Annotated in this window: 114 protein-coding genes and 2 tRNA genes (1 of these 116 only partly in view); 43 read left to right on the top strand and 73 right to left on the bottom strand. The window is 62.9% G+C overall.

The annotated features are described in order from the left end of the window. Positions 1–128: 128 nt before the first annotated feature. From ACFE72_RS03580 to ACFE72_RS03615, 8 genes are all read right to left on the bottom strand, one after another. Positions 129–2,054: a propionyl-CoA synthetase gene (locus tag ACFE72_RS03580; protein WP_375411686.1), complete on the bottom strand. Its 1,926-nt coding sequence runs from the start codon at positions 2,052–2,054 to the stop codon at positions 129–131. 214 nt (positions 2,055–2,268) lie between these two features. Continuing rightward, positions 2,269–3,072: an SDR family NAD(P)-dependent oxidoreductase gene (locus ACFE72_RS03585; RefSeq protein WP_375411687.1), complete on the bottom strand. Its 804-nt coding sequence runs from the start codon at positions 3,070–3,072 to the stop codon at positions 2,269–2,271. 148 nt (positions 3,073–3,220) lie between these two features. Next, positions 3,221–3,631, bottom strand: a complete 411-nt coding sequence (locus tag ACFE72_RS03590; RefSeq protein WP_375411688.1) for a DUF1850 domain-containing protein — start codon at positions 3,629–3,631, stop codon at positions 3,221–3,223. Next, entirely contained in the window at positions 3,592–5,700 is a 2,109-nt protein-coding gene (locus ACFE72_RS03595) for a TRAP transporter permease (protein ID WP_375411689.1), read from the bottom strand. Before ACFE72_RS03595 ends, ACFE72_RS03590 begins: the two co-directional genes overlap by 40 nt. A gap of 335 nt (positions 5,701–6,035) precedes the next feature. After that, complete coding sequence (locus tag ACFE72_RS03600; protein WP_375411690.1) at positions 6,036–6,983, bottom strand: TAXI family TRAP transporter solute-binding subunit; 948 nt, start codon at positions 6,981–6,983, stop codon at positions 6,036–6,038. A gap of 107 nt (positions 6,984–7,090) precedes the next feature. After that, a complete protein-coding gene (locus tag ACFE72_RS03605; protein ID WP_375411691.1) occupies positions 7,091–8,599 on the bottom strand; it encodes a tripartite tricarboxylate transporter permease in 1,509 nt (502 codons plus the stop codon). A gap of 13 nt (positions 8,600–8,612) precedes the next feature. After that, entirely contained in the window at positions 8,613–9,098 is a 486-nt protein-coding gene (locus ACFE72_RS03610) for a tripartite tricarboxylate transporter TctB family protein (protein ID WP_375411692.1), read from the bottom strand. A 177-nt stretch (positions 9,099–9,275) separates the two neighbouring features. Next, a complete protein-coding gene (locus ACFE72_RS03615) occupies positions 9,276–10,229 on the bottom strand; it encodes a tripartite tricarboxylate transporter substrate binding protein (protein WP_375411867.1) in 954 nt (317 codons plus the stop codon). A 416-nt stretch (positions 10,230–10,645) separates the two neighbouring features. Between ACFE72_RS03615 and ACFE72_RS03620 the strand changes: the two genes are divergently transcribed. The 3 genes from ACFE72_RS03620 (at position 10,646) to ACFE72_RS03630 (ending at position 14,739) form a co-directional block, all read left to right on the top strand. Then, on the top strand, positions 10,646–12,685 hold the full coding sequence (locus ACFE72_RS03620; RefSeq protein ID WP_375411693.1) for a TRAP transporter permease: 2,040 nt from the start codon (positions 10,646–10,648) through the stop codon (positions 12,683–12,685). A gap of 15 nt (positions 12,686–12,700) precedes the next feature. Continuing rightward, positions 12,701–13,678 (top strand): TAXI family TRAP transporter solute-binding subunit, encoded by a 978-nt coding sequence (locus ACFE72_RS03625; RefSeq protein ID WP_375411694.1) that lies wholly within the window; start codon positions 12,701–12,703, stop codon positions 13,676–13,678. Positions 13,679–13,740: 62 nt separating this feature from the next. Beyond that, the gene (locus ACFE72_RS03630) at positions 13,741–14,739 is read left to right on the top strand and encodes a Bug family tripartite tricarboxylate transporter substrate binding protein (protein ID WP_375411695.1); all 999 of its coding nucleotides are present in this window, start codon (positions 13,741–13,743) and stop codon (positions 14,737–14,739) included. A gap of 96 nt (positions 14,740–14,835) precedes the next feature. On the opposite strand, the gene ACFE72_RS03635 is transcribed toward ACFE72_RS03630, so the two are convergent. After that, positions 14,836–15,315 (bottom strand): hypothetical protein, encoded by a 480-nt coding sequence (locus ACFE72_RS03635; protein WP_375411696.1) that lies wholly within the window; start codon positions 15,313–15,315, stop codon positions 14,836–14,838. 208 nt (positions 15,316–15,523) lie between these two features. Here ACFE72_RS03635 and ACFE72_RS03640 point away from each other — a divergent pair, with 208 nt between their 5' ends. Further along, complete coding sequence (locus ACFE72_RS03640; RefSeq protein ID WP_375411868.1) at positions 15,524–15,826, top strand: hypothetical protein; 303 nt, start codon at positions 15,524–15,526, stop codon at positions 15,824–15,826. Positions 15,827–15,931: 105 nt separating this feature from the next. On the opposite strand, the gene ACFE72_RS03645 is transcribed toward ACFE72_RS03640, so the two are convergent. The 3 genes from ACFE72_RS03645 to ACFE72_RS03655 all read right to left on the bottom strand — a co-directional run bounded on the left by ACFE72_RS03645 (position 15,932) and on the right by ACFE72_RS03655 (position 18,999). Next, positions 15,932–17,128: a hypothetical protein gene (locus ACFE72_RS03645; RefSeq protein ID WP_375411697.1), complete on the bottom strand. Its 1,197-nt coding sequence runs from the start codon at positions 17,126–17,128 to the stop codon at positions 15,932–15,934. A 185-nt stretch (positions 17,129–17,313) separates the two neighbouring features. Beyond that, positions 17,314–18,291 carry a Bug family tripartite tricarboxylate transporter substrate binding protein gene (locus ACFE72_RS03650; RefSeq protein WP_375411698.1) on the bottom strand — a complete coding sequence of 326 codons (978 nt, stop codon included), beginning with the start codon at positions 18,289–18,291 and terminating at the stop codon, positions 17,314–17,316. 84 nt (positions 18,292–18,375) lie between these two features. Then, positions 18,376–18,999 (bottom strand): NUDIX hydrolase, encoded by a 624-nt coding sequence (locus tag ACFE72_RS03655; RefSeq protein WP_375411699.1) that lies wholly within the window; start codon positions 18,997–18,999, stop codon positions 18,376–18,378. Between the two features lie 83 nt (positions 19,000–19,082). On the opposite strand from ACFE72_RS03655, the gene ACFE72_RS03660 reads away from it, so the two are divergent. From ACFE72_RS03660 to ACFE72_RS03690, 7 genes are all read left to right on the top strand, one after another. Continuing rightward, positions 19,083–19,520, top strand: coding sequence for a PaaI family thioesterase (locus ACFE72_RS03660; RefSeq protein ID WP_375411700.1), 438 nt, complete (start codon positions 19,083–19,085; stop codon positions 19,518–19,520). A 350-nt stretch (positions 19,521–19,870) separates the two neighbouring features. Further along, complete coding sequence (locus ACFE72_RS03665) at positions 19,871–20,884, top strand: aldo/keto reductase (RefSeq protein WP_375411701.1); 1,014 nt, start codon at positions 19,871–19,873, stop codon at positions 20,882–20,884. Positions 20,885–20,964: 80 nt separating this feature from the next. After that, complete coding sequence (locus ACFE72_RS03670) at positions 20,965–21,252, top strand: DUF1488 domain-containing protein (protein ID WP_375411702.1); 288 nt, start codon at positions 20,965–20,967, stop codon at positions 21,250–21,252. 239 nt (positions 21,253–21,491) lie between these two features. Next, positions 21,492–22,631 carry a TRAP transporter substrate-binding protein gene (locus ACFE72_RS03675; protein ID WP_375411703.1) on the top strand — a complete coding sequence of 380 codons (1,140 nt, stop codon included), beginning with the start codon at positions 21,492–21,494 and terminating at the stop codon, positions 22,629–22,631. A gap of 204 nt (positions 22,632–22,835) precedes the next feature. Continuing rightward, positions 22,836–23,504: a TRAP transporter small permease subunit gene (locus ACFE72_RS03680; protein ID WP_375411704.1), complete on the top strand. Its 669-nt coding sequence runs from the start codon at positions 22,836–22,838 to the stop codon at positions 23,502–23,504. After that, a complete protein-coding gene (locus ACFE72_RS03685) occupies positions 23,501–25,249 on the top strand; it encodes a TRAP transporter large permease subunit (protein ID WP_375411705.1) in 1,749 nt (582 codons plus the stop codon). Before ACFE72_RS03680 ends, ACFE72_RS03685 begins: the two co-directional genes overlap by 4 nt. A gap of 246 nt (positions 25,250–25,495) precedes the next feature. Further along, positions 25,496–26,524 (top strand): polysaccharide deacetylase family protein, encoded by a 1,029-nt coding sequence (locus ACFE72_RS03690; RefSeq protein WP_375411706.1) that lies wholly within the window; start codon positions 25,496–25,498, stop codon positions 26,522–26,524. A 60-nt stretch (positions 26,525–26,584) separates the two neighbouring features. On the opposite strand, the gene ACFE72_RS03695 is transcribed toward ACFE72_RS03690, so the two are convergent. From ACFE72_RS03695 to ACFE72_RS03790, 20 genes are all read right to left on the bottom strand, one after another. After that, positions 26,585–27,481, bottom strand: coding sequence for a leucine-rich repeat domain-containing protein (locus tag ACFE72_RS03695; RefSeq protein WP_375411707.1), 897 nt, complete (start codon positions 27,479–27,481; stop codon positions 26,585–26,587). A gap of 32 nt (positions 27,482–27,513) precedes the next feature. Then, complete coding sequence (locus ACFE72_RS03700; protein WP_375411708.1) at positions 27,514–28,395, bottom strand: radical SAM protein; 882 nt, start codon at positions 28,393–28,395, stop codon at positions 27,514–27,516. Positions 28,396–28,406: 11 nt separating this feature from the next. After that, positions 28,407–29,633 (bottom strand): hypothetical protein, encoded by a 1,227-nt coding sequence (locus tag ACFE72_RS03705; RefSeq protein WP_375411709.1) that lies wholly within the window; start codon positions 29,631–29,633, stop codon positions 28,407–28,409. 238 nt (positions 29,634–29,871) lie between these two features. Then, a complete protein-coding gene (locus ACFE72_RS03710; RefSeq protein ID WP_375411710.1) occupies positions 29,872–30,798 on the bottom strand; it encodes an alpha/beta fold hydrolase in 927 nt (308 codons plus the stop codon). Positions 30,799–30,982: 184 nt separating this feature from the next. Further along, positions 30,983–32,521, bottom strand: a complete 1,539-nt coding sequence (locus ACFE72_RS03715; protein ID WP_375411711.1) for an aldehyde dehydrogenase family protein — start codon at positions 32,519–32,521, stop codon at positions 30,983–30,985. 71 nt (positions 32,522–32,592) lie between these two features. Continuing rightward, positions 32,593–33,399 carry a 4'-phosphopantetheinyl transferase family protein gene (locus ACFE72_RS03720; RefSeq protein WP_375411712.1) on the bottom strand — a complete coding sequence of 269 codons (807 nt, stop codon included), beginning with the start codon at positions 33,397–33,399 and terminating at the stop codon, positions 32,593–32,595. A gap of 3 nt (positions 33,400–33,402) precedes the next feature. Beyond that, entirely contained in the window at positions 33,403–34,605 is a 1,203-nt protein-coding gene (locus ACFE72_RS03725) for an acyl-CoA dehydrogenase family protein (RefSeq protein ID WP_375411713.1), read from the bottom strand. Between the two features lie 7 nt (positions 34,606–34,612). After that, positions 34,613–35,662, bottom strand: coding sequence for a C45 family autoproteolytic acyltransferase/hydolase (locus ACFE72_RS03730; protein WP_375411714.1), 1,050 nt, complete (start codon positions 35,660–35,662; stop codon positions 34,613–34,615). Further along, entirely contained in the window at positions 35,659–36,264 is a 606-nt protein-coding gene (locus ACFE72_RS03735; RefSeq protein WP_375411715.1) for a GNAT family N-acetyltransferase, read from the bottom strand. The genes ACFE72_RS03730 and ACFE72_RS03735 overlap by 4 nt, the downstream gene beginning before the upstream one ends. Further along, complete coding sequence (locus tag ACFE72_RS03740) at positions 36,261–36,527, bottom strand: hypothetical protein (RefSeq protein ID WP_375411716.1); 267 nt, start codon at positions 36,525–36,527, stop codon at positions 36,261–36,263. The genes ACFE72_RS03735 and ACFE72_RS03740 overlap by 4 nt, the downstream gene beginning before the upstream one ends. Continuing rightward, positions 36,527–38,095 carry an AMP-binding protein gene (locus ACFE72_RS03745; RefSeq protein WP_375411717.1) on the bottom strand — a complete coding sequence of 523 codons (1,569 nt, stop codon included), beginning with the start codon at positions 38,093–38,095 and terminating at the stop codon, positions 36,527–36,529. The genes ACFE72_RS03740 and ACFE72_RS03745 overlap by 1 nt, the downstream gene beginning before the upstream one ends. Then, positions 38,092–40,122, bottom strand: a complete 2,031-nt coding sequence (locus ACFE72_RS03750; protein WP_375411718.1) for a class I tRNA ligase family protein — start codon at positions 40,120–40,122, stop codon at positions 38,092–38,094. The genes ACFE72_RS03745 and ACFE72_RS03750 overlap by 4 nt, the downstream gene beginning before the upstream one ends. After that, the gene (locus ACFE72_RS03755; protein WP_375411719.1) at positions 40,119–41,189 is read right to left on the bottom strand and encodes an NAD(P)/FAD-dependent oxidoreductase; all 1,071 of its coding nucleotides are present in this window, start codon (positions 41,187–41,189) and stop codon (positions 40,119–40,121) included. The genes ACFE72_RS03750 and ACFE72_RS03755 overlap by 4 nt, the downstream gene beginning before the upstream one ends. Next, positions 41,189–42,490 carry a lysine N(6)-hydroxylase/L-ornithine N(5)-oxygenase family protein gene (locus tag ACFE72_RS03760; RefSeq protein ID WP_375411720.1) on the bottom strand — a complete coding sequence of 434 codons (1,302 nt, stop codon included), beginning with the start codon at positions 42,488–42,490 and terminating at the stop codon, positions 41,189–41,191. Before ACFE72_RS03760 ends, ACFE72_RS03755 begins: the two co-directional genes overlap by 1 nt. 378 nt (positions 42,491–42,868) lie before the next feature. Further along, complete coding sequence (locus ACFE72_RS03765) at positions 42,869–43,300, bottom strand: acyl-CoA thioesterase (RefSeq protein WP_375411721.1); 432 nt, start codon at positions 43,298–43,300, stop codon at positions 42,869–42,871. Beyond that, on the bottom strand, positions 43,297–44,037 hold the full coding sequence (locus ACFE72_RS03770) for an SDR family NAD(P)-dependent oxidoreductase (RefSeq protein ID WP_375411722.1): 741 nt from the start codon (positions 44,035–44,037) through the stop codon (positions 43,297–43,299). Before ACFE72_RS03770 ends, ACFE72_RS03765 begins: the two co-directional genes overlap by 4 nt. Beyond that, a complete protein-coding gene (locus ACFE72_RS03775) occupies positions 44,034–44,735 on the bottom strand; it encodes a hypothetical protein (RefSeq protein WP_375411723.1) in 702 nt (233 codons plus the stop codon). Before ACFE72_RS03775 ends, ACFE72_RS03770 begins: the two co-directional genes overlap by 4 nt. A 38-nt stretch (positions 44,736–44,773) precedes the next feature. Further along, positions 44,774–45,076, bottom strand: coding sequence for an acyl carrier protein (locus tag ACFE72_RS03780; RefSeq protein ID WP_375411724.1), 303 nt, complete (start codon positions 45,074–45,076; stop codon positions 44,774–44,776). Between the two features lie 22 nt (positions 45,077–45,098). Then, positions 45,099–45,587 (bottom strand): 3-hydroxyacyl-ACP dehydratase FabZ family protein, encoded by a 489-nt coding sequence (locus tag ACFE72_RS03785; RefSeq protein WP_375411725.1) that lies wholly within the window; start codon positions 45,585–45,587, stop codon positions 45,099–45,101. A gap of 25 nt (positions 45,588–45,612) precedes the next feature. After that, positions 45,613–46,827, bottom strand: coding sequence for an ABC transporter substrate-binding protein (locus tag ACFE72_RS03790; protein ID WP_375411726.1), 1,215 nt, complete (start codon positions 46,825–46,827; stop codon positions 45,613–45,615). Positions 46,828–47,259: 432 nt separating this feature from the next. On the opposite strand from ACFE72_RS03790, the gene ACFE72_RS03795 reads away from it, so the two are divergent. The 8 genes from ACFE72_RS03795 (at position 47,260) to ACFE72_RS03830 (ending at position 54,329) form a co-directional block, all read left to right on the top strand. Continuing rightward, positions 47,260–48,630, top strand: coding sequence for an MFS transporter (locus tag ACFE72_RS03795; RefSeq protein WP_375411727.1), 1,371 nt, complete (start codon positions 47,260–47,262; stop codon positions 48,628–48,630). Positions 48,631–48,634: 4 nt separating this feature from the next. Then, entirely contained in the window at positions 48,635–48,904 is a 270-nt protein-coding gene (locus ACFE72_RS03800) for an acyl carrier protein (protein WP_375411728.1), read from the top strand. Continuing rightward, complete coding sequence (locus ACFE72_RS03805; protein ID WP_375411729.1) at positions 48,901–50,076, top strand: beta-ketoacyl synthase N-terminal-like domain-containing protein; 1,176 nt, start codon at positions 48,901–48,903, stop codon at positions 50,074–50,076. The genes ACFE72_RS03800 and ACFE72_RS03805 overlap by 4 nt, the downstream gene beginning before the upstream one ends. Then, the gene (locus ACFE72_RS03810; protein ID WP_375411730.1) at positions 50,073–50,975 is read left to right on the top strand and encodes a beta-ketoacyl synthase N-terminal-like domain-containing protein; all 903 of its coding nucleotides are present in this window, start codon (positions 50,073–50,075) and stop codon (positions 50,973–50,975) included. Before ACFE72_RS03805 ends, ACFE72_RS03810 begins: the two co-directional genes overlap by 4 nt. Beyond that, positions 50,975–51,955: an alpha/beta fold hydrolase gene (locus ACFE72_RS03815; RefSeq protein ID WP_375411731.1), complete on the top strand. Its 981-nt coding sequence runs from the start codon at positions 50,975–50,977 to the stop codon at positions 51,953–51,955. The genes ACFE72_RS03810 and ACFE72_RS03815 overlap by 1 nt, the downstream gene beginning before the upstream one ends. Positions 51,956–51,966: 11 nt before the next feature. Next, entirely contained in the window at positions 51,967–52,899 is a 933-nt protein-coding gene (locus ACFE72_RS03820; RefSeq protein ID WP_375411732.1) for a diiron oxygenase, read from the top strand. A gap of 123 nt (positions 52,900–53,022) precedes the next feature. Then, a complete protein-coding gene (locus ACFE72_RS03825) occupies positions 53,023–54,189 on the top strand; it encodes an MFS transporter (RefSeq protein WP_375411733.1) in 1,167 nt (388 codons plus the stop codon). Then, the gene (locus ACFE72_RS03830) at positions 54,186–54,329 is read left to right on the top strand and encodes a hypothetical protein (protein ID WP_375411734.1); all 144 of its coding nucleotides are present in this window, start codon (positions 54,186–54,188) and stop codon (positions 54,327–54,329) included. The genes ACFE72_RS03825 and ACFE72_RS03830 overlap by 4 nt, the downstream gene beginning before the upstream one ends. A gap of 118 nt (positions 54,330–54,447) precedes the next feature. Here the strand turns inward: ACFE72_RS03830 and ACFE72_RS03835 are convergent, their stop codons facing one another. The 3 genes from ACFE72_RS03835 to ACFE72_RS03845 form a co-directional block, all read right to left on the bottom strand. Then, positions 54,448–54,654, bottom strand: a complete 207-nt coding sequence (locus ACFE72_RS03835; protein ID WP_375411735.1) for a helix-turn-helix transcriptional regulator — start codon at positions 54,652–54,654, stop codon at positions 54,448–54,450. Between the two features lie 152 nt (positions 54,655–54,806). Beyond that, on the bottom strand, positions 54,807–55,232 hold the full coding sequence (locus ACFE72_RS03840) for a DUF1330 domain-containing protein (protein WP_375411736.1): 426 nt from the start codon (positions 55,230–55,232) through the stop codon (positions 54,807–54,809). Between the two features lie 105 nt (positions 55,233–55,337). Next, entirely contained in the window at positions 55,338–55,580 is a 243-nt protein-coding gene (locus tag ACFE72_RS03845; RefSeq protein ID WP_375411737.1) for a hypothetical protein, read from the bottom strand. Positions 55,581–56,093: 513 nt separating this feature from the next. Here ACFE72_RS03845 and ACFE72_RS03850 point away from each other — a divergent pair. After that, positions 56,094–56,720: a TetR/AcrR family transcriptional regulator gene (locus ACFE72_RS03850; protein ID WP_375411738.1), complete on the top strand. Its 627-nt coding sequence runs from the start codon at positions 56,094–56,096 to the stop codon at positions 56,718–56,720. 124 nt (positions 56,721–56,844) lie between these two features. Here the strand turns inward: ACFE72_RS03850 and ACFE72_RS03855 are convergent, their stop codons facing one another. Beyond that, positions 56,845–57,219: a hypothetical protein gene (locus tag ACFE72_RS03855; protein ID WP_375411739.1), complete on the bottom strand. Its 375-nt coding sequence runs from the start codon at positions 57,217–57,219 to the stop codon at positions 56,845–56,847. A 158-nt stretch (positions 57,220–57,377) separates the two neighbouring features. Here ACFE72_RS03855 and ACFE72_RS03860 point away from each other — a divergent pair, with 158 nt between their 5' ends. Continuing rightward, positions 57,378–59,057, top strand: coding sequence for a class I SAM-dependent DNA methyltransferase (locus ACFE72_RS03860; RefSeq protein WP_375411740.1), 1,680 nt, complete (start codon positions 57,378–57,380; stop codon positions 59,055–59,057). On the opposite strand, the gene ACFE72_RS03865 is transcribed toward ACFE72_RS03860, so the two are convergent. From ACFE72_RS03865 to murA, 10 genes are all read right to left on the bottom strand, one after another. Continuing rightward, positions 59,054–59,830, bottom strand: a complete 777-nt coding sequence (locus tag ACFE72_RS03865) for a hypothetical protein (RefSeq protein WP_375411741.1) — start codon at positions 59,828–59,830, stop codon at positions 59,054–59,056. The two genes, ACFE72_RS03860 and ACFE72_RS03865, sit on opposite strands and share 4 nt — an antisense overlap. Positions 59,831–60,289: 459 nt before the next feature. Then, positions 60,290–60,365 (bottom strand) — tRNA-Phe (locus ACFE72_RS03870). A gap of 110 nt (positions 60,366–60,475) precedes the next feature. After that, positions 60,476–60,652, bottom strand: coding sequence for a hypothetical protein (locus ACFE72_RS03875; protein ID WP_375411742.1), 177 nt, complete (start codon positions 60,650–60,652; stop codon positions 60,476–60,478). A gap of 56 nt (positions 60,653–60,708) precedes the next feature. Further along, positions 60,709–60,897 carry a DNA gyrase inhibitor YacG gene (gene yacG, locus ACFE72_RS03880; RefSeq protein WP_375411743.1) on the bottom strand — a complete coding sequence of 63 codons (189 nt, stop codon included), beginning with the start codon at positions 60,895–60,897 and terminating at the stop codon, positions 60,709–60,711. Next, entirely contained in the window at positions 60,887–61,510 is a 624-nt protein-coding gene (locus ACFE72_RS03885) for a Maf-like protein (RefSeq protein WP_375411744.1), read from the bottom strand. The genes yacG and ACFE72_RS03885 overlap by 11 nt, the downstream gene beginning before the upstream one ends. Before the next feature lie 502 nt (positions 61,511–62,012). Then, complete coding sequence (locus ACFE72_RS03890) at positions 62,013–62,480, bottom strand: low molecular weight phosphatase family protein (RefSeq protein WP_375411745.1); 468 nt, start codon at positions 62,478–62,480, stop codon at positions 62,013–62,015. Positions 62,481–62,555: 75 nt separating this feature from the next. Next, positions 62,556–63,050, bottom strand: a complete 495-nt coding sequence (locus ACFE72_RS03895) for a UPF0262 family protein (RefSeq protein ID WP_375411746.1) — start codon at positions 63,048–63,050, stop codon at positions 62,556–62,558. Beyond that, positions 63,047–64,342, bottom strand: coding sequence for a histidinol dehydrogenase (hisD, locus tag ACFE72_RS03900; RefSeq protein WP_375411747.1), 1,296 nt, complete (start codon positions 64,340–64,342; stop codon positions 63,047–63,049). Before hisD ends, ACFE72_RS03895 begins: the two co-directional genes overlap by 4 nt. 228 nt (positions 64,343–64,570) lie before the next feature. Then, entirely contained in the window at positions 64,571–65,017 is a 447-nt protein-coding gene (locus ACFE72_RS03905; protein WP_375411748.1) for a DUF2948 family protein, read from the bottom strand. Between the two features lie 17 nt (positions 65,018–65,034). Then, positions 65,035–66,324: a UDP-N-acetylglucosamine 1-carboxyvinyltransferase gene (gene murA / locus ACFE72_RS03910; protein ID WP_375411749.1), complete on the bottom strand. Its 1,290-nt coding sequence runs from the start codon at positions 66,322–66,324 to the stop codon at positions 65,035–65,037. A 324-nt stretch (positions 66,325–66,648) separates the two neighbouring features. Between murA and ACFE72_RS03915 the strand changes: the two genes are divergently transcribed. Next, positions 66,649–68,115: an ankyrin repeat domain-containing protein gene (locus tag ACFE72_RS03915; RefSeq protein ID WP_375411750.1), complete on the top strand. Its 1,467-nt coding sequence runs from the start codon at positions 66,649–66,651 to the stop codon at positions 68,113–68,115. 13 nt (positions 68,116–68,128) lie between these two features. On the opposite strand, the gene ACFE72_RS03920 is transcribed toward ACFE72_RS03915, so the two are convergent. From ACFE72_RS03920 to ACFE72_RS03935, 4 genes are all read right to left on the bottom strand, one after another. Continuing rightward, the gene (locus tag ACFE72_RS03920) at positions 68,129–68,338 is read right to left on the bottom strand and encodes a hypothetical protein (protein WP_375411751.1); all 210 of its coding nucleotides are present in this window, start codon (positions 68,336–68,338) and stop codon (positions 68,129–68,131) included. 2 nt (positions 68,339–68,340) lie between these two features. After that, positions 68,341–68,853, bottom strand: a complete 513-nt coding sequence (locus tag ACFE72_RS03925) for a hypothetical protein (RefSeq protein ID WP_375411752.1) — start codon at positions 68,851–68,853, stop codon at positions 68,341–68,343. A 435-nt stretch (positions 68,854–69,288) separates the two neighbouring features. Continuing rightward, entirely contained in the window at positions 69,289–70,947 is a 1,659-nt protein-coding gene (locus ACFE72_RS03930; protein ID WP_375411869.1) for an FAD-dependent oxidoreductase, read from the bottom strand. Positions 70,948–71,029: 82 nt separating this feature from the next. Then, positions 71,030–71,203 (bottom strand): hypothetical protein, encoded by a 174-nt coding sequence (locus tag ACFE72_RS03935; RefSeq protein WP_375411753.1) that lies wholly within the window; start codon positions 71,201–71,203, stop codon positions 71,030–71,032. Between the two features lie 35 nt (positions 71,204–71,238). Between ACFE72_RS03935 and ACFE72_RS03940 the strand changes: the two genes are divergently transcribed. Both ACFE72_RS03940 and ACFE72_RS03945 read left to right on the top strand, forming a co-directional pair. Then, positions 71,239–71,679 carry a nuclear transport factor 2 family protein gene (locus ACFE72_RS03940; RefSeq protein ID WP_375411754.1) on the top strand — a complete coding sequence of 147 codons (441 nt, stop codon included), beginning with the start codon at positions 71,239–71,241 and terminating at the stop codon, positions 71,677–71,679. Positions 71,680–71,801: 122 nt separating this feature from the next. Beyond that, a tRNA-Thr gene (locus ACFE72_RS03945) sits at positions 71,802–71,876 on the top strand. A gap of 82 nt (positions 71,877–71,958) precedes the next feature. On the opposite strand, the gene ACFE72_RS03950 is transcribed toward ACFE72_RS03945, so the two are convergent. After that, a complete protein-coding gene (locus tag ACFE72_RS03950; RefSeq protein ID WP_375411755.1) occupies positions 71,959–72,537 on the bottom strand; it encodes a hypothetical protein in 579 nt (192 codons plus the stop codon). Positions 72,538–72,910: 373 nt separating this feature from the next. Between ACFE72_RS03950 and ACFE72_RS03955 the strand changes: the two genes are divergently transcribed. Then, positions 72,911–73,651 carry an outer membrane protein gene (locus tag ACFE72_RS03955; RefSeq protein ID WP_375411756.1) on the top strand — a complete coding sequence of 247 codons (741 nt, stop codon included), beginning with the start codon at positions 72,911–72,913 and terminating at the stop codon, positions 73,649–73,651. A 231-nt stretch (positions 73,652–73,882) separates the two neighbouring features. Further along, positions 73,883–74,605, top strand: a complete 723-nt coding sequence (locus ACFE72_RS03960; RefSeq protein ID WP_375411757.1) for an outer membrane protein — start codon at positions 73,883–73,885, stop codon at positions 74,603–74,605. Positions 74,606–74,607: 2 nt separating this feature from the next. Here ACFE72_RS03960 and ACFE72_RS03965 read toward each other — a convergent pair whose 3' ends face one another. Then, positions 74,608–74,874 (bottom strand): hypothetical protein, encoded by a 267-nt coding sequence (locus ACFE72_RS03965; RefSeq protein WP_375411882.1) that lies wholly within the window; start codon positions 74,872–74,874, stop codon positions 74,608–74,610. Here ACFE72_RS03965 and ACFE72_RS03970 point away from each other — a divergent pair. After that, entirely contained in the window at positions 74,768–76,912 is a 2,145-nt protein-coding gene (locus ACFE72_RS03970) for a methyl-accepting chemotaxis protein (RefSeq protein ID WP_375411758.1), read from the top strand. The genes ACFE72_RS03965 and ACFE72_RS03970 overlap by 107 nt on opposite strands. Before the next feature lie 74 nt (positions 76,913–76,986). Continuing rightward, a complete protein-coding gene (locus ACFE72_RS03975) occupies positions 76,987–78,048 on the top strand; it encodes an MBL fold metallo-hydrolase (protein ID WP_375411759.1) in 1,062 nt (353 codons plus the stop codon). Between the two features lie 80 nt (positions 78,049–78,128). On the opposite strand, the gene ACFE72_RS03980 is transcribed toward ACFE72_RS03975, so the two are convergent. Continuing rightward, entirely contained in the window at positions 78,129–78,251 is a 123-nt protein-coding gene (locus ACFE72_RS03980; RefSeq protein ID WP_375411760.1) for a hypothetical protein, read from the bottom strand. Positions 78,252–78,260: 9 nt separating this feature from the next. On the opposite strand from ACFE72_RS03980, the gene ACFE72_RS03985 reads away from it, so the two are divergent. The 3 genes from ACFE72_RS03985 to ACFE72_RS03995 all read left to right on the top strand — a co-directional run bounded on the left by ACFE72_RS03985 (position 78,261) and on the right by ACFE72_RS03995 (position 83,819). Next, positions 78,261–78,632 (top strand): hypothetical protein, encoded by a 372-nt coding sequence (locus ACFE72_RS03985; protein WP_375411761.1) that lies wholly within the window; start codon positions 78,261–78,263, stop codon positions 78,630–78,632. A 198-nt stretch (positions 78,633–78,830) separates the two neighbouring features. Next, positions 78,831–80,060, top strand: a complete 1,230-nt coding sequence (gene hemA / locus ACFE72_RS03990; RefSeq protein ID WP_375411762.1) for a 5-aminolevulinate synthase — start codon at positions 78,831–78,833, stop codon at positions 80,058–80,060. A 246-nt stretch (positions 80,061–80,306) separates the two neighbouring features. After that, complete coding sequence (locus ACFE72_RS03995) at positions 80,307–83,819, top strand: NahK/ErcS family hybrid sensor histidine kinase/response regulator (protein ID WP_375411763.1); 3,513 nt, start codon at positions 80,307–80,309, stop codon at positions 83,817–83,819. Between the two features lie 30 nt (positions 83,820–83,849). Here ACFE72_RS03995 and ACFE72_RS04000 read toward each other — a convergent pair whose 3' ends face one another. Then, positions 83,850–84,515, bottom strand: a complete 666-nt coding sequence (locus ACFE72_RS04000; protein ID WP_375411764.1) for a response regulator — start codon at positions 84,513–84,515, stop codon at positions 83,850–83,852. Positions 84,516–84,890: 375 nt separating this feature from the next. Here ACFE72_RS04000 and ACFE72_RS04005 point away from each other — a divergent pair, with 375 nt between their 5' ends. Beyond that, positions 84,891–86,513, top strand: a complete 1,623-nt coding sequence (locus ACFE72_RS04005) for an MFS transporter (protein ID WP_375411765.1) — start codon at positions 84,891–84,893, stop codon at positions 86,511–86,513. 82 nt (positions 86,514–86,595) lie between these two features. On the opposite strand, the gene ACFE72_RS04010 is transcribed toward ACFE72_RS04005, so the two are convergent. Genes ACFE72_RS04010 through ACFE72_RS04020 form a run of 3 tightly spaced genes read right to left on the bottom strand, consistent with a single transcriptional unit; the run spans position 86,596 to position 88,248 of the window. After that, positions 86,596–87,069, bottom strand: coding sequence for a secondary thiamine-phosphate synthase enzyme YjbQ (locus ACFE72_RS04010; protein ID WP_375411766.1), 474 nt, complete (start codon positions 87,067–87,069; stop codon positions 86,596–86,598). Beyond that, complete coding sequence (locus tag ACFE72_RS04015; protein ID WP_375411767.1) at positions 87,070–87,567, bottom strand: hypothetical protein; 498 nt, start codon at positions 87,565–87,567, stop codon at positions 87,070–87,072. 57 nt (positions 87,568–87,624) lie between these two features. After that, a complete protein-coding gene (locus ACFE72_RS04020) occupies positions 87,625–88,248 on the bottom strand; it encodes a 2-hydroxychromene-2-carboxylate isomerase (protein ID WP_375411768.1) in 624 nt (207 codons plus the stop codon). A gap of 272 nt (positions 88,249–88,520) precedes the next feature. Here ACFE72_RS04020 and ACFE72_RS04025 point away from each other — a divergent pair, with 272 nt between their 5' ends. The 5 genes from ACFE72_RS04025 (at position 88,521) to ACFE72_RS04045 (ending at position 91,088) form a co-directional block, all read left to right on the top strand. Next, positions 88,521–88,898: an AtpZ/AtpI family protein gene (locus tag ACFE72_RS04025; RefSeq protein WP_375411870.1), complete on the top strand. Its 378-nt coding sequence runs from the start codon at positions 88,521–88,523 to the stop codon at positions 88,896–88,898. A 67-nt stretch (positions 88,899–88,965) separates the two neighbouring features. After that, positions 88,966–89,706: a F0F1 ATP synthase subunit A gene (locus ACFE72_RS04030; protein WP_375411769.1), complete on the top strand. Its 741-nt coding sequence runs from the start codon at positions 88,966–88,968 to the stop codon at positions 89,704–89,706. Between the two features lie 39 nt (positions 89,707–89,745). Continuing rightward, the gene (locus ACFE72_RS04035; RefSeq protein WP_009796340.1) at positions 89,746–89,973 is read left to right on the top strand and encodes a F0F1 ATP synthase subunit C; all 228 of its coding nucleotides are present in this window, start codon (positions 89,746–89,748) and stop codon (positions 89,971–89,973) included. Between the two features lie 67 nt (positions 89,974–90,040). Continuing rightward, a complete protein-coding gene (locus ACFE72_RS04040) occupies positions 90,041–90,598 on the top strand; it encodes a F0F1 ATP synthase subunit B' (RefSeq protein ID WP_375411770.1) in 558 nt (185 codons plus the stop codon). Positions 90,599–90,602: 4 nt separating this feature from the next. Beyond that, positions 90,603–91,088: an ATP F0F1 synthase subunit B gene (locus ACFE72_RS04045; protein ID WP_375411771.1), complete on the top strand. Its 486-nt coding sequence runs from the start codon at positions 90,603–90,605 to the stop codon at positions 91,086–91,088. A gap of 444 nt (positions 91,089–91,532) precedes the next feature. Here ACFE72_RS04045 and ACFE72_RS04050 read toward each other — a convergent pair whose 3' ends face one another. From ACFE72_RS04050 to coxB, 12 genes are all read right to left on the bottom strand, one after another. Continuing rightward, positions 91,533–92,192 carry a hypothetical protein gene (locus ACFE72_RS04050; RefSeq protein WP_375411772.1) on the bottom strand — a complete coding sequence of 220 codons (660 nt, stop codon included), beginning with the start codon at positions 92,190–92,192 and terminating at the stop codon, positions 91,533–91,535. A 91-nt stretch (positions 92,193–92,283) separates the two neighbouring features. Then, positions 92,284–92,871 carry a GNAT family N-acetyltransferase gene (locus ACFE72_RS04055; RefSeq protein WP_375411773.1) on the bottom strand — a complete coding sequence of 196 codons (588 nt, stop codon included), beginning with the start codon at positions 92,869–92,871 and terminating at the stop codon, positions 92,284–92,286. A 32-nt stretch (positions 92,872–92,903) separates the two neighbouring features. Next, positions 92,904–94,193 (bottom strand): M16 family metallopeptidase, encoded by a 1,290-nt coding sequence (locus tag ACFE72_RS04060; protein WP_375411774.1) that lies wholly within the window; start codon positions 94,191–94,193, stop codon positions 92,904–92,906. Further along, positions 94,190–95,608 carry a threonine synthase gene (gene thrC / locus ACFE72_RS04065; protein ID WP_375411775.1) on the bottom strand — a complete coding sequence of 473 codons (1,419 nt, stop codon included), beginning with the start codon at positions 95,606–95,608 and terminating at the stop codon, positions 94,190–94,192. The genes ACFE72_RS04060 and thrC overlap by 4 nt, the downstream gene beginning before the upstream one ends. A 133-nt stretch (positions 95,609–95,741) precedes the next feature. Then, positions 95,742–96,506, bottom strand: a complete 765-nt coding sequence (locus ACFE72_RS04070) for an SURF1 family protein (protein WP_375411776.1) — start codon at positions 96,504–96,506, stop codon at positions 95,742–95,744. Continuing rightward, the gene (locus ACFE72_RS04075) at positions 96,503–96,892 is read right to left on the bottom strand and encodes a DUF983 domain-containing protein (RefSeq protein WP_375411777.1); all 390 of its coding nucleotides are present in this window, start codon (positions 96,890–96,892) and stop codon (positions 96,503–96,505) included. The genes ACFE72_RS04070 and ACFE72_RS04075 overlap by 4 nt, the downstream gene beginning before the upstream one ends. A 173-nt stretch (positions 96,893–97,065) precedes the next feature. Then, complete coding sequence (locus ACFE72_RS04080) at positions 97,066–97,923, bottom strand: cytochrome c oxidase subunit 3 (RefSeq protein WP_375411778.1); 858 nt, start codon at positions 97,921–97,923, stop codon at positions 97,066–97,068. Between the two features lie 74 nt (positions 97,924–97,997). Then, positions 97,998–98,645: a cytochrome c oxidase assembly protein gene (locus ACFE72_RS04085; RefSeq protein WP_375411779.1), complete on the bottom strand. Its 648-nt coding sequence runs from the start codon at positions 98,643–98,645 to the stop codon at positions 97,998–98,000. 7 nt (positions 98,646–98,652) lie between these two features. Further along, the gene (locus ACFE72_RS04090; RefSeq protein WP_375411780.1) at positions 98,653–98,817 is read right to left on the bottom strand and encodes a CoxF protein; all 165 of its coding nucleotides are present in this window, start codon (positions 98,815–98,817) and stop codon (positions 98,653–98,655) included. A gap of 17 nt (positions 98,818–98,834) precedes the next feature. Next, on the bottom strand, positions 98,835–99,773 hold the full coding sequence (locus ACFE72_RS04095; RefSeq protein WP_375411781.1) for a heme o synthase: 939 nt from the start codon (positions 99,771–99,773) through the stop codon (positions 98,835–98,837). 124 nt (positions 99,774–99,897) lie between these two features. Continuing rightward, positions 99,898–101,523: a cytochrome c oxidase subunit I gene (gene ctaD, locus ACFE72_RS04100; RefSeq protein WP_375411782.1), complete on the bottom strand. Its 1,626-nt coding sequence runs from the start codon at positions 101,521–101,523 to the stop codon at positions 99,898–99,900. A 73-nt stretch (positions 101,524–101,596) separates the two neighbouring features. Beyond that, entirely contained in the window at positions 101,597–102,448 is an 852-nt protein-coding gene (coxB, locus tag ACFE72_RS04105; protein ID WP_375411783.1) for a cytochrome c oxidase subunit II, read from the bottom strand. Between the two features lie 442 nt (positions 102,449–102,890). Between coxB and ACFE72_RS04110 the strand changes: the two genes are divergently transcribed. The 4 genes from ACFE72_RS04110 to ACFE72_RS04125 all read left to right on the top strand — a co-directional run bounded on the left by ACFE72_RS04110 (position 102,891) and on the right by ACFE72_RS04125 (position 106,246). Next, positions 102,891–103,412 carry an invasion associated locus B family protein gene (locus tag ACFE72_RS04110; protein ID WP_375411784.1) on the top strand — a complete coding sequence of 174 codons (522 nt, stop codon included), beginning with the start codon at positions 102,891–102,893 and terminating at the stop codon, positions 103,410–103,412. Positions 103,413–103,594: 182 nt separating this feature from the next. Next, on the top strand, positions 103,595–105,022 hold the full coding sequence (gene tldD, locus ACFE72_RS04115; protein ID WP_375411785.1) for a metalloprotease TldD: 1,428 nt from the start codon (positions 103,595–103,597) through the stop codon (positions 105,020–105,022). After that, positions 105,019–105,789 carry a signal peptidase I gene (gene lepB / locus ACFE72_RS04120; RefSeq protein WP_375411786.1) on the top strand — a complete coding sequence of 257 codons (771 nt, stop codon included), beginning with the start codon at positions 105,019–105,021 and terminating at the stop codon, positions 105,787–105,789. The genes tldD and lepB overlap by 4 nt, the downstream gene beginning before the upstream one ends. Positions 105,790–105,904: 115 nt before the next feature. After that, on the top strand, positions 105,905–106,246 hold the full coding sequence (locus ACFE72_RS04125; RefSeq protein ID WP_375411787.1) for an MmcQ/YjbR family DNA-binding protein: 342 nt from the start codon (positions 105,905–105,907) through the stop codon (positions 106,244–106,246). A 133-nt stretch (positions 106,247–106,379) separates the two neighbouring features. On the opposite strand, the gene ACFE72_RS04130 is transcribed toward ACFE72_RS04125, so the two are convergent. The 3 genes from ACFE72_RS04130 to ACFE72_RS04140 form a co-directional block, all read right to left on the bottom strand. Continuing rightward, complete coding sequence (locus tag ACFE72_RS04130; protein ID WP_375411788.1) at positions 106,380–106,937, bottom strand: PAN domain-containing protein; 558 nt, start codon at positions 106,935–106,937, stop codon at positions 106,380–106,382. Positions 106,938–107,046: 109 nt separating this feature from the next. Further along, entirely contained in the window at positions 107,047–108,417 is a 1,371-nt protein-coding gene (locus ACFE72_RS04135) for a glutamate--cysteine ligase (RefSeq protein ID WP_375411789.1), read from the bottom strand. A gap of 96 nt (positions 108,418–108,513) precedes the next feature. Then, the gene (locus tag ACFE72_RS04140; protein WP_375411871.1) at positions 108,514–109,002 is read right to left on the bottom strand and encodes a MarR family winged helix-turn-helix transcriptional regulator; all 489 of its coding nucleotides are present in this window, start codon (positions 109,000–109,002) and stop codon (positions 108,514–108,516) included. A 125-nt stretch (positions 109,003–109,127) separates the two neighbouring features. Between ACFE72_RS04140 and gstA the strand changes: the two genes are divergently transcribed. Continuing rightward, entirely contained in the window at positions 109,128–109,742 is a 615-nt protein-coding gene (gstA, locus tag ACFE72_RS04145; RefSeq protein WP_375411790.1) for a glutathione transferase GstA, read from the top strand. Between the two features lie 154 nt (positions 109,743–109,896). Then, on the top strand, positions 109,897–110,535 hold the full coding sequence (locus ACFE72_RS04150) for a glycoside hydrolase domain-containing protein (RefSeq protein ID WP_375411791.1): 639 nt from the start codon (positions 109,897–109,899) through the stop codon (positions 110,533–110,535). Between the two features lie 54 nt (positions 110,536–110,589). Here ACFE72_RS04150 and ACFE72_RS04155 read toward each other — a convergent pair whose 3' ends face one another. Beyond that, positions 110,590–112,440 carry the 3' portion of an FAD-dependent oxidoreductase gene (locus tag ACFE72_RS04155; protein ID WP_375411792.1) on the bottom strand. It continues 363 nt past the right edge of the window, so 1,851 of the gene's 2,214 nt are visible here — the last part of the coding sequence; the start codon falls outside the window, past its right edge; the stop codon is at positions 110,590–110,592.

A 112,440-nucleotide genomic window follows, 5' to 3' on the forward strand; every position in this document is an offset into this window, starting at 1 on the left:
CAAATCAGCTGAAACTTGGACTATACTTTCAATGAACCGGACAGCCGTGGGCTTGACCCGGCAATCCATCCAAATCAAGGCGTGTTGTTTGATGGATGCCCGGGTCAAGCCCGGGCATGGCGATATCGTCACACCCTGCCCTTCAGCGCGCCCTCGATCTCCTCCAGCACCTTGGGGTCCTCGATGGTCGCCGGCATGGTCCATTCATCCCCGTCGGCGATCTTCTTGATGGTGCCGCGCAGGATTTTTCCCGAGCGCGTCTTCGGCAGCCGCGCCACGGTGATCGCGAGCCTGAAGGCCGCCACCGGGCCGAGCTTGTCGCGCACCAGCGCCACGATTTCCTTTTCAATTTCGGCATGCGCGCGGGTCACTCCGGCCTTCAGCACCAGAAAGCCGCACGGCGCCTCGCCCTTGATGGCATCCTTGACGCCGAGCACCGCGCATTCGGCGACGTCGGGGTGCGACGCGAGAATCTCCTCCATGCCGCCGGTGGAGAGCCGGTGGCCGGCGACGTTGATGATGTCGTCGGTGCGGCCCATCACATAGACGTAGCCGTCCCCGTCCTTGTAGCCGGCGTCGGAGGTCTTGTAATAACCGGGAAACTCGTTGAAATAGGCTTCCTTGCAGCGTTCGTCCTGCTCCCACAGCGTCGGCAGGCAAGCCGGCGGCATCGGCAGTTTTATCACGATCGAGCCCATGGTGCCGGCCGGCAGCGGCCTGGCGGCCTCGTCGACGACATCGACCTGATAGCCCGGCATCGGCACCGTCGGCGAGCCGTGCTTGACCGGCAGCATGCCGAGCCCCACCGGATTGCCGGCGATGCACCAGCCGGTTTCGGTCTGCCACCAGTGGTCGATCACCGGAATCTTCAACTGCTTCTCCGCCCATTCCACCGTCGGCGGATCGGCGCGCTCGCCGGCCAGGAACAAGGTGCGGAATTTCGACAGGTCGTAGCGGCGGATGAAGTTTCCTTCCGGGTCTTCCTTGCGGATGGCGCGGAACGCAGTGGGCGCCGTGAAGAAGGCCGCCGCGTGGTGTTGCGAGATCACGCGCCAGAAGCTGCCCGCATCCGGCGTGCCGATCGGCTTGCCTTCGTACATGATCGAGGTCGCGCCATGAAACAGCGGCGCGTAGATGATGTAGCTGTGGCCGACCACCCAGCCGATGTCGCTTCCGCACCAGAATACTTCGCCGGGCTCGACGCCGTAGAGATTGAACATCGACCATTTCAGCGCGACCAGGTGGCCGCCATTGTCGCGCACCACGCCCTTGGGTTTTCCGGTCGTGCCCGAGGTGTAAAGAATGTAGAGCGGGTCGGTTGCCAGCACCGGAATGCAAGGCGCTGATTTTTTCGCGGCGATGGCGTTGCGGCGCAGCTCGGCCCAGTCGTGGTCGCGGCCTGCAACGAGCTCGCATTGCTGCTGCGGCCGCTGCAGGATGATGCAGCCATCCGGCTTGACGCTGGACAATCTTATGGCTTCGTCGAGCAGCGGCTTGTAGTGCACGAAGCGGCCCGGCTCCAGTCCGCAGCTCGCGGAGAACACCAGCTTTGGCCGGGTGGCCTCGATACGGGTCGCCAGTTCTGTCGCCGCGAAGCCGCCGAACACCACCGAATGCACCGCACCGATCCGCGCGCAGGCCAGCATCGCGATCATGGCCTCCGGCACCATCGGCATATAGAGAACGACGCGGTCGCCCTTGGCGACGCCGAAATCCTGCATGACGGCCGCCAGGGCCTGCACCTCGTGCAGCATCTGCGCATAAGTGAGTTTGGTGACCGTGCTTGGTGCGGCGGGATCTGCCAAAGGCGAATCGTGGATCAGCGCCACCTGGTCGGCGCGGCCGCTGGCGACGTGGCGGTCCAGCGCGTTGTAGCAGGTGTTGACCACCGCGCCGGTGAACCAGCGTCCATAGAGGCCCATGGCGGGATCGAAGATCTTTTTAGCAGGCTCGATCCAGTCGATCTCGCGTGCCGCCTCGCCCCAGAAACCCTCGGGATCGCGCATCGAGCGCGCGTGGACGTCGTGATAGCGGCTGGTGTCGTGGATGTTCATGGCGTGTCTCCCGGGCGCCCGATCGGCTTTTCGCGTCGTTGCCGGGCCTGACCCGGCAATCCATCATCTTGTGAAGACGGATGGATGCGCGGGGTCAAGCCCGCGCGTGACGCAACATACGCGCAGGGGTGAGGTGTGTCCCCAGCGCAATGCGGCATTCTTGATGCCGCGGCGCAGACCCAGGACCGTCCTGCGCTACGTCCAAAGCACGGACCTACCCCACCTTGCAGGTGATCCCGCCGTCAACCACCAGCTCGATCCCGGTGACATATTTCGATTCGTCCGACGCCAGGAACAGCGCCGCATTGGCGACGTCCCAAGCCTCGCCCATATGGCCCATCGGCACCTGCGCGTCGCGGGCGCGCCACATCGCTTCGACATCGCCCTTGGCATAGCTCGCGGCCAATCCCGCGGAGTGTTCGACCATCGGCGTTTTCATCAGGCCCGGCAGAATCGCATTCACGCGAATATGTTTCGGCGCGAATTCGACCGCTGTGGTGCGCGTCAGCTGGTTCATCGCGGCCTTGGTGGTGGCATAGGTGACATAGGAAATGCCGAGATGGCGGATCGAGGCGATCGACGAAATGTTGACGATCGAGCCGCCGCCCTGCCGCTCCATCACCGGGATGACGTGCTTCATGGCGAGGAACGCGCTCTTCAGGTTGACCGCGAACACCCGGTCCCAATCGGCTTCCGACACCTCGACCACGCTGCCCATCTCGGCGATGCCGACATTGTTGTCGAGCACGTCGATGCGGCCGTAAGCTTTTACGCAGGCCGCGGCCATCGCCTCGACCTCGCCGGCGCGTGAAACATCGGCGGTGAATGCGCGCGCCGTTCCGCCTTCGGAAGCGATGATGTTCGCGGTCTCTTCCGCCGCCGCCCCGTTACGATCGACGCAGAACACCTGCGCACCCTCGCGCGCGAACGTCACCGCCGTGGCCTTGCCGTTGCCCCAGCCGGGGCCGATCGAGCCGGCACCGACCACAAGCGCGGTTTTTCCCTCGAGGCGATTCATCGGCTCCTCCCTTCCAGAATTCGTTGGTGGCGATTTTGCAAACTGTCGTCATTCCGGGATGCGCCTCCGGGCGCAGGCCCGGAATCCATACTCACGATGGTGGTTATGGATTCCGGGCTCACGCTCCGCGTCCCCCGGAATGACGGCTTCACGGGTCACATGCGCTCATTGTGCTGACATTGGAGCCAATCCGAAACCCGAAAATCTCCGACAGCGTGCGGCACCGGCCGTCCGTGCAGAGCCGCCACTCCCCCGCCGCTCCCGAATTGGCCAGCACCACCTCCGGCATCGCCGCGCGACGCGGCTGCCATTGAAACCAGCCGTCCGCCAGCCGCGCATCCGCCGGCGGCTCCATGCCGGCGCCGGAGCCCTTGACGCGGGCCTGCACCAGTTCGAGCCCCTGGGCGCCGACGCGCCAGTCTTCCTGCCACTCGATCTTCTCGATCGAGTGGGTCCATGCCAGCGTGAACGCCGCGATCGAAAGCGCCTTCACGATGCCGGCCGCGGCGAGGCAGAGGCTCAAGCTGCGGCCGCTCGCGGGCGCGGGCGCTGCCGCCATTGCCAGATCAGGACGGCAACCGCCACTCCGAATCCGGCCGTATCGCTCAGCCGGAAGTCGCCGAGCAGGCACAGCGCCGCGGCAAAGGAAAGCACGCGCTCGGCAAGCGTCATCCGCGTGAACAGGAACCCGATCGCGACCATGCCGAACAGGCCGATCGCGACCAGCGCCTTGAAGGTCGCAAACACCACGGCGCCGTAGAAACCGAGCTGGGCCGCCATCGGGTCGCCGGCCTGCAGCATCAGCGCCGGCGAATAGACGAAGATGAACGGGATCACGTAGCCGGCGAGCGCGATGCGCATCGCCTCCCATCCGATCTTGTCGGGATTTTCCTTGGCGATGGGCGCCGCCGCCAAGGCCGCGAGCGCCACCGGCGGCGAAAGGTCGGCCATGATGCCGTAGTAGAACGCGAACATGTGGCTTTCGATCAGCGGCACGCCGAGCTTGGCCAGCGCGGGCGCCGCCAGCGCCGCGGTGATGATGTAGGTCGGAATCGTCGGGATCCCGGTGCCGAGCAGGATCGACAGGAACATGGTCATGACCAGCGCCAAGAACAGGCTCTTCTCGCCGAGCCCGATCACCCAGCCGCCGAAGATGGTGCCGACCCCGGTCTGGGTCATCATGCCGATGATGGTGCCGACGATGGCGCAGGCCATGCCGACGGTGAGCGCGGACTTGGCGCTGTCGGCCAGCGAATCGCGGCAGGCCGCGAGCGTCGCGCGGCCGCCGCGCGTAACGGCGGCAAACAGCACCAGCACGCCGACGATGCAGGCGACGGATACGATGTCGAGGCCGTTGCGCGATACCGCGGCGGCCACCAGCGCGAGCCCGATCCAGAACATATAGCGCAGCACGTTTGAGGAGAAACCGAGCGTGATGCTGGCGCCGAGGATCAGCGCCACCGTCAGTGACAGCCCCATGGTGCCGGCATAGAGCGGCGTAAACCCTTCAAACAGCATGTAGACCAGCGCCGCCAGCGGCAGCACCAAGTACCAGCGCGCCACCAGCGCCTTCCAGGCGCTGGGAATCTCCGAGCGCTTCATCCCGACCAGGCCGTGCTTGCCGGCTTCCAGATGCACCATCCAGAATGCGGAAGCGAAATACAGCATCGCCGGAATAACCGCAGCCTTGACGATGACCGAATAATCGACGCCCAGGGTCTCCGCCATGATGAAGGCGACGGCGCCCATCACCGGCGGCATGATCTGTCCGCCCATCGATGCGGTGGCTTCGACGCCGGCGGCGAACGCGCGGCGGTAGCCGAACTTGATCATCAGGGGAATCGTGAACTGGCCGACCGTGACGACGTTGGCGACGCCTGACCCGGAAATCGTGCCCATCATGCCGGATGCAAACACCGCGACCTTGGCAGGTCCCCCGCGGGTGCCGCCGAACAGGCCGAGCGACACGTCGGTGAAGAGCTGGATCATGCCGGCGCGTTCCAGGAACGAACCGAACAGGATGAACAGGAAGATGTAGGTCGCCGAGACGTAGATCGGCACGCCGTAAAAACCTTCGGTGCCGTAGGACAAATGCGTGATCACCTGGTCGAAATCGTAGCCGCGGTGATTGAGCGGCGCCGGCAGGTACTGGCCGAAGAACCAGTACAGCAGGCAGGCGCCGCACATCAGCGGCAGCGCCAGGCCCATCAGCCGCCGGGTGCCCTCGAAGATCAGCACCGCCAGCAGCGTCCCGACCACAAGATCCAGCCGGGTCGGATCGCCGTCGCGCGCGATCAAATCGGCGTAGAAAATCCACTGATACAGTCCGCACAGAAATCCGACGCCGCCGATCAGCCAGCCTGCGGCGCGCCCTGCATTGCTCTTGGCGGTGAAATTGCCGATCAGCCCGAACGTCATCAGGATCAGGAAGCCGACATGGACGCCGCGCACCACCTGGCTGGGCAGGATGTTCCATGCCGCGATCACCAGTTGGAACGCCGCAAATGCGATGCCGATGACATAGGCGAGATGGCCCCAGCCGCCGGGGCCGAAACCTTCCGGAAAGCCATGCTCAAAATTGTCGAACTCGACCTTGACCGGCTCGTGTGCGCCCCCAGCCTGCAGCATTCGTTTGTTCCCCATCGCGCGGGCCGATATTAGCACATCCGGAAATATCGCGTTCGTCATGCCCGGTCCTGTGCCGGGCATCCACGTCTTTCTTTGCGGCCAAGACGTGATGGCAGCCAAGACGTGATGGCCGGAACGGGCCTTGCGAGATTCACACATCTCGTCATACGCGGGCTTGACCCGCGTATCCATCCGTCTTTGCAAGAGTCGCTTCGAAGCGGATGGATTGCCGGGTCAAGCCCGGCAACGACGATGAGATGTGTGCATCCAGGAGGGACAAGCCCGGCCACGACGATCATTATAGCCGATATGGACTATCGACGATCGCGGACGGCTTACTTGATCAAACCCTTTTCCTTGTAATACCTGACCGCGCCGGGATGCAGCGGAACCGGGCTGCCCGTCGCCGCGGTTTCCAGCTTGATCTCCTTGCCGGCAACGTGGGAATTGGCCAGTTCCGGCAGCGATTCGAAGATCAGTTTTGTCATTTGATAGGCGAGATCCTCCGAAACCGCGGAACTGGTGACGAGATAGTTCACCACCGCGGCGGTCGGCACGTCCTTGTCCTGGCCGTTATAGGTGTTGGCCGGAATGTTCACCGATACGAAGGGCGGGCCGATCTTGTCGACCACCTCCTTGGGAACCGAGACCACGGTAATCTCGCTCGAGGTCGACAGGTCCTTCAATGACGCGACTCCGAGGCCGGCCGATTGCAGCGTCGCATTCAATTGCCGGTTCTTCATCAGGTCGACGGATTCGGCGAATGGCAGGTATTCCACCTTGCCGAGATCCTTGTAGCTCAACCCGGCCGCGGCCAGGATCGCGCGGGAGTTGAGTTCGGTGCCGGATTTCGGGGCGCCGACGGAAAGGCTCTTGCCCTTGAGATCGGCCAGCGTCTTGATGCCGCTCTCCGAAGTCGCGACGATCTGGATATAGTTCGGATAGATCGCGCCGATGGTGCGCAGCTTGTCCAGCTTGGACTTGAAACCGGCCTCCTCGTCGCCATCCCAGGCGGCTTTCAGCGAATCGCCCAGCGTGAACGCGATCTCGCCGCGGCCCTGCTGCAGCAGCACGAGATTCTCGACCGACGCCTTGGTGGCCTGCACCTGGGTTTTGACGTTCGGAACCTTGTCGCTGAAGATTTTGCCGATGGCAACGCCGAGCGGATAGTACACCCCGGAGGTGCCGCCGGTCAGGACGTTGATGAATGACTGGGCTTGTGCTGCGGGGGCCGATGACACCGCCGCGGCCGCGACGGCGGCAACAATTAGCTTGAAACGCATACGCGAATTCTCCCTGGGATTTGGCCGGAACGTGGACGGGCGGGCGCCCGAGGTCAACCCATCCAAACGGCCAACCACCCTGTTGCAATAGTGGAACCCGGACCGGATTACGCGCCTTCGTCCAGCGCAACGATCGCACGCTTCTTGCGAAGCGAGGGCAGCAGCGGGCCGACCAACAGGACCGCCGCCAGCATGAGGCACGCAGCCGAGATCGGGCGCTGCATGAACGTCAGTAGATCGCCCTGCGACAGGATCAGCGACTTGCGCAAGTTGTTCTCCAGCATCGGCCCCAGCACGAAGGCCAGCACCAGCGGCGCCGGCTCGTAGCCGAGCTTGCGCATGAAATAGCCGATGATGCCGAACGCGACCATCACATAGACGTCGAACACATTGTTGCTTGAGCAATACACCCCGATGATCGTGAACAGGATGATCATCGGGAACAGAATGTTGTACGGCAGCCTCAGAAGCTGCACCCACATCCCGATCAGCGGCAGGTTCAGCACCAGCAGCATCAGATTGCCGATATACATGCTTGCGACGATGCCCCAGAACAGGCCGGGATTTTGCGTGATCAGCAACGGCCCGGGCTGCAGCCCGTGAATCACGAAGGCGCCCAGCAGCAACGCCATCACCACATTGGGCGGAATGCCCAATGTCATCAGCGGAATGAAGGCGCCGCCGGCGGCGGCGTTGTTGGCGGACTCAGGGCCCGCGACGCCCTCGATCGCGCCATGACCGAATCGCTCCGGGGTTTTCGACAGCCGCTTTTCCAGCGCGTAGGACGCAAAGGAGGCGACCACGGCGCCGCCGCCGGGCAGAATCCCGAGGAAGAATCCAAGCAGCGTTCCGCGGGCAACCGGACCGGCGCTGGCTTTCCAGTCGGCGGCGTTCGGCAGCAACCGGGTGATTTTCGCGTCGATGATATCGCGCTTGATGATCTGCTCGGTATTGGTCAGGACTTCGGCAAGGCCGAACAAGCCCATCACGACAGGCACCAGGCCGATGCCGTCGATCAGTTCGAGACGGCCGAAGGTCAACCGCGGTTGCGCAGTGATGGCGTCAAGCCCGATCAGGCCGAGCACGACGCCGATGCAGGCCATCAGCAGCGCCTTGGCCATCGAGCCTTGCGTCAGGAATGTCAGCACCACCAGACCCAGCACCATCAGGCTGAAATACTCTGCCGGGCCGAACGCGACCGCCACGCCCGCCAGCGACGGCGCCACCAGCATCAGCGCGACCAGCGAAAACGTGCCGGCGATGAAGGAGCCCAGCGCGGAGATGCCCAGCGCCGGTCCGGCGCGGCCCTGCCTGGCCATCTGGTGACCGTCGATACACGTCACCACCGAGGCCGCCTCGCCGGGAATATTGACCAGGATCGAGGTGGTGGATCCGCCATACATCGAGCCGTAATAGATGCCGGCCATCATGATGATGCCGGATTCCGGCGTGCCCGACAGCGTCACCGGAAGTAGGAGCGACATCGCCGAAATCGGGCCGATGCCCGGCAGGACTCCGACCAGCGTGCCGATGAACACGCCGATGAAGCAATACAGCAGGTTGATCGGCAGCAGCGCGACCGAAAAGCCGTGCATGACGTTGAGAACTGTGTCCATTGGCTCCGCCCGTTCAGCCGATTTCGAAAATGCCCACCGGCAACTGAATCAGCAGCGCATGCTTGAGCACCCACCACACCCCGAGCGGCGCCAGCACCGCAAGCGGAAGCGCCAGCGGCCAGCGCACCGGGTCGATTCTACGCAGCAACAGCAGCAGCAGCGGAATCGACGCCAGCAGGAATCCGAGCGGCCCGAGCGCGAAGCAGTAGACGACAAGGCAGCCGATCAGGATCGCGGGCCTGGTCCAGCGCGTGCCCTCCCACCGCGAGGCAAAGGTCGGGCCGCCCTCGGTCACCGCGGCGATAATGATCGTCACCGCAAACAGGCACATCAGGATGCCGGTGTAGAACAGCACATAACCCGAGCCCGGATCGTGGATGGACCCGATCTTGAGCCTGAAGCTCGACCAGATCACAAAAATGCCGAGCGCAAGCCCCACGACGCCGCCCCAGAGTTCGGAATTGTTGAGCTTAAATGGGGGGCCGGTTCGGTCAGTCATTCATTGTTCTTTTCATCCACAGCGTTCCCCGGATGCTGCGCAGCGCGCCGCCTCTTCGCGGCGTGGTGCGCAGCTGATCCGGGGCCCCGGTTGCTTGCTACTCGAAGAAACCGGGGTCCCGGTTCTGCGAAGCAGCGCTTCGCAAGGGCTGCGCGCCGCGTCGCGCGCGGGAAACAGCTAATTCGTCTTCTTCGCCAACCCCAGGGTGTCGATCACCTTCTTTTCGGACTCGGTGAGCTCGACGACGAATTTCTTGTAGTCTTCGGTGTTCTTGTAGTTCGGGACCATGTCGTACTTCGCAAGGGTCGCGATCACGGCGGGATCTTCGATCGCCTTCTTGAAGGCATCGTGGAGTTTGGCGACGATCTTCGGATCCATGCCTTTCGGTCCGCCGATACCGAATGGCGAATCGTACACCATGGGATAGCCGAGTTCCTTCAGCGTCGGCACGTCCGGGAAATTCGGCGAGCGAACCGATGTCCACACCATCAGCAGCCGCAGCTTGCCGGCGTCGACCAGCGGCCGCCAGCCGGTCGAATCGGCTTGCAGCATGGTGTGCTGGCCGAGCACCGCGGCGTTGGTTTCCGCGCCACCCTTGAACGGCACCTGGGTCAGCTTGATCCCGGCCATGCCGGCGATCTGCTCCATGCCCACATGCAGCGAAGTCCCGGTGCCCGGGGTGGCGTAAGTCACCTTGCCGGGATTGGCTTTGGCGAAATCGATCACGTCCTTCCAGGTCTTGAATTGCGACTCGGCGCTGGTGGTGACGCCGAAGGTGTAGCCGGTCAGATGAATGATGTAGCTGAAGTCCCTGGCCGGGTCCCACGACACTTCCTGCATCAGCGGCAGGCGGAATACCGTGATCGGGAGTTGCGAGATGGTATAGCCATCGGGCCTGGCCGCAGCCGCCATCGTCGCCGGGCCCACCGTACCGCCGCCGCCGCCCTTGTTGTCGATGGCGATGGGTTGGCCGAGATGTTTCGAAGCACTCTCGGCGATCGCGCGCATCGAGATGTCGGTCGATCCGCCGGCGGGCCACGGCACGATCAGCGTGATCGGTTTTGTCGGATAATCCTGCGCCGGCAGCGTGCCGGTGAGCGCGGCCAACGCAAGGGCGGTCAACAGCATCATCAAGCGCGTGGTGCGAAACATCGGCAAACCTCCCTTGTGCGGCCCCTCGGTTTCCCCGGATGCCGTCGCTTTGAGGCAAGGATAGAGGACCGGCAAATGCGCGTCAAAGAATTGCACATTGCGCGGCGGCGATTGCTGCGGCATTAAGCAGCGCTTGTTCGGCGCCGGGATGAACACGGCTCTTTCCCCGCCGTCACCGGGCTTGACCGGTGATCCATCGTCTTCGAAGAAACTTCACCAAGGTCATGGATACGCGGATCGAGCCCGCGTATGACGATGCTCCTTCACCCTTGGTCGCATTCGCTCTCATTGTGCCCAATAAGCTCTTGCCAGCCTTTCCAAATCCGGCATCAATGCGCCGCCGATAAAAGCGCGGACCGACGACAGAGTCCGCAAAAGGGGATGGCGGGGGACGTATGGCTGCAGACAATTCGCCGCGCGGCGATCCACGCTCCGGCGCGGAGACGGTGGTCGTCTCTGACGAGGCGCTGCTCAAGGCGGAAGCCTTCGTCGAGGCGGAAGAAGGCGCCGCCAACCGGCTGATGGGGTGGGCCGGGAAAATCTCGACCACGATCGCCGTGGTCATGAGTCTGTTTCATCTCTATGCCGCCTATGCGATCGTGCCGACCCAGGAACTGCGCTACACCCATGTGGCGTTCACGCTGGTGCTGAGCTTCCTGCTGTTTCCGGCGGCGATGCGGTTCCGCAATCGCGTGCGCTGGTGGGACATCGTTCCCGGAATCTTCGCGGTTGCGACCATTGTCTATGCGCTGTGGGGCGGCGACGACTTCACCGACCGCGCCACGTCGCCCGAGCGCCTGGATGTCGTCGTCGGCCTGGTGTTCATCGTGCTGCTGCTGGAGGCGACGCGGCGAACCACCGGACCGATCATGCCGGTGGTGTCGCTGCTCTTCATCGCATATGCGATACTGGGGCCGCATCTGCCGGCGCCCTGGACCCATCGCGGCTATGACCTGCCGCGGCTGGTGGGACACCTGTTCATCACCCTGGAAGGCATTTTCGGCGTCGCGGTCGATGTCTCGGCGACGCTGATCATCCTGTTCACGATCTATGGCGCGTTCCTGCAGCAATCCGGCGCCGGCAAATTCTTCATCGACTTCTCGCTGGCGCTGATGGGCGGCAAGCCGAACAGCGCCGGCCGCACGGTCGTGCTGTCGTCATTCCTGCTGGGCGGGCCGTCGGGCTCGGGCGTGGCCACGACCGTGATGATCGGCACCGTGGCCTATCCGATGCTGGCCAAGGCGGGTTTCGAGAAAAACGCCGCCGGCGGACTGCTGGCGGCGGGTGGCCTCGGCGCCATCCTGTCGCCGCCTGTGCTCGGCGCCGCCGCGTTCCTGATCGCGGAATTTCTCAAGATCAGCTATCTCGACGTGATCTGGATGGCGACCATCCCGACCTGCCTTTATTACCTGTCGCTGCTGATCATGGTCGAACTGGACTCCAAGAAATTCGGCGCGAAGGATGTCGATTTCACGCCGGAAATGTCGCTCGGCCAGATGACCCGGCGCTACGGCTTCCATTTCGTTTCGCTGCTCGCCGTCGTGGTGTTCATGGTGGTCGGCTATTCGGCGTCGCTGTCGGTGTTCTACGCCACGGCGGTCACCTTGGCGCTGAGTTTCCTGCGCAAGGATACCGCGCTGGTGCCGAAGAAGCTGGTCAAGGCGCTTGCCGATGGTTCGATCGGCGCGCTCAATGCGGCCACCACCTGCGCCTGCGCCGGCATCGTGGTCGGGGTGGTGACCTTGACCGGACTGGGGCTCAAATTCTCCTCGATCGTTATCAGCTATGCCGGCGGCAGCCTGCTCCTGACCGCGATCTATACCTCGCTGATTGTGTGGATCATCGGCCTCGCGGTGCCGGTGACGGCGTCCTACATCATCTGCGCGGTGATCGCCGCACCGGCGCTGATCAAACTCGGCGTGCCGGACTACGCCGCGCACATGTTCATCTTCTATTATGCCGTGCTGTCGGAGGTGTCGCCGCCGACGGCGCTCTCGCCCTTCGCGGCCGCGGCGATTTGCGGCGGCGATCCCTACAAGACCACGCTGCAGTCGTGGAAATACACGCTGCCGGCGTTCCTGGTCCCGTTCGTCTTCGTACTCGATCCGCAGGGCGTCGGATTGCTGCTGGCGATCCCCAAGGGCGGCTCGTGGGTCGACGTGGCCGAAATCACCATCAAGACCACGCTGGGACTGGTGGCGCTCGCCGCGACCGCGCAGAACTGGGCGCTGCGACAAAATACGCCGGTCGAGCGCGGCCTGCTTCTGCTATCGGGACTGCTGCTGGTATTTCCGAGCCTGATCGAGGCGATCGTCGAATGGATCATTGGACGCGACATCAGCTATACCTATGTGCCCGGCCTGATCATCGGCCTGGGCGTGCTGCTGTGGCAATACAGAACGCCGGCGACGCCAAGACCGGCCCTTACAACATAGTCAGGGAGTGATGTGATGATGACGCAGACGAAAAAGAGCATGACGGTGCTGGCCCTTGCCGTCTCGATGGGGCTGGCGCTGGCGGGAATCGTCCACGCCCAGCAGAAAACCATGTCGATCGGCACCGGCGGAACCGGCGGCGTCTATTATCCGCTCGGCGGCGCCATCGCCAACGTGCTGTCGAAAAATCTTCCCAACGTGCAGGCCACCGCCGAAGTCACCGGCGGTTCCATCGACAATCTCAAGCTGATCGGCACCGGCCAGAGCGAACTCGCCTTCACCATGGCTGACGCCGCGCTCGATGCGATGCAGGGCAACGACAAATTCAAGAGCATGAAGGTGCCGCTGCAGACGCTGCTGGTGGTCTATCCGAACCGCATGCATGTCGTAACCGTCGAGGGCACCGGCATCGAAACCATGGCGGACCTGAAAGGCAAGCGCGTCTCCACCGGGTCGCCCGGCGGCGCCACCGAGGTGATGGCGTTCCGAGTCATCGAGGCGGCGGGTCTCGACAAGGACAAGGACATGAAGCGCGAGCGGCTCGGGGTTGCCGAATCCGTCAACGCCATCAAGGACCGCAAGATCGACGCGTTCTTCTGGGTCGGCGGCATTCCCACCGCCGCGGTGACCGATCTTGCGGCCACGCCGGGCATGAAGATGAAGCTGATCGACCACGGCGACATGGTCGAGAAGATGAACGCGAAATACGGCAGGCTTTACACATCGAGCACGATCAAGGCCGGCGCCTATCCCGGCACCGACAAGGACAATACCATCGCCGAGGTCTGGAACCTGATCGTGACCGGGGACAAGATGAGCAACGACGACGCCTATGCGATCGTCAAGACGCTGGTGGAGAAGAAGGCCGACATCGTCGCCGTGCACAAGGAAGCCGAAAGTTTTTCGCTCGACAACCAGGTGCAGGACCGTTCGCCGGTGCCGTTCCATCCCGGCGCGCTGAAATACTTCAAGGAAAAGGGCGTGGGAGGATAGACTTCGCGGTCGTGCCCGCGGGGACGACACGTAGAGAGGTCAACTTAAAGGACGATACCGACATGCGATCTCTCGATTGTTCCACGCCAACCCGCCGTTCCGTCCTGATCGGCGCCGCATTGGGCGCGCTGCCGCTACTGCCGCGCCGGGCGCGCGCGGCGGAATGGCCGACGCGGCCGGTCAAATTCGTGGTGCCGTTCGCGGCCGGCGGCACCACCGACATCCTGGCGCGGGTCGTCGCGGCAAAAGTGTCGGAAGAATTCGGCCAGCAGTTCATCGTCGAGAACAAGGTCGGCGCCGGCGGCAACATCGCCGCCGATTACGTCGCGAAATCCGAACCCGACGGCTACACCTTCATCGTCGGCACGCCCGGCACGCACGCGATCAACCAGTTTGTGTTCAAAACCATGACCTACGACCAGGTCAGGGACATCGCGCCGGTGATCGTCATTGCGCGGGTGCCGAACCTGTGCTCGGTGAGCAACGCGCTGCCGGTGAAATCGGTCGCCGAGTTGATCGCCTATGCGAAAGCCAAGCCAGGCGAATTGTTCTACGGCACGCCGGGACTCGGGAGCACGGCGCATTTGTCCACCGAACTGTTCAAATCCATGACCGGCGTGGAGATGACCCACGTCCCGTACAAGGGCAGCGCGCCGGCGCTGACCGACCTGATCGCGGGCCGGGTTCACGTGATGATCGACAATCTGCCGGCGGCGCAGCCGTTCGCCGAAGCGGGGCAGATCCGCCCGCTGGCCGTTTCCACCACGATGCGGTGGCCGCTGCTGCCGGAAATTCCGACCATTGCGGAAGCCGGCGTGCCCGGCTACGAGGCGGCCTCGTGGTTCACCGTCGGCGCGCCGGCGAAAGCGCCGAAGGAAATCATCGGCCGGCTCAATGCCAGCGTGGACAGGTTTCTTAAAACCGAAGACGGCATCGCGCGGCTGCGCAAGCTCGGTGCCGAACCTGCCGGCGGAAGCCCTGAGGACATGCAGGCTTACGTGCTGGCCGAAACCGAGAAGTGGGGCAAGGTGGCGAAATTCGCCGGCATCAGGCCGGAGTGAATCGGCGCATGCCCGGGAGAATTCCGTCCTTGCGGGCGAAGCTTCGTCGCTACGCACCTTGCAATGACCACACCGTCTTTTCGCCAGCCCCCCGCTTCACTCGAACTTCATGTCCACGCATTTGGTGACGTCCGATCCGAGGCCGGAACTGATGATGATGCAGCCGCGGACTTTTCGCGCGCTATTGTCGCTGGCCCATACCGCGTAGCCGCCCTGTCCGAAGAACGAGTTGGTATTCGGCGGCTCGGTTTCGGTGGCGTCGAACGAATAGCTGGAGTCGCTGTCGAAGATGCGGGGCTTCTTGACGCAATTGCCCTCGCTCTGGTTGTTGATCACTTCCTTGTTGTCCCGCGTCAGCGACATGCTAACCGAGCAGCGGAAATATTCCGATGTTTTGGTATTGAAAACATAGGCGTAGGACTTGCACGTCGCCGTGCTGAGTTTTCCCGGGCTCAAGCCCCGGCTGCAGGAAATGCGCTGGTTGTTGCCCAGCCGGTATTCATTCGCCGCCGCGGCGGACGCAAGGGCCGAGACGATCAATCCGGCCAGGCAGCAGGCCTTTAACACGTGGTTCATCCGATCATCCCCTTGGCCGCAGTCGCGGCGGCAGCGCATGGCCGGACCGGAAGATAGCCGCGAAGCTTGAATCGTGAAATGACAAAGTCGCGAACGTGCGCAGGGCGTGTCGCGGTATTGACGGAAGAACGGCGTTCGTGGTTTGTCCCGGATGACTGCCGCGATCGGGAGCACAGTATCCGGATCAGTCGCTGGAGAATGCACGATGATGAAATTTTCGGTGAAGACGGTTGTGACGGCGGTCGCACTGATCGCGCCGGCGGCATCGGCAAGCGCCCAGAGCGCGGCGCCGATGCCGTGGGTGCTGGCGCCGGATATGGGCTACGCCTACGACAAGGACGGCAAGACATTTTCCTACAAGATGGGCACCAACAACGCCAAAGAACTGTTGAAGGGCGCCAAGAAGATACCCAGGGGCACGTTGTTCTTCATCGGCGAGAACGGCCAGCTTTACCTCCGCTCCGGGCCATACCTGGAAGGCGACGGCAAGTTCAAGTTCGGGCCGGGATAGTCCTGCCCCGGACACTGCGCAGCGCTTCACCGCGCGATGCGGCGCAGAGCCGGTGCCATACGCCTTGGAATGCCGCACCGCGTCCGGGGCACGAAATCAACCGAGCTAAAACGCCGCGGCCAGATCCCTGGCCCCCGGATTGTTGCTGTTGGAGTCCATCCGCGCATCGGTGACTGCCAGCAGCTTGGCTACCGTGTTGTTGCGGATCGCCACCGGATTGCGTTCGTAGCCTGAGCGCTGAAAGAAATTCGAGGTCGGGATTCGTTCGCGCATCGGCTGCGGCATTGTCACCATGTCGAACCCGGTGCCATCGCCGGTCAGGTTCATCATCTCCAGTTCGGCGGCGGTCAGCGGCCGCGCGTGACCCTTGTTGCGCGCGAAGATGACGGAGGTCAGCAGCTTGTGGGTTTGCAGCAGCGGGCCGACGTCGATGTCCAGCACCATGGCATGAACGGCCCAGCCCTGCGGCGTATCGGCGAGTTTTTCGTGCGCGGCCCATTCGTCCGGCACCGAACGTGCGAACGCCACCATGCGCTTCAGCACCGCGATCTTGTGATCCATCGCCGCGCGCGGCGGGCCGGACAATCGCGCGGCCTTTTCCGCCAGCGCCTTGACCATGTCGTGGCCCTGCTCGGCGACCAGTTCGACGCTGTTGGTGGTGAGCAGCTGATTGTAACCGACGGCGGTCGAAATCGCCCGCGACCCCGGCCGCGACGCGCTCAGGCCGGACTGCATGTCGTGATTGCCGTTGCCGCCGGTTTCGAACGCGTAGACCCGAACGGCCTGTTCCCGCGTCAGTCCTGCGGCGGATGCGGCGCGGGCATAGGCGCGCTTGAACTCGATTTCACTCGCCGGGCGTTGCGGCGCGAACTGGAAATGCTCGGCGGCGGCCTTGAGCAGGTCGGCAACGACGGGAATGGGCTTGCGCTCCCGCGGCGGCCGTTGATCCGGCGTCGGGTCGACCGGCCGGTTCGGCCCGTCATAAACCGGCGGCTGGGTCAGCACATAATCGTCGAGCGTGATCTGCTGACGGTCGCGGCGCTTGGCGTTGCGTCCACGCCGCTTTTCCGAGATCGAACTCCAGTAGGCGCCCGCCTCCGCGTCGAACGCCGCGCGCGCCTCCAGATATTCCTGCAGCTTGCGCCGGTATTCGGCGATCGCCTGCGGCGAGGCCGCCTGCGCCATCGCGTTCGCCGCTGTTGCTGGGACTGTCGCGGCATCCATCGCCAATGCCTGCGGCGCGAACAGCAGCAGCGCGGCGGAAACATAACGATGGCAACGGCGAATCGCGTGGCACGGCATCCGGCCTGTTTAGCAAGCCCGCTGTCAAAGTCAGCCGCGAATTGGAAGCCCGCCGCTCCGGTGCGTCATGCCCGGAGCTGCAGCCCGCCCCTCCAGTGCGTCATGCCCGGGCTTGTCCCGGGCATCCACGCCCTGCAACGCCCCCAAGAAGAATACGCAGGTGGCCGGGATGACCTGTTAAGATCTCACTCCTGCTCGACCCCGCTGGCCTTGACCAGCTGCGACCATTTCTTTTCGTCCTTGTCGATGAAGGCGGCGTAGTCTTCCGGCGAGCCGGGCGTGATTTCGGTGCCGTCCTGGGTCAGCTGCCTCTTTACCTCGTCGGAGGCGAGGGCGTCGCGCAATGCCTTGTTCAGCCTGTCGATGACAGGCCGCGGCGTTCCGGCAGGTGCCGCCAGCCCGTAATAAAGCGAGGCGTCGAAGCCGGGCAGCACCGACTCGGCGATGGTCGGCACGTCCGGCAACAGGCTGGAGCGGGTGGTACTGGTCACCGCCAGCGCCCGCAACTTTCCGGCCGAGACATTGGGGTGCGAGGCCGGGATCGGCGCGAACGCCATCGGGATGTGGCCGCCGAGCAGATCCGTGAGCACCGGCCCGGTTCCCTTGTAGGGAATATGCACGAGCTTGATTCCGGCGGAAGCCGCGAAATATTCGCCGGTGATATGGCTCACGGTGCCCGCGCCGGCGGAGCCGAAATTGACCTTGCCGGGATTGGCCTTGGCGTAGGCGATCAGTTCGGCGATCGTCGCGGCCGGAAACGACGGATGCACCACCAGCGAATTCGGCGCGTTGCCGATCAGGCCGATCGGCGCAAAATCCTTGCGCGGATCGTAGCCCGCGTTCTTGTACAGCGACGGACCGATCGCGAGCGTCCCGGTATAGCCCAGCACAAGGGTGTAGCCGTCGGGCTCGCTTCTCGCCACCGCCCTGGTGCCGACGGTGCCGCCGGCGCCCGGCCGGTTGTCGACGACCATCTTTTCGCCCAGCAACTCGCTCATCCTGTCGGCGATCCCGCGACCGACGATCGAGGTGCTCCCACCCGGCGCGAACGGAATCACCAGCGTGATCGCCCGGTTCGGGTAGCCCTGCGCATGGGAGGACTCCGGCGCGCTCAGGAGGACGAATGCAGCGGCGCCGCCAAGCAAAGTTTTCCAGATACGCATTTTCGGACAAGTCCTCCGCGACTGCTGTTGTTGGTTGGCCGGCATCGTCTTTCAAAGGTCTGCCATCCGCAATCCGCCTAAAGGTTACTTCCAGGCGAACACCGGCTGTTCCAGATCGGCCACGCGCGTGTCGCGTCCGGCCAGCACTTCACGGAACTGGTAGATCAGCGCCGCAGTCGGCGCATGGATGAACTGGCCGGCGTGTCGAAAGCGGATCACGCGGCGGTCGCTTTCCGGAATCGAGATGAAGTCGAAGGCATCGAGTTGCTCGACGTCGCCAAGCGCGATGTGATGCACGGAGCGGACCTCGGCCGGATTCGGCGATAATTTTCCGCTCTCCGCCATCCACGCCACCACCGGCGTAATGAGGTAGCCGGATCGGGTCGGATAATCGTCGAGCATCCCGAGAACGTCGCCCTCGCCCAGTTCAAGACCGAGTTCTTCGTGGAGTTCGCGCAACGCCGCCTTGACCGGCGCCTCGCCTTCGTCGCAGCGTCCGCCCGGCAGCGCCCATTGGTTGCTGTGGGCGCGGAGTCCTCTGGCGCGCAGCGTCAGCAGGAACGCCGTTCCGCCCGCGGCAGCCTCCACCAGCACGAGCGCGACCGCGGCCCGCTTCAGCCCGCTTACATCGCCTGGTTCGAGCCGCGCGAACGCCGCGCAGCGCCCGGCGATAGTGCGCCTTGTGGCTTCGTTGAAGGGCTGGATCATCCCGCTTGACTACAACACCCCGGCGATTGATGAAACGGTTGCGAACACCCGCCCGCTCCTTTCCGGAAACTGAAAGCAATGCCATGACCGACGCCACGGCCGAGAACCTCAAATCCGTCGGATGGAGCGCCGTGGAAGCCACCGGTTTCATCGCGCTGGTCGGGCCGCTCTGGCATCGAACCGTCGGTGACATGCACGAATACGCGCTGGTCGCGGAGGACAAGCACCACAACCGGCGCGGCGTGGTTCAGGGCGGCGTGCTGATGACCTTTGCCGACCGCAGTTGCGGCATGACGGCGCGATTCGTATCCGGTTCGGAGAGCCTCGCCACGGTGCAGTTCGACACCCAGTTCGTCGATGCCGCCAGGATCGGCGAGCTTCTGGTGTCGAGGCCGCGGGTGGTGCGTGCTACACGCAGCCTGATTTTCGTGACCACCGAGGTGAGCGCAGGCGAGCGCTGCGTCGCAATGGCCAGCGGAGTATTCAAGGTGATGAAAGACGGGCGCGAGCGCGCCACGTAGTCGTCATTGCGAGGAGCCTTGCGGCCAAGCAATCCGGCTTTCTTTCGTCCTGGCCGGGCTTGACCCTACTGGATGCACACATCTCGCCGTCATTGCCGGGCTTGACCCGGCAATCCATCCCCTTCGAAACGACTCTTCCGAAGATGGATGGATACGCAGGTCAAGCCCGCGTATGACGGGATGTGTGAATCCAGTAGGGCTCGTCCCGGCAATCCATCCGCTTTGAAAGAGTCGTTTCGAAGGGTAATGGATGCGCGGGGTCAGGCCCGCGTATGAGGCGTTTGTCGCTGGATTGCTTCCTCGGTCCGCTCCCCGCAATGACGATCAAACCAATCATGAGGAATACCCCCATGGATTACCGCCCGCTCGGCCGCAGCGGCCTCAAGATCTCGCCGATTTGTCTGGGCACCATGATGTTCGGCGCGGCCACCGACGAGGCGACGTCGTCACGGATCGTCGCCAAGGCCCGGGAGGCCGGAATCAATTTCATCGATACCGCCGATGCGTATGCGGGCGGCAAGTCGGAACAGGTGGTCGGCCGCGCCATTTCCGGCAGCCGCCGGCACTGGATTGTGGCGACAAAACTCGCCAACCAGATCGACGGCGACCCCAATCGCGGCGGGTTGTCGCGGCGATGGGTCTTGCAGGCCGCCGAGGAAAGCCTGAAGCGGCTCGGCACCGACGCCATCGACATCTACTATCTGCATAAAGAGGATCATTCGACGCCGCTCGACGAAACCGTGCGTGCGATGGGCGATCTCATTCGCCAGGGCAAGGTGCGCTATTTCGGCGTCTCGAACTACCGCGCATGGCGCGTCGCCGAGATTTGCAACATCTGCGACCGCCTCGGCATCGACCGCCCGATTGTCAGCCAGCCCTATTACAACGCGATGAACCGCATGCCGGAAGTGGAGCATTTTCCGGCCTGCGGTTACTACGGGCTCGGCATCGTGCCTTACAGCCCGCTGGCGCGCGGCGTGCTGACAGGAAAATACCGTCCCGACGCGCCGCCCGACAGGGATACCCGTGCCGGGCGCAACGACGCCCGCATGATGCAGACCGAGTGGCGCGCCGAATCGCTCAAGCTGGCGCAGGAGATCCGCGGACATGCCGAAGCCAAGGGGATCACCGCCGGACAATTCGCGGTGTCGTGGGTGCTGAACTCCTCGTCGGTGTCAGGCGTCGTCGCCGGACCGCGCACGGAGGAGCAATGGGACGATTACGTCCGCGCGCTCGACTACCGCTTCACGTCCGAGGACGAAGCCCTGATCGACCGGCTGGTCGCTAGCGGCCATCCATCGACGCCGGGGTTCAACGATCCGGCATATCCGATCGAAGGGCGGCGACCACGAATGACGGGCTGAAGAAAATCATGGCTATTCGCCTGGAAACGGCGCAGCCTCGATGCCTGTTTCACAGGGTATCGGCAGCAAAGGAGCACCGTATGGCGCTCACACCAGGCGGCTTTCAGGCCTACGACTTCAACCGCATGGTCGTGTTGTTCACCATGATGAATGACAACACCGAGATACGCTGCGCCATCAGCACCGACGCCATGGACCGGCTGGAAGGATCGACCCGGATAACGCCCGAGCAGCGCGAGCAGCAGTTTTTGCGGCTGCGCGACCGCATCGAAGAACGCGCCTCACGCAAATTCCTCGATGTCGAACTCGAGGGCAATCCGCCCGGCGTGATCCTGCGTGCCATCGATTTTCGTCCGCCGCGCTCCTGACCTCCCGCCTCAACGCGGCCCGGTCTTCGGTTTCGGCTTTGCTTTAGGCCTCGCCTTCGGCTTCGGCTCTTCCGGCACTTACGGAAACATCACATTGCCCATCGATGTACCGGACCAAGGCCGCGTCGAAGCGTCGCATCGCCGCGTTCATTGTTGCCAAATCCCCGCGCAGGCCTTTGTGTTGCGCCCAATCAATAAAGGCCGGTCTACAAGGACTGGCGCCGAAACGGGGAGAGACCATGACCGCACCGACCAGAGACAAGACCTCGACGCGCCGCCGCTTCTTGAAGGCGGCCGCGGCCGGAGCCGCGGCCGCCGTCGCCGCGCCGGCCATCGCCCAGACGCAGGGCCCGATCAGCATGCGCTGGCAGAGCACCTGGCCGTCAAAGGACATTTTCCACGAATACGCGCTCGATTACGCCAAGAAGGTCAACGACATGACCGGCGGTGACCTCAAGATCGACGTGCTGCCGGCCGGCGCCGTGGTCCCCGCATTCGGCCTGCTCGATGCGGTGTCGAAGGGCGTGCTCGACGGCGGCCACGGCGTGCTGGTCTATCACTACGGCAAGCAGACGGCGCTTGCATTGTGGGGCTCCGGACCGGGGTTCGGAATGGACGCCAATATGCTGCTGTCCTGGCACAAATACGGCGGCGGCAAGGAGCTCCTCGCCAAGCTGTATGCATCGATCGGCGCCAACGTCGTCTCGTTCCCCTACGGACCGATGCCGACGCAGCCGCTGGGCTGGTTCAAGAAGCCGATGGCCAAGGTCGAGGACTTTCAGGGCCTGAAATATCGTACGGTCGGCATTTCGATCGACGTATTCACGGCGATGGGCGCTGCGGTCAACGCGCTGCCGGGCGGCGAGATCGTGTCGGCAATGGATCGCGGCCTGCTCGAGGCGGCCGAATTCAACAACGCCTCGTCGGATCGCGCGCTCGGATTTGCCGATGTCTCCAAGATCTGCATGCTGCAAAGCTATCACCAGAATGCTGAACAGTTCGAGATCACCTTCAACAAGACGAAATTCGACGGCCTGCCCGAAAAAATGCGGGCGATCATCGCCAATGCCGTCGAAGCGGCTTCGGCGGACATGTCGATGAAGGCGATCGACCGGTATTCGCAGGACTACGCCGACCTGCAGACCAAGGACAACGTCAAGTTCTACAAGACCCCCGACGCCATTCTCAAGAAGCAGCTCGAAATCTATGACGAGGTCGTCAGGAAAAAGGCGGCGGAAAATCCGCTGTTCAAGGAAATCCTGCAATCGCAGCTCGCCTTTGCCAAGCGGACCACGCAATGGGAGCAGGACACCGTGGTGAACCGCCGCATGGCCTACGACCACTATTGGGGCGCCAACGGAGCGGCGAAGAAAATCTGACGCTGTGCTGGTGCGCCGTCTCCGCAAACTACAACGTCGTCCCCGCCAAGGCGGGGATCCATATACACCGGCGCCTGTGCTTGCAGATGGTGTTGCGGGGTTTAGTGCTCCAACACACCCGTCGGAGGTTATGGGTCCCCGCCTTCGCGGGGACGACGCGTTGTTGGCAGCAGCGCGTCTACCCAACCTGAACGACCGCATCACATGACCGTCCAGACTTTCCTGCACACCATCGACGAAATCAGCACCTGGGTCGGCAAGGCCGCGGCGTGGCTGATCATTCTGCTGATGGGCGTGGTCTGTATCGAGGTGTTCAAGCGCTACATCATGAACATGCCGACATCATGGATTTTCGATCTGGACAACATGCTGTACGGATCGCTGTTCATGCTGTGCGGCGCCTACACGCTGGCGCAGAACGCCCACGTCCGCGGCGACTTCCTCTATTCCTCGATGCGGCCCCGCACCCAGGCCACGCTCGATCTGGTGCTCTACATCGTGTTCTTCCTGCCCGGCATCGCGGCACTGATCTACGCCGGCTACTTCTATGCCGCCGACTCCTGGCACATCGCCGAGCATTCCAACGTCACCGCGGACGGCCCGCCGGTCTATCATTTCAAGTCGGTGATCCCCGTCGCCGGCGGGCTGATCATGCTGCAGGGCATAGCCGAAATCGTGCGCTGCGTCGTCTGCCTGCAGACCGGGGAATGGCCGAGCCGGCTCAAGGACGTCGCCGAGATCGACGTGATCGAGGAGCAGCTGGCGCACAGCGAATATGTCGACGAAGAGTCGCGCAGGAACGCGATCGAAGGCGCGCAGAGAATCGACGAAATGGCGCGTCAGCGCGGCATGGGCGGGGACGTCAGCACATGAGCGACCCCGCGCTTGGATTGTTGATGCTGGCGCTCATCGTCGTCGTCATCATGATGGGGTTTGCGACGGCCTTCACGCTGATGGGCCTCGGCATGTTCTTCGGCTTCATCGCGTTCTACGACCCGGCGCAGAGCTGGACGCAAAACCGTGTATTCGATCTGATGGTCCAGCGCACCTATGGCGCGATGACCAACGACGTCTTGATCTCGATCCCGTTGTTCGTGCTGATGGGTTACGTGATGGAGCGCGGCGCGCTGGTCGACAAGATGTTCTATTCGATCCAGCTCGCGTTCCGCCGCGTGCCGGCGTCGCTTGCGGTGGCGACGCTGATCGTGTGCACGTTCTGGGGCATCGCTTCCGGCCTGGTCGGCGCCGTCGTGGTGCTGATGGGCGTCATCGCCTTCAACCCGATGCTGCGCGCCGGCTATGACGTAAAACTCGCTGCCGGCGTCATCACGGCCGGCGGCACGCTCGGAATTCTGATCCCGCCGTCGGTGATGATCATCGTCTATGCCGCGGTCGCCGGGCAGTCGGTCGTGAAGCTGTATGCGGCCGCGATGTTCCCCGGATTTTTCCTGTCGCTGCTGTATCTCATCTACGTGATCGGCTGGGCGCTGATCGATCCGAAGATCGCACCGCCGTTGCCGGAGGAACAGACCCGGGTCAAGGTGCCGGCCTGGATCAGGAGCTTCGAACAGCATTATTCGCCGAACATGTTCGTCGCCCTGCTCAAAGCGCTGGTGTCGCCCGCGAAGGCGAGGACGCTGGAGTCCGACGGCAAGCCCATGACCTATTGGGGCGTGGTGCAGAACTTCATCATCGCGCTGGTGCCTTTCCTGCTCACCGCCCTGACCCTGTCGCTGGTGTGGTGGTACGTCGTCATCCATCAGCAGGCGGCGGCCGCGGCGGCTCCCGTCGAAGGATTGCAGCAACTGGGCAGCGCGGTGTCGGCGCCGGCCGAAACCCCGGCCGAAAAGGGACCGGACTTCCAGTTCTATCTCTGGTTCGGGATCAGCGCGGCGGTGCTGGCGCTGTGGACCGCGCGCTCCTATCTGCGCATGAATGGCGAGCGCTTCGAGGTGCTCAAGCTCTTGACCTCGTCGGTGATGCCGCTCGGCATCCTCACGGTGATCGTCCTCGCCGTGATCCTGTTCGGGATCACGACCGCGACGGAATCCGCCGCCGTGGGTGCCGCCGGCGCCTTCATTCTGGCATTCCACGCCCGCACCCTGGACTGGAAGCGCACCAAGGAAGCGGTGTTCCTGACCGCAAAAACCACGGCGATGGTGTGCTGGCTGTTCGTCGGCTCGGCGCTGTTTTCCGCGGTGTTTGCCATCCTCGGCGGCCAGGCCCTGCTCGAGCATTGGGTTCTGTCGCTCAACATGACGCCGGTTCAGTTCATGATCCTGAGCCAGGCCATCATCTTTGTGCTGGGCTGGCCGCTGGAATGGACCGAGATCATCATCATCTTCGTGCCGATCTTCCTGCCGATGCTGAAGCATTTCGGCATCGACCCGATCCTGTGGGGGACGCTGGTGTTCGTGAACCTGCAGGCGGCGTTCCTGTCGCCGCCGGTGGCAATGTCGGCGTTCTACCTCAAAGGGGTCGCGCCGAAGCACGTCACGCTCAACCAGATATTCGCCGGCATGATGCCCTACATGCTGATCGTCATCGTCTGCATGGTCATCATGTATCTATGGCCGGGGATGACGCTGTGGCTGCCGGCATATCTGTACGGCGGCTGAGGCACGGCGCGGCGTCGCCCCGCGTCCCGGCCATGACGTAGAAGCGCTGCCCGGCCTTGTACCGGGCATGTCATGCCCGGCCTTGTGCCGGGCATCCACGTCTTTCTTCTGATGTGGGGCAAAGACGCGCTGCGCGGCGTCCGCGGCGCAAAACGCCCCATCATTAACGGATGCTTTCCGTTATTGCTCTAAAACGTAACCAACGGCCGCGAGACAGCGCGGGGTTCCATTGGTTGCGAGGATGCTATGCGCGTTGTAGTGGCTGGGTTGGTCGTGGCGGGATTGGTTTCGGCCGGCGCCGGCGGCGCCGTCTGGATGAGAAGTTCGGCCGCCGTGCCGGAGAAAATTCAGGCGGCCCAGACAGCGCCGGCTCCCGCTGCGCCGGTTGCTCCGGCAGCGCAGCTTGCCGCGAAGGCCGAACCTCTCGCCGACGTGACCGGCACGGTGCCGGCGTCCGAATCAAAACCCGCGCCGGCCCCGGCCAAACGCGCCTGCGCCAACCCCAACGCGCTCGGCATTGGCCGGGTCGTCGAAATCGACACCGCAGGGGGGCCGGGATTCGGCTTCGAGCATTTCAAGCAGCTCGATTTCCTCGCCGACAAGGAAGTGGTGCTGACGTTCGACGACGGCCCCTGGCCGGTAAATACCCCGGCCGTGCTGAAGGCGCTGGCGGAGGAATGCACCACCGGCATTTTCTTCGCCGTCGGCAAGCATGCCACCTATCACCCCGACATATTGAAGCAGGTGGCCGCCGCCGGACATACCGTCGGCTCCCATACCTGGTCGCACGCCAACCTGAACAAGAAGGGCATGACCGAGCAGCAGGCCAAGGATGAGATCGAGAAAGGCTTCAGCGCCGTGCGCCTCGCGCTGGGTGCCTCGCCGGCCCCGTTCTTCCGGTTCCCGCAACTGCAGCACGCCCCTGCGATGGTGACCTATCTCGGAACCCGCGACATCGCAATGTTCTCTTGCGACCTCGATTCGTTCGACTTCAAGGCGAGCACACCCGACAAGATCGTGGAAACCGTGATGACCAAGGTCAACAAGCTCGGCAAAGGCATCATCCTGATGCATGATTTCCAGAAGCACACCGCCGAAGCCCTGCCGACGCTGCTGAGCCGGTTGAAGGCCGGCGGTTACAAGGTGGTGCAGATGAAGGCGAAAGCGCCGCTACAGACCATCGCCCAGTACGACGCGGAAGTGGTGAAGGACGCAAAACTGCCCACCGTCAGCTCACGTCCGGTTTCCAGTGTCGTGCAGACGGTGGCGAACTGAACGGCCGATGCCGGCCGCCGGGAGGGCGGCCATGGCTCGCCGCCAGGGGCCATCGACCATCTATGTGCCGGCCGGGTTTCCACGAAGATCGAGCCGCGTCTGTCCGGATATGAAGGCCGGAGGCACTGCGATATCGTTGTGACTGACGTCGACGACTTCCAGACGCGTCAGGGAACCCAGGCTGAGCGGCAGCGCCGTCAACTGGTTGTAGCTCGCGTCAAGCAGGCGTAGATTCTTCAGTCTGCCGATGTTTTCGGGGAGCTCGGAAAGCTGGTTGAGAACGATCGAAAGCTCTTCCAGCGACTCAAGCGCCTGCAGGCTTTCCAGCTTCGCAACCCTGTTGAACCTCTGCTCGAAAATCATGGCCTGGAGCTCGAAGGGCGTCCTCGGCTGGCCCGGAAACTGGTACTTCCGCAGCGGCGCCGGAGTATAGACGTCCGGATCGGCCAACGTGGCTATCTTCTTGGAACCCAGATTGAGGATTTTGAGCGCACCGCAATCGGCAAGGCTGTCGCCGATACTGCGGATGCCGTTGTGATCCAGATCCAGTATTTCCAGCTTCGACAGATGCCTGAGATTCTCGACGTCCTCGATATGGTTGTTCGCCAGATAAAGCTCCCGCAACGACGCGGCCGAACCGCGCAGATCGGGGATGCAGGTCAGGCGGTTGCGCTCGGCACTGACAAGCTGCAGCCCGGGCATGTCGCCGAACGCCGCCGGAAACGCGCAAATCCTGTTGCGGCGGACATTCAACCGCCGCAGGCCGTCAAGCCGGGCAATCTCGACCGGCAAGGCTTCAAGGCCGCACCCGAACAGCGACAGTCCAACGACTCTTGATCCCAGCAGTTCGTAACCGACGGCATCCCAGGTCAGCTTCGCAAGAGGGTTGAGCCGTCTTTTCAGCAGCTCTTCGAGGGCTTCCAGGGCGACACTATCGTTTCGCGCGAGATCATCCATCACAGGCTCCCTCCATGTTATCGGCGCATCGTTCAGAGTGACCGCTGCATTTCGGCGCGGGCGTTAAGCAAATCCGGCTGGACCGAAGCAAGCAGCCCGGCGAGGCGAGCCTTGTCATCCGGCAGCGTACCCGCAAGATGCACGATATAATTCGACGGATGGTTGGTACGAAGCACGCATTTCCGATTCGTGATCTGAAGACCGCCGACCATTCGCTTGAGCTCCGCAAGCAGCCCCGCCGTATCCAGCTCGGCAAAGCTTCCGCGCGCCGCCTGCTGTCCGAGCGCGGTATGTGGAAAGGTCATCAGCGTCACGATTCCGAGAAAGTCCGGCTCGATCTGCGAGATGAGCGCCGCGGTCATGTCGGCATGCTCCTCGGTCAGCTCTCTGCCCCCCAGCCCCAAGATCACCGTCGTCGAAAGCTCGAAGCCGCAACCGGCCGCCTTCCGGCACGCATCGACGGTCTGGCGTCCGGTAATCCGCTTGTTGACGCGTCGCAACACCTCTTCGCTGCCGGAATCCACGCCGACGTACAACCGGTTCAATCCCGAGGCCCGGATCGATGTCAGCTCCTGCTCGGTCTTGCGCAAAATATCCTTGGCCGTGGCGTAGGCCGAGATGCGTTTCAGAGCGGGGAAAAGTCGCGACGCCGTCCCGCAAATCTCGATCAGGTCTGCCGCGTCCATGAAAAACGCGTCTGCGGCAAGCAGAAAGATCGTTTTTACCTCGTCGCGCATCATCGATGCGGCCTCTTCCATATCCGCGATGATGTCTCGCTGCGGTCTTACCTGGAAAACCTTCACCGACGAAACTGGACAAAACGTGCAGATCGGCTGGGAACAGCCGACCGTTGCCTGGATCAGCAGGCTTTGCGCTTCTGACAACGGCCTGAACACGGGCTGCGCGTAATACATTTCTTTCTTCCCTATTCCGGACTGACAGCAAGCCCGAACCGCTGCAGGAAGCCCCGCTCGACCTCGCCGTCGCCGTCATTGACGATGAGAAGGACCAGGGCCGAAACCGGACGGTCCGGCGCGGCGCAAAGCACCACGCCCCGGCCGCCCTTTCCGTCGTATGCAAACGGCTCGATGCCGAGGAGCACGGAAACCGCCGTTTCCGGTGATGCAGGCACCCGTAAGTGCTTCATGGTCTTGATGTGCCCGCGGTCTTCTGCGAGCAGGCGCAGCATCGGTACATAGGCGCACCATCGCGGATTGTTGTCGATGACGGCCTGTCGGGGACCGCGGATATCCTGGCCCAACACGAACGGCGCAGCGCCCCATGTTCGCGCCAGTTCGAACACGCGGCCTGCGGCCGCCGTGACGCCGATGCCGTCGCCGGATTTCGACCAGCTATTGGCGCACCGCGGAGGCGCGGCGTTGTCCGACGCGCCCTCCAGCATCACCTTCGGCCCGGCCAGTTCCGGATCAATGAGATAAAAGGCGAAATATTCCTCGCCCTCGACATAGGGTTGGAAAACCGCGTCTCCCCAGGCCGCGGAATCCCGCAGCACGGCATCGATATCGGAGCGGCTGTCGCCAAAAGCGACCATCTGGCCGCCGGCGCCGACAGCTGCCTTTATCACCCAGCGCGCATTCTGGTTCGCTGTCAGCTCGGACAATTTTTCCCGTCCGGGCACCGCCTGCACCGTGCTGTCGCCCAACTGGCGGGCGGCATGATGCTTGTTGAGCAGCATTGCGATGAGCTCGCGCTGCCTGCGGGCCTGTTCGTCGCCGATAATGGCCGCGACCTGCGAGGAGAACACCGGCGGACACAGGAAAAACGCGCGAGAGGCTGCTTTCGCAGCCGCGTGTACGTCGTCGACGAAATCAAGCCGCCCGGCACGAATTCCGCATGTTTCCCAGTGCTGGCGCAACCGATCGATTTTGCGGTCGGCCTCGGCGCGCTCCCCGTTCGGAAACGAGCGGGCCAGAACAATGTCGTCCGCCCGCGACATGAACAGCAGCGAGGCTCCTTCTCCCGGGACGGCGAACGTTTCAGCGGCCGTCTTCTGGGCCGCGCCGGTGGCAGTCACCAGGTCACGATCGTAAAACTGAGCGGCGCGTTCGGCGAAGTAGCAGGTTCCGGCTCCTTCCTGAAGGCCGCCGGCGCTATAGGACGGCAGGCCGGTCGCCTCGATCCTGTGCTTCAAGCTGAAACTCCGATAGGTCCGCGCAACGGCAATTTGCAAACCTAACAGGGACAGGAGGGAACGGGCCAGCGTAGATACCCCCGATTCCAACAGATTTTTTTCGCCTTGCAAACCTCGCCGCGGTTTGCGCGGTGCCGGCGCCCGATCGGCAGCCGGTCCAATATGCGTCCCCGTCCTGCGAAGCGGGAGGTAGGTCGCATCGCGTAGCAAACCCTTGGCAACGAAACGGCAAAACCGCCTAGAAACTCATCTCTTCGCTCACCCGCTTGCGCGGCCAGGGGTTGATCCCGTCACGAAGCCACATCACGGTATCGATCCAGAAGCCGGAAGCATGCCGGCAGTGAAACAGCCCGAAATGACCCGTCGCCTCTTCTCCCAGGTCGGCGGGGTTGAGCAGCACCTGCTCGCTTCTCGATGAACGATAATACGCCAGCGTCCTTCTCACGGCGCATGGCGTTCCCAACTCGTCGTCGGACACCGTGATCGCCAAAATCGGCGCGGTCACGTTCTGAAACCGTCTGAGCACGTCCTCTCTTTCATGTAATGGATAGCTCAACTCGAAGCGGGATCGTTGCGAGCTCCATTCATTGGCAACCCCCGCCGGCAGATCTTCAAGCCATCCAAAGCGCTTGCCCGGAAAATATCCAAAAAGCGCAGTGACGATGGGCATCACCACGTGCCATTTCAGAAACAGGGAAAGACGCCGGCTCCTCTGGTAATCGCGCCAATAGGCGAACTGGGCGCCGACGGTCAGCATGCGATAGACATGGCTGCCGCTTTCCGCCAGCCCCGGTATAACCCCGCCGAAGCTGTGGCCGACCACGAAAATCGGAACGTTGGCGCACCGCGATTCGACGAATTTCAGGGCGCCGTCGAAATCTTTCTCCCCCCAGTCCCGCCAGCGGAACCGGCACCCGCGCATTTGCTTCGGCCGCGACAGACCGATCCCGCGATAGTCGTAAGTCAATACGTCGAACCCCCACTCGGTCAGAAACGCCGCGTAGCGGTGATAGTATCCGGCCACGACGCCGGTGGCCGGATTGACGACAACTACTCCCAGACGGTAGCTCCCCTTGTGCGCCCAGAAATGACCGACAAGAACCACGCCGTCCGAGCACTTCAACTCGACCCGCTCAGGATTTAAGTCGAAGCGTCCCTTCAACATCTGTTTGTCTCCTCGCCGGAAGCAGGAACCCAGATGCTAGTGAAAACGAATCCGGCCGTACACGTACTAGTGGGTATACCTGGCTGAGGCCTTATCCCGGATGCCGCGAGGGCACGTGACGACAATGGCCGGCCTCACCCGAGAGCCGGGAATCAGCCGATAGGTTCGTGCGCACAACCGTCGATCAACGGCCCGGCGCGGCGCCAGCTCTGGCGGCGGGAATATCGAACGTCACGCCCTGGGCAAGGGGCAGTTCGGACCCGTAGTTTACCGCGCTGGTCATGCGCCTCATGTAACCCTTCCACGCATCGGATCCGGATTCGCGGCCACCGCCGGTTTCCTTCTCGCCGCCGAAGGCGCCGCCGATCTCCGCGCCCGATGGTCCCATATTGACGTTGGCGATGCCGCAATCGGCGCCCCGGCCGGACAGAAACAGCTCGACCTCGCGCAGGTCGGTCGAGAAGATGGACGACGACAGTCCCTGCGGAACGCCGTTCTGCAGGGCGAGCGCCTCATCCAACGATTCGTATCGGAGGACGTAGAGGATGGGTGCAAAGGTTTCATGCCGGACAATGTCGGTTTGCGCGGGCATTTCGACCAGCGCAGGCTTTACGTAATATCCGCCGGCACAATCCGGAATATCGGCCCGGCCGCCGCCGTGAACCTGACCGCCGTCCTGCTTTGCCGCGGCAAGCGCCTTTTGCATGGCGTCGAAGGCGCGGCCGTCGATGAGCGGACCGATCAATGTCTTGCCGTCGAGCGGGCTGCCTATCGCGACCGATGAAAAAACGCGTTTGAGATCCGCAATGAGGCGGTCGTACACCGAACTGTGCACAATCAGCCGCCGCAGCGTCGTGCATCGCTGGCCGGCGGTGCCCATTGCCGCGAACGCTATCGCCCGCACGGCGAGATCGAGATCGGCGGACGGGCACACGATGGCTGCGTTGTTTCCCCCCAATTCGAGGATGGTACGCGCGAACCGCCGCGCGGCTCGCGCGGCGACCTTGCGTCCCATCGCCGTCGAGCCCGTCGCCGAGATCACGGAGACGTCGGGATGGTCGACCAGGCTCTCGCCGATGCCGGAGTCGCCGATGATCAGGCTCGACAAGCCTTCCGGCACGCCGCCGAACCTCGTTGCAGCCTGCTGGAAAATCGCCTGCACCGCCAGCGCCGTGAGCGGCGTCTTTTCGGATGGTTTCCAGACCACGGAATCGCCGCATACCAGCGCCAACGCCGCATTCCAGCTCCACACCGCGGTGGGAAAATTGAAGGCCGAAATCACGCCGACGACACCGGCCGGATGCCATTGCTCCATCAGGCGATGATTCGGGCGTTCGCTGGCAATGGTGAGTCCGTAGAGCTGGCGCGACAAGCCGACGGCATAATCGCAGATGTCGATCATCTCCTGGACCTCACCCAGGCCCTCGGACAGGATCTTTCCGACCTCGATCGAGACCAGTCTTCCCAGCATGGGCTTGGCCCGGCGCAATTCTTCGCCGAAAATGCGGACGAGTTCGCCGCGCTTGGGCGCCGCGACGTTTCGCCAGACCAGATACGCCTTGTGCGCGCGTTCAATCATCTCCGCGGTATCGGCCGCGTCGGACTGCACGACTTCCGCAACGACTTCCCCGGTGATCGGGCTTCTTACCCGCAGCGTTCCGGAACGATAGCTTGCCTGCGGAACCGCCAGCCGGCCCAGCAACGCGGCGGTCTCGTCGCGCATGGTCGTGTCGACCGCCCCGTCTTTACGTCCCGGCGATGCTTTCGCAACATCAGAACCCGACTGCGATTTGTTCAAGATTGTTTCCACCACAGCACCTCCACTGGCGCGCGCGGCGCCGCCATATCCTTGGGAGCATAGGCCAGCGCCAAATGAAACCTTCCATACGGTGCGCGCCAGAACCGCCAGACGTCCGGATCGCCCAGCGCAGGGTCGAAGAATGTAATGCTGGGCGGCTCGGACAGCGTAAACGAAAAACTGTGAAACGGTTGCCCAAATCCCTTTCCGATCGCCTTGGCGAAGGCTTCCTTCAAGGTCCAGAGAGCCGTGAACTCGTTCAGTGCGGCGCCGGGATCGAGACCGCGCAAATAGCAAGCCTCGTCCGGGGCAAAGAAGCGGTCGCTGATAGCCAACCTCGTGGCGTCGGTGCTCGTTCTTTCCACATCGACGCCGAGCTCGTAGCCTCGTGCGACGCCGGCGGCTACAAGTCCTCGCGTGTGCGACAGGCTTATCCGGAGCTTGGACATCGCCGCGGGCGAAGCCACAACGGGTTTCCCCATTTCGGTCGCATCGATGGTCCACAGCTTGCGCGGAATGCCGAGGCTGTCTTCCAGGACTCGCCGCAGCAGAAAATGCGCCGCGATAAAGTCGCCGCGGTGCGGTGCCGAACGGATGGATGCCGCAACGGACTTCTTTTGCTCGTCGAGCGACGACGACATGGCGGCGATCGCACCATCCGTCAGACACGACGTGTCGAGGACCGCGACCCGCAAGAACGCCTCGTCGCCGTCAATCCGCTCGAACCGGAGCGGCCGCTCGGCGGCGCGATCCTCCTCGGCGGAGTGCGCCTTCAAAAGCTGCAGGTTGCCGGTGCGCGACATATCCTAGCCCAGGAACCCGTAGGTCACCGCCTCGCCGAGAATGGCTTCCTGTATCTCCGACGTCCCTTCATAGATTCGCAACGACCGGACCTGTCGATACAGGCGTTCGGGAACCGAGTTGCTCACGACGCCGGCGGCGCCGTGGAGCTGCACACAATCGTCCACCACCGACTGCGCGGTTTCCGTCGCGTGCAATTTTGCCAGGGAGGAGGTAAGGCATCGGCTCCCGCCGTCGCGATCCATATCCCATGCCGCTTGCGCTACCGCCAGGCGCGCGGTGTGGAGCGCAACTGCCATGCGCGCCAGTTTTTGCTGTACGACGGGAATGTCGGCAAGGCGCGTGCCGGTTGCCCGAACCCGCGTCACATGCGTGCGGGCTTCGTGCAGGGCGCGGCGCGCGAAGCCATTTGCCGCCGCGCCGACGCTCATGCGGACGCGTTCCAGCGTATCCAGCGCAACCGCGAGGCCGGCGCCGTTTCCGCCGATAATCCGGCCGCCCGGGATCACGCAATCGGCAAAGTGCAAATGCCCGAATGGCCGCGGCGCGATCAGTTCGACCGCCTCGGCCGTAAGCCCGGCCGTCGACGCGTCCGCGAAAAAAAGCGAAAGGCCCATCGGCCCGGTTCCGGCGCCGGTCCGCGCCAGCACCATGATATGGTCGGCAATGTCGGCGTTTGCGATCCAGTTTTTTTCGCCGGCCAGTCGGTAGTCCTGGCCGGCCGGGGTTGCCGCGAGCGCGACCGAGGCGACGTCCGAGCCGCTCTCCCGCTCGGTCAGCGCAAATGCAGCTATACGTCTGCCCGCAAGCAGGCCGGGCAGAAACTGCGAACGCTGGTCTTCCGTACCCCACAGCACCAGAGGCAGTGCGGACAAGACCTGAATGGAAAACGCGAAATCCAGGAGATCGTGACGATAGGCGAGGCCCTCGCGCACGATACAGATGATGCGGTAGTCGATCGATTCACTGACGGCGGCGGAAAACCAGCCGGCTTCGCCGAGCAAGCCGATCGCGCGACGTGTGGCCTCCTTGGGCGACTGCGCAAGCGCTGCTTCGATCGCCGCGTCCTTTTCCCTCAGCCAGCTTTCCAGCCGCGCCGCGACCTCGCGGTGACGATCGTCAAAGAACGGCAGCGCCAGATAGTCTGCATCGAGGCATCTGTGCGGCGTCGATGCTTCATTGGCCAAGCCAGGACCCGTGTAGTTCATTGGAACCTCAAGCGGCCAACATCTCAAAGCGCTGGGTCGTCGCAGCGCGCGGGTCTCCGGCGCGGACGTATAATACCCGCTCGACCGGATCGAGGACGACCGCCGCCACCGTCTTCTCGACGCTTCGGTTGCCGATATCGGGAACCACGACCGGGTCCGATGTGAACAAGTCAAAATACGCCTCGGGATCCAGGCGATCGGCATTTGCCCGCAACCACGCCGAGCAGGTGTCCAGCCTTTTGCCCGACCCGTTTCGCGCAAAGATGTTCATTTCGTCCCTGGCCGAAAAATCCGGATCCAGGAAATGATTGGTGTGCGACAGCAGGTTGCCGCGGCGGACGGATAACCGGCCGTCGAGAACCTCGACAAATGCCGCTGCAGATGCGTCGCACAACATCAGACACCGGGAACTGGCTATGTCGAGCTGCCCGAGGCGCACGAGTGCGTCTTCCACCGACGAGCAGGTATCGAGCAGATGCCGGATAGCCAGATACGGCGGAAGCCCGGGCCGCCAACTGCCCCCCAGCACCAGATTGATCCCGATGGCGAGACCGCGATCGTTGACGCCGAGGTACCCCAGCAACCCGGTGAAGCTCAGCACCAGAGCGCGATGCCCGGTGAAACGGTCCCGCACCCGCAGCACCGAGAGCTGGTCGTCCATGTCGCCGGCAAGATCAACCGTCTGTCCGAGCACCGCCTTGCCGGAGCTACGCGCGAACGTCGTGCAGTCCCCCGCCGTGGTAAACCGGCTGAAGCCCGCCAATTCCCGTCGCGTCTGCAGCAGTATGGCTTGCGGAAGCGAAATGCTCGCGCCGTCGGCGAGGCCTTCGATCTCCCGGTAAATATCAGGCGTCTGCTCGCGGATGCTGCGTCCATAGGCCGACAGCTCGGCGTCGAACCGCTCCATCGTCGGAGGTTCGGCCAGAAAGGCATCCAGTCGCGCCAACCCATCGCCCAGAAACGCCCGGATCGCATCCGCCGCCTGAAGGCCATGGTACAGTCCACGCTGATGCGGGTCACCATTGAGGTCGATGACCGCGATGTCCGCCTTGGTCATGATGTCGCCATCGCCTTTTCCGGACGGCTCAACATCGTCTTTACGTCCGGCCACTCCGCCGCCAGAATCGAATAATACACCGCGTCCCGTCGTCGGCCGCCGGGCATCACGTTGTAGCTGCGGAAGACCCCCTCTTCCTTGGCTCCGATGTTGCGCAGCCCGCGACGCGCGGGCTCATTGAGCACATCCGTCTTGAATTCCACGCGGGCGCACCCAAGCGGTCCGAACGCGTAGGTCAGCAGCGCGAGCTTCGCGAAACGGTTGACGCCGGTACCGCGGTATCCCGCGCCAAGCCAGGACCAGCCGATCTCGAGTCGGCCATCCGCTTCAGCTAGATTTCCATAACACATACTGCCGGCTATCTTGTTGCTGGGCTTGTCGATCACGACGAATACCGCACGCTTGCGCGCCTCGATATCCGCCAGTCCGGTTTCGATGAACCGGTCAAGGCCCGCTTCGTCGTCTATCCGGCTCACGAAGTAGCGCCAGATATCCGGGTCGAACACGATCGCCGACAACGCATCACGATCGGAGGCCTGCAACGGGCGAAGCCGAACCCGCTCATTCTCCATCGTCGTGGAGAACATCGACTGCCAGGTCATGCCGCCTGCTCCCCTTTCGCCTCATCGAACATTCTGACCAGATCGCGGCCGGTCCGAATGCCCGCGAGGTTGCGCTCATCGAATCGCGTGAGGCTCACGCCCATCTCATTGCACAGGGCCGTCATCAGCATGACCATCTTCATGGACGAGATCGCGTATTCCTGACGCAGCGGGGACTCCATGTTGAGCGCATCTGCCGTGGTTCCGGATGCTCGCGCCACCCTCGCAATGTGCCGACGCACGACTTCTTCCGTCTCACTCATCACCGTTCTCCGTATGCTCTGCTGATCTCATCTGCATAATGGTCGAGTATCGCTTTTCGCCGCACTTTCCCCTGCGAGGTCAGCAGGCCGTTCTCGAGCGAGAAGCCGGCCGGTATGAAGATGACGATCGCGATGTCCTCGCCGTTTTTTGTTGCGCCGTCTCGCAGCACGCCCTCGCGAATGGCCGCCAGATCGGCGCCGTCGGTCGGACTGACGATCGCGGCCAGGCCGGGGCGTCCTGATCCTATGACAACGACCTGACGAACGCCGGGTACTTGCGAGAGCCGCTCCTCGAGCGGACGTACCGCAATGTTCTTTCCGTTCTCCAGAACCACCATGTCGTCGGCTCGCCCGACCACATAGAGGTAGCCGTCCTCGTCGAAATAACCGAGATCCCCGGTTATGACCGAACCGTCCGGCGCGAAGATGCGTTCCGAGGCGCCTTCCGGCGCATACAGATAACGCGTATTGACGGGATGGTCGCTGTAGACCTGGATGACGTTATCAGCGTTGATCTTGACGTGCATGCCGTCCAGCGGCTTTCCGACGCTGCCGCGGCGATGCGCGCCCGGATGGTTCTTGGTGACGATGCAGGTCTCGTTCAATCCATAGCCTTCGAACAGCGGCATTGCGCACGCATCGTCAAAGAATGCGAGCACGTCAGGCCTGGCGGGCGCCGAGCCGGTCCAGAAATAGCGGACCTTGCTGCCGAGGATTTTACGCGCCGCGGTATGGACATCGGATGGATCGCCGTCCGCCTCGGCCTCCATCTCGATATAGGCTTTCAGCGACTCGAAGAACGCCGGAACTCCCATAATGACGGTAGGTCGCTCGCGCCTGACCACGTCGAGCGCCAGCTTCGCGGTGGTGACCACGATGTCGTGCGCGAACATCAGCGCGGAATAGATCCAATAGCGCTGCTGCAGCAGCGACAACGGCAGGAACACAAGAAGCTTGTCGCCCGGTCCGTGGCCGAACATTCGCTGGGTCGAATTCAGCGACTGGTCGATGCTGCCGACGGTCGCGCCGAGCGCCTTCGACTCTCCGGTACTTCCGGAGGTGAACTTGATGGTGCATATGTCGATCGGACCGTACCGCATCGGGCTCGTCGCGCCGGGTACGGCCGGCGAGACGCTGGCGTCGTGCGCCGCTTCGATGGGCACTGCCTTGTCCCCGGCCCCGCCCGCCGCGGCGCATTCGCGGTCATGGAACAGAAAGCGAAGATTATAGGTTTCCGCCAGATCGGCCCGGCCCTGGAAAGGCTCCGGCTCGAACCCCGCCGTAACGGCACCGACATGGAGCGCCGCCAGATCCAGCAGGATCCACTCGAGCCGGTTGGTCGACAGGATTCCGATCCGGTCCTGCGGCCTCACGCCCTTCGTCTTCAGCCAATAGGCGACCCGGTTCACCCGCGCCTGCAATTCCGAAAGAGGCAGGCTCACGCCGGGCGACCCCGGGCGATAGACCGTCAGCTTATGATCCGGACTCCAGGAACTGGAATGGATCCCATTGACGATGGAGCGCATCGGCCTGTTCTGAGCCGATGAAAAGAATACCTGCATAGTCATGCTGCGTTCTCAACAGTTGCCCCGCTGTCCCCTTCTTTTTTGAGGCCGGAAAAGAAGCGGCAGTGCTCAAGCGACACTTTCGTACCCGGCGGAAGGAGTGAAACGTGAGCAGGCCAGCGCCGCTCATCGGCGACGCCCAGCGCGTTACGCAGCCGCCCGGCGAACCGGGGCATCAGCGCCGTCGTCGCGTCGGCCAGCAGCAGGGCGGCCGCGAGTTCGAGCGCGATTGTCGTGCGATTGCGATCCGAAGCAGACGCGACTGCCGAAAGTTGGCGATGGGCTTCGGCGAAGCGAACGGTATCGCGCACGATGCCGTCGACCTCGAGCGCCGCCTGGTTGAGCGAGAATGCATCCGGCGAAAGCATGGTCTCGATTCTCGCGCGGCGCGCTTCCAGTTGACGCAGAAATTCGCGCTGGTCGATGCTCCAGTCGCCGGCGTCCGGCGCGAGGCCGCCGTAGCGGCGGCTGATGGCGTCGCCGAGCCCGCTCAGCCAGCGGTCCCATTCGCCGAGAATAGTATCGTTGGTGGAAGCAAGCGCGGCGCGGTTGAAGTCGGCGCGCTTGACCTCGCCGCGGGTCAGGCAAAGGTGATAACGCACGGCATCGACGCTGTCCGGATTGAGGACTTCCTTTCCCCATACCGCATGCTGCCGGCTGGTCGAGAACTTCAAACCGTCCAGCAGATAGAATTCATTCATGTGGTAGCTGATGCTGGACTTCCACTCCGGGAACGCCAGCCTGTACAGCGCGGGATACATGATGGTGTGATAGAAGCTGTTGTCGTATCCGAAGAAATGCACGATCTGCCAGTCGTCCTGCGGCGACAGGGCGGACCAGTCGCGGCCGATCTGCCTGCCGAGCGCTTCGACGCCGTAGAGGAATCCGTAACTCATCTCCGGCCAGACCCAGATCACCTGGCCCGGCAGCTCCGACCCCTTGGGCGGCACTCCCCATGGCTGCGGGTGCGAAATCGGAAAACGAAGATTCTCCCGCTGCAGCACGCTGTCGGCGAGCGCAAGGAGCCGCGGAGCAGCCTTGCCCTCGCGCAGTTTGTCCCGGATGTGGTCGGCGCAGTCGGCAAGGTCCAGCACGTACCGCTCGAAGGGTTTTGTCACCGGCGGCTTGCCGGACAGGCGCGACACCGCGTCCTTCATGTCGACCACGAGATTCGGCTCGCCGCACTCCTCGCAGATGTTTCCTCCGCACCCGGCGTTGCAGGTCGGGCACCGGCCGCCGACGTCGCATTCGTACAGATAGGCGTCGGTCTGCGGATCGAAGGCGGCGTTGTCGGCGCGGCGGACCACGCTGCGGGTCGCGGCGGCGCGATCGAAAAATTCCTGCAGCCCTTCGGCATAGCCCGCCGATCTCGACGTCAGCGTGTACTGATCGACCTGAACGTCGAGCAGCCGCAGCGTCTCAAGGATTTCCTTGCCGAAATGGTCCGCAACGGCCTGCGGCTCTTTGCCGAGCTGCCGCCCCTTGGCGATGACGTAGCTCTGATAATCGTCGCTGCCGGTGATGTGATAGGCGTCCTCGCCACGCATCCGTTGGAACCGGGCGAACACGTCCGCGCCGAGGTAAGGACCGGAGAGATGACCGAGATGCAGGTCGCCGTTCGGCGTCGGCGGCGTGGAAAAGACGAAATACGGCTTGCGGGGTGAAACGCCGTCCGCGCCGGACGAGCGGGCCACCGCGGCGGCGGAATCGCGCCAATAGATGTCCGCAAAGACCAGCCGGTCGGTGCCGGCATTTCGCAGCACATGCTTGTCGAATGGTCCGATCGTGACCAGATCGCCGGCGCCGACCTGGACCTCCGGGCCGTGATCCGGCGTTATCACTCCGGAGCCGGCCAGGATCGCGAACAGTTCGCTCTCGTCGTGGCGGTGAAAAGCGCTGATCCCGCCGGGCTCTATGACGCCGTAGGAGACGCCCGGCCCGTTCGCGGCGTCCGGAAATGCATCCACGGATGCCATCTGGATCCCGAATGCCGCATGCAGCTCTTGCTCGTTGAGCCTGAAAATCTTCATCCGTTGATTTCCCTTGTCCGTCCGGCTTCGAAGGTCTTGAGAACGTCATGAGCGATTGCGGGAGCGAGCCGATACCCGGACCCGTTGGCGGCCCCGGCGAAGATGACACGGCCGGACTGACCGACGCCGGCCACGATCGGCGCGCGGGTCGGACTATAAGCGTCACAAAACGCCTGCCCGCCCCCTATCGAGCCGGAAAATCGAGGAGCGACACTGCTCAGAACTCCGACGGCCTCCGCGCGGTCTTCGGCGTCAATGTCGCCATTGGCGTCTTCCGGTGAAACATCCCAGTGCTGACGCGTGAAGCTGAACAGCCGGCCGCCCCGTGGGCGCGGCATCAGGAATGCGTCCTCGTCGATGAACAGATCGACCACCCCATCCGGTTGCAGTTCTGCCGTCGCGGGCCCGTCGACATGGAAGGCGACCACCCGCTTGATGCGAATGCCGAGGCTTTCGGTGAACGGCTGGAACTCCGGCGCCAGTGCCCAGGGTCCGGGCGCAAGAATGACCGCGTCCGCCTCGAATGTGAGGCCGTCATTGGTCAACACCCGCACCGCCGAATCGTCTTCGACAATGCGAACGACCTTGATTCCGGAGTACGAGCACAGCCGGCCGTCGAGGAGCCCGCTGATGTAGAGGGTCAGCGCGGCGACGTCGGCACGATGCGCGCCGTGGGCCCGCCATATCCGGTGCTGCGAGCCGAGCGCGTCGGATATGTTGCGCTGGTCCGGATCAGGCGCCAGATCGGCACCCTCGGTGAAAAAGCTTTCGAAGCTCTCCGTTCCGGATTGCCTGGCGTGAACGCGCAGCCCCAGCGGAACAATAGGGGCGTCGGGCCGGGCCTCGCAAAAGCTTTTGTAGAATGCCTCGCTGGACTGGCTCATCGAACGCACCGCCGCCGTCCGCCCGAGCGGGAAGTGCAACCCGGCCGACCTGCAGGTGGCGCCGGCGCCGACCATATCGCGTTCCAGCAACGTCACCGCCGCATCCGGATAGGCGCGGCAGATTTGCCAGGCGATCACATGACCGATGATGCCGCCGCCAATGATCAGAAACGACGAACCCATCATGGCATCCCTACGCGGCCCATCCCACTTTGATGCGGCAGCGGCGATACGGGCGCCCACGACATCACCGATGGTAACGGCTCGACCCGGCTCGGAAGGCCGGTCAGGCGCTCCAGCATCTTCTCGCTACGCCATGCGAGCAGACTGAGATTCGGGTCGGCCAGCCCCTTCTGCGAACGGCTGGCGTTCTGGATGAAGATCGAGCGGTTCCGCGGACCGTCCCATTGCGCGGCGAAACTATCGTCGATGGCAATTTCGTCCCCTACGCGGTGCAGGCGATTTGCAAAGGAGTCGAGGAAGTGCACCGGGGCATTTCGGTAGCCGGTGGCCCAGATGACGACGTCGAACTTCATGGTTTCATGAACATTGACGTCGTCATGCGACAGCCGCAGCACCCAGCTCGATCCTTCTCCGATCAGATGGGTTACGGTCCGGGCCGGCAACATATCGATGCTGCTGTCCTTGCCCGTGACGAAGCGCTGCAGGTACAGCCGCCGGTAGATATCCCGCAAGGTCAGCTCGGAAATTCCGTCGCTGGCCAATACGTTGTCATTCAGAAAGCGGCGCCGCGTGGTTTCGCTGAGCGACGAGAAGTACCGCTGATGGCAGGGCATGAACAGGTCGTTCGTGAACGGCGAATCGTCCAACGGCCAGAAGCAGGCGCGCCGCGAGATCCAGGCGACATGCGATGGCGTCGCATCGCCTTCCTGCGAGATCAGGTTCTGAAATATCTCCGCGCCGGACTGCCCGGACCCCACCACGGCAACGCGCTTGCCGCCGAACCGGCCGATGTGGCGCATGTAGTCGGCGCTGTGAAACATGGTCGGCCCGAGCTTCTGCGCGGCGAACTCGGGCACGGAGGGAACCTTGCCTACGCCGATCGAGAGGTTTTCGGAACGGAGCTCGCGCCGGTTGGTCCGCACGATGAAGTCGTCCTTGAAGTCGATGCCGACGACCTCTTCGTCGAAGTGAACATTGGCGTTCCTGCGCGCGGCCCACTTGAAATACAGCGTGAATTCTTCGCGCGTAACGGCGTCGAAGCGGGCATTCAGGAATTGATAGGTGCGGCCGTGCTCGTGGAGATAAGCCAGGAACGAGAACGGATTCGTCGGATCCGCCAGCGTCACCAGATCCTTGAGAAAGGACACCTGCAGGCTCGCATTGGGTATCTGCAGCCCGGGGTGCCAGCTGAACTCCTTCTTTTTCTCGAAGAAGTAATTACTGCGGCCGGTCGGGTGAAGCAGCGAAGCAAAACTCAGATTTGCTGGTCCGACTCCAATTCCTACGATCTGCGTTTTCACAGCCGTTCCTTCCCTAGAGTTCGTACCATGGTTTCAACAATAGACGGCCGCCGCTGATATTTCGGAGAAGTATCAGCGTGGGCATACGCCATCGGTCTTTCGCTGTGGCGCATTTGCGGTTTTCGACTTGCAACTTCTAGCTACCAGAACGACTACATGCTCTCAACTAATGGAATTGGTAGGTGACCTCGGGAACATGCGCCGACATATTCACTGGGAACCGCACGCCAGCCTGGTCCGCAGCTTTCCACGTAGCGGAACCGCGCGCTCTGTCGCCGCGCGCCTGCGGTCAAATCGTTGCTGCGCACGGACTTGCACCGTCTTTCCTGGCGCGAATCGACGGCGGCCAGCACCGCCCTTGCGATCGGCCGCCGCTTGTCAGCGCTGGAGGTATGGTCTGAGCGCATCCAGCAATGCGTCGGGATGCCGGCGGATGCCGCGATCGTGAATGTCGACCGCAACGATCTCGAGCTTGGCCGACGCAATGGAAGCTCCCTCGCAGCTGATCTTCGTCAACCAGCAGGTCCGGGACGGATCGCAGCGGGTAAGCGAGGTCGCAACCGTCAGCGTATCATCGAGCTTGGCAGGCGCTTCGCAGATCATTTCGACTTTTCTGATGACGAACATGACGCCCCAGCGCCGGGCGAGCTCCGAATAGTTGAAGCCCGCGGCATAAAATATATGATTTCGGGCGCGTTCGACGATTTCGAGATATCGGCCGTGATATACAATACCTCCGGCGTCGGTATCGGCGTAGGCAACCGGATGGCTGTAAATCGCCGCGTTGTCCGGCGTGCGCTCGATGTTCATCTGGCAAAGCCGCCGTCGATACGAAGCGTCGTTGATTGGATATAGCCCGGCCTGAGCAGGAAGCTGACGGCATGCGCGACCTCCTCGGCGCTGCCGACCCTTCTCAGCGCGGATGCTTGAATGATCGGCGCCATTTGCTCCGGATCGAGCTGGGTGGTCATGTCTGTCGCGATGAAGCCCGGTGCCACGGCATTGACCCTGATACCTTCGGGGCCGAGCCGGTCTCCCAGCCACTGACAGAGGCCTATGACGCCGCCCTTGCTGGCGGTGTAGGGAACCTGGCCGTCCTTTCCCGCTATTCCGCCGAGGGAGGATACCAGCACGATTGCCGCGGCCCGAGATCGTCGCAGATATGGAAGTGCCGCACATACCATCCTTATGGTGCCGGACAGATTTGTTCGAAGCACCGTGGCGACCTGCGCCGGCGTGAGCGCGACGAACGGCCCATCGACCGTGACGCCGGCGTTCGCCACGACGGCATCGAGGCTGCCGAAATGCGCGCAAGCCTGCTCCGGCAGAGTCAAGGCCTGGCTTGGATCGGCGATGTCCGCCTGAAACAGCGCGACCTCTGCGCCCGCATCGCGCGCGGAAGCGGCGATCCGTTGCGCGGCATCCGCGTCGGTGCGATAGGAGAGCGCCAGCCGGCATCCATCGGCGGCCAGCCTGAGGATGACCGCAGCGCCGATGCCCCGGGAAGCTCCGGTGACCAGCACGGTTTGTTGGGACCGACCGCTCAAATGTTCTGCTCCGCCATGCCGAAGCCGATGGGAACGACCAGCCCCGACATCGGAAGATCCGGATGCAGCAGGAACTCGGTCAATGTCTTTGCCACCGCGGGCGCCTTTGGCGGCTTGAACCGGACGGCATAGACTTTCAGCCGTTCCCGCGCCGCCCGCCACTGTTCCTTGGAAGCTTGCTCGGCGAGAAGCTGGACGCTCGCGCAGTTGACGGTGACGCCGAAATGCAGCACCTCCTTGGCAAAGCTCTTGACCGCCGCCTGCTTCGCCCGGGTCTCGATCGGGCAGGTGTTGAGCGGAATACAAAATCGCATGCTCTGCTCCTGGGTGATGACCCAGATTTGTCCACCATCGTGCCGCGCCAGCAGACGGCCTGCCGCCTGAAGCTCCGACAGAAACGCCAGCAGCCGCGTTTCGATCCCGCCGGCAAGACGGTCGATTTCCTCCGGCGATCCCGGCAATTGCAAATCCTGTTCGACGGGAAGCAATCCAAAGACGACCCGGTTGATCGGCCGCCGTGACATATCCCACGTAGCGATCATCTCATCGCCGCGCGTTCCGTAGATCAGATGCTCTGCGTGACATGACGGCGCCGGAGCCTGCTGGTTACGGCAGTGCTGATATACCTCGGCGCCCGCGGCGATCAATTCGGTGTAGATTGCCTGGGTCAGCACGTCGTTCGAATCTACAACGAGCACACCTGGCGTCCGCCGCTTCTCCATCGAGCGCCGGCCCGCTAGGTCGCGGGATGTGGCAACGACAAGCGGTTGCAGACATAATTGGCCAGGCTGCCGATGCTTCCGCACGTGCTCTTGACGAAATCGGAGGTCAGATCCTGGGTCGGCAATTCGAACTTGCGTTCAACGCCCACGACGAGATCGATGGCGTCGACCGAATCCAGCGACAGCGGAGGTTCCATCAGGGTGGTCTGTTCCGTCAGTTCCTCGGCCGTAACCCCGGACGACGCAAGGTCGAGGCGTTGCAGCAACAGGTCGTTCCTGATGAAATTCACGATCTGATCGCGCGTCCATGTCGTCATCGTCATCTCCTTTATTTCCGGGCTATTTTGCCCAAAACACGCTTAACAGCGCACGCATGCAGGGTTGGTTTTCCCGTAATACCGACGTTTTGAACGTGAAGAAGCTTCCCGGTTTGATCTCTGTCCCGGCATCCTCGGCACGGCTGAAGCGAACACTGGCGGTTACCGTATCACCGGACCGCACCGGGGTCTTGAAGCTCACGGTGTCGGCATTGACGAGATATCCATGGACCAGGCGATCGGCGCGGCAACTCAGCAGCAGGTTTGCGGTCTGCGCGGCGACCTCTAGAAGGATCACCCCCGGGACGATGGGATCGCCCGGGAAGTGGCCTTTGAAGAACCAGTCCTCGGCCAGGAAGCGTCGAACGCCTCTGGCCTCGGACATATCCGGATTTACCTCGGCATGGTCGACGAACAAGAATGGCGGGCGATGACTTAGATACCTCGTCGGTTCCGTGACGACCAGGGAGTCCGCACCCGCCTTTTGGACCGTGGTTGCAACCTTCGTCATTGGTCAACCCTGGCCTCGACGCGAGCTACTGGCCGGACTGCCGGTTGTCGATAACGCTCCAGGCGCCGTTCTTGGCTTCGACCAGAACGAACTTCTTCTTGGACTCGCGCTGCGGGGTGCGGTCGATCGAGCCGAGCAGGCCATCCATGCTTCCGAGGTTCTCGAGCCCGGCGCGGATTTTCTCACGGTCCTGCTGCACCGTGTCCGGCTTTGCAAGAACGCCTTGCGACTCGATCACCTGCTTCAGCGCGAAGATATTCTCCCAGGCAGCCATGCTGTGAAGGTCGGCATAGCCGTGGAACTTGGCGGTCGCATTGGCCGCGGCGATCGCCTTGTCGTTGATCGGCGCAAAGCTGGTCGGCACGATCATGCCGCTTGCCTGCGCGCCGCATTTCTCAAGCGTTTCCGGCGTCGTAACGCTGGTCAGCCCGACAATCGCGCGCGGCTTCACACCGGCGCGCTCCATTTCCCGCAGCACGCCGCAGGCCGTGTACGGATGCGCCGAAATCACGACGATGTCGGCGTTCGATGCCTTGATCTCTTCGACTTTCGCGGCGAAGTTTGTATCGTCGACAAGCCATTTCGCCTCGCCTTTGACGTCGTAGCCGGCGAGTTTCGCGCGCTCCTTGATGATGTTGTACCAGGTCTGCTTCGAGTGCACGAAGTTTTCTTCTACGCCGCCATAGACGGTCTTGAGATCCGGATTGTTGGTCTTCATCCACTGCCACAATGCGTCATACATCTGCACTTCGTCGGGGATGTTGCGGAACGACCATTGTGAAATGTCGGCAAGACCCGTCTTCATCGCGACATCGGCGAAGATCGGAATCTTGGCGCCCTGGTCGCTGCTGTCCCCGACCCGGCGCTGCAGGCTCTTGAACACCGGTTCGAGCACCGACGAGCAAGTGGTGCCGATGGTCGCGAGCCAGTCGGAGTCGGCGTATGATTTCAGAATTGCCACGCCCTGGGCGGGGTCGCACTTGTCGTCGCGGTATTCGACGACGATCTTCGCTTTCACCCCATCGGCGAGCTTTACGCCGCCGGCACGGTTGATAAGCGCCGCGGCCGCCTGCATCGCGGCGTCACTGTTGTCGCCGAACGGACGCAAAACCCCGGATTTGGCGCCGAATCCGCCGATCTTGACGACCCGTTCCTCGGCACTTGCGGATTGCGCCATCAGCGCCGAGAAAACGCCAATAGCCATGACGAGGCCGCGTGGGGACCGCACCGGATTGCTCATGTGATTCGCCTTTTTCTGGTTTAGTCGATTTCTGGTTATTCGTTTCCTGGGTGCACCTTGAGCGGTTTAGACACCCGCGCATTGCCGTCGCCGGCGTTCCCCGGCAACCCGGCAATTTTGATCGTACTGTTCAGGACGGCTATCGAGCCTTACTTGGTTGACGACAGCAACTACCAATTCTCGTAGCTGTATGTACGCGACACGCGCCGGTTGAGTTCCTTCCGCATCCGGAATGATCGCTGCCCTACCTGTTTTCATAGTTGCTGCGCACCGTGGCGAGCGCAATGTTGCTGCGGGGCAAACGTGCTTGAGCCAGCAGGAACCGATATGTCGGATATTTCCAAAGACGATCGGCCTGCCTCTTTTCTTGCCGCTCCTCTTGCCGCCCCGGCCATCCCCAGTTCCGTCAGGGCATCTGGATGGATGTTGCCCGTGCTTCTTATCGGACAGGCCATCGCGGCAATGGATACCGCGATTGTCAATGTCGCGGCGCCGACGTTAAAGGCCGACCTCGGAATATCGGGGGCATTGCTGCAACTGACCGTCGCCGGATATGGTCTCGCCTACGCCACGCTTCTGATTACCGGGGCGCGGTTGGGCGATCATTTCGGCTACCGCCGCCTCTTCATTATCGGGGTGACGATTTTCTCCACCTCCTCATTGGTATGTGGAGCAGCTCGGTCCGTCGAAGTCCTGGTCGCGGGCCGCATCATGCAAGGCATCGGAGCGGCGCTGCTGGTCCCGCAGGTGCTTTCGCTGATCCAGCTCTGCTACAAGGGCCGCGAAAAATCCCGTGCAATCGGCCTTTACTCCATGATCCTGGGGCTGGGCGCCGCAGTCGGACAGTTTTTCGGCGGCGTCGTCGTGAGCATGGATGTTGGGGGCTTCGGCTGGCGCCCGGCATTTCTCATAAATGTTCCCATCGGCATTGCGCTGCTGGCGCTGTCGCCGATACTGGTTCCGGAATTTGGCCAGGTCCGATCGCGGAAGTTCGACGTCGCCGGCGTGGTCATTATTGCTGCTGTCGCGCTCTCGATCCTCTTGCCGCTGACATTCGGGCGCGAACTGGACTGGCCCGTCTGGTCGCTGCTTCTGCTGTGTTGCGGGGTGGCAGGGCTCTACGGCTTCTGGCGATATGAAGTAAGACGCGCGGAACAGGGAGGCAGTCCGCTTGTCGATCCCGCCGCGTTGCTGACCAAAGGAATCCGGCCTGGCCTTCTGGTCGTCCTGATCGGATTTTTCGGCTATGGCGGGTGGCTCTTTACCGTTGCGCTGTATCTTCAGTCCGGATTGGGCCTGACCGCCTTTACTTCCGGGTTGGTGTTCACTGCCTATGCACTCGGTTTCGGCATCTCGAACCTGACCTGGTCGCGATTGCCGACTCCGCTGCTGCGCCGCGCCCCGGCTACGGCGCTGGCGGTGCTGGCGACGGCGAGCGTCCTGCTCGCGGTCATCACGTCGACGCGCCACTGGGATCCCGTCCTGATACCGCTTCTGCTGTTCTTCGCAGGCAGCGGACACGGCCTCAGCTTCGGCACCAGCGTTCACCGGATGACGTCGGCGATTTCACCGGCACTGGTGCCCTCGCTCAGCGGGCTGGTTACGAGTTCCTCCCAATTCGCCATCGTCAGCGGCACGGCAGTGCTGGGAAGTCTGTATCTGGCAATATCGTCGGTGCAGCCAACTCCCGCTATGTCCATCGCGGCGATGACTGCGGTGGCATCCGTCATCGCCGCCGCCGCCGTGACGGCAATTTACTGTGCCTGGCGTTTGCCGACGCTCGAGGCGGATCGTGGAGCGTGAAGACATGGAAGCGTCAATTCAAGAAAATCATCACAGCGCCGTCGGCAGCGAAATCCACGAGATGATCGCGGGCATGCCGCACATGGACGCCGTCGTGATCGATGCCGAGCAACCGCTTGTGAAATCCGGAATAACGTCGATTGAGCTGATCGATCTGATCACGCGCATCGAACGCCGTTACGACATTCTGTTCCAGCCCACGATCATGAAGAACCTCACCGCCAAGGGCCTGGTCGAGGCCGTCCAGCAACTCGTCCGTGAGAAATCGCAATGACGCCGATCGCAGTCACAGGTTTCGGCGTCGTGTCGCCCAATGGAACGACGGCCGATGCGTTCTGGACCAGCCTCGTGGACGGCGTGGATCGCCGCAGCGCCTGGCCGCGGCGGCAACTGGATATCTATCCAGTCAACAATGTCATTTCCATTCCGGAGGATACTTGGCGGCAGATAACGGAGGCCGAGGAAGCCCGGGCTTCGGCGATGGCCGCGTTCCTGGTTGACGGCGCCCGGGCGAGTGCGGCGTTACCGGCCGACCCCGAGTTCCGCATCGGTTGTATCGTTGCATCGACGACCGCCGGCGCCGAATCCGTCGAGAACGCCATGCAACCGCGGCTTTCCAACAGGTCGAATGCAAGGGTCGATTCGGGGCTTATTCCGGGGAACGGGAATCAGTGGTCCGGGCCCACCGCCGCGCTGTCCACGGCGTGCTCCTCCGGTTTGGTCGCGCCGGCCATGGCCGCGGAGATACTCGACGCCGGCGAGGCCAATGCCATGATTGCCGGCGGCCTGGACGTCCTGCTCGAATACACCATATGCGGCTTCAATTCCCTGAGGGTCGCGACACGGGAAGCCTGCCGGCCGTTTTCCGCGGACCGCAAGGGCGTCGTGCTCTCCGAGGGGGGCGCCTGTTTTTGTCTGGAGCCTCTGGCGCAGGCGCATCAGCGCGCGGCGCCGATACGCGCCGTCGTTCTCGGCTATGGCATCAGTTGCGACGCCGGGCATCCCACGGCGCCGAACGTGTCGGGAATTTCGCGCGCGATGCAGGACGCCCTGACCATGAGCGGGGTCTCGCCCGAGCAGATCGGGGGAATCATCGCCCACGGCACCGGGACCCCGACCAACGACAGCATCGAGGTCGAGGCGCTCCGGCTCGTCTTCGGCGCATCGCGTTTGCCGCCCCTGATGTCGCTCAAGGGAGCGATCGGGCACTCGCAGGCCGGCGCCGGAGCATCGGCGTTGCTGGCCGCGATCCTGAGTCTGCAGCACGGCATGATGCCCGGAACCGCCGGTGTGGATGAAGCCGATCCGCTGTTGGGCGTAATCGACATCACATCGCGAACCAGACCGATCGAGCAGCGTTGTCTGATGATCAACGCATTCGGCTTTGGCGGCAACAACTGCGTCATCATTGTCGGTGACGAAGCTTTCGCATCGAGGGTGCAATGACCCATCCGGGATTCGCCATCCAGCGCTCGGTCGCGCTCAGGTCTGAATCCGACGGCGCGGTCGGCGAATGGATCCTGTGCGCCGAACGGCGCTCGCCGAAGGTCGGCGTGCTGTCGACGCAGGCGCGGCTGGTGGTGGAGGCGACGCGGCGCTGCCTCGCCGGCATCGAGCGCCCCGCCGACGACATCATCGGTTTGAGTCTCGGTACCTTGTGCGGCGCCAACGACGTCGCCGAACGCTGCCTCCAGACCGCGCACGCCACCGGGATCGCCGACGTGTCGGCTTCCTGGTATGCGACCGGGCTGCCCAATTCGACGACCGGAGCGGTGGCGTCGATGGCAGGGTTGCGCGGCCCGAACCTTACCCTGCTCGGATACCAGGCTGGTTTGGACGCGATCATCATGGCCTGCCGGATCCTGCGCGCCGGCCGAGCGCACTGCATGCTGGCGGGCGGCTTCGACATCCCCACCGGCGGCGAGGTCGCCCGCCTGAGAAACGCGCCTTCGCTGAGCCATACCGGCACGATACTGGCTGGCATCGGCCTGTTGCTGTTGGCCAACCGCACCGATGGCGCGGATCATCTGGCGACGGTCGTCGGCTGGTCGTACGGCGAATCCGCCCATCCCGACCATGACGCGCTGATCGACTCCGCTATCCGCGCCGTGTCGCGAACGGCGACCTCTTCGCCGCCGACCCGCCACATACTCTCTCCCGGCCTTTGCGGGAACGAGTACCTTGCCGCTACCTGCCCGATCCGGCTGGTCGAGGCGCTGACCGCCCATGGCGAGAGCGGGCTGCATGCATTCATCGTCGAAGGTGACGGGTTGCGGCCCGTTTGTCTGGTCGTCGATATCCCTGGCAGCTCTGGCTCCAGTTCTGGCGATGCCGGAGAAGCGTGATGATCGAACACACCCAAGGCGCGCCGAAAGCGGCATGCTTTTCGTATCTGCCGCCCTCCCACCGGAATGCGCAGCTCGTCCGCGACGGAGCGATCTTTGAACGTTCGACCGTGAAGGCGCGGGACGGCCGGCCTCTTACGGTATTCGAGGCGGGTGATCGCGCGCAGCCTACTGTTCTGCTGGTGAATGCGCTCGGCATGTCCGTTCTGTTTCTCGCCGCGCTGGCCCGGCATCTGGCGCCGACCCATCACGTCGTGGCCTGGGAAACCCGCGGTCTGCCCGACGCGTCGAATGTGGAATTGAACGATGACCTGACCATTGCGCGTCATGCCGAGGATGCCGCGGATGTTCTGGCCGGCATGGGATGCAAGGCCGATGCGGTCGTGAGCTATTGCTCCGGCGTGAATGTCGCAACTTACGGATTGACCCACGGTCTGCTTTCGACCTCGAAGCTCTGCGTGGTCAGTCCATCGATCGAGCTGCCGACGGCGCAGGAACAAACCGATTATCAGCGCACGATGCTGCCGATCTGGCGCAGCGTCGCCGCGTCAGGACTTCGCCAGGCCGCGCTGATCCAGCAACTCCTTCAAGAATCGCAGGACTCGCAGCCGGACGGAGTGCATGCGGAACTGCACCAGCTCAACAACCTTCCGTTCCTGAGCGCGGAGAGCACCTATCTCTACGCGCGGATGCAGGCGGCGTGTCTCGAACAGGCATCGCTCGAGCGTTTGTCTTCCCTGAAGGCTGCGACCCTGGTCATTCATTGCAACGACGACGACCTCATTCACGCCGATACGGCCAAAGCCTTCGCGGCCGCGGTGGCTGGCAGCCGGTATGAGCAGTTGAACGACGCCGGTCATTTCGGGATCTACACGTCGAATGCGCTTCACAGGCTTGTGGCGGATTTCATTCTCGGCAATCGAACCGTGGAGAAGCGCCCGACGTCGCAGGACGGGGCACAACCGGCACTGAATCGATAGAGGAGTTCGCCATGTACAGCAACATCACCACCGATGTGGAACTGACCCGAAACGTACTCACCACGCTTGGCAAGAGCTGGGACCAGCGGGTTGCTGTTCGCAAGGAGCGTCTCGACCTCGGCCAGCATTACGATGCCTCGATACCGGATTTCCCGGCTGCCCTGGTGCCGTTCTGGGAGGACGAGGATTTCGTCGGCCTTAGCCCGGAGATCAAGTCGCGTCTGCTGGCGACCGCCTGGATCGCATACAACGAAAAGGCCATTTATCTGGAGGAAGCCATCGTCCAGCCGGCCTGCGGGATCCTGTTCCGCGGCGAACTTCCGGGTGTCGGAGGCGCGCGGATCAAGCAGGTCGTCGCGCAGATCCAGGTCGACGAGCAGTTCCATATTCTGATGTGTCTGGATATCTGCCACGTGGCCCGGCTTCGTCACGGACTGCTGGACTACGTCTTTCCCGAACCTGAGCTCGGCGTGCGACTGAAGGAGCTGGTCCGCTCGTCGAGCTCCGCCGACAATGCGCGGGTTGCGCAGCTCGCCTATGCGTCGGTGGCGGAGATGTCGATCAACGCCTATCTCGACGCGGTTGCATTCGACATGACGATTCAGCCGCTGCATCGGATCAACACCGACATGCACCGCAAGGACGAGGCCGCGCACGGCATCGGTTTCAGCGAGATCGTGGGATCGGTGTATCGCAGGATGTCCGCCGACCAGCAGAAAAGCTTTCGTCATTACGTCGCGCAGGCGCTGCATGATTTTACGACCCCGGACCTCGGCTACTGGGCGTCGATCCTCGAACATCTCGACATCCCGCGCCGCGACGATATTTTGCGACGGCAAGAAAGCTCCACGCGCGGAATGGTCCTGAAGCGCGACTACACTACGCTGCGGCGGCTGTTCGACGAGCTGGGTATCAAGGATGACATCGCCTTCAACTTCCAGTAGATTACGGCTGCGAATGAAGCGTCAGATTGTCGTCGGGACAGTTATAGGGAGATCAAACCGATGATCCGGAACGGTGGCGTCTTAAGTCGGTGGGGTCTTCTTGTTCTTTCCGGCGGCATGATCATGGGCCTTTCCCTGGGGATACGACAATCCCAGGGGTTGTTTATGCTTCCCATGGCGATCGATCTCGGTTGGTCGCGCGAATCATTGGGATTTGCATTCGCCGTCCAGAACCTGGTGTGGGGCATCACCCAACCGCTCGCCGGCATATTCGCCGACCGCTTCGATTCGGCGCGGGTGATCCTTGTCGGAGTCGTCGTCTATGCGCTCGGCCTCGTTGCGATGGCCAATTCCCATGCGGTATCCGAATTTACGTTGAGCAGCGGGCTGCTGGTCGGCGTCGGACTTTCCGGTACGGCATTTGCCGTCATTTACGGCGCCGTCGGCAAGATCGTCCCGCCGGATCACCGCCCGTGGGCGATCGGCGCGGTCGGGGCGCTCGGCGGCCTGGTGCAGTTTCTCGTGGTACCGCTGATCCAGTTCCTGCTCGATGAGTTTGCCTGGAGCCGGACCTTCGTCATCCTGTGCGTGATATTTCTCGCTTTGTGCCCGCTGGCCTGGTTCATGCGGACCCGGGCCGCACTGGCGCCGGTCGAAGCCAGTGAAAAATCGATGGGACGATCGATAGCGGATGCATTCAGGAACAGCTCGTTCTGGCTACTCAACCTCGGTTTTTTGGCCTGCGGCTTCCAGCTCGCTTTCATCGCAGGCCACCTGCCGAGCTACCTGATCGACCAGGGCATGGATCTGCATGTGAGCGGCGCCGCAATCGCACTGATCTCGCTGGCCAATGTGGCGGGTACGTTTGTCTTCGGTTACCTCGGCGGATCGGTGTTTCGGCGAAAATATCTTTTGTCGTTCATCTATTTCGCAAGAGCGGCTGCGATGGTTCTGTTCCTGCTGGTGCCGCTGAGCCCGCTGACCGCCTACCTGTTTGCAGCCACCATGGGCTTCTTGTGGTTGGGAACCGTGCCGTTGACCAGCGGGCTGGTCGGGCAGATTTTCGGGGCGCGATATGTCACGACGCTGTTCGGTTTCGTTTTCCTCGGCCACCAGATCGGCGCGTTCCTCGGAATCTGGCTTGCCGGCGCCGTGTTCGACGCGACCAAGTCGTATTCGCAGATCTGGTGGCTGTCGATCCTGCTCGGCGTCATCGCCGGGCTGCTGCACCTGCCGGTCAACGACAAGGCGGTGGTTCGCGAGCGCAGTCTGGAGGCCGTGCCGACATGAATCGTCTGGCGCACATGGACGGGATCATTGCCGGTGCGAGCCTCGCCGTGGTGCTGATCGCGACCGCACTGGCGTTTCTAAGCTACCTCGATCCGGTTTTTGTGCTTACCTTCGCCAGCAGCGCGAACTTCTGCAACTGAGCCGCGCCAGGCGGGACGAGGTCGCGGCAGCGCATCCGTGACATTCAGCCGGGCCGGCATGCCGGCTGCGTTGCCGCCGTTGCGGCAGCGCCACCCGCCTCGGACGCAAGCGCGCGCTTCACTGCATTTCCAGAAGGCCGGTCTTGATCGCCGAGGCGACAGTCGACGCCCGATTCACCGTACCGAGCTTCGACATCATGTTCTTGATATGGAAGTTGACGGTATTGATCGATATGTTGAGGATCTCCGATGTTTCCTTTGACGTCTTTCCGAACGCAGTCCACCTCAACACTTCCATCTCGCGCAACGTGAGCCGATTGATCATGGCTTACCTCACCGCAGTTACACCTGGTTATCATTACAGCGGACACACGCTGCCAGCGATTGGTAACCGGCAGCGATCGCTTTGACTAAAGCCCTATGGTCGTCTCATAACTGACATCTCCTGTGCGGCGCGAGATCAGGGGCGAGGGCGAGCTAACTTCCGTGAAACATCGAACCCGCGGGCGCGGACGCGAAGCGGATCAGTCTGGAGTCTTCGACGGCTGCCAGCCTATGAACCATCGCTTCGCGATAGACCGGATTCTTGAGCATGTCGGCGAACGCGGCGGCCGACGGATATTCCGCGATAAAGCAGACATCCCATTGTTCGGAAGACGGTCCGATCATGCAGAGTTCCCAGTTGCCCCGCCAGACGATGCGTCCGCCCGCGGCGGCTAATACCGGAGCGCTGATCGTGCCATAGGACGCGTAGGCCTCGCGGCCACTGCGTTGCTGGCCGTCCGCATAGACTGCCTTGTCACGAAGTTTGATCAGATTGAGAAGCTGAACCGGACCGGCGCGATTGTTTGACCGGAATGCTTCGAACGTCTCCTTGGAGAAAGTCGTATGGGCAGAAGTCATGATGCAGAAAAACCTTCCATTAAGCGCGAGGATGCCGACTCGATCGATCCAACGACGAACAGAGTGGCGATTTGGACATTCACCGGCGTACCGGGACCGAGATACTCATAACCTCCGGCAGGTGGTGCAGCGTGTGCTGGATGCCGCCGAACCGCGGATCGTCAATTCTGGTCTTGCCTGGTTTGTCGAACGGTGAGGTTCAATCATCGCCTCTTGTTCGTCATTGATCCAGAATTGCCCTTCACGCATCACAGCCTCCGTTCCGACCTGCCACGCATCGAGAAGCATTTTAAAAAAAAGGGCGGTAATTTCTTGAAACGGCAGCGCGGCACTCGCAAAATAACGCATTGACTATCCGCTACACTCTTCGTAGTTGTAAACTTACTATACGGTATACCTTCTTGCGGAGGCATCCCGCTCCACGGAATCGTATCGCTGTTTTGCAGCGTCTTGCGGTTGAAAGAGTGATCTGCGGTCTGCGGTCGTACTCGACCTCAAGACTTGGAGCTCGTCGGAGACAAGCGTCATGATTTTGATGTTTGACTTATCGTATCAACTTCGATCAACAATAACGGCAATTTTTGGACCTTGGCATGGTCCTCGCCTTTGCCGAGCAGTTCGCGCCGCAATCGATATATCGCACCGCATGCCGGTTGCTTCTGCTACAATGCCGCGGCATCGATATACCGCAGCAACACGATCGCGACGGGGCTTCATGGGTGCGTCGATCAATCGCATAGGCGGGGTTGGGCTGGCCGATGCGGGCGTCGCCAAATTGCCGTCAAGCTTGGGCTTCTCTGCAGCGGATACGCTTGACGCTTCTTTTTCTCGTTCTACACTTATCAGGTAAGGTCTGATGTCATGATCCAAGAGAAAATCACCACGCGTGACCGCCTGATATCGGCGGCATTGAAGTTGTTCTATGCGGAAGGCATCGGCGCCGTAACGGTCGATGCCATTGCCGCGAAGGCAGGGGTAACAAAGCGGACGCTGTATTATCACTTTTCGAGCAAGGACGATCTGATCGTCGCTTATCTCGAAGCCAAGGATCAGCCCAGCCGCGCCTTGATGCAGCGCTGGTTCGATGAAACGCGCGGCGACATTGCGGCGAAGACGCGCGGCATTTTTCTCAATCTGGCGCAATCGGCCTGCCATGCGAAGTGGAAAGGCTGCGGATTTCTGCGGACCTCCGCGGAGCTCGCCAATCTGCCCGGCCATCCGGCGCTGAAAGTCGGTGCCAACCACAAAAAGCGGTTCGAGGGCTGGCTGCAGCAGCAATACGAACAGGCCCGGATCTTCGACGCGACACGGCTTGCCCGCCAGGTCATCCTTCTGCTCGACGGATCCTTTTCCGTCGTCCTTCTGCATAAGGATCCATCCTATATGGAGACGGCCGGTGACGCCGCCTACCGGTTGGTGACTGCGGCGTTGCAAACCGTCGACCGCACCGCCGAAATCGAGCCGATCCCGCTTCGCTCGGCGTCGTGACGGTCACGGCCGGTCACAGCATCCGGGCGCACAGGGCGGATTGGCGCAAGCGTAATCCGCCACCCTCGCTGCGCCCGCCTTGCGGCGCGTTACGGCTGCGCCTAACCCGCCCTGCGGGCGCCGGTTATCGGTCCATCGCGATGGAATGGCGCCCAGGGGCGGGATCGTGGTGCCCGGGCGCGTCATCGCTTTCCTCGTTGAATTTGCATCGGTTTTTGGTCAAATAGCGGGGCTTTACGGCTGAGCTGCCCAGCTTTCTACCCGATGAAGGGCGGGCTGCCTCGGTGAACAGCGGTTGGATTCCGCATTCCGGCATCAAAACGATGACCGGCAAATATTCTCGCATCCGCCGGTACTCGTCGTATTCGTCGACGTTGCTGTCCGCCGGTGTCACGCCAAACCGCTCCACGTGGTCGCGGATTTTCTCGCGGCCTAGGTCGATCGCACGGTCGAGGAACGTCGCAATCCAGTCGCGGGGCCTTGCCGGCGCGTTCGGCAACCCGGATTGACATGCGAACAAATTGAGAACATAAGCGAACCGAGGGCAATCCACGCTATTTGAACTGGCTCCACAGCGAAATTTTCGGAACTCTCGACGAACGTCGGCATGTGGATTCTACTGCCGGCGACATAGTGCTTCGGGTCTGCGGGGACGTTTTGAGCACCAAGAAGAATGAGTCAGCGCAGAAATTGCGCGGCGGGTACTACACCTCGCCGGACGTAGCTCGATGGCTTTGCCAATGGGCTATCCGGTCACCGTCCGATGTAGTCCTTGAACCGAGCTGCGGCGCGGGCGCCTTCCTGACGGCGGCCGCCGATCGATTTGCAGAACTCAACACTCCGAAGAAGTCGATAGCGTCGAGGCTGACGGGCGTAGAGATAACTCCGTCCGAAGCTGAAGCGTCCGCAAACATGCTGCGCACTAAGCTTGGCGTCTCCGCCGCGCGGGTCGTGCAGCCGGGCGACTTTTTCGCGTGGTGGAAGGCTAATGACGGTCAATTCGACGCCGTCGTCGGCAATCCCCCTTTCATCCGATACCAATCATTTCCAGAACCTCATCGCACGCTTGCGATGGAGATTATGCAGTCACTCGGGTTGTCGCCGAACCGTCTCACAAATATCTGGGTGCCGTTCGTCGTAGCTGCAGCGGCGCGCTTGAAGAAGGGCGGGCGCCTAGCGCTTATTCTTCCAGCCGAAATTCTACAGGTGACGTACGCTGCTCAGTTGCGGAAGTTCCTGGCTGATCGTTTTCATCGCCTGGACATCGTGACTTGTAACCAGTTGTTCTTCGACGCGGAGCAGGAAGTCGTGCTGCTGCTGGCCGACGGGGCGTGCGAGCCGTCTGAAAGCAACGATTGTCGCGTTACTATGACGGTTTGTGACACGCTTGCAGAAATCACCCAGCGAAGTCCGGCGGCACTGCTTCGTGCGGCCGAACCGAAGACACTCCGGTACGATACCGAGAAGTGGCTGAAATATTTTCTCAGCGCGCGCGAAATTGCATTCATGCGCGAGCTGCGCGATAGCGAAAACACCACGGTCATGTCGTCGCACGCGAGCATCGACGTTGGTGTTGTGACAGGCCGCAACGAGTTCTTCGTGCTGACTATGTCGCAAGTTCAAGCGCTAAAGCTCGGAAAGTACACGTCCCCACTTGTCTCTCGTTCATCGCAACTGCGAGGCTCGACGCTCGCTAAGCCTGAGTGGGAAACACTCGCCGCTGCCAACGATCGTGTGCATCTGTTGAATATCTCTCCGGCCGCAGCTCGAAATCTGAGCACCGCGCTTCGTGACTATATTAAGCAAGGTGAGGACCAGGACTTCCACCGTGGCTACAAATGCTCGATCCGCGATCCTTGGTATAGGGTGCCGAGCGTCTGGACGCCCGACGCCTTCATGTTTCGCCAGATTTATAATTTCCCGCGTATCGTCCTGAACAGCTGCGGGGCGACATCAACGGACACCATTCATCGAATGAAGGCTAAGCATGGCGAGCCTGAGCGCGTCATCGCCAACACGTACACGTGGATGACTGCCGCTTCTGCAGAAATTGAGGGGCGTTCGTACGGCGGTGGCGTGTTGGAGTTGGAGCCGACGGAGGCTGAGCGACTGCTCGTTCCGGCTAAACTGAATGGAGCGTTACCAGTCGCAGAAGCCGATCGGCTTATCCGTGCGGACAAGCTCGATCATGTTCTTGAAGAGAATGCGCGTACCGTGCTCCGCGAACACATGGGCCTCTCGGCAAGCGACTGCAAAACGCTTCGGGATATTTGGTTCAAAATGCGCGATCGACGCATGGGCCGAAGGAAGACTTCACCCGACAGCTTGAAAGTCTAAAGGATCCCCGAGCCCTCTTCGTCCGGTTCGGCTTCGTCTTCCGCTTCCATCACCTCGTGAGGCGGCAAGTTCTTATAACGGTCCAGATATCGTGGGTAGACCCGCTCCGACATTCGCTCGAGTCGAAGGATCGAATCCTGCGGCGGGAAGTTTGGATCAATTGCACCGGTGTCTGGGTCCCAAATAACCATAGAAATAGCTTCCGCGAGATGCGGCTGATCCAATTCGTCGTCGCGGGAGCCAAGCCGTTCGAGTGTCCGGATGATCGCTTGCTCTTGCGGTTTCTGGAGAGCCGGTCGCGGCAGCAAAATAATGAAGCAAACGAGGCAATAAGGGAATCGGGTATGAACAGTCGATGCTTCCGTTGCCAGATCATTGATCATGTTCTGCCAATTTTTGGCGATGCTCTGTCGATCGTTTAGAGTTTTGCTGTCGTAGACTACGCGCGGGCCGTCCGGCCGGTATGCTGCATCGTAGTTCTGAGGACGAATGCCGCCGACGATGCGCACTTTGCCGACTTCAACGCAGTCTTTGTGAGGAGGCAGAAGCGAATTATCGTCCGGCTTCATCACATCGATACCACCCAGCATTTCGGCGAGCGCTTTACCGAAGGCAGCATCGACGACATAGCCGAAGTCCATTCCTTGCTTTTTGTCGAAGCGATCCGCGACCTTCATCCGCGGGAGACCTGCAGCGCTGGGCGTGCCGACGGTGCCACGCCATTTCTTGCCCCAGTCCTTCAAAAGTGCGGGGTCAACCGTCACCTTCGGCATTGGTCGTAGTCCAGCCAAAACTTCGCCCCACGCTGCAATGCGTCGAATCGCATCCAAGCACGAGTCGTATGGGGAAGCGGGCCACGAGTCGAATCGCTAAAAAGGGCGCTGACTCTTGTTCTATCTTATAAGAAAGCATCTTTCCTGAGAGAAAATTGGCCCATATTCAGAAGCCAAGGCGCCCCTTCCGGAATTGCCTGCTGATACGCGTTCGCGCGCGCAAGCCGTCGATCGGGAAGTTACTGGATTGAGTTGCAGGGAAACCGTATCGAATGCGGCTCACTAAAGGAACTTCTCGCTGAGAGCCTCAAATCCATTGAGGCTGCGCATCCCGGCACTTTGGAGGAGTTCGGGGCGAAGCTGCTCAATGGTTGGTGGTATGGAACGAACAACTCCGCCTCGCAAACCTCTGAAAGATTTAAGCTATGCGGCGCGATGCAAAACTATGCGGAAGGGCAATGGTGCCCAGGGGCGGGATCGAACCACCGACACTGCGATTTTCAGTCGCATGCTCTACCAACTGAGCTACCTGGGCGCCGCAGGGCCGCCAAGGGCCCGCGAGCGCCGGGTTATAATCAGAGTGGGCGGACCTGTCCACCCGCGCCGCGCCTCCGGACTGCGCTCTGCTCGCAATGACGCAAAACTTCAGTTCTCGCCCCTGATCTTCGCCTCGCGGATCACCAAGCCCCATTTGGCGATCTCCGCTTTCAGGAAGGCGGCCAGTTCCGCCGGCGTCGAGCCTTTCGGATTGGCGCCGAGTTCCTCGAACCGCGACTTGACCGGGGCACGGATGTGGCCGCCTGAGATGGCTGCCGCACGCACCCGCAGGATCGCTGCGACGGAGTGCGGGGGTCCCCGCCTTCGCGGGGGACGGCCGTTCACTCGGCGTCTTCGTCGTCGTCCCTGGCTGCGGGAATCTTGTAGGAATCCGACAGCCAGCGGTTCAGGTCGACGTCGCGGCAGCGTTCGGAACAGAACGGCTTCGAGGCCTCGGTGGCGGGCTTGCCGCAAATCGGGCACGGCTTTGCCGTGCCGGGCCTGGCGTCGTCTGGCGGCTTAGCTGGCATTCAACCAGCCGAACCGGATCGGAAAGCCTTCGCCGCCGAGCAGCGACATCGATTCGTACAGCGGCAGGCCGACGACGTTGCTGTAGGAGCCGACCATCTTGACCACGAACGAGCCGGCGATGCCCTGCACCGCATAACCGCCGGCCTTGCCGCGCCATTCGCCGCTTCCGATATAGGCCTGGATGTCGTCTTCACTGAGCCGCTTGAAACGCACGCGGGTTTCGATCAGGCGCTGCCGGAACGCCTCCTTCGGCGTCACCAGGCAGATCGCGGTGTAGACGCGATGGTTGCGCCCCGACAACAGCCGCAGGCATTGCGACGCTTCATCGACCAGATTGGCCTTGGGCAGGATGCGGCGGCCGACCGCCACCACGGTGTCTGCGGCGAGAACGAAGGCGCCGCGCAACTCGTCATCGAGCTGCACCGATTTGAGCGCGGCATCGGCCTTGGCCCGCGCCAGGCGATTGGCGCAGGCGCGCGGCAGCTCACCGCGCTTGGGCATCTCGTCGACGTCGGCGGGACGCAACGCGTCGGGCTCGATGCCGGCCTGGTTGAGCAGGCTGAGGCGGCGCGGCGAACCGGAAGCGAGAACGAGTTTGGGACGGCCTAGCATGCGGGATTTACGATTCGGGACGGCTGGGGAAGATGCGCGCGGAACCTATCGGAAGGGATCAGGTGAGACAACACCGCTGTCGTCCCCGGCGCGATGCGGCGCCGCTTACACCGCAGATCCCGGGCCGTCCCGAACACCGAAGCGTCATGGCCGGGCCTGACCCTGCTGGATTACACATCTCGCCGTCATGCCCGACCTTGTGCCGGGCATCCACGTCTTTCTTTCTGATGTGGAGCAAGACGTGGATGGCCGGGACGAGCCCGGCCATGACGCAGAACACGTTGCCCGGCCTTGTGCAGGGCATGACGAGCACGCGCTGCCCGGCCCTTGTGCCGGGCCTGACGTAGACCGCGCCGTCATGCCCGGCCTTGTGCCGGGCATCCACGTCTTTCTTTCTGATGTGGCGCAAAGACGCGGATGGCCGCCCGGCCATGACGAGCGTCGAGTCATGCGGGTCAGGCCCGCGCATGACGAATGTCGAGTCCGGGCCTGCCCCTCAACGCTACCCGCTCGCCGCGCCCCCCTTCGCAAAGCGCTTGCGGATGCGCAGCAAAAGTCCGTCGCAGACTTCGCGGTAGGCTTCCAGCTTCTGCTCGCGGTTGCCCTCGATTCCGGTTGGATCGCGGGTCGGCCAATATTCGACATCGGCGGCGACGGTGCGGGTCAATTCGAGCGCCTTGTGGTGCGCTTCCGGAGCCAGCGTGATGATCAGGTCGAAGTTGAGGCCCTCCCAATCGTCCAGGTCCTCGAAGGTCTTCGGCTTGTGCTTTGAGATATCCTGGCCGAGTTCGGCCATCACGGCCACCGCAAACGGATCCAGTTCGCCCTTCCTGACGCCGGCCGACCTTACATACAGCGCATGCGGAAACATCTGCCGCAACAGGCTTTCGGCCATCGGCGAGCGGATTGCGTTCTGGCCGCATGCAAACAGCACGGCTTGCGGTGTACGCGCGCGCGGCGGCGTCGCCACTTCCCTACGCTCGCTTCATCCGGCGCATGATCGGGGCCGAAAACCGGTATCCACTGTTCGGGATCATGCGCGCGCCTATCCCTTCCAGTGCAGGACGGAGATCAATGTGAACAACCGGCGCGCGGTTTCGAAATCGACCCGCACCTTGCCCTTCAGCCGTTCCTGCAACGTGCGTGAACCTTCGTCGTGAATGCCGCGGCGGCCCATGTCGATGGCCTCGATCTTGTCCGGCGTCGCGGTGCGGATGGCCTGGTAGTAGCTGTCGCAGATCATGAAATAGTCTTTCACGATCCGCCGGAACGGCGTCAGCGACAACAGATGCGCCACCACCGGCGTGCCGTCCTCGCGGCGGATGTCGAACATCAGCCGGTTGCCGGTAATGCCGATATGCAGCGTGAACGGCCCTTCCTCCGCGCCGTCCGGGGCGAACAGGTTCTTTTCGATCAGGTCATAGATCGCGATCGCGCGTTCGTGTTCGATATCGGGCCCGGAACGCCCGATCGATTCCTCATCGAGCGTCACCGCCACGATGCAGTTCTTCGAATCGTCTGCTGAGGGCGTTTTGCTCATGACAAATTGAGGCGCAGTCCGACCGAGCGCGCATGGGCATCGAGGCCTTCGGCCTGCGCAAGCGTCATTGCCGCCGGTCCCAGCAATCGCAACTGGTCCGGCCCGCATTTCAGGATCGACGTCCGCTTCATGAAGTCAAGCACGCTGAGGCCCGAGGAGAACCGCGCCGAGCGCGCCGTCGGCAGCACGTGGTTGGAGCCGCCGACATAGTCGCCGATCGCCTCCGGCGTATGCGCCCCGAGAAAGATCGCGCCGGCATTGCGGATGCGCGCGCAGACGCTTTCCGGATCGGCGGTCATGATTTCCAGATGTTCGGCGGCGACGGCATCCGCCAGCGCCGCCGCCTCGATCAGGCTCTTCACCACGATGATCGCGCCGAAATCCTGCCACGAGGCCCGCGCAATATCCGCACGCGGCAAGGTGGTGAGTTGTGCATCCACGGCGCGCGCGACATCGTCGGCAAGCGCCGCATCGTCGGTGATCAGGATCGACTGCGCGTTGGCGTCGTGCTCGGCCTGCGCCAGCAGGTCGGCGGCGATCCAGCCGGCATTGGCGGAATGGTCGGCGATGACAAGCACTTCGGAAGGTCCTGCGATCATGTCGATCCCGACCTGGCCGAACACCAGCCGCTTGGCGGCGGCGACATAGGCGTTGCCGGGGCCGACGATTTTTGCCACCGGCGCGATGGTCGCGGTGCCGTAAGCCAGCGCCGCGACGGCCTGCGCGCCGCCGACGCGATAGATCTCGCAGATGCCGCCGAGATGCGCCGCCGCCAGCACCAGCGGATTGAGCCTGCCGTCGGGAGACGGCACCACCATCACCACGCGCGCGACGCCGGCGACCGCCGCCGGCACCGCGTTCATCAGCACCGAGGACGGATAGGCCGCGGTGCCGCCCGGCACATAAAGTCCGACCGCCTCGATCGCGCTCCAGCGCCAGCCGAGTTCGACCCCTGACCGGTCGGTGAAACGATCGTCTTGCGGCAATTGCCGGCGATGGAAAACCTCGATGCGGTCGCGGGCGAATTTCAGCGCGTCGAGGGTCTTGCCGTCGCAGGCTTTTACCGCGGCGTCGATTTCGGCGGCCGTAATGCGCAGGCCCCCGGCGTCCAGTTCCAGCCGGTCGAACGTTCGCGTCGCCTCCAGCAGCGCCGCGTCGCCTCGCCTCGCCACGTCATCGACGATGGCGCGGGTGGCGGTCTCGATATCGGCCGATACCTCGCGCTTCATCGCGAGAAACGCGTTGAAGCATCCGGTGAAATCGGCGCTGCGGCTGTCGAGGCGGATCGGCATGGCGGCTTTCCGGCGGATCCTGGGTGGACGGCTCATTGCAATGGCGCGGCGACAAATCGCCGTCAACCCCGCCGCACCCCGCTCCACCGTCGTCGCCGCGAAGGCGGGGACCCATACGCCCAGCCGATGCGATTTAGGCACTGCTCGGGCAAGCTTCCTTTTTCATCCATGAAATCGGTGGTTATGGGTCCGCGCCTCCGCGGGGAACGACGCGGAGTGTGTGGCAAATCACGCGCCCAGCCCCGACGATTCCGCGCCTTCGCCGGTTCCCAGATCGTCCGCACCGAGGTCAGCCAGTTCGCATTCGAGGCACTCGACGTCGAGCCGCAGCGCGCCGCCATGGCTGAACATCAGCACGGCGCTGCCGCCGGGCGGCTCGGTGGGATGAAATTCGATGCCGAGCAGTTCCAGCGCGGTTTCCGACGCGTCCAGCTTGATGTTGCGCGACTTGCAGGACAGCACGCGGTCGAAGCGCAGCGCCGCGATCAGCCGCCTCGGCTCGGTCGCTCCGCCGAGCGTCTGTTCCCAGTCCGGCCGGTTCATGCCGATCACCAGCCGCTTCTCGCTCTGCCGCCAGATGATGTCGGAGGTCTGCACCCGCGCGTCCTGCACATGCGCGGAAATCACCGCGAGGTCGTCGGCGTCCAGGGCAATCAGCTTGCGTCGAGCGGTCACCGCAGCATCCCGGGACATCAGCCGCTGATGCGTTCGATGGTGGCGCCGCAGGCCGAGAGCTTTTCCTCCAGCCGCTCGAAGCCGCGGTCGAGGTGATAGATGCGGTTGACCATGGTTTCGCCTTCGGCGGCAAGGCCGGCGATCACCAGCGATACCGAGGCGCGCAGATCGGTCGCCATCACCGGGGCGCCGCGCAGCCTGGCGATGCCGTCAATGGTGGCGGTTTCGCCGTCGAGCGAAATCCGCGCGCCGAACCGCGCCAGTTCCTGCACATGCATGAAGCGGTTTTCGAAGATGGTCTCGGTGATGTGCGAGGAGCCCCTGGCGCAGGCCATCAGCGCCATCAACTGCGCCTGCAGGTCGGTCGGAAAACCCGGAAACGGCGCGGTCGAGACCTTCACCGGACGGAGGCCGGCGCCGTTGCGGGCGACGCGGATGCCCTCGTTGTTGACGGTGATGGTGGCGCCGGCCTCGGTCAGTATATCCAGCGCCGATTGCAGCAGTTCCGGGCGCGCGCCGGCCAGTTGCACGTCGCCGCCGGTCATCGCCACCGCCATCGCATAGGTGCCGGTTTCGATCCGGTCCGGCAGCACGGTGTGCCGCGTGCCGCCGAGCCTGGCGACGCCCTCGACCACGATCCGCGTCGTGCCCGCGCCGGAGACGCGCGCACCCATCTTGTTGAGGCAGTCCGCGACGTCGAGAATTTCTGGCTCGCAGGCGGCGTTGGTGATGACCGTGGTGCCCTTGGCCAGCGTCGCCGCCATCAGCGCGACATGGGTGCCGCTGACCGTTACCTTCGGGAATTCGATTGGCGCGCCGGTGAGGCCGCCGGGCGCCTTGGCGATCACGTAGCCGCCGTCGATGGTGAGTTCGGCGCCGAGTTTTTCCAGCGCCATGATCAGGAGGTCGACCGGGCGGGTGCCGATGGCGCAGCCGCCGGGCAGCGAGACTTTCGCCTCGTGCATGCGCGCCAGAAGCGGCGCGATCACCCAGAAGCTCGCGCGCATTTTCGAGACCAGTTCGTAGGGCGCGGTGGTGTCGATGATGTCGGCTGCCGAGATATGCAGGGTCTGGCCCTGGTATTCATGGTCGCCGGGGCGTTTGCCCGCCGACAGTATATCGACGCCGTGATTGCCGAGAATGCGCTGCAACTGGGCGACGTCGGCAAGCCGCGGCACGTTGTCGAGGATCAGCGTCTGGTCGGTCAAAAGCCCGGCGATCATCAGCGGCAGCGCCGCGTTTTTCGCCCCCGAGATCGGAATGGTGCCGTTGAGCTTGGCGCCGCCGACGATGCGAATCCGATCCATGCCAATTCCCGTTGTTTTGCTGTGCACAAAGTATAGGGGGACGAAGCCCCCATGGCAAAGGCGGCGAGATTTGCGGCGATTTGATGGGGTGGGAGCGTTTACCGGTCATTCCGGCGCCGCGGCGCGAACCCGGAATCCAGTTCGTGGAATGGCTACATGCGTGTAGCGCTTGACCTTGCACCATTGCCGGCGATAGGTTGCGCCCGGTCGAGCAGGCGACCGACGGACCGCGTAAAGGGTTGAACCCGCCTCCATTGCGTCGCTGACATCTCCTTCTTTCTCGCCCGAATCGCGGTCATCGGGCTTTTGGAAAGAAGGTTTGCCATGCCGCAGGCTCTGCCCGCGATTCCCAATCTTGATTGGCTCAAGAAAACCGCCCGACAGCGGCTCGTTGGACTGCGCGCCGGGCGGCCGGAGGCCAAGCTGCACGAGGCCCAGCTCGCGCTCGCCCGTGACTACGGGTTCAAAAGCTGGCGCGCGCTGAAGTCGCATGTCGAGCGCATCACGCCGGCATTTCGCGACCGCGCTTCCGTCTTCGACGCCGCACGCTCCGGTGACGTCGAGGCGGTCCGCCGCGCCTTTGCGTCAGGCTTCGATCCCGCCACCCCCGACACCGACGGCCGCACCGTTCATCAGATCGCCAAGGAGCTGCGGCATGAGGCGATCGAAGTACTGACCCGTACGATCCAGGGCGGCAAGACCCGCCCCGATGACGAGATGCAGGCGATCCAGTCCATCATGCGGGCCGCGCAGTCCGGCGATCTGGATACGCTCCGCGCCGGTCTCGACGCACATTCCGAATGGATCGACGCCCTCGGCGGCGGATTCGAAAAGGCCACGGCGCTGCATCTGGCGGTCCTGCGCAACCAGCATGCCGCCATCCGCCTGTTGATCAAGCGCGGCGCCGACCTCGACCGCCGCGAATTTCCCGACAACGCCGCGCCGCTGCATTTCGCGGCGCTGCACGGCGACATGGAGACGATCCGGCTGCTGGTCGAGGCCGGCGCCGATATCCACGGCAACGGCGACGACCACGGCGTCGGCGTGCTCGGATGGGCGACCTGCTTCGGCGATGTGCGCCGGGAGGCCGCCGATTATCTGCTCGCCCAGGGCGCGAAGCTCAACCTGTGGACGGCGATAGCGCTCGATCGCGCCGGCGAGCTGCGCGCCATGATCGCCGAAGACCGCTCGCTGCTGTCCGCCCGGATGACCCGCAACCAGCACCGCTGCACGCCGCTGCACCATGCGGTGCGGAAAAACCGGCCGAGCATCGTGCAGCTGCTGCTCGAACTCGGCGCCGACCCGAACGCCCGCGATGCGACCGGCGCAACCGCATTGACGACGGCGGCGGAGACAGGCGCGGACGCGCGCATCGTCGCGGCACTTTCGGCAGCCGGGCTAAAACCCGACCTGCTGACGCTGCTGAACACCGGCCGTTACGCCGAGGCCGAGGCCATGTTGCGCGACGATCCCTCCCGGATCGGTCCCGGCGGCAGCAATACCATGGCGTTGCATGTTGCCGTCCACAAGCGCAACCTGGCCGCGATCCGCTGGCTGCTTGCGCATGGCGTCGACGTCAACGCCAGGCGGCCGATGTGGGACATCAATCACACCGCACTTCACATGGCCATCGAAAGCGGAGCCATCGAGATCGTCCGGCTTCTGCTCGATGCCGGAGCCGATCCGAACATTCGCGACGGCATGCACCACGCGACGGCATTGGGCTGGGCCGAGTTCTTCGGCCGCGACGAGATGGCGGAGCTGATCCGCGGCAAAGGCGGCTTGCGGTGAGACGCAGCCCGCATCAGCAAAGCGACAGGCGGGCAGCCGCGGCGCGTCGGCGGAATCGGTGCCGCGTCCGGTGACGTAGATGAACGTCATGCGCGGGTTCAGTCTCGCCAGCGCCGTCGCCGCGGCCGACCGCGAGCACGCTATCCACGCCGGTGTCGAGCAGGCATTCGCGCAGCACGCCCTGGCCGATCGTTCGGGTGGCGCCGAACAGGATGACGTTCATGCTCAGGCAAATGTCGGCTGCGGCCGAAACCGCCGGATGGCGCCGATGATCACGATCACGAAGAACATCAGCACGATTCCCTGGAGGATGGCGAAGGGCGGTTCACTGGGCGGCACGCTCGACGCCAGCGCATGCAGCGCCGGCAATTTAAGGAAGCTCTGGATCACCAGCACGAATACGTTGAGGTAGAGCGAAACCAGCGCCGTCAAGGCGTAGATCCAGCGCCACGGGCCGGAAAGCTTGCGGCCGTAGCGTGCAAAGCACGCGATCGCCAGCAGCAGCAGCGAGACCAGGCCGATCAGGTGCGAGGGCAGCAGCTTTTCAAACAGCAGCGGCGGAATCAGGAAGCCGCTGGCGTTGGTCAGAATCGTGAACAACAGGAAAGCCGCGGTCCAGCCCGGCATCCGGCGCGAGCCCAATATTCCGATCATCACGACCAGGCCGGCCGCGATCCCGATCAGGCTGATTATCACATGGAGAAGGACGAACGTCGAAAGGCTCAGACCTGAAACCATGATATGCTCCCCCAAGCAAAATCGAATGCGACGACGCTCCGCAAGCGGGCGGCTGTTCAGACGGAACATTACCGCAGCGCGGTTTCTTTGCGGATTAATTTTCGCGATTTGATGGCATCCGCGGCGGCGGGCCGGTGGCTCGCGCCATCCTTCGGCCGCGTTAAAAACCGGATGCCGCCGCATGATGTCCGGCGGCTGCGGCGCTGCCGCCAGTTTGCCCTTGGCCTATCACGATGTCGCCGCAAGCGGGTTAAGTGCCTGCGCCCGATCGCGGATCAGCTCCGAAAGGCCGGATTTGCCACGGTTTCGCCTTGGCTTGCCGCCGGTTCGCCGCAAGCGGTTATCCGGCATGGGGCAATCCTGGGGCAGGCACGCTAAGTAGTTGGGCTGTCAGCCGATTTTTGGTATCACCGGAGCTCGCTTTTGCAACGATGCTCAACGCGCGGGCCGCGCGGTGTCACCGAGAAAACCGTGCAGCGCCGCGACCACCTGGGCGCCCTCGCCGATCGCGCCGCCGACGCGCTTGACCGATCCGGAGCGGACGTCGCCGACCGCGAACACGCCGGGCACCGAGGTTTCCAGCGCCGAGACGGCTTGGCCGTCACCTTTCTTGCACGGCGCGCCGGTCACGACAAACCCGCCGCGGTCCACCGTCACGCCGCAGCCGTCGAGCCAGCCGGTGGCCGGGTCGGCGCCGACGAACAGAAACAGGTTGCGGATTTCCATGGTGCTCTCATCGGCGGACAGGCGGCTGCGCAGGCGGACGCGCGCCAGCGATGCGTCCTCCGCGCCTTCGAGCCCGATCACCTCGGTATTGAACACGAGTTCGATGTTCGACGTGGCCTCGATGCGCTCGATCAGATAACGCGACATGCTGGCGCCAAGGCCGCCGCCGCGGATCACCATATGGACCCGGCGGGCGTGGCCGGCCAGAAACACCGCCGCCTGGCCCGCGGAGTTGCCGCCGCCGACCAGCACGATCTCCTGCTCCACGCACAGCCTCGCCTCGATCGGCGAGGCCCAGTACCAGACGCCGCGACCTTCGAACCGTTCGAGGTTGTCGATCGCGGGACGGCGGTAGCGCGCGCCGCTCGCCACCACCACGGATCTGGCGCGCAGCACCCCGCCATGGTCGAGCTCCAGGCCGAACGCGCCGTCGTCGCGCGAACAATCCAGCGCGTGCACCTCGACTGGAATCATGATATCCGCGCCGAACTTCTGCGCCTGGTTATAGGCGCGCGCCGTCAACGCCATTCCGGAGATACCGGTCGGAAAACCAAGGTAATTTTCGATGCGGGCGCTGGCGCCGGCCTGGCCGCCGAAGGCGCGGGCGTCGCATACCGCGACCGCCAGCCCCTCGGACGCCGCGTAGACCGCCGTGGACAGGCCGGCCGGGCCGCAGCCGACGATGGCGACATCATACACCTTGTCGTCGGCAAGACTGCCGAGCATCCCCATGGCGCGCGCAACCAGGGATACCGACGGGTTGCCGAGCACCGTGCCGTCCGGGATCACCACCAGCGGCAGATCCCCAGGCTCCGGCGAATAGCGCGCCACGACGTCGGCGGCGTCCTTGTCGGACGCCGGATCCAGCAGGTGATGCGGATAGCCGTTGCGGGTGAGGAATCCCTGCAGCCGGATAAGGTCAGGCGAACCCGGCGAACCGATCAGCACCGGGCCGCCGACGCCGCCCTGGATCAGGCTGACGCGGCGCAGGATCAGCGCGCGCATGATGCGCTCGCCGAGATCGGCTTCCGCAACCAGCAGCGCGCGCAACCGCTCCGGCGCGAGTAGCAGGGTTTCGACATCGCCTTCCGCGGTACCATCGACCAGCGCTATCCGCCCCGAGAGCTGGCCGAGTTCGGCCATGAATTGCCCCGGTCCCTGGTCGATCACCGGGGTGACATGGCCAAGACCGTCGCGCTGGGTGATGGTAACGTGGCCGGAGAGAATCACGAACATGCCCGGCCCCGGCTTGCCGGTCTCGAACAGTTTGTCGCCGTGCCTGTAGCGGCGCAGGTCGCCGAACCGGCGCATGCGCGCGATCTCCGCCTCGGTCAGCGCCGGGAAGGTCTGCTCATGACGTGGAAACATCGCCGCCGCGCCGCCCCTGATCCCGGTCCCGATGCCGTTCTCAGGGCCGGCCGCTTTAGCGCGCTCAGCCTGTTCGTCCATGTCATTCCTTCCCGTCCCCGACGGACGACATCTCATCGTCAATACCGACGGTGGCCCGCCCTCTGGCCTGCGATTTTCGCCGCTTCAGATTTTCGCGCAATGCCCGCTTCAGCCGATCCTGTCTTGGATCTTGCGGCGGGATTTTGCGCTCGCGTTTGTCCGGCTCATCGTTCATCGTCGACCCTTGTAGTTGATCCGGGGGGCACCGTGATGGGCGAAGTTTTGTCACTGGCAGCATTGCCGCAGCAGACCCTGGCCGGCTGGCATGCGTTCGTCGCCACCGGCAATCCGGACCTGCTGCGGCCACTGCTCGCCGAGCATATGGTGTTTCGCTCGCCGTTCGTGCAATCGCCGATCCTCGGACGCGCGGCAACCCTGCTGGTGCTGACGACCGTGGTGCAGATTTTCGAGAATTTCCGCTATCACCGCCAGTTCATCGCCGGCCCTCATGATGCCGCGCTGGAATTCAGCGCCACGATCGGCAAATGGCAGCTCAAAGGCATCGATCTGATCGGATTCAACGCGCTGGGCGAAATGATCGAATTCGAGGTGATGGTCAGGCCGATCAAGGCGTTGCAGGCGCTGGGCGATGAAATGGGCCGCCGGATCGGTCCCGAATTGATGCGGCTGAAGGCAGCCGCTCCGCGCTGATTTAAGCACGCCTTTCGTGCGGCCATGCGGCGCTACCGCGCGCTTGCGCGCGCCGGGGCCTTATGGCAAGGATCGGCGACGCCCGCGGGAAGGCTTCTTGCCGATTGCCATGTTCGGCGCATGCTGCCGTAGCTCAGTGGTAGAGCACTCCATTGGTAATGGAGAGGTCGACAGTTCAATCCTGTCTGGCAGCACCATTTCTCTTGCGTGCATTTTCTGCCGCGACGAGCGAAACGCGTTGATGCGGCAGCCGGTGCCGTGCTGCCGCATTTTTTGCGTCTAGCATCCTCTGCAGATACTTTTGATTTTCTTGTCTACGACCTGATCCTCAGCCCGGATGGCCGCATCGCCCTGCATTTGCGGTCCCTGGGTAACCGTTCCGTCGATCCGTCCTCCCGGCTGCGCACCGGCGGCGCCCGTGGTGGTCGAATTGCCGGAGCCGATGCCGCCTGCCGAACCTGCGGCGCCGCCTGCCGAACCTGCGGCGCCGCCTGCCGAACCTGACGAGTTTGCGGTGCCTAAGCTGTTGGTCCCGGCGCCGGGGGTCTTCGCCGGGTTGCCTGCGCCGCTCGGATCGTTGCCTGAATTGTTAAGTCCGCCGACATTCGCCGGTCCGCTGGGAACGCCGCTGACTGCAGCCGTCCCCGCCCCCGCAGCGCCGGCGTTCGGCGATCCCGCCGCGCTTCCGGTCCCCGCCGATGGACCGCTTGCCGCGCCACCGGCCGACGCGCCACCGGCCGACGCTCCGCCGGCGCCGCCTCCGCCCGCACCGCCTCCGCCCGATCCGCCGCTCTGGGCATCGGCCGCCGCCGGCGCGAGCAGCAATGCCGCAATCAACATCATGGAAAACCTGGACATCGTAGCAGCTCTCCTTCTAACTAGTCCGTATCCAAACGAGCAGCGGATCGGCTTTGTTCCAAGTCAGAAAGCCCCCAGCCGCCGCACCCCAAAAAAACGATTGCCGAAAATTAGTCAGACAAAAAGTTCGAACTAAATAATCGTTGTGCGGTATTCCCATACATGCAGCCGCGAAAAATTAAGGCGCCATTTAGAACTCATTAAGGCTTAATTAAGTACGTAAAAATCGATGCTATTTGAATCGGGCGGAACTCCCCCTCTGTGACCTATCGGTGACAGTATTTTACGCAAAAGCTGTCTAAGTGCACGCCATGGACGACGCCGATATGCGGCGCATCTGAAGAAATCAAACGACTGTCTGGAGAACAACCTAATGAAGAAGTTTCTACTCGGTACTGTGGCCCTCGTTGCTCTCGGCGCAACGGCGCCAGCACTTGCAGCCGATCTGGCGGCACGCCCCTACACCAAGGCTCCGGCCTACGCGGCGCCGATCTACAACTGGACCGGCTTCTACATCGGCGGCCACGTCGGCGGCGCTTTCGCCGGTGATAACAGCTTCGCCGGGCTCGCCAACAACGGCAACGATGGCCGCTTCCTCGGTGGCGTGCAGGGCGGTGCCGACTATCAGTTCGCGCCCAACTGGGTGCTCGGTGTCGAAGGCCAGTACAGCTGGCTCGCCAACAACAACAACAACAACGCGGTAGCCTTCACGGGCGCGGGCGCTGGTTTCCTCTACAACAACAATCAGCGCGCCATCGGTTCGGCGACCGGCCGCCTCGGCTACACCTGGGGTCCGGGCCTGCTCTACGTGAAGGGCGGCTATGCCTGGGCGGATACCAACGACACGCTGATCTTCGCCGGCGCCCCCGTGGCGTTCACCTTCGACCACAGCCATCGGGACGGCTGGACGGTCGGCGGCGGCCTCGAATACATGTTCGCCCAGAATTGGTCGGGCAAGATCGAGTATCAATACTACGACTTCGGCAACAGCCGGTTTGCCACGCCGGCTCCGCTGGTCGCATTCGGCTCGTTCCGCAACGACGAGCACACTGTGAAGGCGGGCATCAACTACCGCTTCAATTTCGGCGGTGGCCCCGTGGTCGCGAAGTACTGATCCGCGTCTCACGTTTGACGAATGGAAGGCCGGCCTCGCGCCGGCCTTTTCATTTCGCCGCCGCCTGCACCCGCGAAATCCCGTTAGCACTCCGTTAAGCACGGTCCATGGTTGCTGTTCCGCGCACTCTTCCGGGGCCTGCCGATCAACGGCATTTTATTCAAATGCTGTTGAGGTCGCGGCCTGAGGGGCGAACCGACGCTTGCCCCGGCCTTTGCGGAGATCGAGCAAATGAAATTCCTGTCCGTTACGGTGGCTCTCCTCGCCCTCGCTGCAACTGCGCCGGCGGTTGCGGCGGATCTTGGGACGCGCCCTTATGGTCAAGCCGCGGCCTATGCCGAGCCGATCTATCACTGGACCGGATTTTACATCGGGGGTCATATCGGTGGCGGAGTCAGCAGCAATGAGGCTCTCAACGGCATCATCACCGGCAACAATCACGATGGCCGGCTGCTCGGCGGCGTGCAGGCCGGGGCCGATTACCAGTTCGGCGGCAACTGGGTGGTCGGAGTCGAAGGCCAGTATAGCTGGCTCGGCGGCACCAACAGCGGCATCGTCTTCCCCGGCGGATTCGTCTACACCAACGACCGGCGCGCGCTGGGCTCTGTGACGGGCCGCGCCGGTTTCGCCTGGGGTCCGGCGCTGCTCTATGCCAAGGGCGGCTACGCCTATTCCGATAATCACGAAGCCTTGACCTTCGCGGGTCTTCCGATCGCCTTTGCATTCAACAGCAACCGCCGCGACGGTTACACCGTCGGCGCGGGCGTAGAATACATGTTCGCGCAAAACTTCTCGGCCAAGGTCGAATACCAGTATTACGATTTCGGCCGTAGCGCGTTTGTTGCCCCTATCGCCTTCGTGCCGTTCGGCGCGTTCCGGGTCGACGAGCACACCGTAAAGGCTGGCCTCAGCTACCGCTTCAACTGGGGCGGTCCGTTCGTCGCGAGGTACTGATCTCATTGGGTCCATTCTGCAGAACTGCAAAGGGCCGGCCTCGCGCCGGCCTTTTGTTTAGCCCTGGCGAATCCAAAAATCGGCGGCATTTTCGCGATTTTATTAACCAGCTGACGCGATACTCCAGCGCGATTCAACCCTTGAATGTGACGAGCGACCTCAATGGCGTTGCCACCGACACCGGGCAAATTTGGACGATTGAGCTTCCGGCGTTTGCAATGGGGCATCGGCGGCAGTCTTTTTGCCGCCTTCGCGGCAATCGCCGGCATGGCTATCATTATCAGCACCGGGGCGGGCTTGGTACTGGACCAGTTCGGCGCGATGATGGTGGACCTGAGCGGACGCGATATTCCAAGGCTGGCCGCGAGCCTGCAGCTCGCGACCCAGAGTGCAGACCTTGCGAGTCAGGGGCCGGCACTGCTGGCCGCGCGCAGCGAAAAGACGCTCTCGGAACGCACCAGGACGATGAAGGAAACGCAGCAGAGCACGCTCGAAAAGCTCGGCGAAATCATCGAGCTCGGAGCCGACGGGAGCGTGGTGTCCAGCTTAAGCGAAACCGTCAAGAATATCGACGACACCATCCAGAGCCTCGGCGCCGCGGCAAGGGAACGGCTCGACGCCGCTGCCCAGCACGAAAAACTGTACCATGCGCTGCGCAGCGCCCAAGCCGGCTTCGTTGCTGCCGCTGGTCCGGTGATGGTCGACGCGCAGACGCGGATCAACGCCGTCCTGAGGTCCGCCAATCTCTCGTTGGATGACGCAACGGACGCAGCGCGGACGGTGGAGCAACTCGGCAGCGCCATCTCCTCCGCCAACCTGGTGGCCTCGGACATGATCGCTGCGCTGTCCGCCGACAGTGGGGGCACGCTCGAGGGCATCGAGAAGGAATTCAAGGAAACCAAGCCCCGCGTCAAATTCAACCTGGATCTGCTGCCGAAAAACAACAGCACCAAGGCCTTGAAGGAATCTGCGCTAAACTTGCTGGCGCTAGGCGAAGGCAAGACCGGCGTCTTCAAGGTTCGCCAAAAGGAACTCGACGCCGACGATTACGGCCAGATCGTTCTCGACGAGACTCGCAAGCTCAATGTCGGCCTTGGCATCAGCGTGAAGCAACTTGTCGACGGCGTGCGAACCGGCACCGATGCCGCGACCTGGCGCGCGCGGCAGAAGATTTCGCTTGCGACCATGGTGATGCTGGCGCTGGGCGGACTGACCCTGGTCGGCTCCGCGCTCTTCGTGTGGCTCTACGTCGGCCGCAATATCCTGCGACGAATCCGCGGCCTGCAGCGTTCAATGCAGCTGCTGTCCGATGGCGACCTGAACACCGAAATCCATCGCGGCCGGCAGAAGGACGAGATCGCGGTAATGGCAAGCTCGCTGGAGGTTTTTCGCGAGGGCATGATCGCCGCGCGTGAACTCGACGCAGCCCAGGACAAGGACCGCATCGCCAAGGCCGAGCGTGCCTCGCGCATGGAAGCGCGGATCATCGACTTCGAAGCCGCCGTCCGTATGGCGCTGGACGGCCTGCAGACCTCGGCAAACTCCATGCAAGCCACGGCGCAGAGCATGTCGGCGACCGCCGACCGTTCCAGCGCGCTGGTCAACGCAGTGGCATCCGCAGCCGAGGAGACATCCGTCAATGTTCAGACCGTGTCTTCGGGGACCGAACAACTCTCGTCGTCGATCTCGGAGATCGGCCGCCAGGTGATCAACTCGGCGCAGATTGCCGGCCAGGCCGTCACCGAAGCAGGCGAAACCGACGCCACCATGCAGGGGCTTGCCGAGAATGCGAGCCGCATCAGCATTGTAGTGGATCTTATCCAGACCATCGCCTCGCAAACTAATTTGCTGGCGCTTAACGCAACAATCGAAGCCGCGCGCGCGGGCGAAGCCGGCAGAGGTTTTGCGGTCGTCGCCTCCGAGGTGAAGAGCCTCGCCAATCAGACCGCGAAGGCCACCGACGAAATCCGCCACCAGATCGCCAACATGCAGTTGGTCGCGACCTCGGCGGTGGGCGCTATCCGGAACATCGGCCACACCATCGGCGAGATCAACGAAGTCACCACCGCCATTGCGGCCGCGGTCGAACAGCAGGGCGCTGCGACCCGCGAGATCGCCCGTAACATCCAGCACGCCGCGGGCGGCACCAGCGAGGTTTCCAGTAACATCATCGGCGTCAGCGCGGCGTCGGCGCAGGCCGGATCGGCCGCCGGCAAGGTACTCGACGCATCCGCCGCCCTTCGCCGCGAGGCCGACACCCTGCGCGATGAAATTCACGCCTTCCTCGCCAACATCCGGGCCGCCTGATCCCCGGCGGTCATCCAGCGGGGCCGGCAGAATTTAGGCTAGCGCCCCGCTAAATGTCCGGCTAAGCCGGACCCATGCATTCGAAAACCGACGCCATTCCCTCCTCGGTCGAGGCCCTGCGCTATCCTTGGGAGAATCATCCCGGTCCGGAGCAGGTGGTCGAGGTGATGCCGGGCGTGCTGTGGGTGCGGCTGAAGCTGCCGTTCCGCCTCAACCATGTGAACATCTACCTGCTCGCCGACGGCGACGGCTGGGCAATGATCGATTCCGGATTCGGCAACGAGGAATCGATCGCGGCGTGGACGACACTGTTCGAGGGTCCGCTCGCGCACGTCAAGATCACGCGGCTGATCGTGACCCATTCCCACCCCGATCATGTCGGTCTCGCCGGATGGATCGTCGAGCGCTTCAACTGCCCGCTTACCATGTCGCAGGTCGAATATCTGCAGTCGGTCTATCACCAGAACCGCGGCACTGAAGAACGCAAAATGGCACAACGCCTGTTCTTTCGCCGTCATGGCATGGACGAGACCCTGACCGACAAATTGCTCGGCCGCGGTCAGGATTACCTGAAGCGGGTGTCGGTCCTGCCCGCATCGTATCGGCGTATTTCGGACGGCGACGAGATTTCCATCGGTGCGCGCCGGTTCAAAGTCATCACCGGCGGCGGCCACGCGCTCGATCAGGTGATGCTGTATTGCGCCGCTGACAAGCTGTTCCTGTCGGCCGACCAAGTCCTGAGCAAGATATCGCCCAACGTCAGCGTCTGGGCGGTCGAGCCGGACCAGAACTCGCTCGGCGAATATCTCGCTTCATTGGCGAGCCTCACCACCACCCTGCCCTACGACCTGCTGGTGCTGCCCGGCCATGGCGTGCCATTCTATGGATTGAAGACCCGCATCAAACAACTGGCGGATCATCATGAGGAGCGCTGCGGACTGATCGCCAATGCTTGCCGGGAATCCCCGAAAACGTCGAGGGAACTGGTGCCTGTCGTGTTCCACAAGTATCCGCTCGACGTGCACCAGATGGGCTTTGCCGCCGGCGAGTTGATTGCACATGTCAATTATATGCTGGTCGAAGGGCGCCTGACGGCCGAGGATGCCGAGGGCGTGCTTCGCTTCAGGACGACGTAACCAGCCGACGGCGCTAGGCGCCGTTACAGGAATTTTGAAGCAGCCGAAGGTTCAAGCCGACGCGAACCCCAGTCGCGCGCTCAGAGCAGCCGCGTGCGGATAGCTTCCTCAACGGCAGCAAGATCCCGATTGGCTTTCTGCAGCTTCGCCTCGACCGCCTGGGCGCGAAACTCGGCGGCTACCGTTTTTTCTTCCGCCTGCACGATACGCGATTGAGCCTGCTGCAACGCTCGCGCTATGTCTTGAAGCTTGCAATTGAACTCATCGACGACCTCGCGGCGCGCCCGCTCCGCGGAATCGCGCTGGTTTTCGGCAAGCTGCAGTTTTTCCGTCAAGCTTGCGCACAAGGCGCGGGCGCGCGCGTCGGTTTCGCGGGCGCGCTTTTCCATGCCGTTGAAGATATCGGCGGCCTGATTCACCAGGTCGAGCGCCGTTGCGCCGTTGTCCGTCGCAGCGGCCTGCGTAAATCGCAATATGTTCGCGTTTTCGCCGGCCGAACGCTTTCCCCGGTAGTCCCACATGTCTTCACGAAGCTGCTGATTTGCGCGGAACGCCATATGAATGTGGCCTTTCGAAATCGTTGAGGTAAAAAACCTACTGCATACGTGGTAAAGAGCAGGTTAATCCTGCGCCGTGCTCCGGGTCGGATGATCCCCGCCTGGAGCAACCCCGCTGCCCGCTCCTTGCGGGCGCGAAAGCCCAATTCCGGCTCGACAGCAAACCTGGAAACGCTCTAAAAAGGGCTTATGCAGCCCGGCCCCGGTTCCGTTCAGGTTTTTGCAATGGATTACAGCAAGTTCTTTATTACCGCCCTCAGTCGCCTGCACGATGAACGGCGTTACCGGGTATTCGCCGACCTTGAGCGGCTGGCAGGCCGGTTTCCCCACGCGGTCTGGCATTCCCCGAAGGGCGCGCGCAACGTCGTCATCTGGTGCTCCAACGATTACCTCGGGATGGGACAGCATCCGAAGGTGGTGGGCGCGATGGTCGAAACCGCCACAAGGTCCGGTACCGGAGCGGGGGGGACCCGTAACATCGCAGGGACGCATCATCCGCTGGTACAGCTTGAGCGGGAACTGGCCGATTTGCACGGCAAGCAAGCCGCGCTGCTGTTCACCTCGGGCTATGTCTCAAATCAGACCGGCATCGCGACCATCGCCAAGCTCATTCCGAACTGCCTGATCCTGTCCGATGCGCTCAACCATAACTCGATGATCGAAGGCATCCGCCAATCCGGCTGCGAACGGCAACTGTTCCGCCATAGCGACATGGCACATCTCGAGCAGCTGCTGCGCGCCGCCGGTCCTGAGCGGCCGAAGCTGATCGCCTGCGAAAGCCTGTACTCGATGGATGGCGACATCGCGCCGTTGGAAAAGATCTGCGATCTTGCAGAGCGCTACGGCGCCATGACCTATGTCGATGAAGTACATGCGGTCGGCATGTACGGTCCGCGCGGCGGTGGCATCGCCGAGCGCGACGGCGTCATGCACCGGATCGATATCCTGGAAGGGACGCTGGCGAAAGCTTTCGGCTGCCTCGGCGGCTATATCGCCGCCACCGCGGATATCATCGACGCCGTGCGCTCCTACGCTCCCGGCTTCATCTTCACCACGGCCCTGCCGCCGGCGATCTGCTCCGCGGCGACCGCTGCGATCCGGCACCTGAAGACCTCGAACTGGGAGCGCGAACGCCATCAGGATCGCGCCGCCCGCGTCAAGGCGATCCTCACCGCGGCGGGCCTGCCGGTGATGTCGAGCGATACCCATATCGTGCCGGTTTTCGTCGGCGACCCCGAATTATGCAAACAGGCCAGCGACATCCTGCTCGAAGAGCACAACATCTACATCCAGCCGATCAATTATCCGACCGTGGCCAAGGGCACCGAGCGCCTGAGGATCACGCCCTCGCCCTATCACGAGGACGGATTGATCGATCAGTTGGCAGAAGCCCTGCTGCAGGTCTGGGAACGGCTCGATCTGCCGCTGCGCGCGAAATCCCTCGCGGCGGAATAGTCGTGCCGCGTTCGTCGCGGCGCTTGGTGCTGCCAGTGAACCGGCTTTCCTGATATGGCGGAATTGCCTGTCGCTTACTCCCAGGCAAAACGCTAGGTTTGCCAGGGGCCCGGAAAGCTGGTCATTCCGGGGGGCGCGCCTATGCGCGATTCCGGACTCCAGAACCATGCCTCGGTTCTAGGATTCCGGGTCTTGCGTGCGTCGCGCGCATCCCGGAATGACGGCGGAGCGCAAGGAGCAGGCATAATGCTGCACGACTGGGGCGTGATCGCAGTCGCATTCGGCTACATCGGGTTCCTGTTCTGCGTTGCCAGCTATGGCGACCGCGTTTCGCTGCTGCAGCGCGGCCGCGCCAGCGCGCTGATCTATCCGTTGTCGCTGGGAATCTACTGCACCTCCTGGACGTTTTTCGGTTCAGTCGGGTCCGCGACCCGTACCAGCACCGATTTTCTCGCGATCTATGTCGGTCCCATCTTGATGATATGCGTCTGCACGCCGCTGCTGCGCCGCGTGATCCACCTGGCGAAATCACAGAACATCACCTCGATCGCGGACTTCATCGCCGCACGCTACGGCAAGAGTCAGGCAGTCGCGGCGACGGTCGCCTGCATCGCCATCGTCGGATCGGTGCCCTACATCGCGCTGCAGCTCAAGGCGATGGCGTCGTCGCTCGAAACAATCCTAAGCGAGGACCAGGCCTTTTCCCGCATTCCGATCATCGGAGACATCGCGCTGGTCGTAACCCTGGCGATGGCGGTATTCGCCGTGCTGTTCGGTACCCGCCAGAGCGATGCGACCGAGCACCAGCACGGACTGATGCTGGCCGTCGCCACCGAATCCATCATCAAACTCGTGGCCTTCATCGCTGCCGGCGCGTTCGTCACATTCTGGATGTTCGGTCCGGTCGAACTCGTCGAACGCGCAATGAAAACACCGGAAGCGGTGCGGACCATCGAATATACCCCGTCGGTCATCACATTCGTGACCATGGTATTGCTGTCGTTTTGCGCGATTATGCTGCTGCCTCGGCAATTTCACGTCAGCGTGGTGGAAAACACCGATGACGCCGAGGTTAGCCGTGCGCGTTGGCTGTTTCCACTATATCTGGCCGCCATCAATCTGTTCGTGATCCCGATCGCACTCGCCGGCCTCGTCACCTTTCCGTTCGGCGCCGTCGACAGCGACATGTACATGCTGGCGCTGCCGATCGAGGCGAACTCTGCCTGGCTTAGCATCGGCGTATTCATCGGCGGCCTGTCGGCGGCGACCGCCATGGTGATCGTGGAATGCGTTGCATTGTCGATCATGGTGTCCAACGACATTGTGGTCCCGCTGGTTTTGCAACGCAGCCGAGAATCGCGCGCCGGCGCCAAGGATTTCGGCAACTTCCTGCTCAGGGTGCGGCGCTTCGCGATTTTTGCCATCATGATGATGGCGTATTGTTACTACCGTGCCGCGCTGGGCAATACCCAGTTGGCCGCAATCGGCCTGTTGTCGTTCGCCGCCATCGCGCAATTCGCGCCGGCATTCTTCGGCGGCCTGGTCTGGCGCCGCGCGACCGCGTCGGGCGCCATCGGCGGCATGCTGGTCGGCTTCGCGGTCTGGCTCTACACGCTGTTTCTTCCAAGTTTCATGGACGGAAATACCGCCGGTCTGCTGATGCTTCAGCACGGACCGTTCGGCATCGAGGCGCTGCGCCCGCAGGCGCTGTTCGGCGCGGATTTGTCGCCGATGACCCACGGCGTGCTGTGGAGCCTGTCGCTCAACATCCTGGCCTATGTTGTGCTATCGCTGCTGCGCCAGCCCTCGTCGATCGAGCGGTTGCAGGCCGAAGTTTTCGTTCCGAACAAACTCACGCCGATGACGCCGACGTTCCGGCGCTGGCGCACCACCGTGACGGTGCACGACATCCTCTCGACCGTTGCGCAATATATCGGCCCGGAGCGCGCCCGCGAATCCTTCGAGGCCTTCGCCGCCAGCCATCGCGTCAGCCTCGAGCCGGCCGCGCCCGCGGATTTTGAATTGCTGCAGCATTCCGAGCACCTGATCGCATCGTCGATCGGGGCGGCGTCGTCGCGGCTCGTGATGTCGCTGCTGCTGCGCAAGCGCGCCGTCTCCGCCAGGGCTGCGCTGAAATTGCTGGACGACTCCCACGCCGCGCTGCATTTCAATCGCGAAATGCTGCAGACCGCGCTCAATCACGTGCGGCAGGGCATCGCCGTCTTCAATCCGGATCTGCAACTGATCTGCTCCAACCGGCAGTTCGGCGAGATTCTCGGCCTGCCGTCGCATCTCGTGCAGATCGGCATTCCGCTTCGGGAAATCCTCGAGTTCCTCGGCGCCATCAGCCCGTCGGCCTTCGGTGACAACGACGCGCTGATGGAGATGCGCCTGACTGCCTACACCACCGAAGGCGAGCCCTATCTCGAGCGTCTTCCGGACCGGCACATGGTGATCGAGGTGCGAGCCAACCGGATGCCCGGCGGCGGACTGGTCATTACCTTCTCCGATGTGACGCCTTCCTTCGAGGCCGCCGAAGCGCTCGAGCGCGCCAATGCGACCCTGGAAAAACGCGTGCGGGATCGCACCGAGGAACTGACGCGCCTGAATTCCGAACTGGCGCTCGCCAAAAGCGCCGCCGAGGACGCCAGCATCTCGAAAACGCGGTTCCTGGCCGCCGCGAGCCATGACATCCTGCAGCCGCTCAACGCCGCGCGGCTCTATGTAACGAGCCTGGTGGAACGCCAGAACGGCGGCGAGGACTCGCGGCTGGTCGAAAACATCGACGATTCGCTCGAAGCCATCGAAGAAATCCTCGGCGCGCTGCTGGATATCTCGCGACTCGACGCCGGCGTCATGAAACCCTCGATCACCAGTTTCCGGATCGGCGACCTGATGCGCTCGCTGGAGATCGAGTTCGCGCCGGTCGCGCGCGCCAAGGGCCTCCGGCTGACATTCGTGCCATCCTCGTTGCCGGTGGAATCCGACCGGCTGCTGCTGCGGCGGTTGTTACAGAACCTGATTTCCAACGCCATAAAATATACCCCGCACGGTCGCGTGCTGATCGGCTGCCGCCGCCATGGCGCTTCGCTGCAGATCGGCGTCTATGATACCGGCGTCGGCGTTCCTATTCTCAAGCGCGGGGAGATCTTCAAGGAGTTTCACCGGCTCGAACAGGGCGCGCGGATCGCACGCGGCCTTGGATTGGGATTGTCGATCGTGGAGCGCCTCGCACGCGTGCTTAACCACGGTATCGCGCTCGATGCCAATGTCGGCGGCGGCTCATTCTTCTCGGTCACGGTGCCGGTGGCGAAAACAATCACCTTTACCTCGACGGTAACCAGCGCGACGCCGCTGTCGAAAGCCCCCATGAGCGGTACGCTGATCGTCTGCATTGAAAACGATCTTGCGATACTGGACGGCATGCGGACGCTGTTGACGGCGTGGGACGCCAAGGTCATCGCGGTATCCGATCCGGAAGCCGCGATTGCGGCGATCGAGGCGGCCGGCGAGCGGGTCACCGGACTGCTGGTAGATTACCACCTTGATCGGGGCAACGGCGTCGCCGCAATCCGCGATATTCGCCATCGTTTCGGCGAAAGCATTCCGGCAATCCTCGTCACCGCCGATCGCAGTCCGAACGTCCGGCTGGCCGCACGGCAGGAGAACATCGCCGTGCTCAACAAGCCGGTAAAACCGGCTTCGTTGCGGGCGTTGCTAGGCCAGTGGCGCGCCCAACAGGTGATGGCGGCGGAATGATGTTACGAAAGCCGGCCCGCTGCACCGTGATCACGCGCCAGGACGCCACTGCCCACCGGCGATTTTTGCGGCGGCGATTACCGCCTGGGTACGGCTTTCGACGCCGAGTTTCTGGAGAATCGCGGAGACGTGCGCCTTGATGGTCGCTTCCGACACCCCGAGTTCGTAGGCGATCTGCTTGTTGAGCAGGCCTTCCGACAACATCATCAGCACGCGCACCTGCTGCGGGGTCAGCGTCACCAGCCGGTCGCGCAGCCGCGTCATGTCCGGATCGGCCGCGGACGTCAGATCGACATCCGGCGGAATCCATACGTCGCCTTCCATGACTTTCAGAATGGCGTCGCGCAGGGTCTCGACCCCGAAACGTTTGGGAATGAATCCTGACGCGCCGAAATCCAGCGATCTCCGGATTGTTCCAACGTCGTCGCTGGCCGAAACGATCACCACGGGAATCGCCGGATACTGCGCGCGCAAATAGATCAGGCCCGAGAAACCGCTGATTCCGGGCATGGTCAGATCAAGCATGATCAGGTCGACGTCGGAATCCTGTTCGAGCAGCGCGGTGAGTTCTTCGAACGACCCGGCGTCATCGATTTTCGCGGAGGTCACGACGCTCCCGACCGCCTGTCGCAGCGCATCGCGAAACAGTGGATGATCATCGGCAATGACGAGATGCGTGCTGGTGGCGGGCGTCATTTACTTCTTGTGATACCGTTGCGGCAAACCCGTGACCATTATGTGGCAGCGGTCATGCTGGTTTCTTGCCCCATAATTGTCCCCTTATGGAAGACGCGTTGCAAGCGCACAATGGCGCCATGCCCGCGCACGGCGGATTGTGCGTTGCAGCACAACCAGGATGGAGGGTCCGCGCCAGAGTGCGCTGCATGAAACACCGCGTTCAGCGGGCCAAAAGTCTTATTGGGGGAGCTTTCACGGCGATGTTACCTTGGGTTTGAAACTCCATGCATCCGTCCGGCGGAGATCGGCGCATCGGGGCGACTTGAATTAACAATTTCGGGGAGCGATCCAAACATGTCCACGATAGCAGCAGCACCGGCCGGATCCGGCGGGATGACGAAAGACGAACGTTTCGTCATTCTCGCATCGTCGCTCGGCACTGTTTTCGAATGGTACGATTTTTACCTTTACGGATCGCTGGCCGGCATTATCGGGGCGCAGTTCTTCAGCGCCTATCCGCCGGCGACGCGCGATATCTTCGCGCTGCTCGCTTTCGCGGCCGGCTTCCTGGTCCGTCCCTTCGGCGCCATCGTATTCGGACGCATCGGCGACATCGTCGGACGCAAATACACCTTCCTCGTCACCATCCTGATCATGGGCCTGTCCACTTTCATCGTCGGCCTGCTGCCTAACGCCGCCACGATCGGCTTTGCGGCACCGGTGATCCTGATCGCGTTGCGTCTGGCGCAAGGACTGGCGCTCGGCGGCGAGTATGGCGGCGCTGCGACCTATGTGGCCGAGCATTCGCCGCAGGGCAAACGCGGTTACTACACCTCGTTCATTCAAACCACGGCCACGCTCGGCCTGTTCCTGTCGCTGCTGGTGATCCTGTTCACGCGAACCGCGCTTGGCGAGGCGGATTTCGCCGCCTGGGGCTGGCGCATTCCGTTCCTGGTGTCGGTGCTTCTACTCGGCATCTCGGTCTGGATCCGGCTGCGTTTGAATGAGTCGCCGGTGTTTCAGAAGATGAAGGACGAAGGCAGGGGCTCAAGCTCGCCGCTGAAGGATGCTTTCGCAAACTGGAGCAACGCCAAGATCGTCATCCTCGCATTGATCGGCGGCACCATGGGTCAGGGCGTGGTCTGGTACACCGGCCAGTTCTACGCGCTGTTCTTCATGCAATCGATCCTCAAGGTCGATGGCTATACTGCCAACCTGCTGATTGCGTGGTCGCTGCTGCTCGGCACCGGCTTCTTCATCGTGTTCGGCGCGCTCTCCGACAGGATCGGCCGCAAGCCGATCATTCTGGCAGGCTGCCTGATCGCGGCGCTGACCTTCTTCCCGATCTTCAAGATGATCACGACCAACGCCAACCCGGCGCTGGAAAAGGCCATCGAGACGGTCAAGGTCGATGTGGTGGCCGATCCCGCAGGTTGCGGCGATCTGTTCAACCCGGTCGGCACGCGCGTCTTCACCTCGCCGTGCGACACCGCCCGCGCCTATCTGGCGCAGCAGTCGGTCAAGTACTCGACCACCTCCGGTGCCGCCGGCTCGGGCGTGAAGGTCGTCGTCAATGGCAAGGACGTGCCCTACACGGCGGCGGCTTCGAATCCGCAGGTGCTGGCAGCCGTGCAGGCGGCCGGCTATCCGAAGCCGGGCGAGGCCGGTATCGTGAAGATGACGAACCCGTTCGATATCTTCCGGCCGCAGGTGGCGGCGATCATCGGACTCCTGTTCATCCTGGTGATCTTCGTCACCATGGTGTACGGACCGATCGCCGCGATGCTGGTCGAACTGTTCCCGACCCGCATCCGCTACACCTCGATGTCGTTGCCTTATCACATCGGCAACGGCTGGTTCGGCGGACTGCTGCCCGCGACCTCGTTCGCGATCGTGGCCTCGACCGGAGATATCTACGCCGGCCTGTGGTATCCCATCGTCTTTGCCGCAATCACCGCGGTCGTGGGCTTCTTCTTCCTGCCCGAAACCAAGGACATCGATATCAGCAAGACCTGAGATTGTTGGTCCTGCGGCGATCGACGCCGCCTGGATGACGTTCAACAGACCGGCCGCGGATCGCTCCGCGGCCGGCCTTGTTTCAGCGGGTGCTCCCTACAAACTGCAGCACGATCTCGCGCCGATGCGGGCGGTTGCGGTGCTCGATCAGATAGATCGCCTGCCACGTCCCCAGCGCAAGCCTGCCGTTGAGCACCGGGATGTGCAGCGACGTCGCGGTCAGCATGGTCTTGACGTGCGCGGGCATGTCATCGGGGCCTTCGGCGTCGTGGGTCCAGCCGGCATCCACGGGCGCGAAGCGATCCAGCGCCGTCATCAGGTCGTCGAGCACCGACGGATCGGCATTTTCCTGGATCGTCAGCGACGCCGAGGTGTGGCGGATGAACAGCGTTACCGCGCCCTCGTTTGCTGAAGTTTGTTCGACGAATTTTGCGACCTCGCCGGTAAGATCGACAAAGCCGCCGCCGCGTGTCTGGACGGTGAGCGTGCTCGACACAAGGGTGTCGGCGGTGACCGTGGATAACGGGGTCCATGACAGGGATCGGGGGGAGCTCACTCAAATCTTCCCGGAAAAATCCTTTTGCATGCGCTGCGCGATTTCGACCAGCCGCCGCCAGGTCTGCTCCAGGAACGACATCATGCGATCCATATCGCGGTCGCTCGGGAGCGGAATTTCGATCTTGCGCTCGGCATCGGCTTTCGGCGGCGCCGGCTTCAGCGAATCCTGCTTCGGCAACGGCTCGTCGATCTTGCCGGTGACGGTCGGCTCGCGCGCCGCCAGTTGCGCTTTCAGCTTCTCGTTGTCGTTCAGCAGCCGGCCGATTTCCTGCTCAAGCGCGGCGCGCTCGTCGGGGACGGCATAGCACGCCCAGCCTGCGCCGGAACTGCTGCAGGTCGAAACCGCACCGGTGCGGGTATCAAGCCGGATCACGCCATCGGCAACCGGCGACAGCGCATAGCGTCCGTTCTCGATATCCGGCACCGACTGCGCCGTCGCGGCGCCAATCCCGCCGAGACAAACAACCGACGTGGCCATGACGGATAGTTTTTTCATGCAAGATTGTTTCGGCGACGTCATGATCTGCTCCGCCTCGAACCGTCAAGAACGCGCTCACCCTTGCGGGCGATAGGGCGCGCGGCCCGATTTCAACGCATCCGCAAGCAATTCGATCCGGTCCTGTCCCCAGAACGCTTCGCCATCGAGCACGTATGCAGGCGAACCGAATACGTCAACGGCCAGCGCCTCCTGCCGGTTCGTTTCGTAGATGACGCTGATGTCGTCGGACAATGAGCGTTGCACCAGCGCTTTGCCGGGAAGTCCCGAATCATCGGCTATTTTTGCCACCGTCTCGGGATCTGCAAGATTGAGTTGATCCTCCCAGACGGCTGCGAATGCCCGCCGGAGGAAAGCATCCGGATCATGTCCCGCCTCGATGGCTGCGATCACCGCGCCGTCCGCCAACCGGCCATTGAACGGAGAATATTTCGGTTTCAGATGAAAATTGAGCCCGCGTTTTTCCCGCCAGCGCTGCAGCTCAAGCATCCGGTAACGCTGCCTTACCGGATGACGTTTGACCAACGGCAGCCCACCGCTCTCTGAAAACAGGTCGACCAGCAATACCGGCTTATGATTTACCCCGATGCCGTAGGTACGTACGACGTCACGGAATAATCGGTGCCCGATATAGGCCCACGGGGAGGAAAGCGAAAAATAGTAGTCGATCTGACGCGGCATGCCGACTCCGACGGGAGAATTGCAAACACCGCGCCATCCCAACAGACCCGCCAACGCGGCGCAAGGCGATCGTCGCGTGAGTCCGCTATTGCAGTGCGGCGACCGGTTCGCCGCTTGGGTCGATTCCATCGAAATATGCAGGTAGATCAACTATCTAGCGGGTTAAGGCACAATCTTGACTTGACCTATCGCGGTCAGTATGGTCCGCGCGGCTTTTGAGGGTGACGGGCGAGTTTTCCATCAACCGCGGCATTGTTCGGGTGGTCCACAGCATGGCGGGCGGCGCGAACGACGGCAGAGATGGAGATCGCGAACCATCGTCATCGGATGAAGCTGCGCTTTCCGCAAGGCTCGGAAGTCTGGATCGCCGGTTGTCCGAGTTAGGGGGCAGCCGCAAATCCCAGGCGGATCAGACCGGAGCTGGAAGCGGAGACGGCGCCGCCAGAGCCTCGGCGATGGCGCGTGGTTTTCGCCTTTCATCCGAGTTGATAGCGGGCGTGATCGTCGGGGGCCTGATCGGGTGGGGGTTCGACCGTTTGCTGTCGACGTCGCCCTGGGGATTGATCGTGTTCGTCCTGATCGGCTTCGCCGCCGGCGTTCTGAACGTGATCCGCTCCGCGGGTGCCGTCCCCGACAGGACGGCCCGGTAACGGGCGCGCAACGACGAGACGATTGATTTCAACGCCGGCACAACCGCCGCACCAGAGATAAGCCCCGATGGATCCGATCCACCAGTTCAACATCCAGAAGATCTTCACAATCGGGCATATCGGCAATCATGAGATCGCCTTTACCAATTCGTCGGCATACATGCTGGTCGCGGTGGCGATTGTCGCGCTGTTGATGCTTGCCACCAGCCGCAATCTGGTGCCCGGCCGCCTGCAGTCGGTAGCGGAGATATCCTACGAATTCGTCGCCAACACGATTCGCAGCACCGCGGGCAAGGAAGGCATGAAGTTCTTCCCGCTGATCTTCTCGCTGTTCATGTTCGTGGCGGTGTCGAACCTGGTCGGGATCATCCCCTACACCTTCACGGTCTCGAGCCACATCATCGTCACCGCGGCGCTTGCCTTCCTGGTCTTCTTTACGGTGCTGATCTACGGCTTCTACAAGAACGGTCTGAAATTCTTCAAGCTGTTCGTGCCATCGGGCATTCCGATCTTCATCCTGCCGCTGGTCGTATTCATCGAAATTTTCTCGTTCTTCCTGCGGCCGATCTCGCACTCGGTGCGTCTGTTCGCCAACATGCTCGCGGGCCACATCGCGCTCAAGGTTTTCGCGAGCTTCATTCCGGTGCTGGCGGGCCTCGGCATTGCCGGTTACTTCGGCGCCGTGCTGCCGCTTGGCATGGTGATCGCCCTGACTGCGCTCGAATTGCTGGTTGCGTTCCTGCAGGCCTACGTCTTCACCATTCTCACCTGCATCTACATCAACGATGCTATCCATCCGGGCCACTAACGGGCTCATCTCACCAAACCCAAAGAAGGAGTTCGTTTCATGGATCCGATTGCCGCGAAGTACATTGGCGCTGGTATTGCCTGCATTGGCATGGGCGGCGCGGGCGCCGGCGTGGGCATCATCTTCGGCAACTATCTTGCCGCCGCGGTGCGTAATCCGTCCGCAGCCCAGGGCCAGTTCGGCAACCTGATTTTCGGTTTCGCCGTGACCGAAGCGCTCGGCATCTTCTCGCTGCTGATTGCACTGCTGTTGCTGTTCGCGCTGTAAGCTTACCAGACAAGGCCGGTGGATAGGGTCGCCACATCGACCTCCGCCGGCCCAACAGGAGAAGCCCGTGGCTGAGAGTCATGGCGATGCCAAGGGCACCACAGCCCACACCGAAGCGGACGGCGGCCACAAGGCGCCGTTTCCGCCATTCCAGAAAGACACCTTTGCTTCGCAACTGGTGTCGCTGCTGGTCGCGTTCGTAGCACTTTATCTGATTGTCTCGCGTATCGCGCTGCCGCGCGTCGGCGGCGTGATTGACGCGCGTCAGAACGCGATCGAGGGCGATCTCGCCGCCGCGCAGAAGCTGAAGGACGAATCCGATGGCGCGTTGAAGGCCTATGAGAGCGAGCTTGCGGCGGCCCGGTCGCGCGCCCAGGCGATCAGCGCGGAAACCCGCGACAAACTCAATGCGGCCGCCGACGCACAGCGCAAGACGCTGGAAGATCAGCTCTCGGTCAAACTTGCCGACGCCGAAAAGACCATCGCCGCGACCCGCGAAGCGGCGATGAGCAACGTCCGCGGCATCGCCGCCGACGCCGCCGCCGCCATCGTGCAGCGGCTCACCGGTGTGCTGCCTGACGGCAGGACTGTCGACAGCGCGGTCGATGCGTCGTTGAAAGGATAACGTGATGTTTTCCGAGCCGGAATTCTGGGTTGCCGTCGGCTTCGTGATCCTGATGGCCGTGTTTGCCTATGTCGGGGTGCATCGCACCGTTCTGAAAGCGCTCGATCGTCGCAGCGAGCGCATCAGGGCCGAACTCGACGACGCGCGTCGCCTCAAGGAAGAGGCCGCCAAGCTGCTGGCGGAATACAAGGCCCGCCATGCATCGGCGGAGCGCGAGGCGCAGGACATCATTACCAATGCCAAGGCCGAAGCCGAGCGCATCGCCGCCGAGGCCAAGACCAAGATGGAAGATTTCGTAGCCCGCCGTACCAAGACCGCCGAAAGCAAGATCGCGCTCGCCGAAGCCCAGGCGCTTGCGGACGTCCGCGCCGCCGCGGCCGACGCCGCGGTCACTGCGGCCTCCACCATCCTGTCGCAGTCAGTGAAGGGCCCGGTCGCCGACGACCTGCTGGCCAAGGGCATCGCGGAAGTTCGCCAGAAGCTGAACTGAGCTGAGCTTAACTGAGCAGTCATGCGCGGGCTCGACCCGCGCATCCATCCATTTTTCGCAAGAGACCTCGACCAGGATGGATGGCCGGGTCAGGTCCTACTGGATGCACACATCTCGGCCGTCATTGCCGGGCGCGACCCTACTGGATGCACACATCTCGCCGTCATGCCCGGCCTTGTGCCGGGCATCCACGTCTTTCTTTCTGATGTGGAGCAAAGACGTGGATGGCCGGGACGAGTCCGGCCATATGCACCCATCTCGGCCGTCATGGCCCGGCTTGACCCGCGTATGATGAGATGTGGGAATCCAGTAGGGCGCGACCCGGCAATCCATCGCCTTCGAAACGACTCTTCCGAAGATGGATGGATGCGCGGTTCAAGCCCGCGTATGACGAGATGTGTGAATCTCGTAGGGTCAAGCCCGGTCTCGACGACGATGTGTCATCTACTTTTTCTTCCCCGCCCTGGACTTCGGCTCGGACTTCAGCGCCTGCGGATCGAAGCCGATATAGAAAATATAGAGGTCGTTGATATCGGCGGATACCGCCGGGTAGGTCACGTCCTCCGCGACCACGCTGAACGGTACGCTGAGGCCTTCGGCCATGGATACCGTGGTCCGGACCACCGTCGTGGTGATGGTTTTCTCGTTCACGCCGCCCTGCACGACGGCGACCCGAAGCGGCACCTCGACCGAAGCCGGCGCGCCGGCAGGACCGGCGATGACGCGGCCCTGGATGCCGATCCGTGCGGTGATCTGGCCGCCGTTGAGATTGCAGTCGCGCGCGGTGCGGGTAATGGTCGCCTGATAACGCACGTCGCTGCCGACGGGCTCCTTGCCCGGGGCAGCGACCGTGTAGGTGGATGCGCCGGCGCGAATCTTGACATCCGGACAGGTCAGCCCGCCGGTTTCCGACGGAGCTTCCGGCGCGGACGGCGCAGCCTCATCTGACTTTCCACTGCCGAACAGACTTTTGAAGCGATCGGTAATCGACTGCGCCGCTGCCGGTGCGGCGAGCACGCCGCAAAAAACACTGATCGCCGCAAGCATCGCGATGCCGCGCCGGTCCCGCCGCGCAGCCGCCGTGAACCCAGGCTTGTCGCTCATTCTTTGTCCCGCATTTACGTCTTAACAGCCCCCCGATGCGCCGCCTTATAACAAGGAAATGGCGGCGAACCGATGGCGGTGCACCCAAGGTTTATCCGCGAAAATCCTCGTGCAGCAGGCCAAACAGCAGGTGATCCTGCCAGACGCCATTGATGCAGAGATAGCGCCGCGCCAGCCCCTCACGGGCAAAACCGCATTTTTCCAGAACCCGGATTGAAGGGGCATTGGAAGGTATGCAGGCGGCCTCGATGCGGTGAAGATTGAGTTCGCCGAACAGCGATGGCAGCAGCACGCGCAGCGCCGCCGTCATCAGGCCGCGGTTGGCGTGAGGCTCGCCGATCCAGTAGCCGATGGTGCCGGCCTGCACGATGCCGCGGCGAACATTGGCCAGCGTGACGCCGCCGATCATCGCGCCGTCGGATTCCCGGAATACGATGAACGGATAGGACCGGTCGCTGGAAATATCTTCGGCGTAGCGTCGCAACCGCCGGCGGAAACCGGCGCGGGTGAGATCGTCGGACGGCCAGATCGGCTCCCATGGCGTCAGGTAGGCCCGGCTTGATTCGCGCAGTTGCGCCCACTGCGGAAAATCGGACATTTGCGGGGCGCGCAGCAACAGGCCGTGGCCGCGCGGCGCGAGCGCTGGCGGCGCATTGGACGGCAAACGAAACAGGGCCATGGCCTATTCCTCTGAACCCGAAGACGACGGCTTCAATGCAGCAGCGTTTTCGCCTTCGTCCTGGTCAATCCTTCCGCAAAACCGACCGCCGTGTCCAGTCCCCTGCCGCTGCCGAGCGCGACCACCGCCGGCCGGCTGCGCGACAGCAGCCCGCGCGCGACGTTGCGCGTCGATTCTACGCTGACGGCGTCAATCCGGGTCATCAGTTCCGCAACCGTGAGCGGACGTCCGTAAGCCAGCATATGACGTGCCAATTGCTCGGCGCGGGAGCTGCAGCTTTCCAGCGCCATCAACAGGCCGGCCTTCATCTGCGCTTTTGCCCGCGCGACCTCGGCCTCGGTCAGGGTTTCGACGGCGTCGTTGATGACGTCGACGATCACCTCCATCATTTCCGGCGCATCGTCGGGATCCGTTCCGGTATAGAGCCCGAAAAATCCGGTGTCGGTGTACGGCGCGTGGAAAGTGTAGATCGAGTAGCACAGTCCTCGCTTCTCGCGCACCTCCTGGAACAGCCGCGACGACATGCCGCCGCCGAGAATATTGGTGAAGACCTGCAGGCTGAACAGCGACAAGTCGGATTGCGGCAGGCCTTCCAGCGCCAGCGTCAGATGCGCCTGCTCGAGCTCGCGATGCACCACCCTGGAGCCGCCCTTGCCGAACATTGCCGGCTGCGGTTTTGGCGCGGGCGTGCCCTCGAAGCTCGCGAACCGCCGCGTCACTTCGTCGACCACGCGCTTGTGATCGACCGCGCCTGCGGCCGCCACCACCATGTCCGGCCCGCGGTAATGCGTGGTGAGGTAGTCCCGCAGCGTGTCGCGGCTGAAGCCCTTCAGGGTCTTTGCCGTTCCCAGCAGCGAACGTCCCATCGGCTGGTCCGGATAACAAAGTTCGTTGAGATACTCGAACACCACGTCGTCCGGCGTATCCTGCGCGGCGCCGATTTCCTGCACGATCACGCTCTTCTCGCGCTCCAGCTCGTCCGGCACGAACGACGGATTGGCGAGAATGTCCGAGAGCACATCAAGCGCCAGCGGAACGTCGGCTTTCATCACGCGCGCATAATAGGCGGTAGTTTCGGTCGACGTGCCGGCGTTGAGGTCGCCTCCGACCGCCTCGATCACCTCGACGATCTCGCGCGACGATCGCGTCGTGGTGCCCTTGAACGCCATGTGCTCGAGCAGATGCGAAATGCCGTGTTCGTTCGGCTTTTCATCGCGGCCGCCGACACCGGTCCAGACCCCCAATGCGGCGGTTTCCAGATGCGGCATGCTGTCGGTGATGACCGTCAGGCCGGAGGGAAGCTTGGTGACGTCGACGCTCATCCGGCAACTCCTTGTTTCGCGGCGCGGCTGACCGACAGCACGAACCGCTCGACTTCAGCCTGGTCGTTGTTCATGACTTTCATATGCTCGGATTTGGTCATCAGACCCTCGAGCCACGCCGGCAAAGCCGGGCGCACGCCGCAGGCGGCTTCCACCGCGTCGGGAAACTTGGCGGCGTGCGCTGTCGATAGCACGATATTCGGAAGACTGGAATCCGAGGTATCGCGATCCGCCACCGCCAGCGCCACAGCGGTGTGAGGATCGACGAGATCGCCGGCTTCGCGCCAGGCGGCGCGGATCGCCGCGCTGGTTTCGGTTTCATCGGCGCGTCCGGCGTCGAACTCGCTTCGAATCACGGCAAGCACCGCATCGGGAAGCACGAACCTCCCGGACTGGCCAAGCGACGCCATCAGGCCGCGCACCAAAGCCGCATCGCGCCCCGAAGCCTCGAACAGCAGACGTTCGAAATTCGACGATACCTGAATGTCCATCGACGGCGACGCCGTGGCATGAACCTCGCGTACCTCATAGATGCCGGTCTTCAGCGTGCGTGCCAGGATGTCGTTGACGTTGGCGGCGATCCGCAAGCACCGGATCGGCAAGCCCATCCTTTTTGCGACATAGCCTGCGAAAATATCGCCGAAATTCCCGGTTGGCACGGTGAAATCCACCGTCCGCGCCGGCGCGCCGAGCGCCACGGCGGAGGTAAAATAATATACTACCTGCGCGACGATCCGCGCCCAGTTGATGGAATTGACGCCGGAGAGCGACACCGCGTCGCGGAATTTGTGATGGTTGAACAGGGCTTTCACGAGCGCCTGGCAGTCGTCGAAATGGCCTTCGATCGCCAGCGCATGAACGTTGCGGGCACCCGATGTCGTCATCATCCGCCGCTGCACGTCGGAAATGCGGCCATGCGGAAACAGTATGATGAGATCGACATTGTCCAGGCCCGCGAAAGCGTCGACCGCAGCGCCCCCGGTATCGCCCGAGGTTGCAACCACGATGGTGGTGCGCTGCCCGCGCTGCGCCAGCACGTGATCCATGAGCCGCGAGATCAGCTGCATCGCCACGTCCTTGAAAGCCAGCGTAGGGCCGTGAAACAGCTCGAGCAGGAACTGATTGGGACTGGTCTGGCTCAGCGGAACCACCGCCGGATGCCGGAACGTCGCGTAGGCTTCATTGGCCATGCGGCCGAGATCGGCGTCGGAAATCTCGCCGCGCACGAACGGCCTGATCACGTCGACCGCGACCTCCCAATAGGACCGGCCGAAAAATCCGGCGATAGCCTCCTGTGAAAGCTGCGGCCACGCCTCGGGCACATAAAGGCCGCCGTCGCGGGCCAGCCCGGTCAGCATCACGTCGCAAAATCCCAGTCTGGGGGCCTCACCCCGGGTCGAAATATACTGCGTCAAGCCGTCCTCCAAAGGCGGCGTATGCGCCTAAACCTTTGATATTGATGGATTAGCTAACTTTGCCGATGGCGAAGCCGCAAGGTCCACCATAAAGCGTTTTGCAAGGAAGGGGAATTGCGGTTCTTCGTCCCCGTCAGGATGACGCGGTTCGCATCCGTCCCCTCATCCACAGCCCAAATGCGATCGCGACCGCGCCGGCAAGACCGAACCAGGTGATCGCATATTGCAAATGATCGTCCTTGAGATGGACCTGGAGCGGCCCGGCCTTTGGGATGCCGCTCTCCGGCACGGGTTGCTCGAGATCGATATAGAACGGCGCAACCTCGTCCAAGCCGAGCGCATGGGCGATCGCCAAGTGATCCCGCGTGAACCACAATCGCTTGGCGAGATCTTCCCGTGGCGCCAGCAAGCCTGCGGATTCGGGAAAACGGATGTAACCGGTCAGCGTCACCGGCGCGCCGGTGACGAGTCGTTTCACCGCGCGATCCTGCTGTGCGCGATCCTGCATGGTGTTTTGCACAAAGCCGGTGTTGATCACGACAGTCTCGCCGCTTGGCAGACGCGCCGGCAGGAAGGCCCAGGTTCCCGGGCCGGAAATATCGTCGCGAAGCGCGGAGCCGGAACTGTAGACCATCGCATCCGGAGCGGACTCATATATGGCGGCAAAACGCACGCGGCGAAATTCGTCCCTCTCCGGCGCCAGCGCACGCCACTGCGCGGGTGCCGGCAGCGCTTGCGGCGCCGCGGCGAGGCGATCGGTCAGTTGCGCAATCAGCGCATGCTTCTCGCTCCGCCGCTGCAACTGCCAGACCCCGAGGCCGATCAGCAGCGCCAGGATCAGCAGCGTGAAAATTCCAAGGCCGACGACACCGCGCCGAGGTGCGGAGATTGCATTCATCGCGGGTCGCGATCGATCAGCCGGCCTTCCGCCGCCTTGTGATGGAATTGCAGCGCGATCAACAGCGCCTTCATCGATCGCAGGGGCAACAGCGTGGTCGCCAGGATCAACGGCAGCCAGAGCGCGGCGTGAAGCCAGAACGGCGGCTGGTATCTGACTTCGACGATCAGCGCACAGCCGACGACGACGGCCCCGGCGATCATGATGATGAACACCGCGGGGCCGTCGCCGGAATCGATGAAGGCGTAATCGAGCCGGCAGTTCTCACAGGCCGGCCGCAGGTCAAGAAACCCGGCATACAGTCTGCCCTTGCCGCAGCGCGGGCATCTGCAGGCGAGGCCGCGCACGATGGTTTGCGACAGTGTTGGTTGAGCGAAGACAGTCATCAATCCCCATAACTCGTCATTCCGGGGCGCGCCACGCGCGAACCCGGAATCCAGCCGGCTGGCCATCACTTCGGGATTCCGGGTCTGCGTGCTTCGCACGCATCCCGGGACGACGCCACTTTAAACAAAAAGGGCGGCCCTGAGGCCGCCCCTTGTAGCACACCGGCTGCAGCTCAATGCGCGCCATGAGCCATGGTTTCGGCGCCGTGGCCCCACACGTAGATGCAGATGAACAGGAACAGCCACACCACGTCGACGAAATGCCAGTACCAAGCGGCGAATTCGAAGCCGAGATGCTGCGTCGGCGTGAAGTGCCCGGCATAGGCGCGGAACAGACAGACCAGCAGGAAGATGGTGCCGACCAGCACATGGAAGCCGTGGAAACCGGTCGCCATGAAGAAGGTCGCGCCGTAGATATTGCCGGCGAAGCTGAATGCGGCGTGGCCGTATTCATAGGCCTGCACGCAGGTGAATGCCGCGCCCAGCAGGCAGGTCAGGATCAACCCGTATTTCAGGCCTTTGCGGTCGTTCTCCAGCAGCGCGTGATGCGCCCAGGTCACCGTGGTGCCCGAGGTCAGCAGCAGCAGCGTATTCAGCAGCGGCAGATGCCAGGGATCGAACGTCTCGATGCCCTTCGGCGGCCAGACGCCGCCGAACAGCGCTTCGCGGGTGGCATGCACCGGATCGGCTGGGAATAGCGAGGAGTTGAAGAACGCCCAGAACCAGGCGACAAAGAACATCACTTCCGAAGCGATGAACAGGATCATGCCGTAGCGGTGGCTGATCTGGACCACGCGGGTGTGGTCGCCCTTGTACTGGGCTTCCCGGATCACGTCGGCCCACCAGCTCGCCATGGTATAGAGCACGCCGATGCTGCCGATGCCGAAAATAATCGGCGCGGCTGCGAACATATGATGCATCCAGGTGATCGCACCCACCGCCATGATGAAAGCCGACACCGAACCGACGATCGGCCACGGGCTGGGATCGACGAGATGGTAGTCGTGGTGCTTTGCTTGCGCCGTAGCCATTGCGGTCTCTCCGTTAGCGGTGCCTATTCGGCACGTCTCGTCTTAAAAATCAAATCCCTTTCGATCCTTCGATTCTAAAGGGCTCCCTTGCCTCCGTCGGGCTCGCCGGCTGCCAGCGGCTTCGACGCCGGCTCGCGCACGGGATAGAACGTATAGGACAGGGTGATGGTGGTGAGCCCGTCATTGTCGCTGTCGGCGGCGAGCTTCGGATCGACGTAGAACACCACGGGCATTTCGCGCTTTTCGCCCGCGGTCATGGTCTGTTCGGTAAAGCAGAAGCAGTTGATCTTCTGGAAGTACGATCCGACCGTCAGCGGCGCCACATTGTAGGCGGCCTGACCGACGGTGGTCCGCGCCGACTGGTTGGTCACGGTGTAATAGACGGTGACCACCTCGCCGATCCGCACCTCGATCTCGGTCTTCTCGGGTTCGAACTTCCAAGGCAAGCCGCCGGCGACGTTGGAATCGAAACGCACCGCGATGGTGCGCTGCAGCGGCGATGACGCCGGCGGCGAGGTCGCGACCTGCGTGGTGCCGTTGAAGCCGGTGGTCCGGCAGAACCAGTTGTAGAACGGTACGGCCGCATAGGCGGCGCCGACCATCAGCGCCACGAACACGCCGCACAGCGCCGCCACGGTCGCATCGCGACCCAGTCCGCGGCGCGGCGCAGCCTTGCGAACGGTGGTCGGCTTGCGCGTCATGGCGGGCTGTTCTCTTTCCATGCCGTCATCACATCGGCCGCACCAGAACGCCGGGCCCCTTGACGATGGTGACCGCGAAAAACAGCACCACCAGAATCCCAAGCGCCAGTGCGATGGCGATCGAGCGCTCGCGCCGGCTCTTTTTCTGCGCCTCCGTGAGGACGATGCCCTTGGGCTCCTGCCTGTCGTCCATTGCCGGCCATGCGCCCCCTACCAGATCAATGGCGCGATGGCGCGGGCGACGACTTCGAGCAACAGGGTCGCAAACAGCGCAAACAGATAGAAGATCGAGAACGCGAACAGTTTCCGGGTCGCGCGCGATGCCTCGACGCCCTCGCGGCGGCGGTAGACCCGCGCGGCAAGCACCAGCATCCAGCAGCCCAAAACGAGCGATGCGACCCCGTACACCGCATCGAAATAGCCGAGCGGCCAGGGCGCGAACGCAATCGCGGCCAGTACGACGGTATACAGCAGGATCTGCAGCCGTGTGGCATCGGGACCGGCAACGACGGGGAGCATCGGCACCCCGGCACGGGCGTAATCGTCGTTGCGGAACAGGGCCAGCGCCCAGAAATGCGGCGGGGTCCAGAAGAAGATGATGAGGAACAACAGGACCGGTTCGACCGACAGCGACCCGGTAGCCGCCACCCATGCCACCACCGGCGGCAGCGCGCCGGCAGCGCCCCCGATCACGATGTTCTGCGCGGTCCAGCGCTTCAGCGCCATGGTGTAGATCACGACGTAGAAGAAGATGGTGAAGGCGAGCAGCGCGCCGGCGAACCAGTTGACCAGGATGCCGAGCGTCATCACCGAGAAGAACGCCAGCGTCATGCCGAATGCCAGCGCTTCGGGCCTCGTGACCCGGCCGCGGGGAATCGGGCGGTTCGCGGTGCGCGACATCAACGCATCGATGTCATCCTCATACCACATGTTCAGCGCCCCGGAGGCGCCGGCGCCGACCGCGATGCAGAGGATCGACGTGAACGCCAGCACCGGATGGACATGGCCCGGCGCGATCAGGAGGCCAACCAGGGCGGTGAAGATCACCAGCGACATCACCCGCGGTTTTAACAGCGCGACGTAGTCGGCGACGCCGGCCTCGGAAATGCGGGGCGCCGCGAGATCGATATGGTGTTCAACGATCGACACTGGTCTCGTACTCTCATCTAGATCGGCGTCGTGGCCGGGCTGTCCCGGCCATCTACGTCTTGACCACCTCAACGCCTGAAGACGTCATGCCCGTCACGATGCCGGGCATGACGGCGTCTGTTAGCTACTGCACGCGCGGCAACACTTCGAACTGGTGGAAGGGCGGCGGCGACGGCAGCGTCCATTCCAGCGTCGTGGCGCCGGCGCCCCAGGGATTGGCCGCGGCCTGCTCCTTGCGCATGAACGCCTGAACGACGCCGTAGATGAAGATCAGCACGCCAAAGCCGGACAGATAGGAGCCGAGCGAGGACACCAGATTCCAGCCCGCGAAGGCGTCGGGATAATCGACGTAGCGGCGCGGCATGCCGGAAAGACCGAGAAAGTGTTGCGGGAAGAACACCAGGTTGACGCCGATGAAGGTCACCCAGAAGTGCAGCTTGCCGATCGTCTCCGAATACATGTAGCCGGACATTTTCGGGAACCAGTAATACCAGCCGGCGAAAATCGCGAACACCGCTCCCAGCGACAGCACGTAGTGGAAATGCGCGACCACGTAATAGGTGTCCTGCAGTACGCGATCGACGCCGGCATTGGCCAGCACGACACCGGTGACGCCGCCAAGCGTGAACAGGAAGATGAAGCCGATCGCCCACAGCATCGGCGTCTTGAACTCGATCGAACCGCCCCACATGGTGGCGATCCACGAGAATATCTTCACGCCGGTCGGCACCGCGATCACCATGGTGGCGGCGACGAAATAGGCCTGCGTCGCCGACGACATCCCCACCGTGTACATGTGGTGCGCCCACACCACGAAGCCGATGCCGCCGATCGCCACCATCGCATAGGCCATGCCGAGATAGCCGAATACCGGCTTCCTGGAGAAGGTGGAGACGATCTGGCTGATCATGCCGAACCCGGGCAGGATCAGGATATAAACTTCGGGATGGCCGAAGAACCAGAACAAGTGCTGGAACAGCACCGGATCGCCGCCGCCTTCGGCGGAGAAGAACGTGGTGCCGAAATTGCGGTCGGTCAGAAGCATGGTGATGGCGCCGGCCAGCACCGGCAGCGCCAGCAGCAGCAGGAACACGGTGACCAGGATCGACCATACGAACAGCGGCATCTTGTGCAGGGTCATGCCCGGCGCGCGCATGTTGAAGATGGTGGTGATGAAGTTGATGGCGCCGAGGATCGACGAGGCGCCGGCCAGATGCAGCGACAGGATGGCGAAATCGACCGCCGGACCCGGATGGCCTGAGGTCGACAACGGCGCGTAGATGGTCCAGCCCGCGCCGACGCCATTGGCGCCCGGCTCACCTTCGACGAAGGTGGACAGCAGCAGCAGCGCGAACGAAGCCGGCAGCAGCCAGAACGAGATGTTGTTCATGCGCGGGAAGGCCATGTCCGGCGCGCCGATCATCAGCGGCACGAACCAGTTGCCGAAGCCGCCGATCATCGCCGGCATCACCATGAAGAAGATCATGATCAGTCCGTGCGAGGTGACGAACACATTGTAGGTATGGGTTTCGTGGAAAATCTGCACGCCGGGATACATCAGCTCGATTCGGATCATGATCGACATCGCAGCGCCAATGACGCCGGCCATGATCGCGAACACAAGGTACATCGTGCCGATGTCCTTGTGATTGGTCGAGTAGACGAAACGCCGCCAGCCGGTCGGATGAGCATGCTCATGGTCATCGTGGGCGTGAGCGTCGTGAGCAGGTGTTGCTGCGGTCGTTGCCATTTTCAAATCCTAATCTGCAGTCCTCGGAACCTTGCGGTCCCCGTCGCCCTTGGTCCGTATGCCGCGCGGCACCTTACCGCGCCGCCGCGCCCGCCGAGGCGAGCGCATTCGCCGGATTGGCCGCAACCTGCTTTTTCTTCCAGGCGTCGTAGTCCTGGTCCTTCACGACCCGCACCACGATCGGCATGAAGGCGTGGTCCTTGCCGCACAGTTCGGAGCATTGTCCGTAGTAGATGCCTTCTTTGGTCGCCTTGAACCAGGTCTCATTGAGACGGCCGGGCACCGAATCGATCTTGATGCCGAATGCCGGCACCGCGAACGAATGGATGACATCGGCGCCGGTGGTCTGGATCCGGACCACCTTGTTGACCGGCACCACCATCTCATTGTCGACGCCGAGCAGGCGCGGCGGCGGCGGATTGCGCTTGGCGCGATCTTCCTCGGACAGCATGATCGAGGTGAATTCGATCTTGTCGTCCGGATAGGCATAGGTCCAGTTCCACTGGTTGCCGGTGACCTTGATGGTGAGATCGGCCTTGGGAACGTCCAGTTCCTGGAACAGGAGGCGGAACGACGGCACCGCGATGCCGACCAGGATCAGCACCGGAATCAAGGTCCAGGCCACCTCGATCAGGGTGTTGTGCGTGGTCTTGGACGGGACCGGATTGGCCTTGGCGTTGAACTTGACCATGACGACGATCAGCAGCGCCAGAACGAACAGCGTGATGAGGGTGATGAGCCAGAACAGGAAATTATGGAACCAGATGATGTTCTCCATCACCGGGCTGCCCGCTTCCTGCAGCTTCCATTCCCACGGCGCAGGCTGTCCCAATTCGGCGAATGCCGACCCGCCGGCGACAAGCGCGGTCGCGACGACGGCCCATCCCAGCAACCGACGGCCAATCAGGCCCTTCGACGTCTTCATGCCGCTCGCGCTCCTTGTGACTAAACCCAAAGCACTCCCGCCGGACGGCCGAGAATGCTGCACGGTCCGCGCCCCGACAACGGGCTTGGGAAGCCCCCAAGCCAGATCATTGAAACGCATCGAAATCCAGCCTCTCAAACCATAATTCGCTGCCTCTCGCAATGCAGTAGTAAGACGTGGAGCGATGCATTCGCCGCTCACCTCCGGGCGCGGCAATTTCCTGAAGAATGAGGCCGAACGCCTCCATTTGCGCCCGCACAGCGCTTGACAGCCAGATTGTCCGATGTAGGCACAGAGAGGCCGCTCCATAGGACCCTGATTCGCATCGCCAGGCGGCCCGTTCCGGCGCCGACTGCCTTCACGGCGCCGTCATTGCCGATCAGTCCAGTGTTTCGACGACGTGGGCCAGAACCTTGACTTAGAACCTTAAGGATCGACCGGGATGGGGTTTTCGAGACAGCAGGCAAGACAGCACATGACCGCCGGCGCATGCGCCGCCGCGGTGTTTTTCAGCCTTACCACCGCCGCCGGCGCGCAAGGCGCGGTGCGCTCGGTGCACGGCGACTGGCAGATCCGCTGCGACACCCCGCCCGGCGCCCAGGCCGAGCAATGCGCCCTGATCCAGAGCGTGGTGGCGGAGGACCGCTCCAATGCCGGCCTCACCGTGATCGTGCTGAAAACCGCCGATCAGAAAAGCAAGCTGATGCGGGTGGTGGCGCCGCTCGGCGTGCTGCTGCCCTCGGGACTGGGCCTTAAGCTCGACAATGTCGACGTCGGCCGCGCCGGTTTCGTGCGCTGCCTGCCCAACGGCTGTGTCGCGGAGGTCGTGATGGACGACAAGCTGCTGGGGCAATTGCGGACGGCGAAGACCGCGACATTCATTATTTTCGAGACACCGGAAGAAGGGATCGGGTTTCCGCTCAGCCTGAACGGGATCGGCGAGGGGTATGACAAGCTGCCGTGAGCCGCAGTTCTCGCACCGCTAAAACACCACCGCCATGCAGGCAGCATTTTCGTCAACGCCGTCGACCAGAACCGCGTCGCGCTGCACGCCCCTCAATCTCGAAGCCGTCGTTCCTGAAAGCTCCTGCCCCTCGCGGAATGGCCGGGAAACGCCTATCTTGGTTTACCCCCTCGGACAACGGAATGCCCATGACCCCCACAACCTCCCTGCTCGACCGCGCCAATCTCGACCGCGATGCCGTCCGCCACGAAGTCTCACGCGGGCTGTCCGGCGCCGACGACGGCGAGCTGTTCCTCGAATACAGCCAGTCCGAAGCGCTGATGTTCGACAACGGGCGCCTGAAGCAGGCGACCTACGACACCGCGCAGGGGTTCGGGTTGCGCGCGGTCAAGGACGACGCGGTCGGCTACGCGCATTCGTCCGACGTGTCGATGCCGGCACTGATGCGCGCCGCCGATGCGGTGGCAGCCGTTCGCGGCGGCTATGGCGGCAGTTTTGCGGCCGCACCCGCGCACACCAACGTGCGGCTCTATGGCGACGACAATCCGCTGGACGCGCCGGGCTTCGAAGCAAAAGTAAAACTGCTCGCCGAGATCGACGCCTATGTCCGCGACAAGGATCCGCGGGTGCGCCAGGTGTCGGTCAGCCTGGGAGCGACCTGGCAGGTGGTGGAAATCCTGCGCCCCGACGGCGAGAGCTATCGCGACATCCGCCCGCTGGTGCGGGTCAATATTTCCGTGGTGGCGGGGCAAGGCGACCGCCAGGAGAGCGGCAGCAAGGGTTATGGCGGCCGCGAGGGCTACGCGCGGTTCATCGAAGCCGGGGCGTGGCGCGAGGCCGCGGACGGAGCTCTGCGCGAAGCCATGGTCAATCTCGAATCGGTGCCGGCGCCGGCCGGCGAGATGGACGTGGTGCTCGGGCCCGGCTGGCCCGGCGTGATGCTGCATGAAGCGGTCGGACACGGGCTGGAAGGCGATTTCAACCGCAAGCAGACCTCGGCCTTCGCTGGATTAATGGGCCAGCAGGTCGCGGCCAAGGGCGTCACCGTGGTCGATGACGGCACCATCGCCTCGCGCCGCGGTTCGCTGTCGATCGACGACGAAGGCACGCCGACCAGCCGCACCGTGCTGATCGAGGACGGCATCCTGGTCGGTTACATGCAGGACCGCCAGAACGCACGGCTGATGGCCATGAAGCCGACCGGAAACGGCCGCCGCCAGGGCTACGCCCATGTGCCGATGCCGCGCATGACCAACACCTACATGCTGGCCGGGCAGCGCGATCCGGCCGAGATCCTGGCCTCGGTGAAGAACGGCATCTTCGCCGCCAATTTCGGTGGCGGCCAGGTCGACATCACCTCGGGCAAATACGTATTTCAGTGTACCGAAGCCTACAAAATCGAGAACGGCAGGATCGGCGCGCCATTGAAGGGCGCGATGCTGATCGGCAACGGGCCAACCGACCTGCATCGCATCACCATGGTCGGCAACGACCTGCAGCTCGATTCCGGCATCGGGACCTGCGGCAAGAACGGTCAGGGCGTGCCGGTCGGCGTCGGCCAGCCGACGCTGCGGATGGAGCGCATCACGGTTGGAGGAACGGGCGGATGAGCAGCGAGATCACGCCGCACGGATCGACCGCGCGGCGCTGGCGCGGACAGTTCGCCCAGCTCGCGGCAGTCCTTGCGATCGTTTTTCTCGGCAAGGCCGCGCTGGCCGAGCCGTTCTATGTGCCGTCGCCTTCGATGGAGCCGACGCTGCTGATCGGAGACGCGATGCTGGCGTCGAAATATCCTTACGGCTATGGCGCGGCGTCGCTGCCGATTCACATCGCCTTTCCGGAGACCGGACGGCTGTTCGGCGCGATGCCGAAGCGCGGCGACGTCGTGGTGTTCCGCTGGCCCGGCGACCGTTCGCAGGCATGGGTGAAACGCGTCGTCGGGCTGCCCGGGGACCGCGTCCAGATGCGGCAGGGGCTGCTTTATATCAATGGCGAAGCGGCGGCGCTAAAGCCGGACGGCGTCGGCCGTTCGGAAGACGAGGACGGAAAAACCGAGCTGGCGCGGCGCTATGTCGAGACCTTGCCCGGCGGCGGGTCGCATGCCATTTTCAAAATGGCCGACAACGGCCCGCTCGACGATACGCCGGAAGTGACCGTGCCCAAGGACCGGCTGTTCGTAATGGGCGACAACCGCGATAACTCCGCCGACAGCCGCGTCCCGGTCCGCCAAGGTGGCGTCGGGCTGCTGCCGGCGGACAACCTGGTCGGCCGCGTCGACGCGATCGTCGGCTCCTGGGATTTCGCCACCAAGAGCCAACCGGTGTTGACCTGGCTGTCGGGTTTTCGCGTCGCGCGGTTTTTCACCAGCGTGCATTGAATATTGCGCGGTTGCAGATGGGTTCACCGTCCTCGCGAACGAAGCGATGCAATCCAGCAAGCAGCGAAGCAAGCCTGGACTGCTTCGTCGCTACGCTCCTGGCAATGAAGCCGGCATGACCTTCGATGACGTCAGAAAGATCGCACTCGCCTGGCCGGAGGTGACGGACGGCACTTCCTACGGCACGCCCGCCCTCAAGGTTCGTAAGAAACTGCTGGCGCGGCTGAAAGAAGATGCCGACAGCATGGTGATGCCGGGCGTGCCGCAAGACGAGCGCGATATGCTGGTGGAACGCGCGCCAAAGGTGTTTTATTTCACCGATCACTATCGCAATTATCCGATGGTGCTGATCCGGCTGTCGAAGGCGAAACGCAGGGATCTCGAGCCCTTGCTGCAGCGGCACTGGCGGACGCTGGCCTCGACGGCGGCGGTGAAGGCGAGCAGAGCGCAGGGGTAGGCAGAGGCGCCGCTGCGCCGTGCCCGCCAACGATCAAAACTCATGCGCCGAAATAATGGTGGGATACGGAACCTGTCACCGGGCGCACGCTGCGCGGCCGGCTGACCTTGGCTCTACGCAGATCCGAACGACCTCACCTGACTACGCCGGAGATGAACCCCGGCTTGCGGCGCGGCGGCTTGATGTCTTTCTTCAGGTAGCAATGCGCATCGCGGCCGACATAGCCCGGCCTTGCATAGGTCCAGGCTCGGCATTTGTTGTCCGCGGTGCAGGCCGCCTTGCAGGCGTCCTCCCCGTCGCGGCCTTCCAGATCGAAATTGCGGTAGTCGCCGCCGAACCGGTCGATCGAGGATTCCACCGGACCGCTGCGCTGCTCGACCACGCCGGCGCCGCGTACGCCGGAAACGCAGCAATTATCCTGCGACCGTGCCGGCACATTGTTTTTGAGCCAGCACACCGCACCCCCCGCGGCATCGGTGGGATAATTGAAACTCCAGGCGCGGCAGCGCCGGTCGCGCTCGCATATCATCGCGCAATCCGCCGGGTCGCCCGAAGGTACCGACGTGCTGGTATAATCGCTGCCGGGCCGGTCAAAATTCGACTGCGCCTGCGCATCCCGCGTGGCTGTGACCGCCCCGCAGATGATGACAAGCGATATCAAACACGCCCTCAGCAGGCGGCTTTTCCACATACGCGATTGCTTTCGACCGGTTGGAATGCATCGGCGCGCGACGCCCCATTTGACCGCCGCGTTCCTGTACCGCGGATGAACAGCTATTCAGGCTTTTCAATGCGTTGATCTAGAACGCGTATTCCTGATACGCCGGGTCCACCGTGCCATGCCAGGGACCATGGAATTTTTCCAGCATCTCCTCGGCCGGCGTGCGACCGGCATCGAGAATCCGGTCCAGCGGATCGAGATGCCGCGACTCATCATGGCCGAGGCGATCGACGTGACCGCGCCGGCGCAGGCCGGCATGCGCAAGGACCAGACATTCCCTCGCGATTTCGAACAGATAGCGGTCCCGGATCCGGGCTTTGAAGCCGAGCCGCGGGACGTCATCGCGCAACGCCTGTCGCTCCTGTGCGTTCCAATATTTGACGATGTCCCATGCCGCGTTCAGGCTGGTGTCGTCGTACAGCAGCCCTACCCAGAACGCCGGCAGCGCCGGAAGCCGCCCCCACGGCACGCCATCGGCACCACGCATTTCCAGATAACGCTTCAGCCGTACCTCCGGGAAAATCGTCGAGAGATGATTGGCCCAGTCCGACAGCGTCGGTCGCTCGCCCGGAAATACATTATTTCTTCCCTCGAAGAAGGCGCGGAATGACGAGCCGGCGACGTCGATATATTCATCGCCGCGCTTGACGAAATACATCGGCACATCCAGCGCGTAATCGACCCAGCGCTCGAACCCCATGCCATCCTCGAACACCCACGGGATCATGCCGGCGCGCGCAGTATCGGTATCGCGCCAGATCTGCGAGCGGAACGAGAGAAAACCGTTGGGCTTGCCCTCGGTGAACGGCGAATTGGCGAACAGCGCGGTCGCCACCGGCTGCAGCGCCACCGACACCCGCAGTTTCTTGACCATGTCGGCTTCGGAGGAGAAATCGAGATTGGTTTGCACGGTGCAGGTGCGGTACATCATGTCGAGGCCATATTGACCGACCTTCGGCATGTAGTTGGTCATGATCCTGTAGCGGCCTTTCGGCATCATCGGGATCTGTTCGCGCGACCATGAAGGCGTCATGCCGAGGCCGAGGAATCCGATGCCGAGCGGCGTCGCGATCTCGCGTACCTGCGCCAGATGCGCCATCAACTCGGATTGGGTCTGATGCACGGTTTCCACCGGCGCTCCCGACAGTTCGAACTGGCCGCCGGGCTCCAGCGAGATCGCGCCGCCGCCGGTAACGTCGTACAGCCCGATGATATTGCCGCGTTCCACGATCGGCTCCCAGCCGAGCAAGAGCTTCATGCCTTCCAGCAGCGCGCCGATGCCGCGCGAGCCTTCATAAGCGACGGGGTTATGGCCGTGCAGCGTGAACGGCGTCTTTTCGTGCTCGGTACCGATGCGGAAATCGGACGCAGGCTTCACGCCGGCTTCGAGCCAGGCCACAAGCTCGTCGCGCGATTGCAGCGGCGTCATATCGATCTGGTCACGCGCCATGCGAATTCCGGATGTGGGGCATTTCAACCGAACGCGCGCAATGTCGGGGACGGCTGCGGACCGGTCGATCCGCGGATGCTGGAGGTGAGAATAATATCATCGTGCGGACGCGACGTCTCTGGCGGCGGGCACCGACGCCTCATCGCACGAACAGCCCAGACGATCGAGCAGGCAGCAAAGTTTTACCGCATCCGCATCGGAAAGTTTCGAGCCGACATGCTTTTCGATCGCGGCGGAATACGCGCTCCACATCTTCTTTTGCAGCTCGCGCCCCATTTCCGTGATTTCGACGAACTGGCCGCGTTTGTCGATCTTGCATTCGCGGCGCGCCGCCAGCCCTTCATCCACCAGCCGGTCGATCAGCCGCGAGGTCGAGTATTGCGGGATCAGCATCTGCTTTTCCAGCTCCACGGGCCGCATTTCGCCCGATGGCGCGCGCGACAATTCGAGCAGCGCGTCATACCAGGCGAGCGGCGGGAAGCCGGCTTTCTTCAGCTCCTGCTCGACGGCATCAAGCACGCGGCTCTGGATCCGCATCAGGCGGATCCAGGCCGCGGTCGCCTCGGTCGATGGTTTGCGTTTCATGGACTGGCCCATATCACGGCAGTGTACCGCACTAAATGCAGCTGCATCAATCTTGACTATTTCATGCAGCTGCATTTAATCATCGGTCCGCCCTATCCAATAATCCGAAGAAAAGGAAATTTCGCATGAAGCTGTATTATTCGCCCGGAGCCTGTTCGCTGTCGCCCCATATCGCGCTGCACGAAGCCGGTCTCGCCCATGAGCTGGTGAAGGTCGACCTCAAGGCCAAGAAGACCGAAAACGGCGACGATTTCACCAAAATCAACCCGAAGGGGCAGGTCCCGGTGCTGCAGCTTGACAACGGCGACCTGCTCACGGAAGGGCCGGTCATCGTACAAATGATCGCCGACAAGTCGGCGGGAAAGAATCTCGCGCCGGCGATCGGCTCGGCCGAACGCTACAAGTTGCAGGAATGGCTTAACTTCATCACCACCGAACTGCACAAGAATTTCAGCCCGCTGTTCCAGCCGGTGATCCCGGACGAGGTGAAGAACTTTTTCCGCGACCGCATCAAGGGCAAGTTCAAATACGCCGAATCGCAGCTCGGCCACGACTACCTGATGGGCAAGCAGTTCACGGTCGCCGACGGCTATCTGTTCGTGATGCTGAAATGGGCTGAACGCACCGGCCTGGATCTGTCGGAATTCAAGAACCTGATGGCATTCAAGGAGCGCGTCGCGGCGCGCCCGAAGGTGCAGGCAGCCCTCGACATGGAAGCGCAGGCCCAGAAGGCGGCGTGAACCATCCCCGACGGCGAAGGAAAGGCCGGATCGCGTATCCGGCCTTTTTATTTGCGATCAAATCCTCAGGGCCGCCGAATACAACCTGATATTGCGCAGCTTCAAAAACTTCTGCATTCTCGCATCTGCTTGTCGACGGCGACGAGGAACGACAATGCCCGATTTGATCGGAATGGATTGCGCGAAGGATTACTCGGATTTTGCCGGCGCCATCAAACAGGCCGGCGTCGGTTTTGTCGGCCGCTACTATCGCTGGCCGGCGTCGCATTACGCGCCACTGACCTACCGGGAAGCCGCGGCGCTGACCGATGCCGGATTGTGCGTGGTTGCGCTCTGGGAATGGATATCCAACGAGATCTCTAATTTTTCCTATCACGACGGCTTCGCCCAGGGCAGTTGCGCATACCGGCAAGCAATGACCACCCATCAGCCTGCCGCAACGCCGATCTACTTCACGGTCGACAATGACTTCGATCCGGACCAGATCGCCGGTCCCATCAATGATTATTTTCAGGGCGTAGCCGACGCATTCCGGGCGATGGGCCGGGGGCGGAGCGTTTACATGATCGGCGTTTACGGCTCCGGCCTCACCTGCAACTGGCTGCGCAATCAGAACATGGCGGAACGTTGCTGGCTGGCAGGCTCCCGCGGCTGGGCCGGTTACGACCGATGCACCAACTGGGACATCCGCCAGGCATTCGACGATCTGAACATCCCCGGCCTCGCTCCGGGAGCCGAGGGCGATTACGATTCGGACGTCGGCAGACCAAGCTATGGAGGCTTCCAGGTATGACGTAGGGCGCTCTGCGTCGCCGGGCGCGGGTCAAGCCCGCGCATGGCGTCCGGATTACGCCGCCGTCTTGTTCGGCGGAAAGCGGCCGTAGAACGTCTCGCCCTTCGCGGCCATGTCTTCCAGCAGTTTTGGCGGCGTGAAGCGCGATCCGTATTTCGCCTCGAGCTTGTGACACAGTTCGACGAACTTCCCGGTCCCCATGAAATCGATGTAGGACAGCGTGCCGCCGGTGAACGGCGCGAAACCAAAACCCAGGATCGAGCCGACGTCCGCCTCGCGCGGGTCGGTGATGACATGGTCTTCCACGGTACGCGCGGCTTCCACCGCCTGCACCACCAGAAAGCGCTGCTTCATCTCCTCGATATCCAGCGTATCCGGATCGAGATGTTTTGGTTGCAGCCCCGACAATTCCGACCACAGGCTCTTCTGGCCCTTGCCTTTCTCCGGGTAATCGTAAAATCCCTTGCCGTTCTTGCGGCCGAAGCGGCCCTGTTTTTCGACCATCTCGACCAGGAGCTTCTTCTGGGTTTGGTCGATGGCGTTGGCGCCGAGATCGGCCTCGGTCGCCTTCATGATCTTGAGCACGAGATCGAGCGCCACTTCATCGGACAGTGACAACGGCCCGACCGGCATGCCCGCCATCTTCGCGGTGTTCTCGATCATCGCCGGCGGAACGCCTTCCATCAGCATTTCCAGACCTTCGGCGGTGAAGCGCAGCACGCAGCGATTGGCGAAGAAACCGCGCGAATCATTCACCACGATCGGCGTTTTGCCGATGGCGCGGACGTAATCCAGCGCAGTGGCGAGCGCGACATCGCCGGTGTTCTTGCCGACGATGATCTCCACCAGCATCATCTTCTCGACCGGAGAGAAGAAATGAATCCCGATGAATTTGCTCTGGTCCTTGAACTCCTCCGCCAGCGAATTGATCGGCAGCGTCGAGGTATTGGAAGCGAAGATCGCATCGTTTTTCAATAAAGGCTGCGCCCTGGCGTAGGTCTCCGCCTTCACCTTGCGGTCCTCGAACACGGCTTCGATGACGAGATCGCAGTCCTTCAGCGCGTCGTAATCGGCCGTGGCGCTGATGCGCGACAGGATGGCGTCGCGGTCGCTCTGCTTGGCTCGACCCTTCTTGATCAGATCGTCGATCACCGCCGTGGCATGGCCCTTGCCCTTGTCGGCGCTCTCCTGGTCGCGGTCGATCAGCACCACGTCGATGCCGGCGCGCGCCGAGACATAGCCGACGCTGGCGCCCATGAAGCCGGCGCCGATGATCGCGAGTTTTCCTACTTTCGTCGGCGGCACGTGCTGCGGCCGGCGCGCACCCTTGTTCAATTCCTGCATCGACAGGAACAGGCTGCGGATCATCGCTGCCGCTTCCTTGGTCTGCAGGATGTGCGCGAAGTAGCGCGATTCAACACGCAGCGCCGCATCCATCGGCAATTGCAGGCCCTCATAGGCACACTGCATGATCGCGCGCGCGGCCGGATAATTGTCGTAGGTCTCGCGGCGGTAGATCGCGTTCCCGGCCGGGAAGATCATCATGCCGTTCTTGGAATAAACGGGTCCGCCCGGCAGTTTGAAACCTTTCTCGTCCCACGGCGCGACCGCCTTGCCGCCGGCCTTGATCCAGTCCTTTGCGGTATGGACCAGATCGGCCGCGGGCACGACCGCGCCTACGATATTCTGGGCCTTGGCCTTGGCCAGATTGATATGCTCGCCCTTCAGCAGCATCTGCATCGCATCCTGCGGCTGCAGCATGCGCGGCAGCCGCTGGGTGCCGCCGCCGCCCGGAAACAGACCGACCTTGATTTCCGGCAGGCCGAGGCGCGTCTTTGGATTGTCCGACGCGACCCGATAATGGCAGGCCAGCGTCACCTCGAAGGCGCCGCCGAGCGCCAGGCC

The organism is uncultured Bradyrhizobium sp., from assembly GCF_964252615.1.
Taxonomy (GTDB): Bacteria; Pseudomonadota; Alphaproteobacteria; order Rhizobiales; family Xanthobacteraceae; genus Bradyrhizobium.

Excerpts from the sequence above, each read along its gene's own strand:
- murA (WP_375411749.1), bottom strand. The coding sequence starts at position 66,324 with ATGGATCGGATTCGCATCGTCGGCGGCGCCAAGCTCAACGGCACCATT.
- ACFE72_RS04000 (WP_375411764.1), bottom strand. The coding sequence starts at position 84,515 with ATGACGCCCGCCACCAGCACGCATCTCGTCATTGCCGATGATCATCCA.
- ACFE72_RS03665 (WP_375411701.1), top strand. The coding sequence starts at position 19,871 with ATGGATTACCGCCCGCTCGGCCGCAGCGGCCTCAAGATCTCGCCGATT.
- ACFE72_RS03850 (WP_375411738.1), top strand. The coding sequence starts at position 56,094 with ATGATCCAAGAGAAAATCACCACGCGTGACCGCCTGATATCGGCGGCA.
- ACFE72_RS03965 (WP_375411882.1), bottom strand. The coding sequence starts at position 74,874 with ATGCCGGCGATTGCCGCGAAGGCGGCAAAAAGACTGCCGCCGATGCCC.
- ACFE72_RS03595 (WP_375411689.1), bottom strand. The coding sequence starts at position 5,700 with ATGCTGCAGGCTGGGGGCGCACACGAGCCGGTCAAGGTCGAGTTCGAC.
- ACFE72_RS03640 (WP_375411868.1), top strand. The coding sequence starts at position 15,524 with ATGAAATTTTCGGTGAAGACGGTTGTGACGGCGGTCGCACTGATCGCG.
- ACFE72_RS04110 (WP_375411784.1), top strand. The coding sequence starts at position 102,891 with ATGGGGTTTTCGAGACAGCAGGCAAGACAGCACATGACCGCCGGCGCA.
- ACFE72_RS03800 (WP_375411728.1), top strand. The coding sequence starts at position 48,635 with ATGGAAGCGTCAATTCAAGAAAATCATCACAGCGCCGTCGGCAGCGAA.
- ACFE72_RS04005 (WP_375411765.1), top strand. The coding sequence starts at position 84,891 with ATGACGAAAGACGAACGTTTCGTCATTCTCGCATCGTCGCTCGGCACT.
- ACFE72_RS04015 (WP_375411767.1), bottom strand. The coding sequence starts at position 87,567 with ATGAAAAAACTATCCGTCATGGCCACGTCGGTTGTTTGTCTCGGCGGG.
- ACFE72_RS03995 (WP_375411763.1), top strand. The coding sequence starts at position 80,307 with ATGCTGCACGACTGGGGCGTGATCGCAGTCGCATTCGGCTACATCGGG.
- ACFE72_RS03885 (WP_375411744.1), bottom strand. The coding sequence starts at position 61,510 with ATGCTAGGCCGTCCCAAACTCGTTCTCGCTTCCGGTTCGCCGCGCCGC.
- ACFE72_RS03675 (WP_375411703.1), top strand. The coding sequence starts at position 21,492 with ATGACCGCACCGACCAGAGACAAGACCTCGACGCGCCGCCGCTTCTTG.
- ACFE72_RS03580 (WP_375411686.1), bottom strand. The coding sequence starts at position 2,054 with ATGAACATCCACGACACCAGCCGCTATCACGACGTCCACGCGCGCTCG.
- ACFE72_RS03730 (WP_375411714.1), bottom strand. The coding sequence starts at position 35,662 with ATGACCAAGGCGGACATCGCGGTCATCGACCTCAATGGTGACCCGCAT.
- ACFE72_RS04055 (WP_375411773.1), bottom strand. The coding sequence starts at position 92,871 with ATGGCCCTGTTTCGTTTGCCGTCCAATGCGCCGCCAGCGCTCGCGCCG.
- ACFE72_RS03680 (WP_375411704.1), top strand. The coding sequence starts at position 22,836 with ATGACCGTCCAGACTTTCCTGCACACCATCGACGAAATCAGCACCTGG.
- ACFE72_RS03670 (WP_375411702.1), top strand. The coding sequence starts at position 20,965 with ATGGCGCTCACACCAGGCGGCTTTCAGGCCTACGACTTCAACCGCATG.
- gstA (WP_375411790.1), top strand. The coding sequence starts at position 109,128 with ATGAAGCTGTATTATTCGCCCGGAGCCTGTTCGCTGTCGCCCCATATC.
- ACFE72_RS03635 (WP_375411696.1), bottom strand. The coding sequence starts at position 15,315 with ATGAACCACGTGTTAAAGGCCTGCTGCCTGGCCGGATTGATCGTCTCG.
- ACFE72_RS03825 (WP_375411733.1), top strand. The coding sequence starts at position 53,023 with ATGGGCCTTTCCCTGGGGATACGACAATCCCAGGGGTTGTTTATGCTT.
- ACFE72_RS03865 (WP_375411741.1), bottom strand. The coding sequence starts at position 59,830 with ATGCCGAAGGTGACGGTTGACCCCGCACTTTTGAAGGACTGGGGCAAG.
- ACFE72_RS04090 (WP_375411780.1), bottom strand. The coding sequence starts at position 98,817 with ATGGACGACAGGCAGGAGCCCAAGGGCATCGTCCTCACGGAGGCGCAG.
- ACFE72_RS04030 (WP_375411769.1), top strand. The coding sequence starts at position 88,966 with ATGGATCCGATCCACCAGTTCAACATCCAGAAGATCTTCACAATCGGG.
- ACFE72_RS03585 (WP_375411687.1), bottom strand. The coding sequence starts at position 3,072 with ATGAATCGCCTCGAGGGAAAAACCGCGCTTGTGGTCGGTGCCGGCTCG.
- ACFE72_RS04130 (WP_375411788.1), bottom strand. The coding sequence starts at position 106,937 with ATGTGGAAAAGCCGCCTGCTGAGGGCGTGTTTGATATCGCTTGTCATC.
- ACFE72_RS04035 (WP_009796340.1), top strand. The coding sequence starts at position 89,746 with ATGGATCCGATTGCCGCGAAGTACATTGGCGCTGGTATTGCCTGCATT.
- hisD (WP_375411747.1), bottom strand. The coding sequence starts at position 64,342 with ATGCCGATCCGCCTCGACAGCCGCAGCGCCGATTTCACCGGATGCTTC.
- ACFE72_RS03645 (WP_375411697.1), bottom strand. The coding sequence starts at position 17,128 with ATGCCGTGCCACGCGATTCGCCGTTGCCATCGTTATGTTTCCGCCGCG.
- ACFE72_RS03785 (WP_375411725.1), bottom strand. The coding sequence starts at position 45,587 with ATGACGAAGGTTGCAACCACGGTCCAAAAGGCGGGTGCGGACTCCCTG.
- ACFE72_RS03720 (WP_375411712.1), bottom strand. The coding sequence starts at position 33,399 with ATGTCGCGCACCGGCAACCTGCAGCTTTTGAAGGCGCACTCCGCCGAG.
- ACFE72_RS03685 (WP_375411705.1), top strand. The coding sequence starts at position 23,501 with ATGAGCGACCCCGCGCTTGGATTGTTGATGCTGGCGCTCATCGTCGTC.
- yacG (WP_375411743.1), bottom strand. The coding sequence starts at position 60,897 with ATGCCAGCTAAGCCGCCAGACGACGCCAGGCCCGGCACGGCAAAGCCG.
- ACFE72_RS03810 (WP_375411730.1), top strand. The coding sequence starts at position 50,073 with ATGACCCATCCGGGATTCGCCATCCAGCGCTCGGTCGCGCTCAGGTCT.
- ACFE72_RS03590 (WP_375411688.1), bottom strand. The coding sequence starts at position 3,631 with ATGGCGGCAGCGCCCGCGCCCGCGAGCGGCCGCAGCTTGAGCCTCTGC.
- ACFE72_RS03710 (WP_375411710.1), bottom strand. The coding sequence starts at position 30,798 with ATGTTGAAGGGACGCTTCGACTTAAATCCTGAGCGGGTCGAGTTGAAG.
- ACFE72_RS04025 (WP_375411870.1), top strand. The coding sequence starts at position 88,521 with ATGGCGGGCGGCGCGAACGACGGCAGAGATGGAGATCGCGAACCATCG.
- ACFE72_RS03835 (WP_375411735.1), bottom strand. The coding sequence starts at position 54,654 with ATGATCAATCGGCTCACGTTGCGCGAGATGGAAGTGTTGAGGTGGACT.
- ACFE72_RS03620 (WP_375411693.1), top strand. The coding sequence starts at position 10,646 with ATGGCTGCAGACAATTCGCCGCGCGGCGATCCACGCTCCGGCGCGGAG.
- ACFE72_RS04085 (WP_375411779.1), bottom strand. The coding sequence starts at position 98,645 with ATGGAAAGAGAACAGCCCGCCATGACGCGCAAGCCGACCACCGTTCGC.
- ACFE72_RS03935 (WP_375411753.1), bottom strand. The coding sequence starts at position 71,203 with ATGAACGATGAGCCGGACAAACGCGAGCGCAAAATCCCGCCGCAAGAT.
- ACFE72_RS03970 (WP_375411758.1), top strand. The coding sequence starts at position 74,768 with ATGGCGTTGCCACCGACACCGGGCAAATTTGGACGATTGAGCTTCCGG.
- ACFE72_RS04045 (WP_375411771.1), top strand. The coding sequence starts at position 90,603 with ATGTTTTCCGAGCCGGAATTCTGGGTTGCCGTCGGCTTCGTGATCCTG.
- ACFE72_RS03920 (WP_375411751.1), bottom strand. The coding sequence starts at position 68,338 with ATGAACGTCATCCTGTTCGGCGCCACCCGAACGATCGGCCAGGGCGTG.
- ACFE72_RS03750 (WP_375411718.1), bottom strand. The coding sequence starts at position 40,122 with ATGAAGATTTTCAGGCTCAACGAGCAAGAGCTGCATGCGGCATTCGGG.
- ACFE72_RS04075 (WP_375411777.1), bottom strand. The coding sequence starts at position 96,892 with ATGACTGTCTTCGCTCAACCAACACTGTCGCAAACCATCGTGCGCGGC.
- ctaD (WP_375411782.1), bottom strand. The coding sequence starts at position 101,523 with ATGGCAACGACCGCAGCAACACCTGCTCACGACGCTCACGCCCACGAT.
- ACFE72_RS03755 (WP_375411719.1), bottom strand. The coding sequence starts at position 41,189 with ATGGGTTCGTCGTTTCTGATCATTGGCGGCGGCATCATCGGTCATGTG.
- ACFE72_RS03840 (WP_375411736.1), bottom strand. The coding sequence starts at position 55,232 with ATGACTTCTGCCCATACGACTTTCTCCAAGGAGACGTTCGAAGCATTC.
- ACFE72_RS03615 (WP_375411867.1), bottom strand. The coding sequence starts at position 10,229 with ATGATGCTGTTGACCGCCCTTGCGTTGGCCGCGCTCACCGGCACGCTG.
- ACFE72_RS03805 (WP_375411729.1), top strand. The coding sequence starts at position 48,901 with ATGACGCCGATCGCAGTCACAGGTTTCGGCGTCGTGTCGCCCAATGGA.
- ACFE72_RS04020 (WP_375411768.1), bottom strand. The coding sequence starts at position 88,248 with ATGCCGCGTCAGATCGACTACTATTTTTCGCTTTCCTCCCCGTGGGCC.
- ACFE72_RS04135 (WP_375411789.1), bottom strand. The coding sequence starts at position 108,417 with ATGGCGCGTGACCAGATCGATATGACGCCGCTGCAATCGCGCGACGAG.
- ACFE72_RS03975 (WP_375411759.1), top strand. The coding sequence starts at position 76,987 with ATGCATTCGAAAACCGACGCCATTCCCTCCTCGGTCGAGGCCCTGCGC.
- ACFE72_RS03650 (WP_375411698.1), bottom strand. The coding sequence starts at position 18,291 with ATGCGTATCTGGAAAACTTTGCTTGGCGGCGCCGCTGCATTCGTCCTC.
- ACFE72_RS03690 (WP_375411706.1), top strand. The coding sequence starts at position 25,496 with ATGCGCGTTGTAGTGGCTGGGTTGGTCGTGGCGGGATTGGTTTCGGCC.
- ACFE72_RS03940 (WP_375411754.1), top strand. The coding sequence starts at position 71,239 with ATGGGCGAAGTTTTGTCACTGGCAGCATTGCCGCAGCAGACCCTGGCC.
- ACFE72_RS03765 (WP_375411721.1), bottom strand. The coding sequence starts at position 43,300 with ATGAACATCGAGCGCACGCCGGACAACGCGGCGATTTACAGCCATCCG.
- ACFE72_RS03815 (WP_375411731.1), top strand. The coding sequence starts at position 50,975 with ATGATCGAACACACCCAAGGCGCGCCGAAAGCGGCATGCTTTTCGTAT.
- hemA (WP_375411762.1), top strand. The coding sequence starts at position 78,831 with ATGGATTACAGCAAGTTCTTTATTACCGCCCTCAGTCGCCTGCACGAT.
- ACFE72_RS03660 (WP_375411700.1), top strand. The coding sequence starts at position 19,083 with ATGACCGACGCCACGGCCGAGAACCTCAAATCCGTCGGATGGAGCGCC.
- ACFE72_RS04125 (WP_375411787.1), top strand. The coding sequence starts at position 105,905 with ATGACCTTCGATGACGTCAGAAAGATCGCACTCGCCTGGCCGGAGGTG.
- ACFE72_RS03745 (WP_375411717.1), bottom strand. The coding sequence starts at position 38,095 with ATGACTATGCAGGTATTCTTTTCATCGGCTCAGAACAGGCCGATGCGC.
- ACFE72_RS03605 (WP_375411691.1), bottom strand. The coding sequence starts at position 8,599 with ATGGACACAGTTCTCAACGTCATGCACGGCTTTTCGGTCGCGCTGCTG.
- ACFE72_RS03695 (WP_375411707.1), bottom strand. The coding sequence starts at position 27,481 with ATGGATGATCTCGCGCGAAACGATAGTGTCGCCCTGGAAGCCCTCGAA.
- ACFE72_RS03630 (WP_375411695.1), top strand. The coding sequence starts at position 13,741 with ATGCGATCTCTCGATTGTTCCACGCCAACCCGCCGTTCCGTCCTGATC.
- tldD (WP_375411785.1), top strand. The coding sequence starts at position 103,595 with ATGCCCATGACCCCCACAACCTCCCTGCTCGACCGCGCCAATCTCGAC.
- ACFE72_RS03735 (WP_375411715.1), bottom strand. The coding sequence starts at position 36,264 with ATGACCTGGCAGTCGATGTTCTCCACGACGATGGAGAATGAGCGGGTT.
- ACFE72_RS03830 (WP_375411734.1), top strand. The coding sequence starts at position 54,186 with ATGAATCGTCTGGCGCACATGGACGGGATCATTGCCGGTGCGAGCCTC.
- ACFE72_RS03740 (WP_375411716.1), bottom strand. The coding sequence starts at position 36,527 with ATGAGTGAGACGGAAGAAGTCGTGCGTCGGCACATTGCGAGGGTGGCG.
- ACFE72_RS03960 (WP_375411757.1), top strand. The coding sequence starts at position 73,883 with ATGAAATTCCTGTCCGTTACGGTGGCTCTCCTCGCCCTCGCTGCAACT.
- ACFE72_RS04050 (WP_375411772.1), bottom strand. The coding sequence starts at position 92,192 with ATGAGCGACAAGCCTGGGTTCACGGCGGCTGCGCGGCGGGACCGGCGC.
- ACFE72_RS03820 (WP_375411732.1), top strand. The coding sequence starts at position 51,967 with ATGTACAGCAACATCACCACCGATGTGGAACTGACCCGAAACGTACTC.
- ACFE72_RS04140 (WP_375411871.1), bottom strand. The coding sequence starts at position 109,002 with ATGAAACGCAAACCATCGACCGAGGCGACCGCGGCCTGGATCCGCCTG.
- coxB (WP_375411783.1), bottom strand. The coding sequence starts at position 102,448 with ATGAAGACGTCGAAGGGCCTGATTGGCCGTCGGTTGCTGGGATGGGCC.
- ACFE72_RS04150 (WP_375411791.1), top strand. The coding sequence starts at position 109,897 with ATGCCCGATTTGATCGGAATGGATTGCGCGAAGGATTACTCGGATTTT.
- ACFE72_RS03610 (WP_375411692.1), bottom strand. The coding sequence starts at position 9,098 with ATGACTGACCGAACCGGCCCCCCATTTAAGCTCAACAATTCCGAACTC.
- ACFE72_RS03725 (WP_375411713.1), bottom strand. The coding sequence starts at position 34,605 with ATGAACTACACGGGTCCTGGCTTGGCCAATGAAGCATCGACGCCGCAC.
- ACFE72_RS03915 (WP_375411750.1), top strand. The coding sequence starts at position 66,649 with ATGCCGCAGGCTCTGCCCGCGATTCCCAATCTTGATTGGCTCAAGAAA.
- ACFE72_RS03930 (WP_375411869.1), bottom strand. The coding sequence starts at position 70,947 with ATGTTTCCACGTCATGAGCAGACCTTCCCGGCGCTGACCGAGGCGGAG.
- lepB (WP_375411786.1), top strand. The coding sequence starts at position 105,019 with ATGAGCAGCGAGATCACGCCGCACGGATCGACCGCGCGGCGCTGGCGC.
- ACFE72_RS04080 (WP_375411778.1), bottom strand. The coding sequence starts at position 97,923 with ATGGCTACGGCGCAAGCAAAGCACCACGACTACCATCTCGTCGATCCC.
- ACFE72_RS03955 (WP_375411756.1), top strand. The coding sequence starts at position 72,911 with ATGAAGAAGTTTCTACTCGGTACTGTGGCCCTCGTTGCTCTCGGCGCA.
- ACFE72_RS03895 (WP_375411746.1), bottom strand. The coding sequence starts at position 63,050 with ATGAGCAAAACGCCCTCAGCAGACGATTCGAAGAACTGCATCGTGGCG.
- ACFE72_RS03600 (WP_375411690.1), bottom strand. The coding sequence starts at position 6,983 with ATGCGTTTCAAGCTAATTGTTGCCGCCGTCGCGGCCGCGGCGGTGTCA.
- ACFE72_RS03925 (WP_375411752.1), bottom strand. The coding sequence starts at position 68,853 with ATGGTTTCAGGTCTGAGCCTTTCGACGTTCGTCCTTCTCCATGTGATA.
- ACFE72_RS03655 (WP_375411699.1), bottom strand. The coding sequence starts at position 18,999 with ATGATCCAGCCCTTCAACGAAGCCACAAGGCGCACTATCGCCGGGCGC.
- ACFE72_RS03780 (WP_375411724.1), bottom strand. The coding sequence starts at position 45,076 with ATGACGACATGGACGCGCGATCAGATCGTGAATTTCATCAGGAACGAC.
- ACFE72_RS03715 (WP_375411711.1), bottom strand. The coding sequence starts at position 32,521 with ATGCGCGACGAGACCGCCGCGTTGCTGGGCCGGCTGGCGGTTCCGCAG.
- ACFE72_RS03625 (WP_375411694.1), top strand. The coding sequence starts at position 12,701 with ATGATGACGCAGACGAAAAAGAGCATGACGGTGCTGGCCCTTGCCGTC.
- ACFE72_RS03790 (WP_375411726.1), bottom strand. The coding sequence starts at position 46,827 with ATGAGCAATCCGGTGCGGTCCCCACGCGGCCTCGTCATGGCTATTGGC.
- ACFE72_RS04060 (WP_375411774.1), bottom strand. The coding sequence starts at position 94,193 with ATGAGCGTCGACGTCACCAAGCTTCCCTCCGGCCTGACGGTCATCACC.
- ACFE72_RS04070 (WP_375411776.1), bottom strand. The coding sequence starts at position 96,506 with ATGAATGCAATCTCCGCACCTCGGCGCGGTGTCGTCGGCCTTGGAATT.
- ACFE72_RS03700 (WP_375411708.1), bottom strand. The coding sequence starts at position 28,395 with ATGTATTACGCGCAGCCCGTGTTCAGGCCGTTGTCAGAAGCGCAAAGC.
- ACFE72_RS03845 (WP_375411737.1), bottom strand. The coding sequence starts at position 55,580 with ATGCGTTATTTTGCGAGTGCCGCGCTGCCGTTTCAAGAAATTACCGCC.
- ACFE72_RS03950 (WP_375411755.1), bottom strand. The coding sequence starts at position 72,537 with ATGTCCAGGTTTTCCATGATGTTGATTGCGGCATTGCTGCTCGCGCCG.